Origin of the sequence: Alkalicaulis satelles, assembly GCF_008630495.1 — a bacterium.
GTDB classification, from domain to species: Bacteria; Pseudomonadota; Alphaproteobacteria; order Caulobacterales; family Maricaulaceae; genus Oceanicaulis; species Oceanicaulis satelles.
Window position 1 is genome coordinate 224824 of sequence record NZ_VWOJ01000003.1, and the last position, 85551, is coordinate 310374.

Here is an 85551-nt window from a genome sequence, read left to right on the forward strand (position 1 = left end):
GGCGGCCATGCGCGCAGGCGCGGCCCTGTGGAATGACGTGACGGCCTTGAGCGCACCGGGCGCAGCGGAGCTGGCTGCAAAGCTGGGCTGTCATGTCTGCCTGATGCACATGCGCGGCGCGCCGCGCACCATGCAGGACGCGCCCGTGTATGACGATGTGGTCACCGATGTGGCGCGGTATCTGGGCCAGCGCGCCGGCGCAGTCATGGCCGCCGGTGTGGCGCGCGAGCGCATTGTGCTCGATCCCGGCATCGGATTCGGCAAGACGCTGGCGCATAATCTGGCGCTGATGGCCGCGCTGGAGCCCTATGCCGGGCTCGGTTTTCCGATCCTGTTCGGCGCCTCGCGCAAGCGCTTCATCGCCGCCATCGACCCGTCAGCGGCTGACGCGGGAGACCGGCTGGGCGGCTCGCTGGCCGCCGCCCTGCTTGCGGCGCGCGCGGGTGCGGCCATGGTGCGCGTCCATGACGTGCGCGAAACTGTCCAGGCGATCACAGTCCAGGCCGCCATACTCGAGGCGAAGGACACAGGGCGCTGACCGGCCCGCGTGTCAGGGCCAGATCGCTTCGGGCGGCATGGAGGAGAGAATGCTCTCGATATTGCCGCCGGTCTCCAGCCCGAACTTGGTGCCCCGGTCATAGAGCAGGTTGAACTCGGCATAGCGCCCGCGCCGGATCAGCTGCTCGCGCCGGTCATCGGCGCTCCAGGGGGTGTCCATGCGGGTGCGCACGATGGCCGGATAGGCGGTCAGGAAGGCCTCGCCCACATCACGGGTGAAGGCGAAGTCGGCCTCGTGATCGCCGGTGTCGAGATGGTCATAGAAAATCCCGCCCGTGCCGCGTGGCTCGGCGCGGTGCTTGAGCCAGAAATACTCCTCGCACCAGGCCTTGAAGCGCGCGTAATAGTCCGCCCCAGCCTTGTCGCAGGCCGCCTTGGCGGCGGCGTGGAAGGCGATGGTGTCGGGAAAATCGTCCTGGCGCTGATAGTCCTGGGTGGGATTGAGATCCATGCCTCCGCCAAACCAGCTCAGCGAGGTGGTGATGAAGCGGGTGTTCATATGCACGGCCGGGATATGCGGGTTGCGCAAATGGGCGATCAGCGAGATGCCGGTAGCGGCGAAACGCGGGTCCTCGGCCGCGCCGCGCACCTGGGATGCGAACTGCTCGGTGAAGCGGCCATAGACGGTAGAGACGTGCACGCCCACCTTTTCAAACACGCGCCCGCGCATCATGCCCATGACGCCGCCGCCCAGATCCTCAGCGCCATCTCCGCGCCGCCAGGGCGACAGCTCGAACCGCCCCGGCTCGCCGGGATAGAGCGCGCTGTCAGCGTCCTGCTCGATCGCCTCGAAGGCGGCGCAGATCCGGTCACGCAAGGATTCAAACCAGGCGCGCGCAGCGGCGGCCCGGGGCTGGCTGGCAAGATCGGCAGGTTCGGTCATCAAGTCGCTCTCCGGTACTGGTATATCGTTGATGGCCGTCCGGCCCGGGCCTTGCAAGCCCTTACTGACGCCTGAGGGTGGCGCAGACCACTGCCCGAGGCTAGTTTGCCCCCGCTTTCCCGCCCGCCCCAAGCGAAGCCGCTCATGACCGATCTCATCAGCCGTCTGCAGTCCGCCATCCAGTCAGAACATCTGCTGGAGATTTCCCGCGCCACGCGCGCCGTGCTGGCCGCCGACCTCAAGCTGGGCTCGGAGTGGGCGTCCATTGCAGGCACCTGCATGCAGGCGGGCGATGATCTGGCCGCGCTGCAGGCCGCAGGGCGGGTGGCGGAAGCCGCGCCCGATCATCTCGAATCCTGGCTCTGGGTGGCGGCGGCTTATACCGCCATGGGCGATCACGCCAATGCGCTCAAAGTGCTCGAAACACAGATCAAGCGCCATCCTGGCGATGTGGTGCTGCGCCGGCGCGCCGGGCGGGCTCTGCTGGAGCTGGGACGCAGGCGCGAGGCCGAGCTTCATTTCCGTGAGGCCGTGGCGCTGAGCGGCGGAGATGCGATTGCCTATGAGGGTCTTGCCCAGTCGCGTGTGTTCGCGCCGGGCGATGACGTGCTCGTCCATATGGAGCAGACCCGCATCAATCTACCGGAGAACGCCCCGACCGAGCAGCGCGGCGTGCTCGCCTACGCCATCGCCAAGGCCTACGAGGATGTGGGCGAATACGACATCGCCGCCCGGCGCGTCAGCGAGGGCGCCGCTTTCTATCGCGAGACCGCGGCCTTTGACGTGGACCGTCATGACCAGGCGGTGGACCATTTGCTGAGCGTTTATGACACCCGCTTCGCCGGCAGCCAGGAAGAGGCTGGGCTGATCGATGCGCGCCCGGTCTTCATCATCGCCCCGCCCGCCGCCGGCGCCAGCTGGCTGGCCCGGGCTCTGGGCGCGGATGAAACCGCTTTCGCGCTGGAGCGCACCAACTCCCTGTTCTGGATGTCCGCCTCGCCGCTGGGCGACCAGACCCCGGATGATATCGAACGCGCTCTCAAAGAGGGCGGCGACCAGTCCGTTCTGGCCGATGTGGGCCGCGCCTATCTGCGATTCGCCGAGGAGCGCGCAGGCCAGGCCCGGCGCATCATCGATCCCTCCAGCCTCAATGAGATGTCCGTGGGCGCCGCCGGCCTGTCCCTGCCCGCCGCGCGCTTCATCGTCATCACCCGCGAACCGGCTGATCTGGCCTGGGCGGTGTTCAAGCGCCGCTTCCGCAAGGGCCGCTACTGGACGTATCACCTTGATGATATCACCCGGGTGATGGCCATGACCGCCAAGCTCACCGAGCGCTGGTCCATGCTGTTTCCCGACCGCATCCTGACCGTGTCCTATGAGGCGCTGGCCGCCGATCCGGGCGGCGAGGTCAAGCGCATCGCAGCGTTCGCCGGCGTGGACCCGGAGGCCGCGGCGGCGGAAGCCTGGCTGCGCGCTGATCTGTTCAAGGCCGATCCGGTGGGCGTGCATGAACGCGCCGCCTCGCGCCTGCCGGCCCTGAAGGCCGCATTGGAGCGGGCGGGTTTCAATCCGGGCTGAGCCGGGCGTCCAGCCGGGCGCGCACGTCAGGCCATTCATCCTTCAGGACCGAGAACATCACGGTATCGCGCCGCTGGCCGGTCCAGGTGGCGTAATGGCTGCGCAACACGCCCTCGCGCACCGCGCCCAGCGCGGCGATGGCGCGCTGGCTGCGCGCATTGAGGTGATGGGTCTTGAGCTCCACACGCTCCGCCCCGCTCTCAAAGGCGTGGGCGAGGAGCAGGCGCTTGCAGGCCGGATTGACCGCGCCGCCGCGTGCGCCCGCCGCATACCAGGTCCAGCCGATCTCCACGCGGGCATGGGGCGCGCTGATCTCCAGATAGGCGGTGTGGCCGACGCAGGCGCCGGACGCGGCGTCGAATACCGCATGGCTGATCTGGGCCGGTCCGGCGCTGGCGGTGAGCATCTTGTCAAACCAGGCGTCAAACTGAGCCCCGTCCCCGCGCTGGGTCATGAACGCCCAGATATCGGGGTCATCCGCCGGGCCGCGCAGCGCCTGGCGATGGGCCTCCCGGAGCGGCTCCAGGCGCACATGGGCGTCTTCGAGCACGGCTTCATCCAGTTTCATCAGGCGCTTCCCATGAGTTCGGCCAGGCCCATCCCCAGATAGACCAGGCCTATGAGGGTCACGGCGCGCCGCGTCCAGCGCCGGAAATCCGCCTCGCTCATCGCCGCCAGCACTCTGGCGCCCAGCGTGGTCCCGGCCATGGACAGCGGCAAGGCGATGATCAGGACCCAGACCAGACCGTCCGGGCTCGCGGCCAGCGCCGGGGCGGCGTAATAGGCGATCTTCACGCCATGGGCGGCGACCTGGCTGGCGGCCTTGGTGGCCACAATGGCGCGCCGGTCAGCACGCGTGTTCTGGAAAAACACGTCCAGCAGCGGCCCGGACACGCCCGCCACCACATTGAGCCCGGTCACGCAAAAACCCGCCAGCGCACCCTGCGCAGGCCGTTCCGGGTGCAGCGGCAGGAGGCGCGGCGGCAACCAGACGAGGAACGGCACCAGCCCCAGAACAATCAGCAGCCAGGTCCGGTCCAGCACGATCTGGACGCTGAACAGGAGCAGCGCCGCCAGCGCCGAACCAGCCAGATAGGCGCCCAGCGCCCGCCACAGGATGAACCGGCGCAGCAACACCGCGCGCCAGCCATTGGCCACACTCTGCGCCAGCCCATGGGTCACCATCGCGGCAGGCACAGGCAGCCACAGCGCCAGCACCCCCATCAGCACCAGCCCGCCCGCCATGCCCAGCATGGCCGACAGGGCCGAGGTGAGGAAAACTGCAATCAGGATGATGAGAGCGGTCATGTCACGGGTGGATTCTGGCTCAGGATGTTTAAGATGACACCGACATGAGTGAGCGGGCCGGCGGGAGAGACCGGCGCGGGAGGAGCCTGACGATGAACTTTGAATATTCCGACGTGTGCAAGGACTATCTGCGGCGCCTGCGCGCCTTTATGGACGCCCACATCTATCCCAATGAGCGCACCTATCACGAACAGCTCAAGAGCTTTGGCGAAAATCGCTGGCAGGTGATTCCGGTCATCGAGGAGCTCAAGGTGAAGGCGCGCGAGGCGGGGCTGTGGAATCTGTTCCTGCCCGATTCCGATCTGGGCGCGGGCCTGTCCAACGCCGACTACGCGCCGCTGGCTGAGGAAATGGGCCGGGTGCCCTGGTCGTCGGAAGTGTTCAACTGCGCCGCGCCCGACACCGGCAATATGGAAGTTCTGGTGCGCTACGGCACGAAGGAGCAGCAGGATCAGTGGCTGACCCCGCTGCTGAAAGGCGAGATCCGCTCCGCCTTCCTGATGACCGAGCCGGCAGTGGCCTCCTCGGACGCCACCAATATCGAATGCTCCATCACGCGCGATGGCGATGACTATGTCGTCAATGGCGTGAAATGGTGGAGCTCGGGCGCAGGCGATCCGCGCTGCAAGGTGTTCATCGTGATGGGCAAGACCGACCCGTCCGCCGAGACCTACCGCCAGCAATCCATGATCCTGGTCCCCGCCGACGCGCCGGGCGTGACCATCCTGCGCCACCTGCCGGTGTTCGGTTATGACGACGCCCCCCACGGCCATATGGAAGTCAAGCTGGACAATGTACGCGTACCCGCCTCCAGCATGCTGCTGGGCGAGGGACGCGGTTTCGAGATCGCGCAAGGCCGGCTTGGCCCGGGCCGCATCCACCACTGCATGCGCACGATCGGCGCGGCCGAACGCGCGCTGGAGCTGATGGTGCGCCGGGCCATGAACCGCGAGGCGTTCGGCAAGCGCGTTATCCAGCATTCCATCTGGGAGCACCGCATCGCCAAGGCGCGCATCGATATCGAAAGCGCGCGCCTGCTGACGCTGAAGGCGGCGTGGATGATGGACACGGTGGGCAACAAGGCCGCGCGCGGCGAGATCGCCATGATCAAGGTCGCCGCCCCGCGCGTCGCCCTGCAGGTCATTGACGACGCCATCCAGGTCCATGGCGGCGGCGGGGTCAGCGATGACTTCCCGCTGGCGGCGGCCTATGCCGGCATCCGCACCCTGCGCATCGCTGACGGGCCGGACGAGGTGCACGAGCGCACCATCGCGCGCCTGGAAGCCAAGCGCTGGCTCAACGAGGCCTGAACACCCATGGCGGACGGCCCGCCGCCTGCCCCGAGCCTCGCCGAAGCGGTGCGCGTCTGGGCGCGCATCGGGCTGATGAGCTTTGGCGGGCCGGCGGGCCAGATCGCCCTGATGCACCGCATACTGGTGGAGGAGAAGCGCTGGATCAGCGAGCAGCGCTTTCTCCAGGCGCTCAATGTCTGCATGCTGCTGCCCGGCCCCGAGGCCCAGCAGCTGAGCGTCTATGCCGGGTGGATGCTGAACCGCACGCTGGGCGGGCTGATCGCAGGGCTGTTGTTCATCCTGCCCGGCGCCGCGGCGATCCTGGCCTTGAGCCTGGTTTATGTCCTCCACGGCCAGGCAGGGCCGCTGGCGGCAGTGTTTTTCGGGCTCAAGGCCGCCGTGCTGGCCATCATCATCCAGGCCCTGATGCGCATGGGAGCGCGGGTGCTGAAGACCCGCGCGGCATTGGCGGTGGCGCTGGCGGCGTTTGTGGCGATCGCCGTGTTCAATGTGGCGTTCCCCGCTGTGGTGATCGGCGCGGCGTTGATCGGCTTTGGACTGGCCCGCGCCGGATTGAGCGGGTTTGATCCTCCGGCCCATGGCGGCGCCGGCACAGAGTCCTCGCGTCAAGCGGTAATCGGCGCCGGACCACTGGCCCATGCCCGGCCCAGCGCAACCGGACTATTGAGAACAGTACTGACGGGCGGCGCGCTGTGGCTGGCGCCGGTGGGCGCGCTGGTGCTGGCGCTGGGGCCGGGCGCGGTGTTCAGCACGCTGGCGGTGTTCTTCAGCCAGATGGCGGTGCTGAGCTTTGGCGGCGCCTATGCCGTACTCGCCTGGGTCGCCCAGGCCGGAGTGGAGACCTATGGCTGGCTGGAGCCGGGCGAGATGCTCGACGGGCTGGCGCTGGCGGAAACCACGCCCGGCCCGCTGATCCTGGTGCTGCAATTCGTGGCCTTCCTGGCCGGCGCGCGCGAGGCGGGCGGGCTGGACCCGCTCATGGCTGGGGCGCTGGCGTCCGTGATTGCGCTGTGGGTGCTGTTCACGCCGAGCTTCGTGATGGTGCTGGCGGCAGCCCCCTTCATGGAGCGCCTGCGCGCGGCGCGCGGCCTGGGCGCAGCTTTGGGCGCGGTGACGGCGGCGGTCACCGGGGTCATCGCCAGCCTCGCCCTGTGGTTCGCCCAGCACGCCCTGTTCGCCCAGCAGACCCGCATCTCAGGCTATGGCGTGGACATGACCGTTCCGGCCTTCGCCAGCCTCGACCCGGCCGCCCTTGTGCTGACCCTGGCCGCGCTCATTGCCGTACTGGTTTTACGGGCCGGAATTGGGGCGCTGCTGGGCGGCTGCGCGCTGGCGGGGATCATGCTTGCCGCCCTGGGCTGGATCTGACCGGCAGCAGCAGTGATGACGACCGGATTCCATCCGGATGAAATTTACTTTTCGTTCATATTCGGCTAGGGTGATTGTCAGGCAGCCTCGCAGCTGAACACACCGGATCAAGCTCGTCACACGGGCATTAGCGGATATCGGCGCTCGCGGGCTGCCTCACCGTGTCCGGTCATTTCAAGCAAGCCGTGAACAGGTCTATTCGCCGCCGCTGCTGGCGCCGCCAGTGAGCGCTGCACTGACCTCTGCCTCGATATGGGTCCACATCCCGTCATTGCCCGTGCCCAGCGCCGAGACGCCGACAATGATGGCCACCGCAATCAGCCCTGCGATCAGGCCGTACTCAATGGCGGTGGCGCCGCTGTGATCGTTCAGGAAACTTTCTCGCCCGCGAGCCGGTCGCGCAGCTCGGCGGCCAGCGGCCGGTCGGCGGGCAGCAGCGCATAGTCCGACAGACGCTCCGGGCGCACCCAGGCGATCTGCTGATTTTCCTTCGGGTCCACGAACCCGTCCCAACGCCGGCAGACAAACAACGGCATCAGGAGCCAGCGTCCGCCCTCCAGCGTTGTGGAGGCGAAGGCGAAGGGCTGCAGGCACTGCTCGCATGGCTCCACTCCCAACTCTTCGCGCAATTCGCGCACTACGGCCTGTTCGGGGCTTTCCCCCGCTTCGACCTTGCCGCCGGGAAATTCCCAGCCGCCAGCTTGCGCCTTGCCGTCAGGGCGCCGGGCGATAAGAACGCGTCCGCCAGAATCCACCAGAGCACAGGCTGCGACCAGCAGGAGACGGGGCGGACTATCATTCATCATGACCTCGCAGGGGTTAAGGCGGCGTATGGAGGCAGGGTTAAACCCGATTTAAGGCTGGCCGGGATCAGCCGGATCTTCTTGCGCTTCTTCCGCCTCATCCGCCTGAGGATCAATCACAGGCCCGGGCTCAGGCCGGCGCAGCCCCCCTGGCGCACGCCCTGCGGTGATGGTGACCGGGTAGGTCTCGCGGATGGTTTCCAGAAGCGCGTCAATGCGCTGCAAGGTGAGGAAGCGCACAATGCTCGGGCGCATCGCCTCCAGCCCCGGGCGCGGCTGGGCGCGCCGGTCAACGACTTTCAGGACATGCCAGCCCGCCTCGGTCTCGAAGGGCTCGCTCACCTCGCCAGGAGACGTGGCGAAAGCGATGCGCGCGAACTCCGGCAGAATGCCCGAGCGGGTGAAATAGCCCAGATCCCCGCCCTCCAGCCGTGTGGCCGGATCCTGGCTCACCTGCCGGGCCAGCGCCGCGAAATCAGCCCCGTCCTCCAGCTCGCGCAATACTTCCCGGGCCGCCTCCCGGCTCTCGAGCAGGATATGGCGCGCACGCACCTCCTGTTCAGGTGGAGCCAGGCGCGCCTGTTCCTCATAAACCCGGCGCACGGCTTCGTCCGTGACCCCGTCAGCCACCGCGGTCTCCACCAGCACATTGCCCAGAATGCGTTCTTCGGCCGCAGCCAGGCGCCGGCGCGCCTCGGGCGATTGCTGAAGGCCGCGCCGCGCCGCTTCAAGCGCCAGCAGGCGCTGGTCGATCAGCGCATCCAGCGCCTCTCGGAAGACCGGGTCGCCGGGCTGCAGCTCATCGGGGTCCTCGCTCAGCTCTCTCACGCGCGCCTCGCGGCGCACATCCTCGATTGTGATCACGCTGTCGCCCACGCGGGCCGCTGGCGTTGATGAAGCAGGCGGCGCATCCAGAAACCTCAAGGCGCCGTCGTGCGGCGCGGCGTTGCCGGGCGCCTCGGAAGGGTCCGAGCATGCGCCCAGAACAAGGCTTGCGCCGATCGCGCACAGCAGGGCGTGCAGGCGGGCTTGATTGACAGTCAAACTGGGCCTCCTTAAGTCCCGTGCAAACGGGTCCGTGCACGCCGCCCGGCCGATATGCGTCCTGCCGGGCGCGCCGGCGGGGCGATGGCGCGCGATCCGTCCTGTCCGCGCCCGCGCAAAAGGCTGATACGTCATGCTCAACTTCACCCGCAAGCTTTTCGGCTCGTCCAATGACCGTGTGGTCAAGCGGATGCGCCCCCTGGTGGAGAAGATCAACGCGCTCGAGCCGGACTTTGTGGCGCTGGATGATGACCAGCTCAAGGCGAAAACCGCCGAATTCCGCCAGCGGCACGACAACGGCGAGAGCCTGAACAAGCTCTTGCCTGAAGCCTTCGCCGCCGTGCGCGAGGCCGCCCGCCGCGCCCTGGGCGAACGCCATTATGACGTGCAGCTCATGGGCGGCATCACCCTGCATGAAGGCTCCATCGCGGAGATGAAGACCGGCGAGGGCAAGACGCTGGTGTCCACCCTGGCGGCCTATCTCAACGCCCTGCCGGGCCGCGGCGTGCATATCGTGACGGTCAATGACTATCTGGCCAAGCGCGACTCTGAATGGATGGGCCGGGTCTACGCCAAGCTCGGCATGACCACCGGGGTGATCGTCAACGGGATTTACGACGAGGAGCGCCGCGCGGCCTATGCCTGCGACATCACCTACGGCACCAATAACGAGCTGGGCTTCGACTATCTGCGCGACAATATGAAGTACTCGCTCGCCGACATGGTCCAGTTCGGCGGGCGCCCGGTGGAGAAAGCCGGGCACCATTTCGCCATCGTGGACGAGGTGGACTCCATCCTCATCGACGAGGCGCGCACGCCGCTGATCATTTCCGGGCGCACCGAAGACCGCACCGATTTCTACAAGACCGTCGACACCATCATCCCGCACCTCAACGAGGAAGACTACGCCATCGACGAGAAGGCGCGTTCGTGCACCTTCACCGAAGAGGGCAATGAGCATATCGAGGAACTGCTGCGCGAGCACGGCCTGCTGGAGAGCGGCGATCTCTACGACATCGAGAACGTCACCACGGTCCACCACGTCAACCAGGCGCTCAAGGCCCACAAGCTTTTCAAGAAGGACAAGGACTACATCGTGCGCGACAACGATGTGATCCTGATCGACGAGTTCACCGGACGCATGATGCCCGGCCGGCGCCTGTCGGAGGGCCTGCACCAGGCGATCGAAGCCAAGGAGCAGGTTGAGATCCAGCCCGAGAACCAGACGCTGGCCTCCATCACTTTCCAGAACTATTTCCGCCTGTACGCCAAACTGGCGGGCATGACCGGCACCGCGGCCACCGAGGCTGACGAGTTTGCGGCCATCTATTCTCTCGGGGTGACGGAAATCCCCACCAACCGGCCGGTCCAGCGCGTCGACGAGGAAGACGAGCTCTACCGCACCGCCAAAGAGAAGAACAAGGCGATCCTGGACGCCATTGAGGACGCACACAAGACCGGCCAGCCCATCCTGGTGGGCACGGTGTCCATCGAGAAGTCCGAGGTCCTCTCAGACCTGCTCAAATCCAAGAAGATCAAGCACCAGGTGCTCAATGCGCGCTATCACGAGCAGGAGGCGTCGATCATCGCCCAGGCCGGCGTGCCGGGCGCGGTGACCATCGCCACCAACATGGCCGGGCGCGGCACCGACATCAAGCTGGGCGGCAATACCGAGTTCCGCGTGGCCGAATGGCTGCAGGCCGAACAGGGCGCAGGGCGCGAGCCGGACGAGGCCGCCATCGCCGCCAAGACCGCCGAGATCCAGGCCGATGTGGAAGCCAAGAAGAAAGAGGCGCTGGCCGCTGGCGGGCTGTTCGTGATCGGCACCGAGCGCCATGAGAGCCGGCGCATCGACAACCAGCTGCGCGGCCGTTCGGGCCGTCAGGGCGATCCGGGCCGCACCGCCTTCTACCTGTCGGTGGAGGACGATCTGTTGCGCATTTTCGCGCCCGAGCGCCTGGACACCATCATGCGCACGCTGGGCCTGAAAGAGGGCGAGGCGATCCAGCATCCCTGGATGACCAAGGCGGTGGAGACCTCCCAGAAAAAGGTCGAGCAGCGCAATTTCGACATCCGCAAGAACGTCCTCAAATACGACGACGTGATGAACGACCAGCGCAAGGCGATCTTCGAGCAGCGCATCGAGTTCATGAACGCGGCCAATGTCTCTGACGTGATCAAGGACATGCGCGCCCAGTGCGCCGAGGATCTGGTCACTCGCCACATCCCGCCCAAGGCCTATGCCGACCAGTGGGACGCCAGCGGGCTTCAGGAGGCGGCCAAGTCCTATTTCAATCTCGACTTGCCCGTCACGGAGTGGGCCGCCGAGGAAGGCATCGCCGATGAGGAAATCCTGGAACGCCTGACCAAGGCGGTGGACGAGTCCTATGCCGAGCGCGCCGCCGATATCGGTCCGGAGCTGATGCGCCGGATCGAGAAACAGGTGCTGCTCCAGACCATCGACCAGAACTGGCGCGAGCACCTCCAGCAGCTCGACGCCCTGCGCTCGGTGATCGGCCTGCGCGGTTACGCCCAGCGCGATCCGCTCAACGAGTACAAGACCGAGGCCTTCTCTCTGTTCGAGGGGCTGCTGGACGAGCTGCGCTTCGAGACCACGCGCATGCTGTTCAATCTGCGCGTTGCGCCATCCGCCCCGCCCGCTGCGCCCACTCCGCCGCAGGACATCGAGGCGCGTCATATCGATCCGGCCACTGGCCGCAACACCATGGACAGCGATCCTGGCGCGCCGCCCGCCGGGCGTCCGCGCTCGCCCCTGTCCTCGCGCGCCGCCGCCACGGCGCTGGACCCGAACGATCCCTCAACCTGGGGCCGGGTGCCGCGCAATGCGCCCTGCCCGTGCGGATCAGGCAAGAAATACAAGCACTGCCACGGCCAGGTCGAAGCGTAACAAGCGACCAGGCTTGTCCGCCTGTATCGTCACTTGGCGTATGGTTCTCGCCCGGATGAATTCGGCGAGGACCCTGTGAGATGCAACGGCTCGTAGTGTGTTGTGACGGCTCCTGGCAACATCCCGGCCAGGAAACGCCGTCCAATGTGGCCAGGCTGGCCCAGGCGGTCCTGCCGGGCGATTCCATCCGTCAACTCGTCTATTATGACAGCGGTGTGGGGAGCCCCCATATCGCCGCGCCGCCACGCTGGTCCGAACGCGTGAGCGAGACTGTGCAGAACTGTCTTGGCGGCGTTTTCGGCGCCGGACTCGAGGCCAAGATTTGCAATGCTTATCTGTTTCTGGTCCTCAATCACCGTCCCGGAGACGAGATCTACCTGTTCGGCTACTCCCGGGGCGCCTATACGGCGCGGTCGCTGGCGGGCCTGATCTATTGTTCTGGGCTTCTGCGCCGGGATGCGATGACGCGGGCCCGGGAGGCCTGGGCGCTCTACCAGGGTCCTGACAAGCCCGGCTCCAGCGCAGCGAAAACCTTCCGCGAATCCTATGCGCCCCGGCCATATGTGACGTTTCTGGGCTGCTGGGACACGGTCGGCATGCGCGGCATTCCCAATATCACCGGCGTCAACGCCATCAATCAGATCGTCAATCGCGCCCACGCCTTTCACGACATGGTGGTCAATAGAGAAATCGGCGCTGTGCGTCATGCCTGCGCCATTGACGAGCCGCGCCGGGCCTTGCCCTTGACCGATATGGAGCCGCATCCGGCCTCGGCGCCTGGTCAGATCAAGCAGGCCTGGTTTCCCGGGCCTCATGGAGCCGTTGGCGGGGGCGAGAAGCGCCATGAAGCATTGTCCGGTCTGGCGCTCGACTGGATGGCCGGTGAAGCGCAAGCCCGCGGCCTTCAGTTGGACTGGAGCAGGCTGAACCGCGGAGAGCCCCGTAATGCGCTGGCCGATTATCATGTCGGGTTCGGCCTCTTGTCGCTGCTGGGCCGCCAGGCGCGCACGCTCCACCTCAAAGGCGCGTTCGGCTTTCATCGCGGGGTCAGGGCCCGCTGGGCCGGGCGCCCCTATTATCGTGAGACCCGCACTGCGCTTCATCACTTCGCCTCGCAAGAACGCTGGCGGGACTTCCCCGCGCCGCAGACTCGCGCTTGACTGCCCCCAATACAGCGCGCCCAGAGAGACGCGCCCAAAACGGGGAGACTCATCATGTATCAATCCATTCTTACGCCGGTTCTGATCCTGATCGCCTGGACGCTGGTGATGTGGCTGTGGATGTACGCCACGCGCATTCCCGCGATGAAGAAGGCCGGCCTCAACCCCGCCAAGCTGAAGGAAAAGTCCGAGCTGGACGTGCTGCCGCGCAGCGTGCGCCAGATCGGCGACAATCATAACCATCTGCACGAACAGCCCGTGCTGTTCTATGCGCTGGCCTTCTACATCCAGCTGACCGGCTCGGGCCAGGACGCGATGATGATCGGGCTGGCCTGGGGCTATGTGGCGCTGCGCATCGCCCACAGCCTGTTCCAGGCGCTGGTCAATTTCATTCCGGTCCGGTTCGTCATCTATTCGCTCGCCTCGATCCTGCTGATCATCATGACGGCGCTGTGCGTTATCAGGCTGCTGTGAGCCCCATGACCGGCGCGACCCTCTACGGGCTGAAGTCCTGCGACACCTGCCGCAAGGCGCTCAAGGCGCTCGATGCGGCAGGAATTGCAGCCACTTTCACCGATGTGCGCAGCGATCCCGGCCTGGCCGCCCGCCTGCCCGGCTGGCTTGAGGCGCTGGGCGCAGAGGCTCTGGCCAATACCCGCTCCACCACCTGGCGCGGGCTGGATGAGCGCGAACGCGCCCGTCTCGCCAGTGATCCGGCAGGCCTTCTGGCGGACCACCCCGCCCTCATCAAGCGCCCGGTGATCGAGGCGGGCGGCGCCGTCCATTGCGGCTGGACGCCCGCCGCCCGCGCCGCCCTGGGGCTGGGCTAGGCGCTGAACTGCGGTCAACTGCCTGCTTGACGCCAGGCGGGCGGGCGCTGTTTGTCATCGGTTCACAAGGGTTGCGCCTGCGGCCCGGGTCTGGCCAATAGCGGGCCGGGCGCAGCGACGGGACGGATCAGATGACGCCAGAGGCTCTTCAGCCTGCCGCGCGCGGACCCCGGCGTTTGCTGGCGCGGATCCGCGATCTGATGGCGGTGCAGGAGGACGCGCAAAAGCGCCTCGACCGGCTGACCGACATCATTGCAGAGGAAACCGGCGCAGACGTGTGCTCGATCTATCTGGTGCGCCCGTCCGGCGCGCTGGAGCTGTCGGCCACCCATGGCCTCAAACCCGAAGCGGTGCACACGACCCGGCTGAAGCCCGGCGAGGGCCTGGTAGGCCTGGTGGCGCGGCGCGCCCGGCCGTTTTCGGTGGAAAACGCGCCCGACCATCCCAGCTTCTCCTACCGGCCCGAGACCGGCGAGGAGCCGTTCAAGAGCTTTGTCGGCGTGCCGATCCTGCGCGGCGGACGGCTGGTGGGCGTGCTCACCACCCAGACCCGCGCCGTGCGTCCCAGCACCGAAGAGGAAATCGAGAGCCTGCAGACCGTGGCCATGCTGCTGGCCGAGATCGTCGCCTCGGGCGATCTGGTCAGCGCCGAGGCCTTCTCCGGGCTGGAGCTGCGCCTGTCGCGGCCCGAGCGCTTCCAGGGCCTGGCCCTGTCAGGCGGGCTGGCGCGCGGGGTGGCGGTCAAGCATGAGCCCCATGTGCGCCCGGCGCGCATGGTGGCCGAAGACGCGGTGGCCGAGGAAGCCCGGCTGGAAGACGCCATTTCGCGGCTGCGCCGGTCGGTGGACCAGCTGCTGGCGTCCGGGCGCGCGCCCATGGGCACGCCCTCGCGCGAGGTGCTGGAAGCCTACCGCATGTTCGCCAATGACCGCGGCTGGCTGGACCGGCTGCACGAGGCGGTGCGCGCAGGCCTCACCGCCGAGGCCGCCGTGGAGCGGGTGCGTAACGAACACCGCGCCCGTCTGATGCAGGCGCGCGATCCCTATTTCCGCGAACGCCTGCATGATCTGGAGGATCTGGCCAACCGGCTTCTGCGCCATCTTGACCGCAATGGCGGCGAGGACGGCCGCCTGCCGGAGAACGCCATCGTCATCGCACGCACCATTGGTCCGGCCGAATTGCTCGAGCTTGACCGCTCGCGCCTGGCCGGCATTGCGGTGGAGGAAGGCTCCCAGACCAGCCATGCCGCCATTGTCGCCAAGGCGCTGGGCATACCCATGGTCGGCCAGGTGGAAGGCGCGCTCGACCGGGTGGAGACCGGCGATCCGGTGATCGTGGACGGTGAGTTCGGCCTCTTGCACGCCCGCCCTTCGGAAGAGGTGCGCGCCGCCTATGACGAGCGCATAGAGAGCCTGGCGGCCCGCCGGCGGGTGTATGCGGGTTTGCGCGACGCCCCGGCCATGACGCGCGATGGCGTGCGCGTGGCGCTCACCGCCAATGCCGGCCTGCTGGTGGAGCTGATGAGGCTGGAGGAAAGCGGGGCGGAAGGCATCGGCCTGTTCCGCACCGAGTTCCAGTTCATGGTCTCCGACACCCTGCCCGGCCTGAAGGCCCAGATTGATCTCTACGCCGCCGCGCTGGACGCCGCCGGGGACCGGCCCGTGGTGTTCCGCACGCTGGATCTGGGCAGCGACAAGGTGGTGCCCTACACGCGCGCCCTGCGCGAACCTAATCCGGCGCTGGGCTGGCGCGGCTTGCGCATGGGCCTCGACCGGCCCGGCCTGACCCGCTACCAGCTGCGCGCCCTGGTGCGCGCAGCTTCGGGCCGGGCGCTCAACGTGCTCTTCCCCATGATCACCGAGCCGCGCGAGTTCGAACAGGCGCGCGCCATGCTCGACATCGAGCTGCGCCACGCCGAACGTCATGGCCACACCCCGCCCGCCAGCGTGCGCGTGGGCTTCATGCTGGAAACCCCCGCGCTGGCGTTTGCGCCCGGACCCTGCCTTGACCTCGCCGATTTCGTGTCAGTGGGGGCCAATGACCTGATGCAGTATTTCTTCGCCGCCGACCGCCAGAATCCGCGCGTCGCCGGGCGCTATGATCCGGTCAGCGCGCCGGCCCTTGGCCTGTTGCGCACCGTGCGCGAGGCCTGTGACCGCGCAGGCAAGCCGGTCAATGTGTGCGGCGAACTGGCGGGCCGGCCGCTGGAGGCATGCGTTCTGGCCGCGCTGGGCTATCGCGCCCTGTCCATGGCGGCGGGCTCCATCGGTCCGGTCAAGCGCGCGCTGGGGGGGCTGGATGCCGCGCGGTTATCGTCCTGGCTGGACGAGGCCATCGCCCGCCAGCGCCCCGATCTGCGAAAAGCGCTGCTGGCGGCGGGAGAAAATGCCGGTTTACCTAAAGAAGCTGTTGATGAATTCACAAGCATTTGATTGAATGCTCTTGCAGCGTGGCGTGTGCGCCACACTGACGAGGGGGCGCTCTTTAGGGGCGCGAATCAGGATCAAGGCGCAGATGGGAAAGCTCGACACCTCCCTGGCGAATACCGCCTATGTGCCTATGGACGCTGTCTTTTCGCCCCCTGTATGCGGATCGGAGGATGAAGCCGGCATGACCCTTGGCGAGCGCCTCCGCGAGGCCCGTGTGAGGGCCGAACTGACGCTGGACTCCGCCGCTTCCCAGACCCGCATCAAGCGCGATTATCTCGAAGCGCTCGAGTCCATGGACCCGCGCGGCCTGCCTTCGCGCGCCTATGCGGTGGGTTATCTGCGCACCTATTCAGCTTTTCTCGGCCTGGACGCGGCTGGCTGCATCGACCAGTTCAAACGGGAGGTGGAGTGCGAAACCGGCCGCTCCCAGCCCACTGCGCCCCAGGAAAAACGCGAAATTCGCCTGCCGCGCGGCACGATCGGCACGGCAGCCATCCTGATCGCCGTGGTGGCCATGGCTGGCTGGTACGGCCACTACATCTCCCAGCGCGAGACCCTCACCGCCGCCAGCCAGCCCATGGAAGCGCTGATCAGCGCCGAGGCCAACGCCGAGGCGCGCATACCGCGCGCCCCCGCCCGGCCTGATGAAATCTGGGCCGGCCTGCCCGGTCCGCGCAGCGCAGGCGCCGTGGTGCTGGAAGCCGGCGCGCCGGTGCATCTCGAAGTGCGCGACGCGTCGGGCCGCATCCTGGTCTCGCGCCTTCTGGAGCCCGGCGATATCTACCGCGCGCCCGACGAGCCGGGGCTTGTGATCTCCGCCAGCGATGCGGGCGCCGTGCTGATCCGCGCGGCCGGGCGCCCGCTGGGCGCGCTGGGCGAGCGCGGCGAGGCGCTAGACAACGCCCCGGTCTCCGAGTTTCTGCTGGCCGCCATGAGCGGCCAGGGCGGACGCTGACCCCCTCGCGCGAGTGCGCGCAGCAGGCTATATCCATGCCCAGAGCATGAGGCATGATCCCGCATGGCCATTGAAGCCCACACCAAAGTTCGCCCCTGGCGCATGATCGACCGGCGCCAGAGCCGCCAGATCCATGTCGGCAAGGTGGCCGTGGGCGGCGGCGCGCCGATCAGCGTGCAGTCCATGACCAACACGCCCACCACGGACGCGCGCGCCACGCTCAACCAGATCCGCCAGCTCGAAGAGGCCGGGGCCGATATCGTGCGGGTGTCGTGCCCGGACCCCGAAAGCACCGCCGCCTTCCGAACCATCGCGCGCGAAGCCAAAGTCCCGCTCGTGGCCGACATCCATTTCCACTACAAGCGCGGGATCGAGGCGGCCGAGGCGGGCGCGGCCTGCCTGCGCATCAATCCGGGCAATATCGGCAGTATGGACCGGGTGCGCGAGGTGGTCTCCGCCGCGCGCGATCATGGTTGCTCCATCCGCATCGGGGTCAATGCCGGCTCGCTGGAGCGTCATCTGCTGGAGAAATATGGCGAGCCCTGCCCCGAAGCCATGGTGGAGAGCGCGCTGGACCATGCGCGCATCCTCGAGGACCTGGATTTTCGCGACTACAAGATCTCGGTGAAGGCCTCGGACGTGTTCCTCACCGTGGCCGCCTATCAGATGCTGGCCGAGGCCACCGACGCCCCCCTGCATCTGGGCGTGACGGAAGCAGGCGCCCTGCGCACTGGGGGGATCAAGAGCGCCATTGGCCTGGGCAATCTGCTCTGGGCCGGAATCGGCGACACCATACGGGTCTCGCTCAGCGCCGATCCGGTGGAGGAGATCAGGGCCGGTTACGACATCCTCAAATCCCTGGGCCTGCGCACGCGCGGGGTCAATATCATCGCCTGCCCGTCCTGCGCCCGGCAGGGCTTTGACGTGATCAGGACCGTCGAGACGCTGGAAGAGCGCCTCGCCCACATCGCCGAGCCCATCTCGCTGTCGATCATTGGCTGCGTGGTGAATGGCCCGGGCGAGGCGGCCTATACCGATCTCGGTTTTACCGGCGGCGGCAAGGGCGCTGGCATGCTCTATTTCGCCGGCCAGCAAACCGAAAAAGTCTCCAACGAGGAGATGGTCGAACGCATCGTCGCCGCCGTGGAAGAGCAGGCGGAAAAGCTGCGCACGGCGGCGCCGGAAGCGGCGGAGTAAGGGCTGGCCCTCGCGCTCGCCGGTGAGTGACGGGCCTCCAGGCGACCGAAAACCCCTCAGGCCGCCATGGCCGGGTCTGGTCCCGAGACCTCCAGAAACGCGGCGGCCTCGTCCCAGCTCTGGAACGCGCGCGCGGGCACCCCGAGCGCCTGTATGCTGCGCGAGGCATGGGCGGCGTAGAGCCAGGTGCGCTCATTATAGAGATAGGCGAACCGTTCCAGCTTCTGGATGGCGGGCCCGGTCAGGCGAAAGAAATCGGCGTATTGCGGCGGGCTGAGGACCAGATCGGCCTGGCGGTAATCGATCACGACGCTGGCGTATTGACCGGTCCCGATCCGGTCTATGAGGCGCTGGGCGTTGTCCATAGTGGTCTTGAAATGTGTGTGACCGATGATGCCGATATACCGGCAGTCAGGCGCAACATCACACGCATGAATGATGGGACCGCTCATGAACTCATCCGTGATCAGGACCAGAACTGCATGCGCTAAGTATCTCAGGCGGTGATGAATAAATCTTTCCGCTAGTGGCCGGGGCCGGGGCGGCGCGCCCTATATCTGCCCACCCTCAATCGCCTCCCACCCCACCGGCTCGGCATGGCGCACGGGCCGGGCGAGGCGTCGGCCCAGCACGGCGTCCAGATGCTTCGGGGCCAGGCCGTGGCCGGGGCGGACCGAGCGCACATCGCCCTCGCCCAGCACATGGCCGGCGGGCAGGTCTCGGGTGAAGTAGAGCGAGCGGCGGAACTGGAGATTGGCGGCCTCGCTGGGCTTGGGGCCGTAGACCGGCTGGCCCAGCGCCGCATGGGCGCTGCGCACGGCGCGGGCGAGGCGCGCAAACTCGTCCGGCTCCAGCGAAAACGCCGCATCCGGCCCGCCGTCTGAGCGGTCCAGGGTGAAATGCTTCTCGATCACCGCCGCGCCCAGCGCGGTGGCCGCGATGGCCGTGACATCGTCCAGCGTATGGTCTGACAGGCCCGCTGGCGCGCCGAACCGGGCGGGCATGTCCGCAAGAGCGGCGAGATTATAGTCATGGGCCGGGGCCGGATAACCGCTGACGCAGCGCAGGACCGCGACCCCGCCCGCACCGGCTGCGCGCGCCGTCTCGACCGCTTCGGCGATCTCGTCTTCGCGCGCCATGCCGGTGGAAATGATCAGCGGCTTGCCGGTCCGGGCCGCGCAGGCGATCAGCGGCAGGTCCACGATTTCAAATGAGGCGATCTTGTAGGCCGGCGCGCCCAGTTCCTCCAGCAGCGCCACGGCGCTGGGGTCGAAGGGCGAGGAGAAGATGGTGATCGCCCGCTTGCGGGCATGCTCGAACAGGGCCTTGTGCCAGTCCCAGGGGGTGGACGCCTCCTGATAGAGATCATGCAGCGTGCGCCCGTCCCAAAGCCCGCCCTCAATGGTGAATTCGGGCGCATCGCTTTTGAGGGTGATGGTGTCGGCGGTATAGGTCTGCAGCTTGACCGCATCAGCGCCCGCATCCGCCGCCGCGTCGATCATGGCCAGCGCGCGCGACAGCTCGCCCTTGTGATTGCCCGACAGCTCCGCGATCAGAAAAGGCGGCTCGCCCGGCCCGATGGCGCGTCCGGCGATGGCGAATCCGGGAATGGCGGAACCGGCGCTCATGATGCGTCTCCTGTCTGGGCGATCTCAGCCAGCAGCCCGGCGCGCCGCGCGGCCCAGCGCTCTAACGTCAGAGCAAGCTGAACGGCCTTCACCGGCCCTTCGGGCGTGTCGCGCATGATCTCGCCCGTCTTCTCGAACCCGAACGATTCATGGAGCGTGATCACCCGGACATTCTCCTGGCGCACCTCGCAGGCGAGGGTCTCGCGCGCCATCGGCCCGAAGACGAGCTCCAGCGCCAGAACCTCCATCCGCCGGCCCGCCCCGCGCGGGGCGCCCGGCGCGGCGTAGAACCACCAGCTGGCCGATTGCGGACCGGCAGGCGCTTCGACACCTACCACGCCAAGCTCGGCGCCCGACTGCACGGCGATGAACATCTGACGGGCCGGATCGGACATGAAGCGGGTCCACCAGGCCGCGTGTTCAGTCTCGCTGATCTCATGGCGTGTATACATGGCTGCGCGCACTTCGGGCGCATTACGCCAGGCGAGTATACGCTCCTGATCCTCATCATCCACGCGATGAAGCGCGCCGATCCCCTCAATCATGATTTCGGGCTCACTGCGCATCGAGCGCCTCCGCCACACGGCCCGCGCCTTGCCCGTCCACCAGCGCCAGCCCCGCACGGGCCATTTTCACACGCCGTTCCGGATCAGCCAGCGCCTCCAGCGCCGGGGCGAGCGCGGCGGTCCAGCCCGGCGCGCGGGCATCCCCGATCAGCACCGCCGCGCCCGCCTCGTCCAGCGTGCGCGCAGCCAGAAACTGGTTGTCCGCCAGGGTGATGATCAGGGACGGCAAGCCCATAACCGCACGCTCCAGCGCACTCATCCCGCCCGCCCCGATGGCGAGATCATGCGACGCCATCAGCCCGGCCATATCCCGGCTATCGGTGATCAGACGGCCCCGGTCGCCACGCTGGACCAGCAGGCGGGAGACCGCCTCGACATGCGGCGCGCCCGCGCCCAGCACGACGGTGATATGAAGGTCAGAGCGCCCAGCGAGCGCTTCAAGCACCGCGCCGGCCATATTGACCGGATCGGTCCCGCCCGGCGCCAGCAGCAGGCGCGCCAGCGGGCCGGGCTTACGCTCGCGCCGCGCCGCCGCAAATTCCGGCCGGATCAGCGCATAGTCTGGCCCGATCAGGCGCCGGCAGTCCTCTCCCACACGCCCGTCATAATCGCTGGCCGCCCGCCCCGGCGTCTGGTCGAGCAGGAGCGCGCAATCATGGGTGCGGTCGGCCAGATCATCGATCACCATGACCCGCCAGCCCGGCGGACAGGCCGCGCGCTCAAATTCGGCGTCCAGCCCGTAATGATCCACGATCAGCCAGCCTGGCGGGCCGTCTGAGAGCGCCGTGCGCACCTCCCCCGCATCGTCCGCCGCGTGCAGATGAAAGGCAAAACCGGCCTCGGCGATGCGATCCAGCCCCGCGCCGGGCAGGTCGCGGCAATGGAACTGCGCCTGCCAGCCACGGTCCTTCAGGGCCTGCGCCAGAGTCAGGCAGCGCATGAGATGGCCCGCGCCGATGGCCGCGCCGGCGTCACAGCGAAAGCTCGCACGCCTCATGGCGCGTCCAGGCCCAGCGCGCGGAACATCAGCTCGGCGCGGGCCCAGTCCTCAGGCGTGTCGATATCCCAGACCCGGCTGGCCGGCAGCACCACGGGCCGGGCGCGCGGCGTGAACACCGGGCGGCGCTCCAGCCAGGCGTCGCGCACGCCCCAATAGAATTGAGCCGCGTCGTGATAGGCCTCTTCAAGGTCCTGGCTGCGGGTATGGAACTGGCCGGGATCGAACATCTCGCACCCGCCCTCGCGCGTCACGCGAAAGGCGCGCTGGATGGGAAAGCCGTAGCGGGCCGCCGAGAACACATACTCCACGCCCGGCTTGCGGATCAGGTCGGCGCTGGCGCGCAAATCCCCGGCCTGGAGGAAGGGCGCGGTGGCGAACAGGCAGCAGGCATGGGCATGGCGCTCGCCCGCCGCCTCCAGCGTCTCCAGGGCGTGGCCGATCACATCGATGACCGGCGTGCGGTCATCAGAGAGATGGTCAGGGCGGATGAAGGGCGTCTCGGCGCCATGTTCGCGCGCCACGGCGGCCAGATCGGGATCGTCGGTGGAGACGATCAGCCGCTCGAAACACCCCGATTCAAGCGCCGCCCGGATCGGCCAGGCGATCATGGGCCGGCCGCAGAAGGGAGCGAGATTCTTGCGCGGGATGCGCTTGCTGCCGCCACGGGCGGGAATGATGGCGAGCGCCATGGGCTGGCCCTTGTATGGACTGACTCCATGGTCTCACCGTGAGTCCGGCCACCAAAGGGTTAACGCGCTGACGCTTCGCCCGGCGGACAGGCCCGTGGCGCACGCGCCTCAAGCCGCGATAGCAGGGTGGCGGGCAGGAGATGGCCGCCCGGCCAGCCGGTATCCAGCCCCGCCCCGCGCAGATGGCGCGCCAGCCAGACATTGCAGGTATTGAACAGGTGATAGGACGAGCGCGCCTTGAAAAACGCACTGCCGCGCGGATCAAGCCCCGGCCCGGCCTCGATCCCGGCGCCGTCTTCATCACGCGCCAGCTCGGCCTCGATGGCCGCTGCAAGGCTGGCCAGCCCTTCCGAGGACAGCGCCACATCCACATAATCCTGCATATAGGCTTCGCGCGGATCGCGGGTGAGGCCGGCGGCATGCACCAGAGAGCCCGTGGGCCAGGCGATGGCGGTGATGGCGTTGACCGGTCCCAGCGGGCCGGGATAGGCGCGCACATCGCCCCAGCCGATGGCGAACCAGCGCGCCTGCGGGAAGCGCTGGCGCAGGGTGCTGTCTTCGGCGAAAGCCCCGGCAGGCAGATACACGCCCGCATGCCAGCCATTGGAGCTGACCGCGATCAGCGCGCAATCGTCCGCGCCCGGCGGCGCAGGCACATCGCCTCGCCCGGCGCAGGCGGCCAGTATCAGCGCCCCCGCCAGGGCGGCGAGCAGGGCGTGGAGCGGAACATTCGCGCGGCGTCGCATGGGGGCGCCTTTCATCTGCGGTCAGGACCCCTTATATTCCATTTTGTCCGCTTCGGCGGTCTATGGCGATAAACGCGCGTGTAATAACCAGACCGGACCCGGGTGCGAATCCCGGCGGCTCCACCAAATTCCCGCTCGTTGGGCGGCATGAGGGGCCGACTAGCATCGACGGATGGCTAAAGGCGTAGCTTTCGCCCGAATGGGCTTCGTTACCAGCCCACTCAAAGTAGTTGCCAACGACAACTATGCTGAAGAGGTCGCTCTCGCTGCGTAGCAGCGCGTGCATCTCGCACTTTAAGCCCTGACCTCTAGCAAGGTCAGGCGGGGTTCGGGGGGCGCCTGGCAACAGAAGCCCCCCACTTTCCTGTTCCTCACCGCGCCTCAAACCGTAACGGCATCCCGCCTTTCGGCCGCAAGGTGACCTGCATCACCGGCTCGACCTCGCCGTGAGCGGGGGTGATGCGGGTGCGCGAGGCGATCAGGGAGAGGACGATCACCGCTTCCTGCATGGCGAAACGCGTCCCGATGCACGCGCGTGGGCCGCCGCCGAAGGGCATGAACTGATAGGGGTGGCGCGGGCGGCGCTCGGGGCTGAACCGGTCCGGATCGAAGCGGTCGGGATGCGCCCACAGCGTGCGGTGGCGGTGCAGGCAGTAAAAGGCCAGCAGCGCCACATCGCCTTTGCGCACAGGATGGCCGCAAATGTCGGTGTCGGCCACCGCGCGCCGGGCGAGAATTGGCGCGGGCGGATAAAGCCGCATCGCCTCCTCGATCACCTGGCGCGCATAGACCAGGCGCGCAGATTGTTCCGCATCGGGCTCGCCCGCGCCATAGACCGCATCGGCTTCGGCGCGCAGGGCGTCCTGACAAACCGGATCATTGGCCACCAGATACAGCGCCCAGGTCAGGGCGATGGCCGTGGTCTCGTGACCGGCGGCGATGAAGGTCATCAGCGTATCGCGGATGTCCCGATCGCTAAGCGCGGCGCCGGTGTCTGCGTCCCGCGCATTCAGGAGCAGGCCCAGAAAGTCCTCGCCCGGCTCATCCTGAGCGCGGCGCCGGGCGATCTGGCTGTCTGCAGCGGCGCGGAATATCCCGCGGGCCTTGCGGGCGCGCCAGGTCATGTAGCGCGGCGTCCATTCCGGCCAGGGAACCAGATCGGACAGGCGCATGCGCCCGATCTCCTCCAGCAAGACCTCGATGGCCGCCCTCACCTCACCGCGGTCAAACCCGTCCGCTTCGCCGAACAGGGCCTGTTCGATCACCTGAAAGGTGGCGTCGTTCATGACGCCATGCACCTCCGCCGGCCCGTCCGAGGCCAGCAGGCGCTCCACGGCGTTCAGCCCCGCCCTGGCCATCAGCGACGCGAAGGGCTCTATGCGACGGCGCGCAAAGGCCGGCTGCAGGATTCGGCGCTGGCGTTTCCAGCTCTCGCCATGGGCGGTGAGGATGGAATCGCCCAGGATCGGCGTCAGCATGCGCAGGATGAGCGGCGATTTGCGCCAGGCCTGGACATTGTCCTGCAGAACCGACTGCATGTGTTCGGGTCCGGCGATCTCGTGCACTTTGCGGCCCAGATACGGGCCGGTCAGGCGCGGCGTGTCGAACAGCGCTTCGGGCAGGATCGCCATGGGGTTGGCCCGCATAAGGCGCGCGGTCTCGATCAGGCTGACCGGCGCATCCAGCCCGCGCGAGGCCGCTGGTTCGAACAGGGCGTCGGGCGGACGCACCGCTCTGGACAGTGCGCTTGTTGCTGAGGCCAAATTCCGCTCCTTCCTGCCTGTGCAAGGCGTTCTTGAGGCCTTCGCCCGCCATGGCGATAGCATGCGCCGGGCTTCGCAACCAATGCGCGTCCTGGTGCTTTGAGGCGCCCGCGCGCAATTGACGCTGGCCGGGACTGAGCTAGGCTCGCTGTTGTCAGGAAAAAGGGCGGCTGGAGAAGGGCGGCAGGGGCGTGAGCAAGGATCTGATGCAATACGACCAGCTGGCGCAGGACGCCCTGCGCAGTGTCGTGCGCAAGGCGCTCGAACGCGCCGCCGGCCCCGGCGGGCTGCCTGGCGCCCATCATTTCTACATCACCTTCCGCACTGATGATCCGGCCTGCGATATCGACGAGAGCCTGACCCAGTCCTATCCCGAGGAAATGACGGTGGTGCTCGAGCACCAGTTCTGGGACCTGGCCTGCGATGACGAGGCCTGGGAAGTCACCTTGCGCTTTTCGGGCGTGCCCAAATATCTGCGCGTGCCCTGGCGCGCGGTGACGCGCTTCCATGACCCGAGCGTGGGCTTCCGGCTGCATTTCGACTATGTGCGCCCCGATCCGGGCGAAGCGCCGCGCGGCGGCGCAGCTGCGGCCACCGGCAATGAAGGCACGGTGGTCAGCCTTGATACCTTCCGCAAGAAGGACTGAGCGTGTCTGACAACCCTGCCGCGCGCTTCATCGCCGCATTCTCCGACCCGGCCCATATTCCGGAAGTCTCCAAGCATCTGGGCTTCGAGCTGATCGGGCTCGATCCCGAAGCCATGACGGTCGAGGCCTGGTTCACCGCCCGGCCTGTATTCCTGAACCCCAATGGCTCGGTCCAGGGCGGCATCGTGACCGGCTTTCTCGACGAGGCCATGAGCGCAGCCGCCTTCATGGCCACGGACCTGAAATCGGCCGTGCCCACGCTGGAGATGAAGACCAGCTTCCTGCGTCCGATGATGACCGGGCGCGCCCGCGCCATCGGCCAGGTGTCGCGGCTGGGGTCCAGCGTGGCGTTTCTGGAGGGCCGGTTGTGGAATGAGGATGGCGTTTTGTGCGCCACGGCTACGGCCACCGCCGCACTGCGCCCGCTCTGACGGGCCCGTATCAGGCCTTCACATCCAGCAAAGCGCCCACCTGATCGCTTGCCGAGCGGATGGAGGCCGCCGCTGCAGCGGCCTGATGATGGGCCTTGATCATATCGAGGCGCGCCTCAATGAGGGCATCAATCCAGTTCTCCGCGCGCTCTGTGGGCGAGGCGTGAGCGGCCGGGCGATCCGCCGGCGCGCTGGCGCGCACCATACGGTCCGCCGCCGCGCTCATGCGCGCATTGGCCTGCGAGAAGGCCTGTAATCCAGTGGCCATGATGCTCTGCATGAGATGATCATGCCCGCCCGCCCGTCTTCATGCACGCGACCGACGCCGGAAGGGTTAAGATGGCGTAAGCCGGACCTCCCCGGCGCACCCGGCGTTAACGATGTGACAATGAAGCTTAACGCAGCCTAGTCTGGCGTTATCCGTGCGTGGTGATTCGCGCACGCCGCCCGAACCGATGAAGAGACCGTCCGGCATGAAGGCCCGCGTCAGCGACATACTGGTGGTGCTCACCTACGCCATGATCGCGGTGGTGGCCGCCATCGCGTTCCAGCGCTTCAACCTGATGAGCGCCCAGCTCGCCTGGCTGATGGGCGCAGTGGTGTTCCTGATCGCCGGGCAGGTGCACGCCGCCGCCGCCCGCGCCGAGGAGCGCGCCCGGTTCGAGGCCGAGCTGCGCGCGCTCAAGCGCGCCAACGCCGCGCTGGCCGAAACCCTTACCAATGCCCAGACCCGGCTGGACGCTATCGATGCGCCCGCCCCAGAGGCCGCCGCCGCCCTGGCCGGGGAGCCTGCGCCGGGACGCGACGAGGCGCTGGTGGCGCGCATTCTCGCCCGGCTGGACGCCGCCGAAGCGCCCGAGCCCGAACCCGCCAGCGAGGACGCCGCGGTGATGGTGCGCGAGGCGCTCGACGCCAACCGGGTCGATCTCTACCTGCAGCCCGTGGTCGGGCTGCCCCAGCGGCGCACCTATTTTTATGAGGGCTTCACCCGGCTGCGCGACGCGGCGGGCCAGGTGGTGGCGCCCGGCGCCTTCCTGGCCGCCGCCGAGGAAGCGGGCCTGATCGCGGAAGTGGACAATATCCTGCTCCTGCGTTGCGTGCAGATCGTGCGCCGGCTGACCAAGTCCGACCGGCGGGTGGGCGTGTTCTGCAATGTCTCCCTGCGCTCGCTGGCCGATGAGGATTTCTTCCCCGGCTTTCTCGATTTCCTGCGGCGCAATGGCGATCTGGCCGGGGCGCTGATTTTCGAGATGCCGCGCGCAGCCTTTGAGGGACGCTCGGCCATCGCGGCGCGCAATATGGCGCGCCTGGCCGATTACGGCTTCCGCTTTTCGCTGGATCAGGTCAGCGACCTCAATCTCGATCTGGCCGAGCTGCAGCGTGCGGGCGTGCGCTTTGTCAAAGTCCCCGGTGACAAGCTTGTGGCCGCCGCCCATGGCGGCGAACCGGTGGCCGGACGCGAGCCCGGCGCCCTGCCGCCCGAAGACATCGCCGGGCTGTTCGCGCGCTATGGGGTCGATCTGGTGGCTGAAAAGATCGAGACCGAGGCCACGGTGGTGGAAGTGCTCGATCTCGATATCGCCTATGCTCAGGGCCATCTGTTCGGCGCCCCGCGCCCGGTGCGCGACGAGGTGCTCAGCCAGACCGATCAGGACCTGCGCCGCACCGGCTGAGCCCGCTGGCCTCGCGCACGCTGCGGCGCCATAGTGCGCGCCATGTCATCGCAAGCTCCCAACGCCCCGCGCGCCACCGTGCGCAAGATCACGCTCGGCTATGGCGTGCTGGGCCTCATCGCGTTAGCAGGCTTTTTCGCGCCGGTGGGAACCGAGCGCCTGGCCTTCTCCATGGTGCTGATGGGGGGCGCCTTCATCCTGATGGCCACCGGCATGATTGTGCGTGAAGTGGGCGGACAGCCGCCCTTCTCCGTGGTGCCCGGCTGGCCGGACCGGGCGGTGCGCATCGCTGCGCTGGTCGTGGTGGTGGCCTTCCTCGCCGCCAGCCATCTGGGCCTGGAATACCGGCCGGGCGGCGCGTGACGGGTCTGGTTCGCCTTGGTGCGCTGGCGCGCGAGTATGACGCCGTCCTGTGCGATGTGTGGGGCGTGATCCGCGACGGACGCGCCCTCATCCCCGAGGCGCTGGACGCGCTGCAGAAATACCGCGCCCAGGGCGGACGGGTGGTGCTCATCTCCAACTCGCCCCGGCGCAGCGCCTCCCTTCTCACCCATCTCGCGCAGCTGGGCGCAGGCCCGGACAACTGGGACGGCGCCGTCACCTCGGGCGACGCCATATTCGAGGAGCTGTCCCGGCGCGCGCCCGGCCCGGCTTACAAGCTGGGTCCGGACTATGATGACGGGCTCTATCCGGGGACGGGCCTGGCCTTCGCGCCGCTGGGCGAGGCGGCCTTCATTGCCTGCACAGGGCTTGTGAATGATGACCGCGAGACGCCGGAAGAGTATCGCGATCTCCTGACCGAGGCGGCCCTGCGCCGCCTGCCCATGGTGTGCGCCAATCCCGATATCGTGGTGCAGGTGGGCGACCGGCTCCAATATTGCGCCGGCGCCCTGGCGGCCCTTTACGAGACGCTGGGCGGAACCGTGGTGATGGCCGGCAAGCCGCACCCGCCCATCTACGAGCTCGCCTATCAGCGCCTGGCCGCACTGGGCTGCGAGACCGAGCCCTCGCGCCTGCTCGCCATCGGCGACGGACCGGACACCGATATTGCAGGCGCGCAAGGCGAAGGCCTGGACGCCCTGTTCATCACCAGCGGGATTGAAAACGCCCGGTTTGAACGCGGCTTCGATCCGCAAGCCGCCGCCGCCCTGCTGGCCGTGAAAGACCTTACCGCCCGCTACAGCGCGCCCGCGCTCGTGTGGTGAGCCCGGAAGGCCAGGGCCGTTTCCCCCATACACATCTGTGTCATTTCATCAGCTGCGAACTTGGCCGGGTGTTTGATCCGGGGTCAAATCAGGGCCGGATCTGACCGGCGCACCTTCATGTGCAGCGCTGGCGCAGCCAGATGCAAGGAGGAACACTCATGAAATGGTTCACTACGGCGGGACTGGCCGCCCTTATGACGGTCAGCGCCCCAGCACTCGCGGCCGCCGATTCGCCCGAGCGCGTCACGCGTGGCAATCTGGTCATGGAGAACATCCCCGAAATCCCGTCCGGCGTGCGCGAACGCCTGCGCCAGTATCAGAATGTACGCAGCGCCGGTTTCTCCGATTTCGCCCCCGATGGCGGCATCTACATCACCACCCGGTTTGGCGAGACCAACCAGATCCACCATGTGGCCGCGCCCATGGGCGCGCGCCGCCAGATCACCTTCTATGACGAGCGCACCAGCGGCGCCAGCGTGCGCCCGGACGGGTCGGGCCAGTTTGCGTTCACGCGCGATGTGGGCGGGGACGAATTCTTCCAGGGCTTCCTGCACGATCCGGCCACGGCCCGCTCGGTGCAGTTCACCCGCGACCGCACCCGCAATCAGGGCTTTGCCTGGTCACGCGACGGCGCCTTCATCGCCTTCGCCTCCACCACCTGGGAAGATCCGGACTACGCCATTTTCATGGGCGATCCGGCGGACCCGTCCTCCATCCGCGAGATCTATAAGGGCGAAGGCGCGATCACGCCGCGTGACATCTCCCCGGACGGATCGCACATGGTGATCGGGCGCTATATCTCGATCAACGAGACCCGGCTGCAGCTCCTGGACATCGCCAGCGGCGAGGCTTCGCCAATCAATCCGGACGTAACAGCCGCTTATGGCGCGGTGAGTTTCTCCGCCGATGGTGAAAGCCTGTTCGTGGTCAGCGATGAGGATTCGGAGTTCCGCCGTATCCTTGAGATCAATCTCGCCGACAATTCGCAGCGCGTGGTCACCGAGCATGACTGGGACGTGCAGGCCATGGACCTGTCCCCGGACGGCGCCCTGATCGCCTACACCATCAATGCCGGCGGGATATCCGAGCTGCACATCATCGAAGCGGCCACCGGCGCGGCGCGCCCGGCGCCGGACATGCCCACCGGACTGATCGGCTCGGTGAGCTTCAGCGCGGACGGCTCAAAGCTTGGCTTCACCCATGTCTCGGCCGGCTCTCCGGGCGACGCCTGGAGTTATGAACTGGCCAGCGCTGAGCTGACCCGATGGACCCAGTCGGAGGTCGGCGGGCTCGACACCTCGCGCTTCCAGGCGCCCGAACTGGTCCATTATGAGAGCTTTGACGGGCTCAACGTGCCGGTCTTCGTCCACCGCCCCGAAGGCGACGGACCCCATCCGGTGATTATTTCCATCCATGGCGGCCCGGAAGCCCAGGCCCGGCCCGGCTTCAACGCCAATTTCCAGTACTGGATCCATGAGCTGGGCGCCGCCGTGCTGGTGCCCAATGTGCGCGGCTCGTCCGGCTACGGCAATGAATACGTCAATCTGGACAATGTGTTCCTGCGCGAGGATTCAGTGCGCGATATCGGCGCGCTGATCGACTGGGCCGCCGCCCAGCCCGAGTTCGATGCAGACCGCATCGTGGTCTATGGCGGCTCCTATGGCGGCTACATGGTGCTGGCCAGCCTGATGCACTATTCCGACAAGCTGGCCGGCGGCATCAATATCGTGGGCATCTCCAATTTCGTCACCTTCCTGGAGAACACGGCCGGTTACCGCCAGGACCTGCGCCGGGCCGAATATGGCGATGAGCGCGATCCGGAAGTGCGCGCCTTCCTGGAGAGCATCTCCCCGGCCAATCACGCCCACCGCATCACTGCGCCCCTGTTCATCATCCAGGGCGCCAATGATCCGCGCGTGCCCTTGTCGGAGGCCGAGCAGATCCTGGCCGCCGTGCGCGAGGCGGGGGGCGATCCCTGGTATCTGGTGGCGATGGACGAGGGTCACGGCTTCGCCCGCCAGTCCAACCGCGATTTCCAGCGCGAGGCCGAGACCATGTTCCTGACCGAGATTCTCGGTCTGGAATAAGGGTTCGCGCAGTCTGAACGACCTCAAAGCCCCGGCGTCCCGCACGCCGGGGCTTTTTCCTGTTTGATCTGCGCAACCGGGCGCCATCACATCGCGAAACGCTCTAGATTGCCGGTCAATTCACATGTCTTGAAGAGGTTGCCCATGCTTCGCGCCCTGACGCCCGCCCTCGCCCTGATCCTGCTGGCCGCCTGCGGGGAGCGCCCCGCGCCCGAACCCGAGCCGGCGCCGGCCGAGCCTGAACCTGCGCCGGGCGGCGAACAGGAAGCCGCCGACATCCTCTCCGCCTTCCTTGAGGCTCATGATGAAGCCGAGGCCCTGCAGCCCGTGCTCGCCGAGGCGCGCGCCTGCGTGCGCTCTGGCGAGGATGCCGATTTCGACATCCCGGCCCGCGCCTCGGACCAGAACACCGCCCAATACAACGCTGCGGTCTCGGCGGCCTTTCTGGAAGCCAATGCGTCCAATCCGTGCGTCTTCACCCTGCCCTCGGGGCTGCAGTTCCGCATTGATGAGGCGGTTGAGGACGGCGCCTCCATCCAGCGCCCCGGCGAACTGGCCGAAGTGCATTATGAAGGCCGGCTGATCGACGGGACGGTGTTTGATTCCTCCCTCGCGCGCGGCCAGAGCGCGGTGTTCCCTTCAGACCGGCTGATCGCCGGCTGGGTGGAGGCTCTGCCCCTGATGCGCACGGGCGAGGCCTGGACGTTGTTCATCCCGTCCGATCTCGCCTATGGCCGCCATGGCACGCGCGGCGGGCCCATCGGGCCTAATCAGGCGCTGGTCTTCCAGCTGGAACTGATCAGCCTGCCCGAACAGGCGGACGGGGCCGATGACCAGTAACGCGCGCGACTGGCTGGCCGAGCTGGTGGCGTTCGACACCACCTCGCGCCATTCCAATCTCGCCCTGATCGATCATGTGGAGGCCTATCTCTCAGGCCTGGGCGCGCGGTGCGAGCGCGTGCCGAACGCGGACGGGAGCAAGGCCAATCTGCATGCCGTGATCGGCCCGGAAGTGGATGGCGGCGTGGTCTTGTCCGGCCATACCGACGTGGTGCCGGTGGACGGCCAGGACTGGTCCAGCGATCCCTGGGCGCTGACCGAGCGCGAGGGCCGGCTCTACGGGCGGGGCTCATGCGACATGAAGGGCTTCATCGCCTGCGCGCTGGCCGCGGCGCCCGATTTCGCCAAGGCAAACCTGAAGCGCCCGGTGCATTTCGCGCTCTCCCATGACGAGGAGGTGGGGTGCCTGGGCGCGCCGGCCATGATCGAACGCATCGCCGCCAACCATCCGCGCCCGTCCTGCGTGATCGTGGGCGAGCCCACCGAGATGCAGGTGGTGAGCGGCCACAAGGGCCTCTACTCGGTGCGGGTCGAGCTGACCGGCAAGGAAGCCCATTCCAGCCTGGTGGAAAGCGGCGCGTGCGCGGTGACCCACGCCGCACGCCTGATGCACTGGCTGACCCAGGAAGCGGCGCGCCTGAAAGCCGCCGCGCCCGCCGGCAGCCCGTTTGATCCCCCCTATGGCACGCTGACCATCGGGCGCATGGGCGGGGGCTCGGCGGTAAACATTCTGGCCCGCGAGGCCTGGTTCGAGGCGCTGATGCGCCCGGCGCCCTGGGATGACGGGCCGGGCCTGGGCGCCCGGCTGGAAGAGGAAGCGCGCCAGGTCGAGGCGCAGATGCGCCGCACAGCGCCGGACGCACGCGTCACCGTCACAGTGATGTCCGACGTGCCGCCCCTGCGCCCTGAAGAGATGGGCGAGGCCGAGGCGCTGGCGCGCGCGCTGACCGGCGACAACGCCCCGCGCGTGGTGGCCTATGGCACCGAGGGCGGGCAGTTCCAGGAGGCGGGCTTTTCCACCGTGATCTGCGGGCCGGGCTCCATCGCCCAGGCGCACCAGCCTGACGAGTTCATCGCCATCAGCGAGCTCGACGCCTGTATGGGATTTCTCAAAAAGCTGGAACAGCGCCTGTCGGCGTAAGGCGCGGCTCAGGCCGCCTTGGGCGGATTGACCACGTCATTGCGCTCGTCCAGCAGCACCACGGTGGGCTGGAACACGCGCGCGGCCTCGGCGTCCATGGCGGCGTAGGACACCACGATGATGCGGTCGCCCGGCTGGGCCAGGCGCGCGGCCGCGCCATTGATCCCGAACGTCTTGGAGCCGCGTGGCGCGGTGATGGCGTAAGTGGTGAAGCGCAGGCCGTTATTGATGTTGAGCACATCCACCTGCTCGTTCGGCAGGATGCCCGCAGCCTCAAGCAGATCGGCGTCGATGGAGATCGAGCCCTCGTAATGCAGGTCGGCCTGGGTCACCACGGCGCGGTGAAGCTTGGCTTTCATCATGGTGAGCTGCATGGCTCTGGCTCCTCGCACGCGGCGGCGCAACATGGCCGCCAGGGTCCGGTTTGTGCAGCGCATATAGCGCGTCCGGACATGCTATGCATCCCCCTTCCTGTGGAAAGCGTTACACAAGCGCCTTGGCGGGGATGACCTTTGAGGCCTGCCATGTCTAGGCTGGCGGCGCACAGACCGGAGCCCGCCCATGACCCAGCCCGTCACCACCCACCAGGCCGAGGAGGATGCACGCAATGAGCAGATCCTCATCTGGATCAATGGCGCGCTCAAACCCAAAGCCGAGGCGCTGGTCAGCGTCTATGACAGCGGCTTCATGCTGGGCGACGGGGTGTGGGAAGGCCTGCGGCTCTATAACGGGCGCTGGGCGTTTCTGGACGAGCATCTCGACCGTCTGTTCGAGGCCGCGCGCGCCATCGACCTTGATATCGGGCGCACTAAGAACGAGATCGCCGCCGCACTGGAGGAAACGCGCCAGGCCAATGCCATGGTCACCGACGCCCACGCCCGGCTGATGGTCACGCGCGGGGTCAAGACCCGGCCCTTCCAGCATCCCTCCCTGTCGCGGCAGGGGCCGACCATCGCCATCATCATGGAGCATTCACGCCCGAAACTGCCGCGCCCGGTGCGCCTGGCGACGGTCCCGCATCTGCGCGGCCTGCCCATGACCCAGGACCCCAAACTCAACTCCCATTCCAAGCTCAATTGCATCCTGGCCTGCATCGCCGCAGAGAAGGCCGGGGCGGACGAGGCGCTGATGCTGGACGTGCATGGCTTTGTGAACACCACGAACGCCTGCAATTTCTTCATCGTACGCAAGGGCGAGGTTTGGACCTCCACCGGCGATTACTGCATGAACGGCATCACACGGCGCAAGGTGATCGCCCTGTGCCGGGAGAACGCCATCCCCGTGTTCGAGCGCAATTTCTCGCTGGTGGACTGCTATGGCGCAGACGAGGCCTTCCTGACCGGCACGTTCGGCGCCCAGACGCCGGTGGGCATGATTGACGGGCGGGTGATCGGAACCGGCGACGCCGGCCCGGTCACGCAGCGCCTCCGTGATCTCTACAAGCAGCTTGTGGGAGGCTGAGCCCATGCGCCTCGCCATGTGGTCCGGACCGCGCAATCTCTCCACCGCGCTGATGTACGCCTTCGGCTCGCGCGCGGACTGCGCGGTGATCGACGAGCCGTTCTACGCCGCCTATCTCGCCCGCACCGGGCTCGATCACCCCATGCGCGACGCGGTGATCGCGGCCGGCGAGACCGATCCGGACGCTGTGATCGCGCATCTCACCGGGCCGGTTCCCGGCGGCAAGGCGCTCTTCTATCAAAAGCATATGTGCCACCACATGCTGGACGGGTTTCGCCGGGACTGGCTCGATCAATGCGCCAATGTGTTCCTGATCCGCCACCCGGCGCGCGTGGCGGCGAGCTTTGACGCGCGCCACGAAAACCCCACGCTGGAGGATCTGGGCGTGCCGCAGCAGAGCGCGCTGTTCGACGAGGTTGCTGCACGCGGCCTGCCTGCCTTCATTATCGACAGCGCCGATATCCGCGCATACCCGCGCGCCGCGCTCACGGCGCTTTGCGAGGCGCTGGGCATCGGGTTCGACCCGGCCATGCTCAGCTGGACAGCCGGCGGGCGGCCCGAGGACGGGGTGTGGGGGCCCCACTGGTACGCGGCGGTGCACGCCAGCACCGGCTTTGCCGGGCCGGAGGGCGATCTGCCCGTCCTGCCCGCCCGCCTGCAGGGCGTGGCCGATGCGGCCATGGAGACCTATCAGCGCCTGCACGCCCTTCGTCTGAAGCCGGTCTGAGGCGCCCTGAAGCGAGTGTTTACGCGCCACGCGGCGCTGACCCGAAGCGTCCTGGCGCCAGAGCGACGGACGCTACTCTGGTATGACCGGCAAGCCCCAGCCTTCATATCCGTAAGCGCTGCTGCGCGGCGGTTCGATGGCCTGACAGGCGTACACCGTCACAAAGGCCGGCGCCTCGACCACAATGGCCATGCCCGCCCTGTTCTGGTCCAGTCCGTAGAATATCGTCCGCCCCGGAATGGCGCCCGTGATCCTGTCCGGATACCAGGGATCGGGCGGCTGCAGCGCGTAACGGCCTGACCCGGTGCTGAAAGCCTTCGAGCCGGTCTTACCCTCCACGAACGCCCCGCTGGCCCGGTCCAGCATGAAATGGTCCGGCCCGCCTGCCTCACCGCCCCGTTCGGACAAAACCCCGGTCCAGGCGTTGAGCTGCGCGGTCTCATAGCAATAGACATCCAGCGCGTCCCGCACTGGCGCTTCAGGAACCGGCGGGGTCTGGCCCGTCAGGGCGGCGGCCAGTACGGCCAGAGATGTGATCGTCATCATGACGTCGAGCCTGGCGCCATGTCCGGACCTTGCGCCATCCCCTGTTCAGGGCGCATGCGCCTGCGTCATCCTGCCGCACCCCGCGCAGACAAGCGCCTGCTTCCGCAAGGGCGGGCGAAGGCGCATCTGTAAGGGGCCGGGAATTGGCCGGTGTTCTTTTGAGTGTTCTTTCGATGACTGACATCACTGTGCGCCCTGCCGGGCGCGTAAGCCTTTCCGACGCGATCGCCGCGGCGGCGGGCTCTTTGTTCGCAGGCGCGTGCCTGTTCTGCGCCATTGGCGCTTTCGTGTGGGCGCTGGCCTATCTCACCGAATTGCCGGTCCTGGCGCTGGGCGCAGCGGAAGCCGTCGTGCTGGCGGGCTGTCTGGCTATAACCTGGTTATTGTTCCGCAAGGGGCTAAAGGTGGCCGCGAACGGCTTCGAGAACGCCTGACGCGTCCTTGTTCCGCCCGCGCGCAAATTGGGCTAGGCAGAGGGCCTTCCGCCAGCCTTGGATGACGTGCGCCCATGAAGAAGGACCCCGTTGATGTCGCCCCGCCCGATCCGGCCTGGATCGAGGAAGGTCATGAGTGGGCCGAGCGGGTGGCGGGCGCGCTCAAGGCGCTGGCGCTGCGCGTGGACCATGTGGGCTCCACCGCCGTGCCGGAGCTGGCGGCCAAGAATGTCATCGACATCCAGGCCCTGGTGGTGCGGCTCGACGAACCCGAAGCGGTGATTGCGGCCATGAGCGGGGCCGGCTTCCGCCATGCGCCGGACAATACCAGCGACATCCCTCACGCTGACGCTGCGCCCGTGCTGGGCGCCGATGACTGGCGCAAGCTGTTCTTCCGCGAGCCCAAGGGCTGCCGCCGAGTGCATGTGCATGTGCGCCGCAATGGCGCGGCGGCGGCGCGGCGCACCTTCCTGATGCGCGACTATCTGCGCGCCGACCCGGCCGCCCGGCGCGATTACGGCGCCTTCAAGCTGGCGCTGGCCGACAAGACCAAGAAGGACCGGGCCGCCTACCAGGCGATCAAGAGCCCGTTCATCGAGACCGTGATGCGCGCTGCCGAAGGCTGGGCCGAGCTCAGCCGCTGGACCCCCGGCGCGCCGGACGCCTATTGGAGGAGCGAGGGATGAGCGAGCGCTTTGTGCTGGGCGTGATCGGGGGCTCGGGGCTGTATGCCCTGGACGGCCTGGAGGACGTGCGCAAGACGCGCGTGGAAACGCCCTGGGGCGCGCCCTCCGGCCCGCTGCTGCGTGCGCGGCTGGAAGGACTGGATCTCGTCTTCCTGCCCCGCCATGGCGAAGGCCACGCCGTCTCGCCCAGCGCCATCAACTACCGGGCCAATATCGATGCGCTCAAGCGCGCGGGCGTGACCGACATTCTCTCGCTGTCCGCCTGCGGCTCGCTGCAGGAGCATCTGGCGCCCGGCCATTTCGTGGTGGTGGACCAGTATGTCGACCGCACATTTGCGCGCGAGAAAAGCTTTTTCGGCGCCGGGTGCGTGGCCCATGTGGCGATGGCCGATCCGGTGTGCGCGCGCCTGTCGGGGCTGGCCGCCGACGCCGCAGAAGCGGCCGGCGTGGCCCAGGTCCATCGCGGCGGAACGTATCTGGCCATGGAGGGCCCGCAATTCTCCACCCGCGCTGAAAGCGCGCTCTACCGGTCCTGGGGGCTGGATGTGATCGGCATGACCAACATGCCCGAGGCCAAGCTCGCCCGCGAGGCCGAGCTGCCCTATGCCAGCGTGTGCATGGTCACAGATTATGACTGCTGGCGCGCGCCGGACGCCGATGTGGCCATCGCCGAAATCCTGGAAGTCATGGCCGCCAACACCCACCACGCCCACGCCATGCTGAAATCGCTGGCCAGGGCGTTGTCCGGCCAGGCCCGCACCCCTTCACCACAAGGCATAGAGCGCGCTCTGGACCACGCCATCATCACCCCGCCATCCCACCGCGACCCGGTCCTGATCGCCAAGCTGGACGCCGTCGCCGGCCGCGTCCTCAGACCCTGACCGCCAGCGCAGGGGGGCGTCCTGCCGCTAATCCTCATAATCCTCCGGCTTGGTCACATAGTTGAGCGCCAGGCGGCCGCCGTCGGGATAGAGGCACTGGCCGGTCATATAGCTGGAATCGCGTGAGGCGAGAAACCAGGCGACGCCGGCGATCTCGTCGGGATCGCCGATGCGGTTGAGCGGCGTGCGCGACAGGATGCGCTTCATGGCTGCGCGGTCCTCCATCACCGATTTGAGGATGTCGGTATTGACCGAGCCCGGCCCGATGGCGTTGACCCGCACGCCCCAGGGCGCCAGCGCCAGCGCCATGGACTTGGTCATCTGGTTGAGCGCGCCCTTGGCGGTGCAATAGGCCAGCTGGTCTGGAATGGCCACCCTGGCGTTGACAGAGGACATGTTGATGATGGCGTAGCGCCGCCGGCAGTCCTCGGCGCGGGTTTCCTCGGCCTCGATCTGTTCGATCATCTGGCGCGCCGCAGCGCGCGCCACCAGGAAGGCGCCGCGCAGATTGACCCCCATCACCCGGTCGAAATCCTCCAGCTCCAGATCGAGAATATCGCCCCCGGCGATAATCGCGGCGTTATTGACCAGCACATCCACCCGGCCGAAGGCCGAGCGGGTCTCGGCCATGAGATTGTTCACCGCCAGCTTGTCGGACACATCGCACTGCACGAAGATCGCGCGCTCCTTGCCGCCCGCCAGCTCCTCGGCCAGCGCTTCGCCTGCGATATCGTCGACATCAGCGATCACAACGCTCAGGCCTTCCTCGGCGAAACGGCGCGCGCAGGCCGCGCCAATGCCCTTGGCGCCCCCGGTGACAATGGCGACGCGGTCAGAGACAGGCATGGGATGGCCTCCTTGAGGGTGTCATTGGCGGCGGGTGCGGGCGTAATCGGCCGCGATCTCGCGGCTCGCCGGGTCGAGCTCATGGGCGCGGGCATAGAGATCGCGCGCCTCATCCATCCGGCCCAGCTGCTCCAGGGCGGCGGCGCGTGAATGGGTGATGGCGCCGCTGTCCGGGCGCATCTCCAGCGCCGCATCACATGTGGGCAGGGCCTCTTGCGCGCGCCCGGCCTTGACCAGCGCCCAGCACAGCGCGTTGAGGGCGCCGGCCCCGTCCGGTGCAAAGCTGACCGCTTCCAGGGCATCATCGAGTGCGGCGTCATGGCGGCCCAGGGCGGCGAAGGCCGCCGAGCGCCCCGACAGGGCGGCGGCGCTGTCCGGGTTCAGCGCCAGCGCCGCGTCGAAAGACCCGGCCGCGCCAGCCGCATCGCCGGTCTCCAGCTGGGCCGAACCCGCGATCATATGGGCGGTGACGTCACGGGGGCTGCGCATCAGGGCCGTGCGCGCATCGTCCAGCGCATCCTCATGACGGCCCAGGCGCAACAGCGCCATGGCGCGATTGCGGCGCACGGCCGGGTGCGCCCCATCGCCTGTCTCGCGCTCGATCAGCTCCAGCAGCGCGTCATAAACGCTCAGAGCGTCTGCAAAATGCTCCTGCCCCATCAATGAGGCGGCCAGACGCAGGCGCAGCTCGGCCTCCTCTTCCCAGTCATGGTCTGAGAATGCCAGACAGGCTTCATACGCGGCTTGCGCATCGGCAAAACGCGAATCAGCCATAAGCCCGGGCGCATCGGCGCATGCGCCGCCTGCCGCTTCTGGCGCCGCTTCAGGACCGGAAGGGGCGCAGGCGGCGAGCCCGGCGGCAAGTGCAAGAACGAGAAGGGCGCGCAGCATGACAGCGTCCTGAGCGATGGAAGGCTCCTTGGTGCCTGCGCACCATGACGGGCGCGCGCAGGCGGGGCAATGGGCGGGCGCTGCGCGCTGGCGATTGTCCGGCCTTGCGCAGAATACAAAAGGGGCGGACGCCTGCGCGCCCGCCCCTGGTCTCATCCCGCATGACAGCGGGGGATGATGGCGCTCCGCGCCGCCTTACTGGCGCCGGCGGAGCCGCTCTATCTCTTCCTTGATCTTGAGCTTTTGCTTTTTGAGGGCAGCGAGTTGAAGCGTGTCGGCGGAGGGGTGTTTGAGGGTTTCCTCGATCCGGGCGTCCAGTTGTGAGTGACGGGCGTCCAGTTCCTTGATACGCGCTTCAGCGGCCATAAGTGCCTCCTTGGCTGGATGGGAGTAGAGTGAACCATCAAACCGGGGTGTTACGCAAATCACATATTGCTCCGGAACCCGGACAATCTGTCACAAGGTAAACCATGACTGACGCATCTCGCCTGGTGGTGGGCATTTCGGGCGCTTCTGGCGTGATCTACGCCCTGCGCGCGCTCTCGGCGCTGCGTGACCTGGGCGTGGAAAGCCATGTGGTGGCCAGCAAGGCCGCCGAGATGACGCTGAGCTATGAGACGGGCCTGAGCCCGTCCGTTCTGCGCGAGCGGGCCGATCATCTCTACAAAATGCCCGATGTGGGCGCGCCCATCGCCTCGGGCTCGTTCCGCACGCTGGGCATGCTGATCGCGCCGTGCTCGGTGCGCACCATGAGCGAAATCGCCACCGGGGTGACCTCCAGCCTGCTCACCCGCGCCGCCGATGTGGTGCTGAAGGAACGCCGCCGGCTGGTGCTGATGGTGCGCGAGACGCCGTTTCATCTGGGCCATCTGCGCACCATGACCCAGCTCACCGAGATGGGCGCGATCATCATGCCGCCCTTGCCCGCCTTCTACGCCAAGCCCGAAACGCTCGATGACATGATCGATCAGTCGGTGGGCCGGGCGCTGGACCTGTTCGGGCTGGACTGGACGCCAACACGGCGCTGGGGCGAGGACATCACCGAAGGCGCACGGCCTGCAGCACGCACCCGCAAGCCATGAACACGCCCCCGGAGCGATTCTGGGATTTCTCGCTGGCGGTCTATCCGCGCCCCGGCGTTAAGGACGCCTGCCTGGACCTGCAGGGCGCGGGGCTGGATGTGAATCTGGCGCTGTGGATCGCCTGGCATGGCGCGCACGGGCGCGACGCCGCCCCCGCCCTGGACGCCGCTATCGCCTTGTCGCGCGACTGGAGCGCGGGCGTGGTCAAGCCGCTGCGCGCGGCGCGCGATGTGCTAAAAACGCCGCCAGATTACGTCCGGCCAGAGGAGGCCAGGGCCCTGCGCCAGGCCATCCTCGCCACCGAGCTGGAGGCCGAACGCCTGCAGCAAATGGCGCTGGAGCCGCTACAGGGCGCCCGGCCATCAGGCCTTGCCCCGCGCGCGCTGACTGAGGACGGGCTCGCCGCCTGCGCGGCCAGGATGAGGCTGGACATAGCGCCGCACTTGTTTGTCGAATCCGTTTTCGGCGCGCTCGAAAGCGTGTAATATCCCTGCATCCTCAAGGGACGGCGCTTGAGGCCGCCAGCCTGGCCCCTCGCCGTCCCGGCATTCTCGACCGGTCAGATCAGGCGCGCCTGCCCTGCAGTGCGAAACGCCGTCCTAATTCTGGAGGGACCTATCACAGTCATGGACGGGGAGTTTGACGAAACCGCCCTGCGTCAGCGCCTGGATGCGCTGCGTGACGAGCACCGCGCCCTTGATGAGGAAGTGCGCCTTCTGACCATGTGCGGCGTTGTGGACCAGCTCAAGATCATGCGCCTGAAGCGACGCAAGCTGTCGCTCAAGGACGAGATTTTCCGTCTCGAGGACATCCTCAATCCCGACATCATCGCCTGATTTGTCGAGGCCGATCAGCGATTGCGGCCCAGCCGCTCATGGCTGTCCACCCAGTCGCCCGCCACCACCGCGCCGGCCAGCGAGACCTCTCCGGCCAGCACCGTGGCGGCGCATATCTCGATAAAGCGCCCCACCTTGCCCTTGCCCCGGCAGCCGAGAATATCGAGGCATTCGCCCTGGGTGGGCAGGCCGGTGCCGCCGCCGAACGTCGCCACGATCAGGGCGGGCAGGGTGATGGACCAGTAATAGGCCGCGCCGCCCTCCTCCAGCCGCACATAGGTCATGGCCGCATGGCTCTCGGCCACATTGGCCGCGTCCTGTCCGGTGGCGATGAACAGGGCCGCCAGCGCATTGGCCGCGTGCATGCCGTTATTGGCCGATCCGGCCATCACCGAGCCGGCGAAGGAATTGAGCCGGGCGCGGAACAGGGCCTCGGCCTCCACGCCCACGCGCGCTTTCAAAAGCTCTGACGGCAGGCGCGCCTCGGCCACCACCCGCGCCCCGCGCGAATGCAGCACGTTGAGCTGGGAGTGTTTCTTGTCGGTGTCCATGGCGCCCGACAATGTGTAGCGCGCCCCGCCGGGATGATTGTCCGCGATCCAGCGGCAGGCCGCGTCGGCGGCCTTGCCCGACATGTTCTGTCCGGCCGCGTCCCCGGTCTCGAAATTGAAGCGCAGATGGAGCATGGGGCCCACGGCGTAGCGTTCGATATGGGAGAGTTTGGCCACCGAGCTGGTCGCCTCGGCCGCGGCGCGGATGGGGTCCAGATTCGCGTCCACCCAGCGGGCGAAATCGCGCGCGCCGCGGGCGCTGTCGAAATGGAAGACCGGCGCGCGCTGCATGTAGCGCTCCACGATGGTGGTGGTCACCCCGCCCGCCTCGGTCAGGATGCGCATCCCTCTGTTATAACTGGCGATCAAAGTGCCCTCTGCGGTGGCCAGCGGCACATAGACGTCTTCGTCCCGTATGTGCTCGCCGCGAATGCGCAAGGGACCGGCCAGGCCAATGGGCACCTGGGCTGCGCCGATGAAGTTCTCGATATTGCCGCGCGTCACCGCCGGATCGAAGGAATAGGCGCCCACATGGGTCAGCCGGGCGCCGCTGCGCGCCTCGATGAACTCGCGCCGCTCGGCGGCCGCCTCGCGGGTGTGATCGTCATCCTTGCGCCGGGGCACTGGCGCGCGCTGGTCATTGGGTTTCATCGGCTTGTCTCCTCAGTCTGATCCTGCCAGCCGCCGCACCCAGTCGGGCACGATCTGCGTCGCCGGGCCGTAATGGCGCTCATCGAACAGGGCGCTGACCTCGCCGGGCTCCAGCGACAGCTCCACCGTCCAGGCGCCCGCCGCCCTGGCTTCCTGCACGAACCCGGCGGCCGGCCAGACCGTGCAGGACGTGCCGATGGCCACGAACAGATCGGCCCGGGCGAGCGCCTCATAGATCGGATCAAGGCCCAGCGGCATCTCGCCGAACCAGACCACATGGGGGCGAAGCCCGCCGGCATGGCCGCAGGACGGGCAGATGCGCGTCAGGGCCAGCGCCTCGCGGTCGGCGAACACATGCCCGCACGCCGTGCAGCGGGTTTTGAGAAGCTCGCCATGCATGTGAATGAGGCCCGCCGAGCCGGCCTGCTCGTGCAGATCATCAATATTCTGGGTGACCAGGAGAAAGTCGCCCCGGCCCGCCATCATCCAGGCCTGTTCCAGCCCGGCCAGCGCCAGATGCGCGCCATTGGGCCGGGCGCCGATGAGGTTTTCGCGCCGGGCGGAGTAGAATTCCAGAACCCCATCAGGATCTTCGGCATAGCCTTCGGGCGTGGCGAGCTTCATGGGATCGAATTTCGCCCATATGCCGCCAACGTCGCGAAACGTGCCCAGCCCGCTCTCTGCGCTGACCCCCGCGCCGGTGAGGATGACGATATTGGAAGCCTGATCATTCATGAGCGCCAGACTGGCCGGGTGCGGGCAAGCCTGTCCAGTCCCGCCCCCCGGCGCGCCCGTTTGGCGGCGCCATCAGCTTTGGTGAACGCTTTCTTAACCGCACGCGTTGGACAGTGTGTCCTGAGGCCCATTCTGACTGGGGGAGGCCCCATGCGCATCCGTCCCGGCGATCCGCTCAGCGCCGCATCCCGCCGCGAACCCGCCAGCTCGGGCCGCGCCGCCGCCACCCCGTCCGTCACGGGGATCGCCAGCGCCCCGCGCGCGCCGGACACTGCGTCCATCATGGGCGTGCCCGAAGCCGAGCTGACTCCCAATGTCCAGCGCGCCCTGCTCTCGCTCATGGGCGAGGTGGACCAGTTGCGCCGCGAGACCGAGGCCCTGCGCGCCAAGGTGCGCGATCTGGAAACCCTGGCCGACCACGATGTCTTTCTGCCGGTGCTCAACCGGCGCGCCTTCCTGCGCGAGGTTTCGAAAGCCCTGGCCCTGGCCGAGCGCCATGACGCGCCCTCCTCACTGATCTTCCTCGACCTCAACGGCTTCAAGGCGATCAATGACTCCCACGGACACGCGGCGGGCGACGCCGCCCTGCGCGCGGTGGCCGATCTGATCGCCGCGCATGTGCGTGAAACCGATGCGGTGGGGCGCCTGGGCGGAGACGAGTTCGGCATCGTGCTCACTCTCACCCCCGTCAGCGCCGCAGAACGCAAGGCCGAGGAACTGGTCAGCACGCTGGCGGCCACGCCCATCGTGCACGAAGGCCAGACGCTTCACGTCGGCGCCGCCTGGGGCGTGCGCGCCCTGGAAGCCGGCATCGGCGTGGACGAAGCCATGGCTGCGGCGGACGCCGCCATGTATGCGCGCAAGGCTGCAACAGGATAAAATGCAGGAGTTGCACGCGCCCGGCGCCGTGCTTACTCATGGGCGCTGGACAGGCGCCGCATCCTTGGGGCCTGCAATACTGCAAGCGCCCCAATGGTTTCCCTTCCCGATTTCCGTCAATACGCCCTGGCCAACAAGATGGAGCTTGAGGCCATCCTCAGCGAGGTCTATGGCGCGCTCATGGCGGGCCAGTCGGGCTTTCTCATGGTCGATGGCGGCGCTCACAAGGGCTATCACACCTTGCGCATGCTTGATCTGCCGGGCTGCAAGCGGGTGGTCGCCGTGGAAGCCGATCCGGACATGGCCAGCCGGCTGGAATCCATCCTGAATCGCCAGGCTGCGGGCGATCCGCGCCTGCGCATCGTGCGCAAGGCGCTGCAGCGTGATCCGTCCCTCACCCGCATCGCCTGGGGGTCTTCCACCAGCCATGAGGGACGCTCGTCCATCCTGTCGGGCAATGACCAGCGCCCGACCATCTGGCACGGCAATACCGATATGGCGTACCGCGAAACCGTATTTGTGGACGCCGCCACGCTTGATCAGGTCCTGATCAGCGAGCGCCTGCCCGTCGGCTTCATCAAGCTGGATCTGGAAGGGGCGGACCTGCACGCCCTGTTCGGCGCACGCGACACGCTGGCCCAGCACCGGCCCGTTGTGGCGTTCGAGAATTCGGTGCACGCGCCCCAGGTCCACGGCTTCACCATCGGCGAGGTGGCGGCCTATTTTCACGGGCTGGGCTATGTGGCGCTGGATTTTACCGGCGAGCCGATGACCCCTGACAGCTGGTTCGGCTTTTTCGAAGCCTTTGCTGCGCCGCGCGAGCAGGTTCAGGCCTTGTCGGGGATATTGAAAGCGGCCCTATCGAAACGAAATCTGTAATCGTGCAGAACCGGGGCGACTTGTGATGCGTGTAGCGTGCCTTCCCATGTTTCAGGAAGTCTGGGCGGCTGAGCTGCAGATCGGCCATCTGTCCCGTCTGATGGACCATATCTTCATTTTCGAAGCGACGAAGACTTTCGCAGGCCGCGATAAGTTCATGTATTTCAAAAACTACCGGTCCCAAATGCAATGCGGTCTGGGCAAGACCACCTATGTGGAGGTCGATGACCTGCCGGACGTGGAACAGACCGCCTATATCGGCTCGGCGGGACGGCCCGCGCCGGAGAACCGCTGGCCGCTGGAGCGGGCCATGCGCAACGCCGCCCGGCGCGTGATCGGCCACCTGCCTGATGACTGCGTGGTGTATATACTCGATATTGACGAGGTCCTCGCCGAGCCGGTTTTCGAAACGGTTGACGCCCGGATTGAAGACAAGCAGGTGATCGCGTTCAGCCTGTTTGACTACAGAGCCTCGATCGCCAGCAGCGGCTTTGTGAAGCAGCCCTTCACAGGAGGGTATGCCGCCCGCGCGTCAACCTGCAAACGCAATGACATCCATTTCATGCGCCGCTTCATCATCAAGGACGGCAAGACGGTTCCCTCCAATTTCAGGCTTGCGCTTGAACCTCATGAAAAACACCGTCCTATACATGACTTTATCGAGCCCGATCTCAACAAGCTCGTGATTGAAGAAGCTGGCTGGCATCTCAGTTCAATGCATGGCGGCTACCGGCAATATCTGGAAAGCAAGGTCCAGAATTTCGCCCACTCCGAAAGCTGGACCAAGCCCGGCCTGGTGGATGCCCGCGAGGACCAGTACGCAGCGCTCAAGGCGTTCGTGCTGGCTCAGAAGACGCGTTACGATTATGAAGATATAGACAATAACATACCCGGCTTCATCCGGTCCTACGCTCAAGAATTCCCCATTCTTCTACAACTAAATCCGGGCTGAAAAACTCAGGAGACGAGATGTGACTCAAAACACAATGGAAGTCACCGTCACAACACCCCGGGGCGAGCGGAAACTCACAATCAGGAACACACGCTCGGACGAGGCCGTGGTGTCCCAGACCTTCAAGCAGAAACAGTTCTTGCTGCCCTATACCCACGGCAGATGGCTGGACGCGCTGTACAGACAGTATATTGATACCGGGAAACGCCCCCTCATCATTGATGGCGGAGGCAATATCGGCACGGCGGCCATCTGGTTCGCAGACCAATTTCCTGAAGCCCATATCGTATCCATCGAACCGGATCACGACAATTTCAAGCTGATCGAGATCAATTGCCAGGGTCTGAAGGTATCGCCGGTTCACGCGGCCATTGGGGCGAAGAATGGATGGCTCGTCGTTGTGGACCCGGGCCGCGGCGAATGGGGCTATGTAACCCGCACTGAAGGCGAAGGTGAAAAAGTACGCTCCATTACGATGAAAAGTCTTGTTGATGAATTCATCGGCCTGGGGTTTGAGCCCTTTCTTTTAAAGCTGGACATAGAAGGCGCTGAAAAGGATTTGTTTGAAGGGGAAGCGGACTGGTTTGACAGGTTTCCCTATATCATGGTCGAAACACATGACAGCATGATGCCCGGCCAGGCGTGCAGCCGCTCCTTCCTGAAAGCGCACACCCGCAAACCACGCGATCTGATTATTCGCGGTGAAAACTGGGTCAGCATAGATACCGGCGTAAAGCCCAGAATTGCCGGATATTTGTAAGCTCCGGCGTCCGGCTCAAAACTCCCGCCGGATCACCGCCACCTTGGAAAAGTCGATATAGATCGACTGGTTCGGGGTCAGGATGGTGCGCTTTTCCGGAACACGCTTTTCAGCAACGAACCGGGCGAAGGCCGCAACCAGGTCATCGGCCTGGATGGCGGTTGTCTCGACCTCAACGGTCGAGCCTGAAACAAGAATGACCTTGACCAGCGCCATGTCATACCCCTGAAAGACTTGCAGCAAGGCGCTTGTAAAGCCTGAAAAGTTGTATCGAGCCAGCTGTTGTCCGTGATGCGCGAGCCGCCGTCAAGCGGCGCAGCGCAAGAAGGCGGCAGACCGGCTCAGCCGCCTGACTGATCGAGCAGGGCGCGCAAAATCTCGCGCGCCTGTTCGCCGTGTTCGGGATCAGCCAGCGCCATGGCCGCGGCCGCCTGCAGATAGCCGGTCTTGGAGCCGGTATCGAAAATCTCGCCCTCGAAGGGCAAGGCGTGGAACGCGCTTGAGGCCATCAGGGCCTGCATGGCGTCGGTGAGCTGTATCTCGCCGCCCGCGCCGGGCGTCTGGCGCGAGAGCAGGCCGAAAATCTCCGGCTGAAGGATATAGCGCCCCGAGATCATGAGCGTGGAGGGCGCGTCCTGCACGGCGGGCTTCTCCACCATGCCGCGCATCTCCACCAGGCGGCCCTTGCGCGCGCCAGGATCGATAATGCCGTAATTGGACACCTGCGAGCGCGGCACGTCCTGGACCGAGATGAGATTGCCGCCGCCCGCCTCTGTGTAGGCGCTGACCATGTCCGCCAGGCAGGAGGGGCGCGAGCGCATGATCATGTCGGGCAGCATCACCGCGAAGGGCTCGTCGCCCACCAGCTCGCGCGCGCACCACACCGCATGGCCCAGGCCCAGCGGCGCCTGCTGGCGCACGAAGCTGCACGCGCCTGCGGCGGGCAGATCGGCGCGCAGCTCATCAAGCAGGGCGGTCTTGCCCTTGGCCTCCAGCGTCGCTTCAAGCTCGTAGGCGGTGTCGAAATAATCCTCGATGGCGCCCTTGTTGCGCCCGGTCACGAAGATGAAGTGCTCAATGCCCGCTTCGCGCGCCTCGTCTATCACATAGTGAAGGGCCGGGCGGTCGAAGACCGGCAGCATTTCCTTGGGGATCACCTTGGTGGCGGGCAGCACCCGCGTACCCAGACCGGCCACCGGCAGAACCGCCTTGCGAACGGGTTTGAAACCCATGATCCCCTCCCTGTTGAGCGCCAGGCCGGTCTAGCCCGCAGGGCAGACGGGCGCAAGCGCGCGCCGGCTCCCCAATCTCTTGCGCCCGCCCCCTTCTGCCCTCAAAGGCAATCAGTTAGAACCGGGTCAGGCGCCTCTGCCGGGGCGTTGCCCTGGGCTGGGGAAGACTCTGCAATGATCATGATGCGCCCATTCATCCTGTGCGGCGGCGCCGGGACGCGATTATGGCCGGTCTCGACGCCTGAACGGCCCAAGCAGTTTCACGCCCTGTCCGGTGCGCGCGCGATGATCGCCGAGACCGCCGCGCGCCTGCCTGAACGCCTTGGCGCCATAGAGCTGGCGCCGGCCGCGGCGGTGGCCGGCGCGCGCTGGCGCGCGGCCCTGCAGGCTCATCTGCCAGACGGGCCGCTGGTGCTGGAGCCCGCCGCGCGCAATTCCGGCCCGGCCGTAGCGGCTGCGGCGCTGTGCGCGGCGCGCGATGATCTCGTCCTGATCCTGCCCGCCGACCATCATATCGCGGATGTGGCCGCCTTCCATGATGCGCTGGCGCGCGGTGTTGATGCGGCCGCGGACGGCGCGCTGGTCACGTTCGGGATCCGGCCCGGTCACGCCGCCACCGGCTATGGCTATATCGAGCTGGACAGCGCAGACGCGGCCAGCGCGCCCTTCACACCGGCCCGGCGTTTTGTGGAGAAGCCGCCGCGCGAGACGGCCGAAGCCTATCTGGCAGGCGGACGCCATGTGTGGAATGCCGGCATTTTCCTGTTCCGCGCCGGCGCCATGATTGAAGCGCTCGAGCGCCATGCCCCGCAGATGATCGAGGCCGTGCGCGCGGCCCTGCCGGCGGCGGGGCCGATGGCGGCGGGCGAGATGCGCATGCTGGCGCGAGAGGCTTTTGCGCGCGCGCCGTCGCTTTCCATCGACTATGCGGTGATGGAGAAGGCCGAACGGGTCAATGTGGTTCCGGTGTCCATGGGCTGGAGCGATCTGGGCGATCTGCGCGCCCTCAAGGCGCTCCATGGCGCAGACGGACGCAGCGTGCTGATCGGCCCGGCGGCCGAGGATGCCGGATCAGGCAATTTCATCCTGTCCACCGGACCGCGCGTGGCCGTGCGGGGATTAAGCGCGATCGCCGTGGCCGCCAGCCCGGACGGCGTGCTGGTCACCACGCTCGATGACGCCGCCGAGGTACGCAAGGCCGTGGAGGGCGCCAGCCGCAGCGCCGCCCCCAATCTCGATCCCGCGCTCGCAGCCCGCGCGCGCGCCTGGGTCCATGACCATATGCTGCCCTGCTGGGCGCAGGCGGGCTGGGACAAGGCGCATGGCGGGTTTGTCGAGACGCTGAGCCGGGACGGCGCGCCTCATCTCGACCAGCCGCGCCGGGGCCGGGTGGCCCCGCGCCAGGTCTTCACCTTCGCCACCGCCCTGATGCACGGCTGGGACGAGGGCGGGGCGGCGAGCCGACTGGTGGATCTGGGGCTGGACTATCTTGATGGTCCGGCGCGGTCCCCAGAGGGCGGCTGGGCCCATGGCCTTGAAGCGGGCGCAGGCGTCAGCGATGCGCGCCGCGATCTCTACGACCACGCCTTCATCGCCCTGGGCGCCGCACGGGCCTTCCAGGCCACCGGCGAGGCGCGCGCCGAACGCATCGCGCTGGAGGCCTTCGCCCTCATCGATGATCTCATGCGCGACGGCGCGCCGGGCTGGGCGAGCCCCGAGACCGCGCCGGGGCGCAAGCTGTCCAACCCGCACATGCACCTGCTGGAAGCGAGCCTGGTCTGGCATGAGGCCAGCGCAGACCCGGATGCGCTGTCACGCATCGCCGAACTGGCCTGGCTGTTCGAGGCTTTCATGTTCGATCCCGCCAGCGGCGCTGTCGGCGAGGTCTTCAGTCCGGACTGGTCGCGCTTGTCCGGCGAGGAGGGCGCGCGCATTGAGCCGGGCCATTGCTATGAATGGGCCTGGCTGTTGTCCGAGGTGCAGCGCCTCACGGCTCGCGACACGGCCAGCTGGTCGCGCCGGCTGATCGCCTTTGCAGACGGGCGCGGCGCCGGACCGGACGGGTTCTCTCTGGACGCCGTCACGGCCGATGGCGCCCCGCTCATGGCCACGGCGCGCGCCTGGCCGCAGCTGGAGCGCATCCGCGCGCGCCTGCGCTTTCCTGAAACCGCCGCGCCCGGCCAGGCGGGCCGCGAGCTGGCCGCCTTCCTGGACGCCTATATCGATGAAGCCAGCCCCGCATGGTGCGATCGGCGGGAAGCAGGCGGCGCACCCCAGGACTTCCTGCCCGCCTCCATGCCCTATCACTTCATGACCGCGCTGGGCGGGCTGTAGCGTTCTTCAGGGGCGTCCGACGCTGACATAGGTGAAGCCGCGTGCGGCGGTTTCACCCGGGTCGTAGATATTGCGCAGATCCACGATCAGCGGCTGTTTAAGCGCGGCTTTCAGCCGCCCGAAATCCAGCGCCCGGAACTCGTTCCATTCGGTGACGATGACCAGAAGGTCCGCGCCTTCAGCACACAGATAGGGGCCTGTGACGAAGTCCACGTCCTTGAGCAGCTTTTCGGCTTCCTCAATGCCCGCCGGATCAAAGGCGCGCACCCGCGCGCCGGCCTTTTGCAGGGCCGGGATGATATCCAGGCTGGGCGCATCGCGCATATCATCGGTATTGGGTTTGAAGGTCAGGCCGAGCACGGCCACCGTCTTGCCGTCCACCGATCCGCCCGCCGCCGCGATGACCTTGCCGGCCATGGCCTGCTTGCGCTTGTCATTGATGTCCACCACCGTCTCGATCAGGCGCACCGGCGCGCCGGCCTCCTGGGCGGTGCGCACCAGGGCCAGGGTGTCCTTGGGAAAGCACGAGCCGCCATAGCCCGGACCGGCATGGAGGAATTTCGCGCCGATGCGGTTGTCCAGGCCAATGCCGCGCGCGACTTCCTGCACATTGGCGCCCACCTGCTCGCACAGATCGGCCATCTCGTTGATGAAGGTGATCTTCATGGCCAGGAAGGCGTTGGCCGCATACTTGATCAGCTCCGAGGTGCGCCGCGAGGTGAACACGATGGGCGTCTCGTTGAGATAGAGCGGGCGGTACAGCTCGCGCATGCGCGCAATGGCGCGCTCGTCCTCTGTGCCCACCACGACCCGGTCGGGACGTTTGAAATCGTCAATGGCCGCGCCCTCGCGCAGAAATTCCGGGTTCGACACCACGGCGAAATCGCCATCGGGTCGCGCCTTGGCGATCACCGCCTCCACCTCGTCGCCTGTGCCCACCGGCACGGTGGACTTGTTGACCACGACGGTGAAGCCGTCCATGGCGCGGGCGATTTCCTCGGCGGCGGCGTAGACATAGGTCAGGTCCGCATGCCCGTCGCCGCGCCGCGAGGGCGTGCCCACGGCAATGAACACCACATCCGCTTCACGCACCGCATCGGACAGGTCGGTGGCGAAGTCCAGCCGGCCCTCGCGCACATTGCGCTCGACAAGAAGGTCCAGGCCCGGCTCATAGATCGGCACGCCCCCGCTGCGCAGGAGGGCGATCTTGTCCTCATTCTTGTCGATGCAGGTCACATGGTGGCCGAAATCGGCGAAACAGGCTCCGGACACCAGGCCGACATAGCCGGTTCCGATCATGGCGACACGCATGGGCTGAGCTCCCCCGCACGGGCTGACAGGACCGGGTCCCGGACCCGGTCTGCGAGCCATAGCAGCGGGGGATGTCATCTCCAAGCCTCAGCGCCAGTCTGGACGCGCCGGAAAGCGCCACATCCGTTGAAACCGTCACATCCCCTGCTTAAGGTGCCCGCTTACCGGAACTGAGGGGTTCAACGGAGGGGGCTTATGGCCAACAAACCAAACAGGGTCAGCGCGGAGTCATGCCGCAAGCTGGCCGACGCAATTTTGACTGTCCGCACGCGCGCGATCGTGTCGGAACGCTGGATCGAATCCCAGCTGGGCCAAGCGCTGGACAGCCATGACTGGCGCCCCGGGCGCCCAGGCCATGTGACCAAGCTGGCCAAGCAGGTCGCCAAGCTGGTCTATAACGGCCCGGCAGAGCGAGAGGCGCTCGCCAAAAAGCTCGCCAGACTGACGCGACAGGAGCGTGTGCGCGACGCAGTCAGGCGCTTCTTCATCAACTCAGGCCTCGAAGCCCATGGCGTACCTGTGGACCATGAGTCTATCGGACGCGACCAGCTCATGGCGGCCATGCTGAGCCGGTTTGTGTATGGTGAAGCCCCCGAGTTTCAGAACGAGCTGAAAAGACAGGGCGTTTACACACTCCTGCAAAATGCGGGCGGCGGCGCCTCCCATGTCAACCGCTCCCTCCTTCTGGTGCACGCCCTGGGGTCCAGCTCGTTCATCTGGGCGGTCCATCTCTACCGCCCTGCAGGCGCCCAGGCCGAACTGAAAGCGCGCATGGGCGTCTTCCTGCCGGAGAACCCCAATATGTCGCTTCTCTCCGCGGCGGCCTGGGTTGATCCGGCGCCCGTGCTCAGACAATGGCTGACGGATGAAGACGCCGCCACAGCGCTGGCCGCCATCCGATCTCAGAACCGGAACGGAAAGCAAGAGCGCTCCGTGGCTGTGCTGAACTTCAAGTCTGATAACAGCGCCGAGCTCAATGACGGGCATGGCCTCAAGGCCGTCGGCTATATCGCTTCTGATGACCGCCTGGGCGCTGGCGCGCTGGACGCCATCGGCCTGGTGCAGCGTAGCGCACTGAGCGATGCATACGCCGCTGTGGCGCCCGCCCCCAAAGCCGAACACGCTCAAGCCTACGCCGAGGTGCAGGACGCGCTGGCGCGTTTTGCGGCGATCGCCGCTGCGCCGGGCCTGAATGCGGTGATGGCGCAGCCGGCTGGCGAGCCGGCTCTGGAACGCGCGCCCGCCCCGGCCCTGAAGGCCGCAGAAGCGCCGGAAGCCCCGGCATCTCTGGATGGTCCGGAGAGCCCGCAGGCGTCAGGAGATCCTGAGACGCCGGATAGTCCGGAAACCCCTGAGATCTCCGAGGTCCCGGACACGTCAGAGGCGCAAGCCTCAGCCCCGGCCCCGGACACGTCAGAAGCGCTGGCGGCGCCAGGAGACCCTGAAACGCCGGATACTCCGGACTCCCCTGAGATGCCGGACTCGCTGGAAGCGTCACAGACGCCCAAACCGCAAAAACTGGACGCGGATGCACCGGCCTCTACCAAGCCGGCGGTCAGCGATGCCGATGGTCAGCCTACGGATGATCCGGCCCCGGCTGAGGCGGACGAGGGCGAAACGCCGCCCGCTCAGAGCTCCTGATCGAAGGCGCCCACTTCCGGGTGACGCGCCAGCTCCTCGCGGATCGCTGCAAACAGGGCGCGGGTGTCGTCCTTGCTGGTCAGGCTTTCGACCACCACCACCAGATTGGGGGTGTTGGAGCTGGCGCGCACCAGGCCCCAGGCGCCGTCTTCCAGGGTGAAGCGCACGCCATTGACGGTGTTGATGTCGCCGATAGGCCGCCCGGCGATCGCCTCGCCTGAGGCCATCTTCGCCTCGAACGCGGCGGTGATGCGCGCGACCACATCGTATTTCACCTCGTCGGCGCAGGCCGGCGACAGGGTGGGCGAGCCGTAGCTGACCGGCAGGGCCCGCTTGAGATCGGCCATGGACTTGTCCGGGTTGCGGTCGAGCATTTCCAGAATGCAGCGCGCCGAGACCAGCGCGCAGTCATAGCCGCGCCCCACGGGCGGCTGCAGGAAGTAGTGACCGGACTTCTCAAACCCCGCCAGCGCACGCAGCGCGTTGGCGCGGCGCTTGATATAACTGTGGCCGGTCTTGAAATAATCGGTGGTGGCGCCGTTGGCTTTCAGCACCGGGTCGGTGGCGAACAGCCCGGTGGATTTCACGTCCACCACGAATGTTGCATTGCGGTGTGAGGCGGACAAATCGCGCGCCAGCATCAGGCCGACCTTGTCGGCGAAAATCTCCTCGCCCTCATTGTCCACCACGCCGCAGCGGTCGCCATCGCCGTCAAAGGCCAGCCCCACATCCGCGCCCTCGGCCCGCACCCGGTCGGCCAGGGCGTGCAGCATTTTCATGTCTTCAGGGTTGGGATTGTAATTGGGGAAGGTGTGGTCGAGCGCGCAATCCATCTCGATCACCTCGGCGCCCAGCGCGCGCAGCACGTCCGGCGCGAACGCGCCCGCCGTGCCATTGCCGCAGGCCGCGACCACTTTCAGGCGGCGCTTCAGGCGTACGCCCGCCGCGGCTTCAGCTTTATAGACCTCGGCCACGCCCTCACGGCGCACATAGCCGCCGCCGGGCCGGGCCTGGCCCTCGCCGCCCAGCACGATCGCCTTGAGCCGGCTCATCTCGTCCGGGCCGAAGGTGAGCGGGCGCTCCACGCCCATCTTCACCCCGGTCCAGCCATTGGCGTTATGGCTGGCGGTGACCATGGCCACGCTTTCGATATCCAGATGGAACTGGGCGAAATAGGCCATGGGCGAAAGCGCCAGGCCGATATCATGCACCTCTATGCCCGCCTGCATCAGGCCGACGGTCAGGGCCTGTTTCACGCTCAGCGAATAGCTGCGGAAATCATGACCGGTGACGATTTTGGGCGGCTTGCCCAGCTCGTGGATCAGCGTGCCCAGGCCCAGGCCGAGCTGTTGCACGCCATACAGATTGATGTCCGGCGCCCGGTCAGAGCCGGGATGGCCGAACCACCAGCGCGCATCATATTCGCGAAACCCGGTCGGCTTGATCAGGGGCTGTGTTTCAAAGTCCCATGTATTCGGCTTGATGTCGGCGTTCACGGGCGTCCCCTTGATGCTGCTTCCCGCCGCGCGCGATACAAGCTGGGCCGGGCGCGGTCAATGATCACTCCGGCGCGTCTTCGGGCAGGATACGCACTTCGATCCGGCGCACCAGCACCGGGCGCGCGGCGCCCTCTTCATCCGGCCAGAGGCCGACCCAGTCGATCCCGTTCAGGGGGGTCCCCGCCGGAATATGATGGCGCAGAGTGAGGGTGCGAAAAACGCTGTCCACCGCCATGCGCCGCCAGCCCGTATCGGCGTCGCCAACCACGAAATAGCCGATATGGATATGGGTGAGGTCCGGATCCGCCGAGCGCACATCCAGCCGCACCTCGATATCGCGTCCGACGACAGCCGCCTCGAATTCCGCCGGAATGGCCGCGCCAATCCCGGCGGAGAGATGACCGGCCGCCTCCATCGAGGCCGTTGCCGTCACCCGCGCCACAGGCCCGCCCGAGGCCGCCGGGTCGAACAGGGTGCGCGTGCCCGGACCGGGGATCAGCTGATCGAGCGCCGCGCCCTCCATGATAAAGGCGTCATCGGTGACGATGGCGTCCTGCCCTGTAGGCCGGTATTGCATCGCGCCCCAGATCAGAGCGCCCGACACGCCTATGGCGAGGGGCCAGAATACGATGTCGGGCAGGGAAAAGCGCATCGCCAGCGTCCTCAGCTCACGCCCGCGCGCAACAGATCGTGGATATGCAACAGGCCTTGCGGACGCCCGTCCTCGTCACACACGAAAAGCTGGGTGATCTTGCGTGAGCCCGCCGTCATCTGGCGCAGCGCCTCGGACGCCAGCAGCCCCGGCAGCACGGTGACCGGCGCGGGCGTCATCACCGCATCGACGCTTTCTGACACCAGGTCCGGGCTCATTTTCCGGCGCAGATCGCCGTCGGTGATGATGCCCAGAAGCCGCCCGTCCGCGCCCGTGACGCCCACACAGCCCAGCCCCTTGGCGCTCATCTCGATCAGGGCCTCGCCCATGCCGCTGCCTGACGCCACCAGAGGCAGGCCCTCGCCCCCATGCATCAGCGCGCCCACGGACGCCAGCGCCGAGCCCAGCGCGCCGCCGGGATGGTAGCGGGCGAAATCACGCGCCGTGAAGCCGCGCGCCTCGATCAGCGCCACCGCCAGCGCATCGCCATAGGCCATCATCATGGTGGTGGAGGTGGTAGGCGCGCGCGTCTCTCCGCAGGCTTCTTCCGCGGCGGGCAGCAGCAGCACCAGATCGGACCCGCGCGCCAGGGTGGAGTCCGGCCCGGCGGTCAGCGCGATAAGCGGCACGCCGAATCGGCGGCAATAGGCGATCATGTCGCCCAGCTCGCGCGTCTCGCCGGATTTGGACAGGGCCAGCACCGCATCGTCTGCGGTGATCATGCCCATATCGCCGTGGCTGGCTTCGGACGGGTGGACATACTGGGCCGGCGTGCCGGTGGAGGCGAGAGTGGCGGCGATCTTGCGCGCCACATGGCCGGACTTGCCCACGCCTGCGCAGACCAGCCTGCCGCGCAAGGACGCGATCAGGCGCACGGCGGCGGCGGCCTCCTCGCCCAGCGCCCCCGACAGGGCGTTCAGCCCGTCCATCTCGAGCGCCAGCGTGCGGCGCATGGCGGCGATCAGATCTGGCGCGTCAAGGCGCAGGGCGTCAGGGCGTGTCATGACCTGAGTTTCTAGACCAGTCCCGGCCCGGCTCCAATCGCCCATTCACGCGCGTCCGGCTTGGCGCCGTGAACGAAGCGTCCGATGCTGGAGGCATGGATATTGAACCGCTCGAACTCGACGGCCTGTGCCTTATCCGCCCTGCGCGCCATGGCGATGCGCGCGGCTGGTTCGAGGAGGCCTGGTCGGCGCCGCGCCTGCGCGCCGCCGGGCTGGATCTCGCTTTTGAACAGGACAATCTGTCCTATTCGGTAGCCGCCGGCACGCTGCGCGGCCTGCATTTCCAGGCGCCGCCGGCCGCCCAGGGCAAGCTGGTCAGCGTGATCACCGGCGCGGTGCTGGACGTGGCCGTGGATGTGCGCTCGGGCTCGCCCACCCAAGGGCGCCATGTGGCGGTGCGGCTGAGCGAGGATGATCCGGCGCGCCTGTGGGTGCCCGAGGGCTTTCTGCATGGCTTCGTCACCCTGGCGCCCCATACCCGCGTCGCCTACAAGGTCACGCGCGCCTATAACGCCGAGCATGACCGCTGCGTGGCCTGGAATGATCCTGATCTGGCGATTGACTGGGGCGTGAGCGCGCCGGTTCTGTCGGGCAAGGACGCGCGCGCGCCGCGCTTGCGGGACCTGCCTGTCCCCTTCCCGCCGGGCTGGCGGGGCAAGGCCTGATCAGATCAGGGTCAGATTGGCGTTCTGGCTGACGAACTCGACAAAGCGGCGCAAGGTGTCAGAGGTCTCGGTCTCGACAATGCGGCGGCTTTCACCCGGCGCGGAACCGCTCAGATAGAAGACGCATTCATTGGAACGCTCTGACAGCTCGCGCGTGAACTGCTCCACCAGACGGTCAAGCGCTTGCGCTTCGCTTTCACTGGAAACCGCTACCGTCACCCTTTGCATGTGCGTCTCCCCCGAGTTGCCCCCCTGCCCGTCGGCCGATGCCTTGCCAGCCGCTCTGCTAATCGCCAATGGTGCGATACTGAAGCGTTCAGTGCAAGACTCATTCCGACAATGACCTATCCCTCAGCCCGGCTTTTGATCCTTGGACGCTCCGGACAGCTCGCCCGGGCGCTCGTCACGGCGGCCCAAGAGCATCGAGGCGCCGTGCACAGCGCGGGGCGCCGGGAGGCGGATCTTTCAAGGCCTGGCGAGGCGGCGCGGCTGATCACCGCATGGCGCCCGGACGCCGTCATCAACGCCGCCGCCTGGACGGCTGTGGATGACGCGGAAACCCATGAGGGCAAGGCGCTGCGCATCAACGCCCAGGGCGCCGGCGAGGCGGCGCAGGCGGCCGCCCGCATGGGCGCGCGCTTCATCCATGTGTCCACGGACTATGTGTTCGGCGCCGCACCTGGCGCGCCCTATGCCGAAGACGCTGAGCCCGCCCCGCTCAGCGCCTATGGCCGCACCAAGCTGGCCGGCGAGCGCGCCGTCATGGACGCTCATCCGCACGCCGCCATCGTGCGCGCTGCGGGCGTGTTCAGCGGCGCCGGCGCCGATTTCCCCAGCGCCATGTGGCGCCTGGCCGAAACCCGCGCCGAGATCGGCGTGGTGAACGACCAGCTGACCGGGCCGACTTATGCCGGCGATCTCGCCGCGCGCCTGATCGCGCTGGCGCTCAATCCGGACGCGCACGGGATATTTCACTGCGCCAGCGGGCCGCAATTGAGCTGGGCGGCCTTTGCGGAGGCCTGCTTCGATCTCGCCCGGGAGGCCGGCCTGCCGTCAGCGCACGTCAATCCCATCCCCACATCGCAGTTTCCAAGGCCCGCCCGGCGCCCGGCCGATGCGCGCCTTGCCTCCACAAGGCTGGAAGCCGCCGCCGGCCTGCCTGCCCCGGACTGGCGGGCCGGACTTGGCAGAGCCCTCGACGTGTGGCGGGCCAGCCGGTAAACCGCCAAGCTGCAACCCACCCTCCCGCCCGCCAGGAGCCGCCATGACCCGCCTCGTCCTCACCCGCCACGGCCAGAGCGTCTGGAACAAGGAAAACCGCTTCACCGGCTGGGTGGATGTGGACCTGACCGAGCAAGGCGTTGAGGAAGCCCGGCGCGGCGGCGCGCTTTTGAAGGCCGAAGGCTTCGCGCCCGGCTTTGCGTTCACCAGCGTGCTCAAGCGCGCCATCCGCACGCTGCATCTGGCGCTGGAAGGCGTGGACCGGCTGTGGATTCCCGAGGAGAAGGCCTGGCGGCTCAATGAGCGCCATTACGGCGCGCTCACAGGGCTCGACAAGGCCGAGGTGACCGAGGCCCATGGCGCTGATCAGGTGAAAATCTGGCGGCGCTCCTTCGACATCCCGCCCCCACCGCTGCCGCTGGATGATCCGCGCCATCCGCGCTTCGACCCGCGCTATTCAAGCCTGGACCCGGACGCCCTGCCCTCGGGAGAAAGCCTGAAACTGACGCTGGAGCGCGTCGCGCCCTATTTTGAAAGCGCCATCGCGCCGCGCCTGGAAGCTGGCGACGAGGTGATCATCTCCGCCCACGGCAATTCCCTGCGCGCCCTGATGAAGCTGCTGTTTGGCGTGCCTGATGCGGACATCGTCTCGCTGGAAATGCCCACCGGCAATCCCCTCATGATCGAACTCAACGGCCTCAAGCCCGTCTCGGCGCGCTATCTCGACCAGGATCGCGCCCAAGACCTGCCCCCCTGCCCGTGATGGGCGCGCGTGCGGTCACCCCCGATGATCTGCGCTTCATGGATGCGGCGCTGGCGCTGGCCTATGCGCGGCTGGGCCGGACCGCGCCCAACCCGTCGGTGGGCTGCGTCATCGTCAAGGACCGGCGCGTCATCGCCGCCGCCGCCACCGCGCCATCCGGCCGGCCTCATGCCGAAACCCAGGCGCTGGACATGGCCGGAGAGGATGCGCGGGGCGCGCGCATCTATGTCACGCTCGAACCCTGCGCCCATCATGGCCAGACCCCGCCCTGCGCAGAGGCGCTCGCTGCAGCAGGCGTCGGCGAGGTGGTGATCGCCTGCCGCGACCCGGACGCGCGCGTGTCCGGGCGCGGGATCGCCATCCTCAGCCACGCCGGCATAGCGGTGCTGGAAGGCGTGCGAAGCGCTCAAGCCGAGGCGCTCAATGCCGGCTTCTTCACCCGGCTGGTCACCGGACGCCCCTTGCTGGTCCAGGACGGGCGCGCGGGGCTGTTTGACGCCGATCTGGAGCTTCGCCCGGACGAGAGCCTGGATATGGCGCTGGACCGGATGGGCCGAGAGGGCCTGACCCGGGTGCGCATCCCGGCGCCCTGAACCGGCGCAGGCCGGGCAACGCGGCGTTAACGCTGAATAGCTTATGTTTTGACACCTCAGTCCGCGCACCGCGCGGTCAGCCTGGGACGCGCATGACCCGCACGCCGATCCAATACCGGACCCTGACACAAGCACAGGCCGACGAAATCTGCCGCAAACATGATTTCCTCATGTCCGGGCGGATGGGCGGGGCGCGCGCCAATTTCTCCTATACAGTTCTCAATGGCCTCAATCTGTCGGGCCGGCATCTGGCTGACGCCGACCTGACCGGTGCGGTGATGGAGGGGGCCAATCTCTCCGGCGCCAATCTGACGCGGGCCGTGCTGTACGCCGCCGATTTGCGCCAGGCCAATCTGGCCGGCGCGGTGCTGCACCGGGCCGACATGCGCGGCGCCATTCTGCGCGGCGCTGACCTGACCGGCGCCGATCTCAGCCAGGCCGACCTGCGCGAAGGCGCCATCGCCCAGGCCGACCGGGAGAAGGGCCTGGCCATCCTCACCCATGAACAGCGCCCGGGCGAGGCCAGCATGGCCAATTTCGCCCGCGCCAACCTGTCCCAGACCCGCATGAGCGGGGTGGTGGCCCAGTCTTCGGACTTCTCTGACGCGGTGCTGATCGGCGCGCGCCTGACCCGCGCGAACTTGCGCAATTCACGCTTCCCCGGCGCCAATCTGGAAGGCGCGGACATGAGCGGGGCCGACCTTACCGATGCGGATTTGCGCGATACGGTGCTGATCGGGACCAGAATGGATCTGGCCCGCCTCAATGGCGCGGATATGAGCGGCGCCCTGCGCGATGCGCCGCCGGGCGAAGTGGCCGATCCGGGAGGCGAGACCGCCCGGGCGCTCGATCTTCACGCGCGCTGGTGCGAGACGGGCGGGCAGCAAGGCGCGCCCTCCACGTTTGACGGCAAGGATTTGCGCGGCCTGCGCACGCTGGCCCGGCGCAATCTCACCGCCCTGCAGGCGCGCGGCGCCATTCTCTACGGCCTCGACATGGAAGGCGCCGAGCTGCAGGGCGCCAAGCTCGCCAATGCCGATCTGCGCATGACTTCGCTGCGCGGGGCGGATCTGCGCGGCGCCGATCTTTCAGGCGCCAAGCTCAATAACGCCGATCTGCGCGAGGCGCGCATCGGCCCGCTGCTGCTGCCCAATGACCGGCTCCTGGCCGCCTCGCTGGCCGCTGCCGTGATGCGCTATGCTGACCTGTCGGGCGCGGATCTGCGCCATATCGAGGCGGCGGGCGCGGATTTCTCGTTCGCGCGCATGCATGGCTGCGATGTGCGCCGGGGCAAGTTCTCCGGCGCCTGTTTCACCGGGGCGCGCGCGCCCGCCACCATCCGCTCCGAGGCCGCCGATCTGTCCGGCGTGGTGGACCTGAGCGCCGCCTGAGTTGCGGGACAGCCCGCACACCGATAAATACTCACCTTGAGCATAAGCGGGCCATTCCATCCCGCACCTGCAAGCGGAAGGCGGTCATGGCGGCGTTCGACAATCTCTACCGGCACCGCATGGTGCGCGCTGCGGCCTTCGCGCCGCAGGTGTCGCTGGCCGATCCGCAAGCCAATGCCGGCGCCATCCTGTCACTGGCGCGCGAGGCCCATGAGCGCCAGGCCGCACTGGCCCTGTTCCCCGAACTCGCCCTGACAGGCTATTCGGCCGAGGACCTGCACCATCAATCGCTCATGCTGGACGCCAGCGAGGCGGCGGCGGGACGCATCATCGCCGATAGCGCGGAGCTGATGCCGGTGATCGTATTCGGCTGCGCCCTGCGCCAGCACGGCCAGTTGTTCAACTGCGCCCTGATCGTCCATCGCGGACGGCTTCTGGGCGTGGTTCCCAAAAGCTATCTGCCCAATTACCGCGAGTTTTACGAAAAGCGCTGGTTCTCCGACGCCTCAAGCGTGATCGCCGACCAGATCAGCGTGGCCGGCCATGACGCCCCCTTCGGGGCCGGTCTGGTGTTCGAGGCCGAGGACCTGCCCGGCTTCATCCTGCACGCCGAGGTGTGCGAGGATTTCTGGGCGCCGGTTCCGCCCAGCACCCACGCGGCGCTGGCCGGCGCCAGCGTAATGGTCAATCTGTCGGCCTCCAACGCCACCATCGGCAAGGCGCGCGAGCGCGCGGCGCTGATCGACGCCCACTCCCGGCGCACCTGCGGGGCCTATGTGTTCTGCGCAGCCGGCGCAGGCGAATCCACCAATGATCTGGCCTGGGACGGCCAGCTCCTGATCTATGAGCAGGGCATGCGCCTGGCCGCCGGCGAGCGCTTTCTCAATGATCATGCGCGCGTCTACGCCGATATCGATATCGAACGCATCGAACAGGACCGGCTGCGCCTGTCCACCTTCCGCGATGCGGCTGCGCGCGCCGCCGATACGCTCAGGGCGTTCCGCCGGGTGCGCTTCACGCTGGGCGCGCCGCTGGACCGGCCCGTCCCGCTGGAGCGCGAGATCAGCCGCTTTCCCTTCGTACCCGACGATGCCGGCCGCCTGGACGAGGACTGCCATGAGGCCTGGAACATCCAGGTCCAGTCCCTGGCCCAGCGCCTGCGCGCCAGCGGGGTGAAGCGCGCCGTGATCGGGGTGTCGGGCGGGCTAGATTCCACCCAGGCGCTGATCATCACCGCGCGCGCCTTTGACCGGCTGGGCCGGGACCGGGCCGATATCATCGCGGTCTCCATGCCGGGCCTGGCCACCTCCGGCGAGAGCCGGGCGCGGGGACGGGCGCTGATCGACGGGCTGGGCGCGACCTTCCGCGAGATCGACATCTCGCCCGCCGCCGAACGCATGCTGGCCGATCTCGACCACCCCTATGCGCGCGGCGAGCCGGTCCATGACGTGACGTTCGAGAACGTCCAGGCGGGCCTGCGCACCGATTATCTGTTCCGCCTGGCCAATCACGAGGACGGGCTGGTGATCGGCACGGGCGATCTGTCCGAGCTGGCGCTGGGCTGGTGCACCTATGGCGTCGGCGACCAGATGAGCCACTACAATGTCAATGCGGGCGTGGCCAAAACCCTGATCCAGCACCTGATCGCCTGGACCGCCCGGCGCGAGGCCTTCGGGCCTGAGGTCAGCGCCGCGCTCGAGTCTATCCTCGCCGCCGAGATCACGCCTGAACTTGTGCCTGCCGGCGCCGACGGGGCGGTGCAGTCCACCGAGGCGGCCATCGGGCCCTACGCCCTGCACGATTTCACCCTGCATTACGCTGCGCGCTACGGCTTCGGGCCGGAGAAGATCGCCTTCCTGGCCGCTGCGGCCTGGAGCCAGGCCAGCCGCGGGCGCTGGCCGGCCCATGTGGCCGGCAAGGACCGCCACGCCTTTGATCTCGACGCCATTACGCGCTGGATGACGGTATTCGCCCGGCGGTTCTACCAGACCAGCCAGTTCAAGCGTTCGGCCATGCCCAACGGACCCAAGCTCACCTCCGCCGGGGCGCTCAGCCCGCGCGGCGACTGGCGCGCGCCCTCAGACGCTTCGGCGCGGGTCTGGCTGGAGGCCATCGCCGCATTGCGGGCGGAGCTGGGCCTGCCGCCTGGAGGCTGAACACACCATCGCAAGCCCGGACGAAAAGAGCCCGGAGGATCGCCTCCGGGCTCTTGCCTTCTGGCGTCATGGAGCGGGCGGCTAGTGCTTCACCCGGCTCCAGATCTTGCGATAGGAGGCGTAGAGCAGCAGGGCCAGGATGAACAGATAGCCCATCACCATGAAGCCCATGCTCTTGCGCGATTCCATGTGGGGATCGGCCGCCCAGGCGAGGAAATAGGTCACGTCATTGGCCATTTGCTCGATCGTGGCCGGGGTGCCGTCGGCATATTCCACCATGTCATCCATGAGCACCGGCGGCATGGCGATCAGCATGCCGGGCATGTAGGGATTGTAGTAATTGCCCGGGCGCACATCGACATCCTCGGGCACTTCCTGATCGTAGCCCATGAGGAGCGAACGGATATAGTTCGCGCCATAGTGACGGCCCTTGACGATCACCGACAGGTCGGGCGGATAGGCGCCGCCATTGGCCGCGCGGCCCTGGGCCTCGTTGGCGTAAGGATAGGGGAAGGGGTCCGAGGGGCGGCGCGGACGCTCGATGACATCGCCGATATCGTCAATGTCCTCAATCGGGAACAGGTCTTCCGCAATCGCCACCACGGCCGGGTTGTCATTGGGATTGGGGAAGCGGGTACGCTCGCCATTGATCTCGAGATATTCGAACGGGCCGCCGGGCATGCCCAGATGGCGGATCGACAAGTGCTTGATGCCGTGACAGGCCGCGCACACCTGCTGATAGACCTGATAGCCGCGCTGGACAGCCTGACGGTCATACTGGCCGAACGGGCCGTTGAACGACCAGTTATGCTGTTCGGGCGTGCGGTACTTGCCCGCCCCCATGGCCATGGGCGTGGCGATGATCATGGCCGCAGCTGCTGCGGCGAGGACCCGGGAAACGGTTTTCATCGCGGTTCTCCCTATTCAGCCGGCTGCGCGGCCGGGGCGGCGCCCGCCTTGGCCGGCTTGTCGCCATTGAGCACGGATTCCTCGATGGAGGCTGGCCGTGGACTGGGTTTCTCCACGAAGCCGAGCAGGGGCAGGATCACGAGGAAGTAGGCGAAATAGTACACGGTCAGGACCCGGCCGAAGAGCAGGAAGTCCACGCCCAGGGCGCCCAGGCCCGGCACCATGGTGTCGGGCAGCTCAGCGCCCGCCCAGCCCAGCCCCAGGCAGGCCACCACGAAGAAGCCAAAGAACCAGCGCGCCATCGGGCGGTAGCGCATGGAGCGCACCTTGGAGGTGTCCAGCCAGGGCAGGATGAACAGCACGCCGATGGCGGCGAACATCAAGATCACCCCGCCCAGCTTGTCCGGAACGGCGCGCAGGATGGCGTAGAAGGGCAGCAGATACCATTCAGGCACGATCATCGCCGGGGTCACCAGCGGGTCGGCCTCGATATAGTTGTCTGCGTGGCCGAGCACTTCAGGGGCATAGAACACGAAGCCGGCGAAGATGATCAGGAAGACCACGATCGCGAACCCGTCCTTGACCGTGTAGTACGGGTGGAAGGGCAGGGTGTCGGCCTTGGTCTTCACGCTGATGCCGGTCGGGTTGTTATTGCCCGGCACGTGCAGCGCCCAGATGTGCAAGCCCACAACGCCGGCAATCAGGAACGGGATGAGATAGTGCAGCGAGAAGAAGCGGTTCAGCGTCTCGTTGCCCACCGAGAACCCGCCCCAGAGCCACTGGGTCACCGGCTCGCCGATCAGCGGCAACGCGCCGAACAGATTGGTGATCACCATGGCGCCCCAGAAGGACATCTGGCCCCAGGGCAGCACATAGCCCAGGAAGGCGGCGGCCATCATCAGCAGATAGATCACCACGCCCAGGATCCACAAAATCTCGCGCGGCGCCTTGTAGGAGCCGTAATACATGCCGCGGAAGATGTGCATATAGACCGCCAGGAAGAACATCGAGGCGCCCACCGCGTGGATCGAGCGGATCAGCCAGCCGAAATTCACGTCGCGGTCAATGCGCTGCACGCTGGCGAAGGCGTAGTCGATATGGGGCACATAGTGCATGGCCAGCACGATGCCGGTGATGATCTGGATCATCAGGCAGACGGTCAGAATGCCGCCGAACGTGTACCAGTAGTTCAGATTGCGCGGGGTCGGATAATCCACGAAAGAGTCCCAGCCCAGGCGCACGATGGGAAGGCGGGAATCAAGCCAGCGGGTAAAGCCGGTCTTCGGTTCGTAAGTGCTAGGTCCGCTCATCGTGTCGTCTCCTAACCGAGCCGCAGGGTGGTGGCCGAGATGAAGGTCATCGGCGGAATGGGCAGGTTTTCAGGGGCCGGGCCGCGGCGAATGCGCCCGGACGTGTCATAGTGCGAGCCGTGGCACGGGCAGAACCAGGCGCCGAATTCACCTGCCCCTTCCGTGGGCACGCAGCCCAGATGGGTGCAGCTGGCGCTGGTGACCAGAAGCGAGCGGCGCAGATCATCGCTGATCTCCACGCCGTCTGCGATCTCCGCGGTCAGGGCCGAGCGGTTATCATCGGTGGCCGGGGCGTTGTCATCCAGATTGCGGTTGCGCGCGAGGCGGTCGGGCAGGCTGCTCACCTGCACATTGGCCGCATCCTCCACTTCCGACGCCGAACGCAGGCGCACGAAGTGCGGCATGGAGCGGAACATGATGGTGACCTCCTGGCCCTCCTCAAGCTCGCCCAGGGCGATATCGGTGGTGCCCAGCGCCAGGGTGTCCGCCGCCGGGTTCATCTGGTCGATGAACGGCCAGATCACAGCGGCGCCGCCAATGGCGGCCATGCTGGCCGCAGCGATGTGGATGAAGTCGCGGCGCGTTTCGCCGCCGCCCTCGGGGGTGTTCTCGTCCGTCACGTGCCGACCTCATAACTCGCGCCGCTCGCCGCCCTTGGACCCGTCACGGGCCTGGAAGCGTTTACGGCATGACCAGACTTAGCGTGGCGCAGCGCCTGGACCGTGCGTCGTGCTGACGCACCTGATTCAGGATGACGCGCCCCGTTAGCGGGCCGGATTAATCCGCCCCCCCGTATTTTTCAACCGGATTATCCGTTTTGCGGCGGGATATCGCAGGGGGGATGCAGTTGACACGCCCTGGCGAAGGGCCTGCTAGCCGATCGCCGCAGCCCCAGCCGGCAGGATAAGCGCTGAAGCCGTGGCGATGAGCTTTTCGCCTTCCGCCTGTTCGGCGATCACCTCGACCGACACCACCACCTGCCGCTTGCCCGCCTTGACCACACGGGCGCGGGCGCGAAACGCCTCGCCCACGCCCGGCGAGAGGAAATGGATCGTGTATTGTGCGCTGAGCACGTCACCCACCACCGTGGCGGCGGCGTAGGCGGCGGCGTTATCGGCGAGAAACCCGATCAGCCCGCCATGCAGGAATCCATGGTGCTGGGTCATCTCATCAGGCCGCAGCACGATGCGCGTCTCCACCTGGCCATCTTCAGCCTTGAGCACTTCCAGCCCGGCCCAGCGCTCGAAGGGCTGTATCTTCACCACCTCGCGCAAGATCTCGGCATTGACCCGGACAGGACCATCGCCCGCCCGGGCGCGGGCGTTGTCGACAAGTTGCTGGCGGGCGGCGTCGCTGGAAGCGGTCATGGGGCGTCTCCTGACTGGCCGGTCCAAAATTAGACCGACCGGTCTATATAATCAGGCCGGCGCGCGCTATCAAAGACTTTTCCGGTCCGGGAGCTGATTCATGAGCGGGAGCAAAGGCGATCAGGACCGGCCCGCCGGATCACGCGCGCGTCTGATCGCGGCGGCGGGCCGTCTGTTTCACGAGCGCGGCTATGCGGCGACGGGGCTCAGCGAGATCCTGGCGGCCGCGGGCGCGCCCAAGGGTTCGCTCTATCACCATTTCCCTGACGGCAAGGCCGGGCTCGCCGCCGCGGCGCTGGAGGCCGCCACGGATGCTCTGGAGGCCAGCCTTCGCGCCGAGCATGAGCGCGCACGCGACGCTGCGGGCATGATCGAGGGCTATGGCGCCCTGCTCGCCGGATGGCTGGAGGCCTCGCACTTCACTCGGGGCTGTCCGGTGGCCACGGTGGCGCTTGAGGTCACGCCCGGTGATGACGTGGCGGCGCTGGCCGTGCAGGGCGCGTTCGCCCGCTGGCGCAAAGCGCTGGGCGACGCGATCCGGGCGGACGGAGTGGCGCCGGAGCGCGCCGGAGCGCTGGCCGGATTTGCGCTGTCGGCCATTGAGGGCGCGCTGATTTTGGCCCGGACGGACCGCGACAGTGAGCCCGTGCGCGCTGCGGCGCGCGAAGTGGCGTCCCTGGTGCGCGCAGCCCGGCCCTAGCCAGTCAGCGGATATTCCGCCTCGATCTGATAGGTGTTGGGCCGGCCCGGCTTGCTGCGCCAGCTGGAATAGAGATGAAAGCGGTCCGCGCGCATGGGCGCCGAGCGGTAGAGATTGAGGCGCTGCTCAAAGCGCTGCACGCGCTGGATATCCACCCCGCGGCGCAGATAGGCGAGCGTGAGATGAGGCGTATAGACCCGGCGCTCCGGCTCCACGCCGGCCCGGCGCGCCGCCTGCACGCAAGCCTTGGCCAACCCATTGAGCGCCGGATTGGCCGCCACGCCCAACCAGAGCGAGTCCGGCTCGGCCTTGCCGAAATGGCCCGCACCCTGAAACATCCATTCGAAGGGGGCCTGGCGGATGCGGCCGAGTTCGGTGTCCAGCTCGCTGATCACGGGCTCTTCCAGCTCCCCGAAAAAGGCAAGCGTGACGTGGAAATTCTCCTGCGGACGCCAGGCTGCTCCGGGCACGCCCTTCTGCAGCGGCGCAATGCGTCCGGCGACGGAATCATCCACGGGCAGGGCGGCGAACACACGCAAACTCATGACCCCACAATGCCCCCGCGCCGCCCCCGCGCGTCAAGCGCACGCTTTTGGACGCACAGGTGCGCACCATTGCCGGTTTTGCTTGAACCGCAGACGCGCAATCCTCATATATGACAGCGAAATCCGGACCGGTCGCACCGTCCGGGCGAGATAATGCCCGCCTTCTGCATCCGCCGGGGCGGGACTAGACACGTCAGGAAGGAAGTCATGAACCAGTTCAATCGCACCGCCTATGGCGCGCGCACGCTCGACACCTCGGTGGATGCGGGCCTGCGCAGCTTCATGCTGGGCGTTTACAACAAGATGGGCCTGGGCCTTGTGATCTCGGCGGCGCTCGCCTGGATCGTCGGCACGGTGACCCCGGTGACCGCGCTCGTTCTGGGCACGCCGCTGATCTATGTGGTCCAGTTCGGCCCGATCGCCCTGCTGTTCGGCTCCATGTTCTTCATGCGCAACCCCTCGCCCATGGGCGCGGCGGTGCTCTACTGGTCAGTCGTCACGCTGATCGGCATGGGCATGGGCGTGTGGGTGATGATTGCGGCCAACGCCGCCACCGCCACCACGCTGACCGGTGATATCAGCCTGACCTTCGGCACGATTGCGCAGGCCTTCGTGATCACGGCGGCGTCCTTCTTCGCCCTGTCGATCTACGGCTACACCACCAAGACCAATCTGCAGCCGCTGCGCGCCTTCCTGTTCATGGGCATTATCGGCGTGCTGCTAATCAGCATCATCAACATCTTCTTCATCGAGAGCTCGGGCCTGCAGTGGATCATCCAGTTCGCCATTCTCGGCCTGATGGCCGGCGTGACCGCCTGGCAGACCCAGAACCTGAAGCTCAGCTATGCCGAGATCGCAGGCAATGAGCGTTCGATGGCGGTGATGACCTATTACGGCGCGCTGAACCTCTACATCGCGTTCGTCAACATGTTCCAGGTCATCCTGATGCTGCTGGGCAATCGCGACTAGGCGGCCCGCACAAAACCTGACCGGAAGAACCCGGCGCCCATGCGGCGCCGGGTTTTTTCATGGCTCAAGGCCACGCAGGAAGCGCCGGAACAGGGCATGGGCCTCCGCCGCCTCATCAGCGTCATAGCGCATGCGCGGGTCCCAGGGCTGGTCCTCGGCGTCAAAGGCGTGGGTCGCCTGATCAAACAGGATGGAGGGGCGGATCAGCGCGCCCTTTGAGCGCTGGCGCGTGAACAGGCGCTCGCAATCGCGGGCGCTGGCGATCAGATCGCGCCCGGCCAGCAGGGGCTGGACCGGGAACGCCGCGCCGACAGGGTCGCGCCGGGCGCGGATGATCGCGCCGCAATAGGGATAGACCACAAACGCGCCGCGCACGCCCTCGAACGCGCCCTCGCCCCGCTCGCCGGCCTCGGCGCTGGCCATGGCGTCGAGCACCGTCCAGCCACCATGGCTCCAGCCCGCCAGGGCCAGCGCGCTGGCGTCAATGCGCGCATCGGCCCTGAGAAGGTCGAGCGCGGCGAACACGTCATCGGCGCGCGCCTGGCCGCGCATGCGCAGGCCGGTGCACACCAGCAGACGCGAGCCGGTCCGCCCGATTCCCCGCGCGGCGTGGGAGTCCACGATCAGCGCCGCCCAGCCTTGCGCATTGGCGGCGCGCGCATAATCGTCCTGCACATCGCGCACCCCGCCGCAGCCTGACAGCAGCACCACCGCCGGAACCGGCCCCTCCACGCCCTCGGGCAGATGCAGGCTGGCGTGACCGGCGAAGTCAGGCGCAGAGGCTGCGCTGGCGCAGGCGCCGGCGCTGAGCAGGGCAATGAAGGCCAGGCCCGCCCGGATCATGATCAGTGCCGGAAATGGCGCATGCCGGTGAACACCATGGCCAGGCCCGCCTCGTCGGCCGCCGCGATCACCTCGGCGTCGCGCACCGAGCCGCCCGGCTGGATGATGCAGCGCGCACCGGCCGCAGCCGCTTCCAACACCCCGTCGGGGAAGGGGAAGAAGGCGTCAGACGCACAGGCCGAGCCCTTGGTGCGCGGTTCGTCCCAGCCGTTTTCCTTGGCCGCATCCTCGGCCTTGCGCACCGCCAGGCGCACCGCTTCGACCCGGCTGGTCTGGCCCATGCCGATCCCCGCCGAGCGCTGATCGCGGGCGAACACAATGGCGTTGGATTTGACATGCTTGACCAGGCGCCAGGCGAACAGGAGATCGGCCATCTCGTCCTCGTCGGGCGCGCGCTGGGTGACCACTTTGAGCTGGGAGGCGCTGACGCGTCCGGTATCGCGCGCCTGCACCAGCAGGCCGCCCGCCACCGATTTCAGCATCCAGCCCGCGGCGTCGGGATCGGCCAGCGCGCCGGTCAGCAGCACGCGCACATTCTTCTTGCCCGACAGGATGTCGAGCGCTGCGTCCTCGGCGTCCGGCGCGATCACCACCTCGGTGAAATTGCGGCTGATGGCGTCGGCTGTGGCCGCATCCAGAGAACGGTTGAACGCAGCAATCCCGCCAAAGGCCGAGACCGGATCGGCGGCGAAGGCGCGCTCATAGGCGCTGGCCGGATTATCCGCCTGCGCCGCGCCGCACGGATTGGCGTGCTTGATGATCACCGCCGCTGCGCTGTCCCCGGGGTCAAACTCGCTGACCAGCTCGAAGGCCGCATCGGCGTCGGCGATATTATTGTAGGACAGCTCCTTGCCCTGCACCTGACGCGCGGAGGCCACGCCCGGACGCGCTTCGGGAGCGGCATAGAGCGTGGCGTCCTGGTGAGGGTTCTCGCCATAGCGCAATTTCTGAAGGCGCGGCCCGCCCAGCGTGAACCAGCTGCGCGCGGGCTTGTCGATCTCCGCTTCCATGCGGCAGGCGATGGCGCTGTCATAGGCCGCGGTGCGCGCAAACGCCTTGGCGGCCAGATGCCGGCGAAGGCTGAGCGGCGCCGCGCCCTCATGGCGGGCCATGGCCTCGAGCACCTTGTCGAGATCGCGCATGTCCACGCATACCGCCACATGGCGATGGTTCTTGGCCGCCGCCCGGATCATGGCCGGCCCGCCCACATCGATCTTCTCGATGCAGGCCTCGATCCCGGCGCCCGAGCGCGCGGTCTCCTCGAACGGATAGAGATTGACCACCAGAAGATCGATGCCGGGAATCGCGTGGGCCTCCATGGCCGCCAGATCGTCTTCGCGCTCGCGCCGGGCCAGCAGCCCGCCATGCACGCGCGGATGAAGCGTCTTCACCCGCCCGTCCATCATTTCAGGATAGCCGGTGACCTCGGACACATCGCGCGCCTCCAGTCCGGCGTCGCGCAGGGCCTGCAGCGTGCCGCCCGTTGAGATCAGCTCCACGCCCGCCTGGGCCAGGGTTCCGGCGCGCTCAGCCAGACCGGACTTGTCGGATACCGAGATCAATGCGCGCTTGATCACCACCAGGTCTGTGTCAGACATCTCATTGCTCCTGAAGGAAAAACTCTATCAAGCGGCGCCCACGCGGCCCAGCCGCTGAAACGCCCAGCGCACCCGGTTGGGCGGGCGCTCCCCGCCTCCGAACGGTTCAGCCTCGCCTGACACCACAAGCTGGGTCGAGCGCCGCGGCGGCGCCCCCGCCGCCAGATACACCGACCGGTCCAGCCTAACAGGTCCGCCATCGGTGCGGAATCGCCAGCCATCGCCGGACGGCAAGACCAATAGAGCACTCATGGAATCGCGCGACAGCGAGGCGCGCACGTCCGGATGCAGATGAAAGCGGATGGCGAAGCGCAAGCGCGCTTCGGGATTGTCGGGCGGACCGTCTTCCACCGGCCGGAACAGGCCGTCCTCGCCGCGCATGTCGGCCCCGTCCATGGCCAGGAAGATACGCCGGCGCAGGCTCATGCCGAAGGCCTTGCGATAGCCGTCATGGCTGGCCTCCAGCCAGACGCCCAGCTCTTCCTCATTGCGCCGCACCTTCACCGGGTCTGGTCCGTGGGCGATGCGCGGCCCCGTCAGATCACGCCGCCAGCCCGGCCCCAGCAGCCGCGCCGAGGAGGTTTCCTCCAGCGTCAGGGCCGAATGGGCCGCCGTGGCGCGCACCGCCTCGCGCCAGCGCACGCCATGATCGGGCGACCAGCCGCAACTGACCACGATGCGCGCACCGGAGGCGGCGAATTCGAACGCCAGCGCGCTGGCGTGCGTGTCCGCGCCATGCAGGCCTGGCGGCGGTCCGGCCGCATCCATAATCACCACGCTGCCCGCCGCCTCGGCGCGGTGATAACCGGCATGAGGCGCCACATTGAACACCTTGCCCGCCGGCGCCTTGCCGCCGCCGGCATGCGCCAGGGCGGCGTCCATGGCGCGCCCGTCGCCCTCTCCGCCGCCGTGAAACCCGGCCAGCGCGCCGCCGGGCAAACGGCTGAAGCGCACAAATCCGCTCAACCGGTCGATGGACCGGCGCACTTCGCCAGGCAGCGGCGCCGCGCCTGCCGCCGCCGCCGCGTCCAGCTCGCACAGGGCGATCAGGATATCGGCTGCAGCCTCGGGATTGCGGCTGGCATGGCCGCCATCGGGCAGGATCTGGGCTTTCAGCGCCGCCTCCAGCGCCGCCCCCGCCCGCGTCTGCAAACGTCCGGGCAGTCCCAGGCACATCGCGGCCAGCGACAGGCTGAGCGCAGCATCCAGCCGGGTGCGGTCTGCCGGCGTCACCGGCAAGACGCGCGCCAGACGGCGGCATTGGCGCGCCAGCGATTTCAGCCGCCCCGGCGCCTCCTCACCCGTCAGCAGGGCGGCGCCCGCCAGCGTCCAGGCGCGCACCCGCGCCGCCAGCACGCCCGGCGCCCAGCTGACAAAATTCCAGGCGCCGAAGCGGGCGATCCAGTCATCGGTGAGCGTGCGCGCCGCCGCGCGCGCCTCCTGATCATCCACGGCCAGGAGATCGGGCAGCCAGGCAAAGCCGTGCAGCGCCTCGGCGAAGCGGCGTGACGGCGCAGGCAGATCCCACGGGCTGTCGCCCGCCTCCACCTGCAAGGTCTCGCCCGCCAGCACAAAGCGCCCGGCCAGCATGGCCGCGCCATGCGCCTTGTCGCCCCGGGCCAGCGCGCGCGGGGTCACCGCCAGCGCCTGCGGCGCGCGTCCGCCCAGCGCCAGCGCCCTGTAAGGCGCGAACGCGTTGGCGAAATCAGACGCCTCCTGGTGGACCCGGCGGCCCAGGGCGGCGGCGATATCTGCCGGTGTCACCTGACGCCCCATCCCCCGCCCGTCCGCTACTGGCCGCGCAAGGCGGCGATATTGGCGCGATACTGCTCCGGCCCGCCCTTGAACACGGCCGAACCGGCCACCAGCGCATGAGCGCCGGCATCCACGCAGGCGCGCGCCGTGACCGGGTTCACCCCGCCATCCACCTCGATCAGGGTGGACAGCCCGCGCGCATCGATCATCTGGCGCAGCGCGCCGATCTTTCTGAGCTGGCTGTCGATAAAGCTCTGCCCGCCAAAGCCGGGATTGACGCTCATCACCAGCACCAGATCGAGCTCGTCGAGCACATAGTCCAGAACCGTTTCCGGGGTGGAGGGATTAAGCGCCGCACCGGCCTTCTTGCCCAGCGCGCGGATCGCCTGGACCGTGCGGTGGAAATGGGGGCCGGCTTCCGGATGGGCGGTGATCATGTCCGCGCCCGCCTCCGCATAGGCGGCCAGAAAGGCGTCCACCGGGCTGATCATCAGATGCACGTCAAACGGCTTGTCCGACCAGGAGCGGATGGCGCTGATCACGCCCGGCCCGATGGTCAGATTGGGCACGTAGTGACCGTCCATCACATCGACATGAATCCAGTCCGCGCCCGCCGCGTCGATGGCGCGCACTTCCTCGCCCAGCCGGGCGAAGTCTGCAGACAGGATAGATGGCGAGATCAGGGGGGCGCTGGCCATGCCTCTGCGATACCAGCGCATACAGGACGGGGCAAGCGCGCGCTCAGGGCGCGCGCACGATCCGGGCGATGAAGAAGCCGTCCAGCCCGCCCTCGCCGGGCCACATGTCCGGCCGGGTGCGCACCCAGCCTTCATCGGCAATCGCCCCGCCAAGGCCGGGTAATTCCTCCGCGCGCACCCGGTCCAACGCAGCGCCGGGCGTGCGTTCCAGGAAGGCCGTGATCTGCGCCTCGCCCTCCTCGGGCTCCAGCGAACAGGTGCAGTAGATCAGCCGCCCGCCGGGTTTGAGCCTGTCAAAGGCCGCATCGAGCAGGCGCGACTGGATGGCGGCGAGCGCTTCAATATCGCTCTCGCTTTTGGCCCAGGCCGCATCGGGGCGCCGGCGCAGCGTGCCGGTGGCGGTGCACGGCGCATCCAGCAGAACAGCGTCCAGCGGCGCTTCGGGGCGCCATTCGGCGGCGTCAGCCTCGACCAGGCGGGCGGCCAGCCCGGTGCGGGCGAGATTGACCTCCACCCGGCGCAGGCGGCGCGCGCTGAGCTCCACAGCCGTGACATCCGCGCCTGTGGCGGCCAGTTGCAACGTCTTGCCCCCCGGCGCAGCGCACAGATCGGCGACCAACTCACCCGGCCTGGCGTCCAGCAGGCGCGCAGGCAGCGCCGCGGCCGCGTCCTGAACCCACCAGCGCCCGGCCTCGAAGCCGGGCAGCTCTTCCACCAGGCCGATGCCTTCACGGCGCACGGTTCCGGTGGGCAGGACCGCGCCGCCAATCGCAGCCGCCAGCGCGGCAGCATCCTCGCCGGGCCTGGGCGTGAGATCGAGCGGCGGCGCGACAGATGAGGCTTTCGCCATGGCGCGGGCGGCGCCCTCGCCATAACTGCGGCGCCAGCGCGCGGCCAGCCAGGCGGGCAGATCGTCCAGCGGATCAGCCTGCTCGAACAGCGGCCCGCCGCGCCCTTTGAGGCGGCGCAGCACGGCGTTGGCGAGACGGCGGAAGCCTGCGCTCTCCGGGCTGGCGCCCATCAGCTCGACCCAGGCGTCCACGGCGGCATGGGGCGGGGTGGAGAGAATCAGCAGCTCCGCCGCGCCGCAGCGCAGCGCCAGACGCGCGCGCAGGGCCGTCTCCGGCAAAGGCCGGTCGAGCACGGCCGACAGGGCCGCGTCCAGCGCGCCCGGGCGGCGGATGACGGCGGCGGCCAGCGCCCGTGCAAAGGCGCGGTCGCGCGCTTCCATGCCCGCCCATTCAGGCCGGCCGGCCAGGCCGGCGTCCAGCGGCGTGCCGCTCTCGAACACGCCGCGCACGGCGGCCAGCGCCGCGGCGCGCGCGATCAGGTGGGAGGGCAGGTCTGGGGCGGGCCGGGACGGGCGGCGGGGCTTGGAAGCGGACATGAGCCCGCCCCTAGCATGCACGCGCGCCGCCTGCGAGGCCCTGAGCCAGCATCAGCCGCGCAGGCGCCGGCGGATCGCTTCCACATCCTCGGCCAGCGCCGCATCCCGGGACAAAGCCTCGGTGATCTTGCTGACCGCATGGATCACGGTGGAATGATCACGCCCGCCAAAGCGCCGCCCGATATCAGGCAGGGAGCGCGTGGTCATGGTCTTGGCCAGATACATGGCGATATGGCGCGGACGCACCAGCGTCTTGGTCCGGCTCTTGGAGACCAGATCCTCGGTGGTGACCGAGAAATGGGCCGCCGCCGCTTTCTGGATGTCATCCACGGTGATGCGCTTTTCAGCCTTCACCGGCAGCTCGCCCAGCGCCTCCTCCACCGTCTCCAGCGTGACGGCGCGGTTCATATAGGCGGTGCGCACGATGATATTATTGAGCACGCCCTCCAGCTCGCGCGCCGAGCTGGTCACGCGCGCCGCCAGGAAATCGCGCACGGTCTCGGGCACTTCCAGATCGGGGCAGTGACGGCGCGCCTGGGCGATCTTGCAGTCGAGGATTTTGCGGCGCAGGTCCAGATCCGGCCCGTTCATGGGGCAGGCGAAACCGCCCGCCAGAATGTCGCGCAGGCGCGGGTCGGCGGCGCCCAGCTCGCCCGGCGCGCAATGAGAGGCCAGGACCACTTGCTTGTCCGCGGCCATCAGCGCGGCCAGCGTCTGGAGAAATTCCAGCTCGGTGGCCTGCTTGCCGGCGATGAAGTGGATATCGTCCACCAGCAGCACGTCGCAGTCGCGCACCTGATCCTTGAAGGGCTGCACGTCGCGGGCGCGCAGGGCCGACTGGAAGCCGTTGAGGAACTCCTCGGCGGTCAGATACAGCGCCTTGCGCCCGGATTCGCCCAGACCCACCGCATGGGCGATGGCGGCCAGGAGATGGGTCTTGCCCACCCCGTAATCGCCGTGGAAATAGACCGGGTTGAAGGGCGGGGCGCTGGCGTTGGCCACGGCCCGGGCCGCCGTGGCGGCCATCATATTGGCCGAGCCCACCATGAAGGTGTCGAAGGTGAAGCGCGGCTCGCGGCCCTCGCCGGCGGCGGGCGCCGGGGCTGCGGCCAGCGGCGCGCGCGCCGCGCCGGAGCGCAGGGCGGCCCGGTCCAGCGCGCCAGAACCGGCATGGGCCGGCTCGGCGGTCTCGCGGCTCATGGTGGCTTCAGTGGTGATGACAATATCGCGCGGACCCGCCTCGACCGACGCCCAGATGGCGCGCAGGCGGGCGCCGAGATTGTCCTCCGCCCAGGCGCGGCCGAACGCATTCGGGCAGATCACGCAAACCCGGCCTTGCCGGTCTTCCTCCACGCGCAGACGGGCGATTTCCGCAGCGTAGAGAATGTCGCCATACTCAGCGCGCAAGCGCGCGCGCACCGTGCGCCACACGTCCAGCACTGAGCCCGACCCGATCATGTCCGCCTCCGAGGCGCGGACCGCCGCATTCGCCGTCTGAAGAAACCCCATGGCCCCATTGCCCTTGCTCTCTTGCTGCGGAGATCGCCGCAGTCAGTCTTTTGATTTTGGACGCAATTCCTCCGCCCGGAACCACACCCATCGAGGGCGTCCGGCATCTCTGGTTGGTCCGTATGGTGAGGACTGTCGTCGAGGCGGACAGAGTACTCAGACCGGTGCGCGAATCAACACCATTAACCTTCTTGAAAGCCGGGTTTGAGGGCTTGACAGATCGATTCACAAGGCAGCTTGGACGCTTGCGCACTGAAAAAAATTTTCGCGGCTTTCGCCTCTTGCCACAGGCTTAAAAATCGGCATCGGGCGCGTCGGGCCGGCCTCACGGGTCTGTGAACGGGTTTCCCTTTCCAGACAGGCCTCCCCGGGTGTGCATTTGCGCCTTTCAAGCACGAAAAACGCCTGCGGTTCGCACCGCAGGCGTGACATGGTTTTAGTCCGTGCCGGGAGTGATTTTTACTTAGCCGTCATGGCTTTGACGCGGGCGGTCATGCGCGAGACCTTACGCGAGCCCGTGTTCTTGTGAATGACGCCATTGGAGACCGCTTTCATGACCTCGGACTCAGCGGTGCGCAGGGCCGTTTTGGCTGCGTCCTGGTCACCGGCGGCCACCGCCAGCTCCAGCTTCTTCACAAATGTGCGCATGCGCGAGCGGCGCGCCTTGTTGAGCGCCGTGCGGCGCTCAATCTTGCGGACCATTTTCTTTGCCGAGGCCGTATTCGCCATGGGGTCGTTCCAAACCTTCTCAGGAGCGCGTCAGGCGCCAGGGCCAGCGCGCTCAAAAACCGTGAGGCGCGGCGTATAGCCCCGGCGCAGGCAGGCGTCAATCCTTCACTCCGCCCAGACTCAGCACCACACAGGACTAGCGGTGCCGGAAATGCGGCGCGCGCTTGTCGGCGAAGGCCGCCATGCCCTCGCTCTGGTCCTCGGTGGCGAACTGGGACTGGAACACGCGCCGCTCAAAGCGCACGCCCTCGCTCAGGCCCATCTCGAACGCCATATTGACCGCTTCCTTGGTCATCATGGCGATAGGCAGCGATTTCGACGCTATGGTCTGGGCCGCCTCCATGACCACATCCATCAGCTCGTCCACCGGCACGACGCGCGACACAAGCCCGGCCCGCTCGGCTTCCTCGGCCCCCATCATGCGCCCGGTCAGGCACATATCCATCGCCTTGGCCTTGCCCACAGCGCGCGGCAGGCGCTGGGTGCCGCCTGCGCCCGGCATGACGCCGAGATTGATCTCGGGCTGGCCGAACCGGGCGGTTTCCGAAGCGATGATGAAATCGCACATCATGGCGATCTCGCACCCGCCCCCCAGCGCATATCCGGACACCGCCGCAATGATCGGCTTGCGGAAGCGGGCGACCGACTCCCAGGTCTTCTCAAACGGATCGTGGCGGTAGAGCGAGATGAAATCTTTCTCTTGCAGCTCCTTGATATCCGCTCCGGCGGCGAAGGCCTTGGCCGAGCCGGTCAGCACCACGCAGCCAATGGCGTCATCGGCCTCAAAGCCGGCCAGCGCCTCGGTCAGCTCGGCGGTGAGCGCATCACACAGCGCGTTGAGCGCCTTGGGGCGGTCCAGCGTGATGACGCCAACGCGCCCTTCGGTTTTGGTCTGGATGGTGGTGTAGGCCATCAGGGCCTCCGCAAGGATGGGTGAAGCGCCCCGTCAGAGGCGCGGACATCTGGCAAACGGCGCGCTACATACATGAAGCCCGCGCCGGGGTCGACACCCCCGGCGCGGGCCGGACACCGGTTAGCTGCATCAGGCGGCAGGGTCAGGGATTGACCCGCACCACCTCGTGGCCGCGCGCCTGCAGCAGGCCCACAACGCCCTCTGGCCCGGTCACATGACCGGCGCCGACAGCAATGAAAGCCTGCTCGCCGCGCTCGATGATATTTTCGATCAGCGGGATCCAGTCATGATTGCGCTGCACGATCAACACGTCATAGAGATTGGACGAGGCCTCGCGCATGGCGTCATTCATAATGGCGTCAAGCGTGTCAGTATCGCCCGCCGCCCAGGCCAGAACCATGCGGTCCAGCATGTCGGGATCGTCCAGCGCCTGGGCGAGGCCGATCTCGAAATCGGTGATCTGGGCCTCCAGCGGCAGATCGGCGAAAAAGCGCAGCTGCTGCTCGATGGTCTCGAAATAGCCAAAGGACAGCCCCGCTTGCTGGCCGAAATCCTTCAGCCTGTGCTCCACGCCGGCTTCGGGGTCATACCCGGCGGCCTGGATCTGCATCACGGCAAGGGTCAGACCCGCCAGCCAGGGCTGAAGCGGGTCCAGTGTTGAGGCCAGGGCGGACGGGGGCGCGCCCAGCCGTTCGGCCATTTGCGCCAGATTGGCCTGAGCCTCCTGGCTGATCATGCTGGTCAGGGTTACGCCGGGCGCATTGAGGCCCAGTTGCGGGATCAGCGCCATCGTCTCGGCCTGGGCCTGCTCGCTGAGCGCGTCCACCTCGAAATAGATGCGCTCGGAAGACGCCAGGGCCGCCTCGACGGCGTCGGTGCGCCATTCAAGCTGAGGCGGCAGAATGTGAACCGTGCCGAACAGATAGACATCTCCGCCCGGCGCCGCGATGCGCCACAGCGCCGGATCCGCCTCGACGGCGGCGAAATCGGTCTCGGCCAGGGCCGGGGCGGCGAATGCGCCCAGCCAGGCCAGCCCCGCCGTGAGCGCGGCGGCGAACCGCTTGATCGTGAGTTTCATCTGGACCTCCAAAACTGTCTCTTGCCTGTCTCGCCCTTTATGGGCCTGTCCCGGGGAGGACGCTCCGCCGCCAGCCTGCCCGGCCAGCGGATAATGTCCGTTACCGTACGCCTTGTTGTAGGTACACAACAAAATGCAAAACCTGTACAAAGTTTCACGCGATCGTCAGGTCTGATCCTTCCGGGCTTAGCGCTGGCAGAGCGGGCAGTAGAAACTGGACCGGCTCGACTGGAGGATGCGGCAGATACGTGTCTTTCCGCAAGCGCAAGGCTCACCCTCGCGGCCGTAAACATCAAAGCTGTGCTGGAAATACCCCATGGCTCCGTCTGCGCCGGCGTAATCGCGCAAGGTGGACCCGCCCGCCTCGATCGCTTCTGATATCACGGCGCGCACGGCGCCGGCGAGCCGTTCAGCGCGCGCACCGGCCACACTGGCGCAGGTCCGGCGCGGACTGATGCGCGCGCGCCACAGCGCCTCGCAGACATAGATATTGCCCAGCCCCGCCACCACGCGCTGATCAAGCAGGGCCGCCTTGACCGGCGCGCGCCGGCCCGCGAACGCCTCGGACAGATAGGCGCCGGAAAACAGGTTGGAGTGCGGCTCGGGGCCCAGATCCTTCAGATAAGGCTGGCGCGCCTCACCGGCGGTTTCAAACAGGGTCATGAAGCCGAAGCGGCGCGGATCATTATAGATGACCTCCACCCCGTCCTCGAGGGTGATCACGGCATGGTCATGGCGCGGATCGGCGGGCGGGGCGTAGGCGAACGCACCCGGCTTGTGCGGCGCGTCCTGGCGCGTGCGGATCGAGAACCGGCCCGACATGCCCAGATGCATCAGCACCGTATCGCCGGTGCTGAGCCGGACCAGCAGATATTTCGCCCGCCGGTCAAGGCGCGTCACCCGGGCGCCCGCCAGGCGTTCGGCGAAGCCCTCCGGGAATGGAAAGCGCAGATCAGGCCGGTTCAGGCGCACCGATGCGATCCGGCGCCCTTCCATGGCCGGCGCAAGGCCGCGCCGGACCGTTTCCACCTCGGGCAATTCAGGCACGCTGGCCTCCTGATATCCGCCTCTGATAATCTACGACACGCGCCCGCCCGCGGTGCAGCCCTTTTCAGCAGGGCTTTGGCAGGGCAGGCTGGCGGGCTACAATGTCCTCAACCGACATACCGGAGACACAGCGCATGCCACTTGCTTCCAGACCCGCCCGGCAGATCACGGCCCGCCCCGTCCTCTGGCTGGGCGCTGGCCTCGCCGCCGTCATGCTCGCCGCCTGCGGTGAGCGTGAACCGAACGCTGACCTGCCGCCGACCGCCCCCGCCAATCCCTTCGCCGAAGCCGAACTGCACCGCTTTGTCTGTGGCGAGCTGGAGGTCAACGCACGCTTTATTGAGGACCGCGCGCGGCTGGAGGCGGACAGCCAGACCATTGACCTGATCCAGGTGGAAGCCGCCTCGGGCGCACGCTATGAAGCCGCCGGCGATCCGCTGACCGTGTTCTGGAGCCAGGGCGATGAAGCCAGCCTGACCCTGTCAGGCGAAAGCTATCCCGAATGCCAGCGCGTGAGCGGCGAATAGGCGCAGCGCCCCGTGCTGGCGCGGCTGTCACCGGGGGGCTAGTGTCCGCACCATGAGCGATAAAGCCTTCGACACCGCCAGCTTCGGTTTCCGCGACGTGCCCCGCGCCGCCAAGAGCGGTCTGGTGCGCGGCGTGTTTGACCGGTCGGCGCGGCGCTATGACCTGATGAATGACCTGATGAGCCTGGGGGTTCACCGGGTCTGGAAGGATATCGCCATCACCCGCGCCGGCCCGCGCCCGGGCGCGCATCTGATTGATGTGGCCGGCGGCACGGGCGATCTGGCGCGCGCCTTTCTTGACCGGGCCGCAGCGATGCAGGCGCGGCGCGGCGGCCCGGCTGCGTCAGCTGTGGTGGCGGATATCAACGCCCAGATGCTTGAGGCCGGCCTCAAACGCGGCGCCCGTCCGGATCTGGGCTGGGCGTGCGCGGACGCCGAAGCCCTGCCCTTCCCCGATTCCTGCGCTGATGCGGTGACCATCGGCTTCGGCATCCGCAATGTCACAGACCGGCTGCAGGCCCTGCGCGAGATGCGCCGGGTTCTGCGCCGCGGCGGACGGTTTGTCTGCCTTGAGTTTTCCCGCCCCGCCACCCGCGCGCTGGAGCGGGTCTATGACGCCTGGTCATACAATGTGATCCCGCAGCTCGGCGAAGCCATCGCGAAAGACCGCGAGAGCTATCAGTATCTGGTGGAGTCCATCCGCCGCTTCCCCCATCAGGGCGCCTTCGCCGCCGAGCTCGAAGAGGCCGGCTTCGCCCGCGTCACCGTCACCAATCTGTCCGGCGGCATCGCCGCCCTGCACACGGGATGGCGCATTTAAGGCTGCGCGCCAGCGCAGGGCTCACCTGCAGCACGATGCAAATCCGCTTCTAAATTGAGCGCAGACTGGTTAGCATGCCCTGACGTCTCACGGGGGCGGCATGTCAAACCTGTTCCGCAAGGAAGCCATACAACACAATATGCGCGGGCGGCTGGACGGGTCAGTCGTGCTGGCGATCCCGCTCTCAGTGCGCCTGCTGGGCCTGTTCATGGGCCTGTTGGCTGCGGGCGTGGTGATTTTCGCCGCCAGCGCGAGCTATGCCCGGCGCGAGACGGCGCCGGGATGGCTGACCCCGGATCAGGGCGTGCTGCGCGCCTCCGCCCTGCAGGGCGGGCGGGTTGAATCCCTGCTGGTCTCGGAAGGCGATACGGTGGCGCCGGGCCAGGCCCTGGCCAGGCTGGTTCTGGATTCCGATCTGGATGATGGCGCAGCCGGGACCCGGATCGTTGCAGCCCTGCAGATGCAGGCCGCCGCCGCACGCGAAGCGGCGGACGCCGAAATCGCCCGCATCACCCGCGAGGCCGAGCGGCGGGGCGCCTCGCTGGAAGGCTTGCGGCGTGAACTGCGCGGCGTGATCGAGCAAATCGGCCTGCAAAGACAGGAGATTGATCTGGCGCGCGGCCAGATCGACCGGGCGGCCGGCCTGGCCGAGCGCGGCTTTCTGTCAGAACGCGAACTGGACGACCGGCGCCAGCGCCTGCTGGCGGCGCGCCAGTCCATGGCGCTGCTGGAGCGCACCCGCGCCGGGCTGGAGCGCCAGATCTCCGACGCCGAGGCCGCGCTGCAGAGCGCCCCGCTGGAGATCGAGGAAGCGCGCGCCCGGGCCCGCTCGGTCACCGCCTCCCTGGAAGAGCGCCTGACTCAGCAGAGCCTGCGCAACGCCTATGTCGTCGCCGCCCCGGCCCAGGCGCGCGTGGCCGCCCTGCCCGTCCGCACGGGCCAGACCCTGACGGCGGGCGCGCCCGTGGCGGTGCTGGTGCCCGAAGGCGGCCAGCTGGTGGCCGAGCTTTACCTACCCACGCGCGCCGCCGGCTTCATCCAGTCCGGACAGGAGGTGAGCCTGCGCGTCGAGGCCTTCCCGCATCAGCGCTTCGGCACGGTGCGCGCGCGCATCACCTCGGTCTCGCGCACCGTGCTGGCGCCCGCCGAGGCGGCCATTCCCGGCCTCACCCTGCAAGAACCGGTGTTCCGGGTGGAGGCGGCGCTGGAGCGCGAGATGATCGACGCCTACGGCCAGAGCCTGCCGCTGCAGCCCGGGCTTCTGGTCTCCGCCGACATCATCATTGACCGGCGCAATCTCATTGAATGGCTGTTCGACCCGCTCTTCGCCGCCGGACGCAGGGGTTAGGCGCAGCCGCTGGCCCTAGCCGCCGCCGGCCTGATCCGGCCCGCTACGTTCCTTGAATGACAAAAACAGTTTCATGGTCACGCCGAACAGGATTCCGGCGGCGAGGCCCGCCAGCCCGCCTGTCAGGAGCCCGGCGTTCCAGTCCAGACCCATGGCCAGGCTCATGACGATGTATACGAGCCCCATGACAGACCCGAAATACAACCCCATGCGCACGCCTGATGCGCGATTGATCTGGGGCTGGAGATCAGTCTTCGCCGCCTGGAGTTTGGCGAACTGGCGCGCCCGCAGGCCCGGGCCGAAACGCCGCTCCAGCGGCTTCCAGAGCGGCCAGGTGAGCATCAGGACCAGCCAGGTCAGCGCATTTTTCAGCGTGGGGATCGCCGCGCCGCATTCGGCGCACACCAGACCGGCGTAATTGCCCATCGCGGTCTTCGCATAGACCAGGCCGTGATTATGCGCTCCGCATGTGGGGCAGGGCACGTACTGGCGCTCTATGAAGGCCTTGGCAGACGCCCGGTCGATCAGGGTGACCGCCGGCTGGCGCTGGCCCAGCACCAGCTCGTTGAACGCCAGACCCGGATTGAGAATCCAGTGGAGGATCAGCGGATGCCGCCATGTCCAGACGGTGTAGCGCTTGCGGTCAAACGCCATGGGCATCACAGACATGACTTCATCTCCTTGATGATCACAGGGCCGGGATGCGTGGCCACTTCAGAGCGACAGCAACACGTTCCAGCCAACATGCACAACAATAGTTGCAATGATCGCTGGAGCCCACCCGGCGCGCCGCCGGATCCATAGCATCAACAGCGCCAGTGCGGCGTGCAACAAGAAGCCGAAACCGAATTCAAACGCCGCCAATAATGCAAAGGGAGATGTCTGCGCCTCAATGCTGGCGTAACGCTCGGGGAAAAATGCATTGCTGATCTCAAGAGCGCCAAACGCAATACCGATTTTTACCGCTGACGGCTTGATCGGCGCTGCAACCTCCCTTGCGATAACGCAGAGCGCACAAGCGCGCGCGATTTCTTCAAAAAAGGCAAAGGTTATAAAATTCGGGACGAAGGATGACAGAATTAATGCATGAGCACCAAAAGCTAAAACACTGAATGCTGCTATGAATAACAGGCATATTGCAATATCGAGCGCATGGACTTTAAAGCCGTTTTTCACCATCGTAAGCGCCACCGACAGGCGAGAGGCCGGGCATTGCCCGGCGTCCGAGAAGCCATCTACTTGATAAATCGAGACCTCGCCCATCTGTAAGCGATGGCATAAAGCGCTGCAATAATAATTACAATGAAGTAATATAATTCATTATGCCCGCTGCGCGAAATAAATCCAATTATCAGTGAGGCTACTATTAAAGGAAGCGCAAAACCAAACACGGTACTATGCTTCAGGAAAAACATCGCGCGACATCCATGTGGCGCCCCGTCACAGCAAGTGCGACGGGGCGCGGTTTTGGTTCAATAGCTCCAGCCGAAACCCCGGCCCCTACTGCACCGGCCGTTACAAACGCTTGTCCGGCCCGGATTGCGCTGGATCCTTGATCGCATCGAATACCATTGTCACGGGCTGCTGCGAGCGGCAGTCAGACGCCGTGACAGCTTCACTTCTTCACGACGCGCTCTTTCTGTTGCCTCCGCATCGACGAATTCAACCCTTGCGCCTTTGAAAGAGCATGTCAGCAGCCACGACAGCTGCGCAAAGCAAACCGATTGCGAGCTGAGGATGAGGCCCCACCGGGTCGGCTACTCCTGCATGCTGCAGCGCCAGAACAACAAGACTAGCGGCCAGGCCCGAAACGCCGCCAATCATCAAAGCTCTGACCCAAGAACTCATGGGGTTGCCTCCATCGACAGCTCACGCACGCCGTCAAACGCCATGGTCATCACAGACATGACTTCATCTCCTTGATTGTAACATGATCGGGATGCGTGGCCACGCGGGAAAAAAGCTCCAAAAGGCGAAACCGGAGTCAACCCATGACTGATATGAATGTCATGCGTTTTTCCTGTTGCGTGCACAAAACCGCATCCTGGCTTGTGCCGCCGCACTCAAGCCATTAAGTGCGTTGGGCGATTAATCGCGCCCGGGGGGGAAGGCCATGAAGCGTCAGGACGCGCTGGAGCTGTTCCGCGGCCGGCGGCTGCCGGTGGTGATCGGGGCCGAGGCCGCCGAGTGCGGGCTGGCGTGCATGACCATGATCGCGCGCTGGCACGGCCATGATGTGGACCTGAACGGGCTGCGCCAGCGCACCGGCCTGTCCCTGTCGGGCGCGTCCTTGCGCACGCTGATGCAGATGGCCGACCGGCTGGACCTGGCCACACGCGCCCTGAAAGTGGAGCTGGAGGCGCTGTCCAAGGTGCGCACCGTGCGCTGACCGCGCGCGCTGCAGGCAAAGGGGGGATTTATGGCGATCGCCATTTTGATATTTTCATTCACTGCTCTCATGGCTGGCGTCTTTCTGGCGATCCGCGGCGG

General features: G+C 67.2%; 89 protein-coding genes, 1 other RNA gene and 1 pseudogene (1 of these 91 only partly in view). 46 read left to right on the forward strand and 45 right to left on the reverse strand.

Features of this window, described 5'->3' with window-relative positions:
- Positions 1 to 538: the 3' portion of a dihydropteroate synthase gene (gene folP / locus F1654_RS11050; protein ID WP_150023604.1), read on the forward strand. The gene continues 308 nt to the left of window position 1, outside the view; only the last 538 of its 846 coding nucleotides appear in the window; its start codon lies off the left edge, out of view; it ends in the stop codon at positions 536 to 538.
- A 12-nt stretch (positions 539 to 550) separates the two neighbouring features.
- On the opposite strand, the gene hemF is transcribed toward folP, so the two are convergent.
- A complete protein-coding gene (gene hemF / locus F1654_RS11055) occupies positions 551 to 1441 on the reverse strand; it encodes an oxygen-dependent coproporphyrinogen oxidase (RefSeq protein ID WP_150023605.1) in 891 nt (296 codons plus the stop codon).
- Between the two features lie 144 nt (positions 1442 to 1585).
- Between hemF and F1654_RS11060 the strand changes: the two genes are divergently transcribed.
- Positions 1586 to 3019: a tetratricopeptide repeat-containing sulfotransferase family protein gene (locus F1654_RS11060; protein ID WP_150023606.1), complete on the forward strand. Its 1434-nt coding sequence runs from the start codon at positions 1586 to 1588 to the stop codon at positions 3017 to 3019.
- Here F1654_RS11060 and F1654_RS11065 read toward each other — a convergent pair.
- Positions 3006 to 3587, reverse strand: a complete 582-nt coding sequence (locus tag F1654_RS11065; protein WP_150023607.1) for a GNAT family N-acetyltransferase — start codon at positions 3585 to 3587, stop codon at positions 3006 to 3008. The genes F1654_RS11060 and F1654_RS11065 overlap by 14 nt on opposite strands.
- Entirely contained in the window at positions 3587 to 4327 is a 741-nt protein-coding gene (locus F1654_RS11070) for a TSUP family transporter (protein ID WP_150023608.1), read from the reverse strand. The genes F1654_RS11065 and F1654_RS11070 overlap by 1 nt, the downstream gene beginning before the upstream one ends.
- A 92-nt stretch (positions 4328 to 4419) precedes the next feature.
- Between F1654_RS11070 and F1654_RS11075 the strand changes: the two genes are divergently transcribed.
- Together F1654_RS11075 and chrA are read left to right on the forward strand one after the other, a co-directional pair.
- A complete protein-coding gene (locus F1654_RS11075) occupies positions 4420 to 5637 on the forward strand; it encodes an acyl-CoA dehydrogenase family protein (RefSeq protein WP_150023609.1) in 1218 nt (405 codons plus the stop codon).
- Between the two features lie 6 nt (positions 5638 to 5643).
- The gene (gene chrA / locus F1654_RS11080; RefSeq protein ID WP_150023610.1) at positions 5644 to 7008 is read left to right on the forward strand and encodes a chromate efflux transporter; all 1365 of its coding nucleotides are present in this window, start codon (positions 5644 to 5646) and stop codon (positions 7006 to 7008) included.
- A 315-nt stretch (positions 7009 to 7323) separates the two neighbouring features.
- On the opposite strand, the pseudogene F1654_RS14195 reads toward chrA, so the two are convergent.
- From F1654_RS14195 to F1654_RS11095, 3 genes and pseudogenes are all read right to left on the reverse strand, one after another.
- Positions 7324 to 7380: pseudogene (locus F1654_RS14195) on the reverse strand (Flp family type IVb pilin); the annotation flags it as partial.
- Positions 7377 to 7811 (reverse strand): (deoxy)nucleoside triphosphate pyrophosphohydrolase, encoded by a 435-nt coding sequence (locus F1654_RS11090; protein ID WP_150023611.1) that lies wholly within the window; start codon positions 7809 to 7811, stop codon positions 7377 to 7379. The gene F1654_RS11090 and the pseudogene F1654_RS14195, both read right to left, overlap by 4 nt.
- A gap of 51 nt (positions 7812 to 7862) precedes the next feature.
- Positions 7863 to 8855 (reverse strand): peptidylprolyl isomerase, encoded by a 993-nt coding sequence (locus F1654_RS11095; protein WP_233205255.1) that lies wholly within the window; start codon positions 8853 to 8855, stop codon positions 7863 to 7865.
- Between the two features lie 133 nt (positions 8856 to 8988).
- Between F1654_RS11095 and secA the strand changes: the two genes are divergently transcribed.
- The 7 genes from secA (at position 8989) to ispG (ending at position 18334) form a co-directional block, all read left to right on the forward strand.
- Positions 8989 to 11763, forward strand: a complete 2775-nt coding sequence (gene secA, locus F1654_RS11100) for a preprotein translocase subunit SecA (protein ID WP_150023613.1) — start codon at positions 8989 to 8991, stop codon at positions 11761 to 11763.
- An 80-nt stretch (positions 11764 to 11843) separates the two neighbouring features.
- On the forward strand, positions 11844 to 12923 hold the full coding sequence (locus F1654_RS11105; protein ID WP_150023614.1) for a DUF2235 domain-containing protein: 1080 nt from the start codon (positions 11844 to 11846) through the stop codon (positions 12921 to 12923).
- A gap of 54 nt (positions 12924 to 12977) precedes the next feature.
- Positions 12978 to 13397 carry an MAPEG family protein gene (locus F1654_RS11110; RefSeq protein ID WP_150023615.1) on the forward strand — a complete coding sequence of 140 codons (420 nt, stop codon included), beginning with the start codon at positions 12978 to 12980 and terminating at the stop codon, positions 13395 to 13397.
- 5 nt (positions 13398 to 13402) lie between these two features.
- Complete coding sequence (locus F1654_RS11115; RefSeq protein ID WP_150023616.1) at positions 13403 to 13753, forward strand: ArsC/Spx/MgsR family protein; 351 nt, start codon at positions 13403 to 13405, stop codon at positions 13751 to 13753.
- A 131-nt stretch (positions 13754 to 13884) separates the two neighbouring features.
- Positions 13885 to 16185 (forward strand): phosphoenolpyruvate--protein phosphotransferase, encoded by a 2301-nt coding sequence (gene ptsP / locus F1654_RS11120; RefSeq protein WP_150023617.1) that lies wholly within the window; start codon positions 13885 to 13887, stop codon positions 16183 to 16185.
- Positions 16186 to 16363: 178 nt separating this feature from the next.
- The gene (locus F1654_RS11125) at positions 16364 to 17137 is read left to right on the forward strand and encodes a helix-turn-helix domain-containing protein (protein ID WP_233205257.1); all 774 of its coding nucleotides are present in this window, start codon (positions 16364 to 16366) and stop codon (positions 17135 to 17137) included.
- A gap of 63 nt (positions 17138 to 17200) precedes the next feature.
- A complete protein-coding gene (ispG, locus tag F1654_RS11130; RefSeq protein WP_150023619.1) occupies positions 17201 to 18334 on the forward strand; it encodes a flavodoxin-dependent (E)-4-hydroxy-3-methylbut-2-enyl-diphosphate synthase in 1134 nt (377 codons plus the stop codon).
- 56 nt (positions 18335 to 18390) lie between these two features.
- Here the strand turns inward: ispG and F1654_RS11135 are convergent, their stop codons facing one another.
- The 6 genes from F1654_RS11135 to F1654_RS11160 form a co-directional block, all read right to left on the reverse strand.
- Positions 18391 to 18786 (reverse strand): hypothetical protein, encoded by a 396-nt coding sequence (locus F1654_RS11135; RefSeq protein ID WP_150023620.1) that lies wholly within the window; start codon positions 18784 to 18786, stop codon positions 18391 to 18393.
- Between the two features lie 99 nt (positions 18787 to 18885).
- Positions 18886 to 19962, reverse strand: coding sequence for a pseudaminic acid synthase (gene pseI, locus F1654_RS11140; RefSeq protein ID WP_150023621.1), 1077 nt, complete (start codon positions 19960 to 19962; stop codon positions 18886 to 18888).
- Positions 19959 to 20507 carry a UDP-4-amino-4,6-dideoxy-N-acetyl-beta-L-altrosamine N-acetyltransferase gene (pseH, locus tag F1654_RS11145; RefSeq protein ID WP_199200555.1) on the reverse strand — a complete coding sequence of 183 codons (549 nt, stop codon included), beginning with the start codon at positions 20505 to 20507 and terminating at the stop codon, positions 19959 to 19961. The genes pseI and pseH overlap by 4 nt, the downstream gene beginning before the upstream one ends.
- A 10-nt stretch (positions 20508 to 20517) precedes the next feature.
- Positions 20518 to 21525 (reverse strand): UDP-2,4-diacetamido-2,4,6-trideoxy-beta-L-altropyranose hydrolase, encoded by a 1008-nt coding sequence (pseG, locus tag F1654_RS11150; protein WP_150023623.1) that lies wholly within the window; start codon positions 21523 to 21525, stop codon positions 20518 to 20520.
- Positions 21522 to 22217, reverse strand: a complete 696-nt coding sequence (gene pseF / locus F1654_RS11155; protein ID WP_150023624.1) for a pseudaminic acid cytidylyltransferase — start codon at positions 22215 to 22217, stop codon at positions 21522 to 21524. Before pseF ends, pseG begins: the two co-directional genes overlap by 4 nt.
- Before the next feature lie 59 nt (positions 22218 to 22276).
- Positions 22277 to 22963: a DUF2459 domain-containing protein gene (locus F1654_RS11160; RefSeq protein WP_199200556.1), complete on the reverse strand. Its 687-nt coding sequence runs from the start codon at positions 22961 to 22963 to the stop codon at positions 22277 to 22279.
- A 5-nt stretch (positions 22964 to 22968) separates the two neighbouring features.
- On the opposite strand from F1654_RS11160, the gene ssrA reads away from it, so the two are divergent.
- Positions 22969 to 23324, forward strand: a transfer-messenger RNA (tmRNA) gene (ssrA, locus tag F1654_RS11165).
- A gap of 10 nt (positions 23325 to 23334) precedes the next feature.
- Here the strand turns inward: ssrA and F1654_RS11170 are convergent.
- On the reverse strand, positions 23335 to 24726 hold the full coding sequence (locus F1654_RS11170) for a cytochrome P450 (protein ID WP_199200557.1): 1392 nt from the start codon (positions 24724 to 24726) through the stop codon (positions 23335 to 23337).
- 206 nt (positions 24727 to 24932) lie between these two features.
- Here F1654_RS11170 and F1654_RS11175 point away from each other — a divergent pair, with 206 nt between their 5' ends.
- Positions 24933 to 25373, forward strand: a complete 441-nt coding sequence (locus F1654_RS11175) for an SspB family protein (protein WP_150023704.1) — start codon at positions 24933 to 24935, stop codon at positions 25371 to 25373.
- Positions 25374 to 25375: 2 nt separating this feature from the next.
- Positions 25376 to 25804: a PaaI family thioesterase gene (locus F1654_RS11180; protein WP_150023627.1), complete on the forward strand. Its 429-nt coding sequence runs from the start codon at positions 25376 to 25378 to the stop codon at positions 25802 to 25804.
- A gap of 10 nt (positions 25805 to 25814) precedes the next feature.
- Here F1654_RS11180 and F1654_RS11185 read toward each other — a convergent pair whose 3' ends face one another.
- Positions 25815 to 26084, reverse strand: a complete 270-nt coding sequence (locus F1654_RS11185; protein ID WP_150023628.1) for a hypothetical protein — start codon at positions 26082 to 26084, stop codon at positions 25815 to 25817.
- 193 nt (positions 26085 to 26277) lie between these two features.
- Here F1654_RS11185 and F1654_RS11190 point away from each other — a divergent pair, with 193 nt between their 5' ends.
- From F1654_RS11190 to argE, 6 genes are all read left to right on the forward strand, one after another.
- Positions 26278 to 27477 carry an EAL domain-containing protein gene (locus tag F1654_RS11190; protein ID WP_150023629.1) on the forward strand — a complete coding sequence of 400 codons (1200 nt, stop codon included), beginning with the start codon at positions 26278 to 26280 and terminating at the stop codon, positions 27475 to 27477.
- A gap of 42 nt (positions 27478 to 27519) precedes the next feature.
- The gene (locus F1654_RS11195; protein WP_150023630.1) at positions 27520 to 27840 is read left to right on the forward strand and encodes a hypothetical protein; all 321 of its coding nucleotides are present in this window, start codon (positions 27520 to 27522) and stop codon (positions 27838 to 27840) included.
- Positions 27837 to 28682, forward strand: coding sequence for a TIGR01459 family HAD-type hydrolase (locus tag F1654_RS11200; protein WP_150023631.1), 846 nt, complete (start codon positions 27837 to 27839; stop codon positions 28680 to 28682). The genes F1654_RS11195 and F1654_RS11200 overlap by 4 nt, the downstream gene beginning before the upstream one ends.
- A gap of 158 nt (positions 28683 to 28840) precedes the next feature.
- On the forward strand, positions 28841 to 30769 hold the full coding sequence (locus F1654_RS11205; RefSeq protein WP_233205260.1) for a S9 family peptidase: 1929 nt from the start codon (positions 28841 to 28843) through the stop codon (positions 30767 to 30769).
- Positions 30770 to 30913: 144 nt separating this feature from the next.
- The gene (locus F1654_RS11210; protein ID WP_150023633.1) at positions 30914 to 31609 is read left to right on the forward strand and encodes an FKBP-type peptidyl-prolyl cis-trans isomerase; all 696 of its coding nucleotides are present in this window, start codon (positions 30914 to 30916) and stop codon (positions 31607 to 31609) included.
- Entirely contained in the window at positions 31599 to 32750 is a 1152-nt protein-coding gene (argE, locus tag F1654_RS11215) for an acetylornithine deacetylase (protein ID WP_150023634.1), read from the forward strand. The genes F1654_RS11210 and argE overlap by 11 nt, the downstream gene beginning before the upstream one ends.
- Before the next feature lie 8 nt (positions 32751 to 32758).
- Here argE and panD read toward each other — a convergent pair whose 3' ends face one another.
- Positions 32759 to 33124, reverse strand: a complete 366-nt coding sequence (gene panD, locus F1654_RS11220; RefSeq protein ID WP_150023635.1) for an aspartate 1-decarboxylase — start codon at positions 33122 to 33124, stop codon at positions 32759 to 32761.
- Positions 33125 to 33311: 187 nt separating this feature from the next.
- Here panD and F1654_RS11225 point away from each other — a divergent pair, with 187 nt between their 5' ends.
- A complete protein-coding gene (locus F1654_RS11225) occupies positions 33312 to 34211 on the forward strand; it encodes a D-amino acid aminotransferase (protein ID WP_150023636.1) in 900 nt (299 codons plus the stop codon).
- Between the two features lie 4 nt (positions 34212 to 34215).
- Positions 34216 to 34938, forward strand: coding sequence for a sulfotransferase-like domain-containing protein (locus tag F1654_RS11230; protein ID WP_150023637.1), 723 nt, complete (start codon positions 34216 to 34218; stop codon positions 34936 to 34938).
- Positions 34939 to 35010: 72 nt separating this feature from the next.
- On the opposite strand, the gene F1654_RS11235 is transcribed toward F1654_RS11230, so the two are convergent.
- Positions 35011 to 35484: a hypothetical protein gene (locus tag F1654_RS11235; protein ID WP_150023638.1), complete on the reverse strand. Its 474-nt coding sequence runs from the start codon at positions 35482 to 35484 to the stop codon at positions 35011 to 35013.
- Between the two features lie 173 nt (positions 35485 to 35657).
- Here F1654_RS11235 and F1654_RS11240 point away from each other — a divergent pair, with 173 nt between their 5' ends.
- The 3 genes from F1654_RS11240 to F1654_RS11250 all read left to right on the forward strand — a co-directional run bounded on the left by F1654_RS11240 (position 35658) and on the right by F1654_RS11250 (position 37485).
- Complete coding sequence (locus F1654_RS11240) at positions 35658 to 35918, forward strand: hypothetical protein (RefSeq protein WP_150023639.1); 261 nt, start codon at positions 35658 to 35660, stop codon at positions 35916 to 35918.
- Positions 35919 to 35992: 74 nt separating this feature from the next.
- Positions 35993 to 36604: a GrpB family protein gene (locus tag F1654_RS11245; RefSeq protein ID WP_150023640.1), complete on the forward strand. Its 612-nt coding sequence runs from the start codon at positions 35993 to 35995 to the stop codon at positions 36602 to 36604.
- Entirely contained in the window at positions 36601 to 37485 is an 885-nt protein-coding gene (locus tag F1654_RS11250; protein WP_150023641.1) for an S-methyl-5'-thioadenosine phosphorylase, read from the forward strand. Before F1654_RS11245 ends, F1654_RS11250 begins: the two co-directional genes overlap by 4 nt.
- Positions 37486 to 37512: 27 nt before the next feature.
- Here the strand turns inward: F1654_RS11250 and F1654_RS11255 are convergent, their stop codons facing one another.
- The 3 genes from F1654_RS11255 to F1654_RS11265 form a co-directional block, all read right to left on the reverse strand.
- On the reverse strand, positions 37513 to 38331 hold the full coding sequence (locus tag F1654_RS11255) for an SDR family NAD(P)-dependent oxidoreductase (RefSeq protein WP_150023642.1): 819 nt from the start codon (positions 38329 to 38331) through the stop codon (positions 37513 to 37515).
- A gap of 21 nt (positions 38332 to 38352) precedes the next feature.
- Positions 38353 to 39222, reverse strand: coding sequence for a tetratricopeptide repeat protein (locus F1654_RS11260; RefSeq protein WP_199200558.1), 870 nt, complete (start codon positions 39220 to 39222; stop codon positions 38353 to 38355).
- A gap of 195 nt (positions 39223 to 39417) precedes the next feature.
- A complete protein-coding gene (locus F1654_RS11265) occupies positions 39418 to 39588 on the reverse strand; it encodes a YdcH family protein (RefSeq protein ID WP_150023644.1) in 171 nt (56 codons plus the stop codon).
- A gap of 104 nt (positions 39589 to 39692) precedes the next feature.
- On the opposite strand from F1654_RS11265, the gene F1654_RS11270 reads away from it, so the two are divergent.
- From F1654_RS11270 to F1654_RS11280, 3 genes are all read left to right on the forward strand, one after another.
- Positions 39693 to 40304 (forward strand): UbiX family flavin prenyltransferase, encoded by a 612-nt coding sequence (locus F1654_RS11270; protein WP_150023645.1) that lies wholly within the window; start codon positions 39693 to 39695, stop codon positions 40302 to 40304.
- The gene (locus F1654_RS11275; protein ID WP_150023646.1) at positions 40301 to 40789 is read left to right on the forward strand and encodes a TIGR02444 family protein; all 489 of its coding nucleotides are present in this window, start codon (positions 40301 to 40303) and stop codon (positions 40787 to 40789) included. The genes F1654_RS11270 and F1654_RS11275 overlap by 4 nt, the downstream gene beginning before the upstream one ends.
- Before the next feature lie 141 nt (positions 40790 to 40930).
- Complete coding sequence (locus tag F1654_RS11280) at positions 40931 to 41140, forward strand: YdcH family protein (protein ID WP_150023647.1); 210 nt, start codon at positions 40931 to 40933, stop codon at positions 41138 to 41140.
- Positions 41141 to 41154: 14 nt separating this feature from the next.
- On the opposite strand, the gene F1654_RS11285 is transcribed toward F1654_RS11280, so the two are convergent.
- Together F1654_RS11285 and F1654_RS11290 are read right to left on the reverse strand one after the other, a co-directional pair.
- Positions 41155 to 42342, reverse strand: coding sequence for a hydroxymethylglutaryl-CoA reductase (locus F1654_RS11285; protein ID WP_150023648.1), 1188 nt, complete (start codon positions 42340 to 42342; stop codon positions 41155 to 41157).
- Between the two features lie 12 nt (positions 42343 to 42354).
- Complete coding sequence (locus F1654_RS11290) at positions 42355 to 43077, reverse strand: NAD-dependent deacylase (RefSeq protein WP_150023649.1); 723 nt, start codon at positions 43075 to 43077, stop codon at positions 42355 to 42357.
- A gap of 150 nt (positions 43078 to 43227) precedes the next feature.
- On the opposite strand from F1654_RS11290, the gene F1654_RS11295 reads away from it, so the two are divergent.
- From F1654_RS11295 to F1654_RS11310, 4 genes are all read left to right on the forward strand, one after another.
- Positions 43228 to 43956, forward strand: coding sequence for a GGDEF domain-containing protein (locus F1654_RS11295; RefSeq protein ID WP_233205261.1), 729 nt, complete (start codon positions 43228 to 43230; stop codon positions 43954 to 43956).
- A gap of 93 nt (positions 43957 to 44049) precedes the next feature.
- Positions 44050 to 44835: an FkbM family methyltransferase gene (locus F1654_RS11300; RefSeq protein ID WP_150023650.1), complete on the forward strand. Its 786-nt coding sequence runs from the start codon at positions 44050 to 44052 to the stop codon at positions 44833 to 44835.
- A gap of 46 nt (positions 44836 to 44881) precedes the next feature.
- Positions 44882 to 45787, forward strand: coding sequence for a hypothetical protein (locus tag F1654_RS11305; RefSeq protein WP_150023651.1), 906 nt, complete (start codon positions 44882 to 44884; stop codon positions 45785 to 45787).
- 19 nt (positions 45788 to 45806) lie between these two features.
- Positions 45807 to 46547, forward strand: a complete 741-nt coding sequence (locus F1654_RS11310; protein ID WP_150023652.1) for an FkbM family methyltransferase — start codon at positions 45807 to 45809, stop codon at positions 46545 to 46547.
- Between the two features lie 15 nt (positions 46548 to 46562).
- On the opposite strand, the gene F1654_RS11315 is transcribed toward F1654_RS11310, so the two are convergent.
- A complete protein-coding gene (locus F1654_RS11315; RefSeq protein WP_150023653.1) occupies positions 46563 to 46763 on the reverse strand; it encodes a hypothetical protein in 201 nt (66 codons plus the stop codon).
- A gap of 125 nt (positions 46764 to 46888) precedes the next feature.
- Positions 46889 to 47779: a UTP--glucose-1-phosphate uridylyltransferase GalU gene (gene galU, locus F1654_RS11320; protein ID WP_150023654.1), complete on the reverse strand. Its 891-nt coding sequence runs from the start codon at positions 47777 to 47779 to the stop codon at positions 46889 to 46891.
- Between the two features lie 180 nt (positions 47780 to 47959).
- Here galU and F1654_RS11325 point away from each other — a divergent pair, with 180 nt between their 5' ends.
- Positions 47960 to 50113: an AGE family epimerase/isomerase gene (locus F1654_RS11325; RefSeq protein ID WP_199200559.1), complete on the forward strand. Its 2154-nt coding sequence runs from the start codon at positions 47960 to 47962 to the stop codon at positions 50111 to 50113.
- A 6-nt stretch (positions 50114 to 50119) separates the two neighbouring features.
- Here F1654_RS11325 and F1654_RS11330 read toward each other — a convergent pair whose 3' ends face one another.
- Complete coding sequence (locus tag F1654_RS11330) at positions 50120 to 51424, reverse strand: UDP-glucose dehydrogenase family protein (RefSeq protein ID WP_150023656.1); 1305 nt, start codon at positions 51422 to 51424, stop codon at positions 50120 to 50122.
- Between the two features lie 195 nt (positions 51425 to 51619).
- Here F1654_RS11330 and F1654_RS11335 point away from each other — a divergent pair, with 195 nt between their 5' ends.
- Complete coding sequence (locus F1654_RS11335; RefSeq protein WP_150023657.1) at positions 51620 to 53065, forward strand: hypothetical protein; 1446 nt, start codon at positions 51620 to 51622, stop codon at positions 53063 to 53065.
- Here F1654_RS11335 and F1654_RS11340 read toward each other — a convergent pair.
- The 3 genes from F1654_RS11340 to F1654_RS11350 form a co-directional block, all read right to left on the reverse strand.
- On the reverse strand, positions 53053 to 54561 hold the full coding sequence (locus tag F1654_RS11340) for a phosphomannomutase/phosphoglucomutase (RefSeq protein WP_150023658.1): 1509 nt from the start codon (positions 54559 to 54561) through the stop codon (positions 53053 to 53055). The two genes, F1654_RS11335 and F1654_RS11340, sit on opposite strands and share 13 nt — an antisense overlap.
- A gap of 64 nt (positions 54562 to 54625) precedes the next feature.
- Positions 54626 to 55216 carry a hypothetical protein gene (locus tag F1654_RS11345; RefSeq protein WP_150023659.1) on the reverse strand — a complete coding sequence of 197 codons (591 nt, stop codon included), beginning with the start codon at positions 55214 to 55216 and terminating at the stop codon, positions 54626 to 54628.
- Between the two features lie 11 nt (positions 55217 to 55227).
- The gene (locus tag F1654_RS11350; RefSeq protein ID WP_199200560.1) at positions 55228 to 56220 is read right to left on the reverse strand and encodes a KpsF/GutQ family sugar-phosphate isomerase; all 993 of its coding nucleotides are present in this window, start codon (positions 56218 to 56220) and stop codon (positions 55228 to 55230) included.
- A gap of 95 nt (positions 56221 to 56315) precedes the next feature.
- Between F1654_RS11350 and rfbC the strand changes: the two genes are divergently transcribed.
- Complete coding sequence (gene rfbC / locus F1654_RS11355) at positions 56316 to 56885, forward strand: dTDP-4-dehydrorhamnose 3,5-epimerase (protein WP_150023660.1); 570 nt, start codon at positions 56316 to 56318, stop codon at positions 56883 to 56885.
- On the opposite strand, the gene F1654_RS11360 is transcribed toward rfbC, so the two are convergent.
- A complete protein-coding gene (locus tag F1654_RS11360) occupies positions 56886 to 57113 on the reverse strand; it encodes a hypothetical protein (protein ID WP_150023661.1) in 228 nt (75 codons plus the stop codon).
- A gap of 111 nt (positions 57114 to 57224) precedes the next feature.
- Here F1654_RS11360 and rfbD point away from each other — a divergent pair, with 111 nt between their 5' ends.
- The 5 genes from rfbD (at position 57225) to F1654_RS11385 (ending at position 63009) form a co-directional block, all read left to right on the forward strand.
- The gene (rfbD, locus tag F1654_RS11365; protein ID WP_150023662.1) at positions 57225 to 58106 is read left to right on the forward strand and encodes a dTDP-4-dehydrorhamnose reductase; all 882 of its coding nucleotides are present in this window, start codon (positions 57225 to 57227) and stop codon (positions 58104 to 58106) included.
- A gap of 43 nt (positions 58107 to 58149) precedes the next feature.
- Entirely contained in the window at positions 58150 to 58869 is a 720-nt protein-coding gene (gene gpmA / locus F1654_RS11370) for a 2,3-diphosphoglycerate-dependent phosphoglycerate mutase (RefSeq protein ID WP_150023663.1), read from the forward strand.
- Positions 58869 to 59462 (forward strand): bifunctional diaminohydroxyphosphoribosylaminopyrimidine deaminase/5-amino-6-(5-phosphoribosylamino)uracil reductase RibD, encoded by a 594-nt coding sequence (gene ribD / locus F1654_RS11375; protein WP_150023707.1) that lies wholly within the window; start codon positions 58869 to 58871, stop codon positions 59460 to 59462. The genes gpmA and ribD overlap by 1 nt, the downstream gene beginning before the upstream one ends.
- A gap of 92 nt (positions 59463 to 59554) precedes the next feature.
- Positions 59555 to 60853 (forward strand): pentapeptide repeat-containing protein, encoded by a 1299-nt coding sequence (locus F1654_RS11380; protein WP_150023664.1) that lies wholly within the window; start codon positions 59555 to 59557, stop codon positions 60851 to 60853.
- An 86-nt stretch (positions 60854 to 60939) separates the two neighbouring features.
- The gene (locus tag F1654_RS11385; RefSeq protein WP_150023665.1) at positions 60940 to 63009 is read left to right on the forward strand and encodes an NAD(+) synthase; all 2070 of its coding nucleotides are present in this window, start codon (positions 60940 to 60942) and stop codon (positions 63007 to 63009) included.
- Between the two features lie 81 nt (positions 63010 to 63090).
- Here F1654_RS11385 and F1654_RS11390 read toward each other — a convergent pair whose 3' ends face one another.
- From F1654_RS11390 to F1654_RS11405, 4 genes are all read right to left on the reverse strand, one after another.
- A complete protein-coding gene (locus tag F1654_RS11390) occupies positions 63091 to 63918 on the reverse strand; it encodes a cytochrome c1 (protein WP_150023666.1) in 828 nt (275 codons plus the stop codon).
- A gap of 11 nt (positions 63919 to 63929) precedes the next feature.
- Positions 63930 to 65228 (reverse strand): cytochrome b, encoded by a 1299-nt coding sequence (locus F1654_RS11395; protein ID WP_150023667.1) that lies wholly within the window; start codon positions 65226 to 65228, stop codon positions 63930 to 63932.
- An 11-nt stretch (positions 65229 to 65239) separates the two neighbouring features.
- A complete protein-coding gene (gene petA, locus F1654_RS11400; protein WP_150023668.1) occupies positions 65240 to 65848 on the reverse strand; it encodes a ubiquinol-cytochrome c reductase iron-sulfur subunit in 609 nt (202 codons plus the stop codon).
- Between the two features lie 252 nt (positions 65849 to 66100).
- The gene (locus F1654_RS11405; RefSeq protein ID WP_150023669.1) at positions 66101 to 66595 is read right to left on the reverse strand and encodes a PaaI family thioesterase; all 495 of its coding nucleotides are present in this window, start codon (positions 66593 to 66595) and stop codon (positions 66101 to 66103) included.
- 100 nt (positions 66596 to 66695) lie between these two features.
- On the opposite strand from F1654_RS11405, the gene F1654_RS11410 reads away from it, so the two are divergent.
- Positions 66696 to 67295: a TetR/AcrR family transcriptional regulator gene (locus F1654_RS11410; protein ID WP_150023670.1), complete on the forward strand. Its 600-nt coding sequence runs from the start codon at positions 66696 to 66698 to the stop codon at positions 67293 to 67295.
- On the opposite strand, the gene thpR is transcribed toward F1654_RS11410, so the two are convergent.
- Positions 67292 to 67840: an RNA 2',3'-cyclic phosphodiesterase gene (gene thpR, locus F1654_RS11415; RefSeq protein ID WP_150023671.1), complete on the reverse strand. Its 549-nt coding sequence runs from the start codon at positions 67838 to 67840 to the stop codon at positions 67292 to 67294. The genes F1654_RS11410 and thpR overlap by 4 nt on opposite strands.
- 207 nt (positions 67841 to 68047) lie before the next feature.
- Between thpR and F1654_RS11420 the strand changes: the two genes are divergently transcribed.
- A complete protein-coding gene (locus F1654_RS11420; protein ID WP_150023672.1) occupies positions 68048 to 68809 on the forward strand; it encodes a Bax inhibitor-1/YccA family protein in 762 nt (253 codons plus the stop codon).
- Positions 68810 to 68866: 57 nt separating this feature from the next.
- Here the strand turns inward: F1654_RS11420 and F1654_RS11425 are convergent, their stop codons facing one another.
- The 10 genes from F1654_RS11425 to mutM form a co-directional block, all read right to left on the reverse strand.
- Entirely contained in the window at positions 68867 to 69652 is a 786-nt protein-coding gene (locus tag F1654_RS11425; RefSeq protein ID WP_150023673.1) for a dienelactone hydrolase family protein, read from the reverse strand.
- 2 nt (positions 69653 to 69654) lie between these two features.
- Positions 69655 to 71250: a bifunctional phosphoribosylaminoimidazolecarboxamide formyltransferase/IMP cyclohydrolase gene (purH, locus tag F1654_RS11430; protein WP_150023674.1), complete on the reverse strand. Its 1596-nt coding sequence runs from the start codon at positions 71248 to 71250 to the stop codon at positions 69655 to 69657.
- Positions 71251 to 71277: 27 nt separating this feature from the next.
- The gene (locus F1654_RS11435; RefSeq protein ID WP_233205262.1) at positions 71278 to 73014 is read right to left on the reverse strand and encodes a heparinase II/III family protein; all 1737 of its coding nucleotides are present in this window, start codon (positions 73012 to 73014) and stop codon (positions 71278 to 71280) included.
- 26 nt (positions 73015 to 73040) lie between these two features.
- Entirely contained in the window at positions 73041 to 73703 is a 663-nt protein-coding gene (rpe, locus tag F1654_RS11440; protein WP_150023676.1) for a ribulose-phosphate 3-epimerase, read from the reverse strand.
- Between the two features lie 43 nt (positions 73704 to 73746).
- Positions 73747 to 75090, reverse strand: a complete 1344-nt coding sequence (locus F1654_RS11445; RefSeq protein ID WP_150023677.1) for an RsmB/NOP family class I SAM-dependent RNA methyltransferase — start codon at positions 75088 to 75090, stop codon at positions 73747 to 73749.
- Positions 75091 to 75141: 51 nt separating this feature from the next.
- Complete coding sequence (dnaA, locus tag F1654_RS11450) at positions 75142 to 76599, reverse strand: chromosomal replication initiator protein DnaA (protein ID WP_150023678.1); 1458 nt, start codon at positions 76597 to 76599, stop codon at positions 75142 to 75144.
- A gap of 459 nt (positions 76600 to 77058) precedes the next feature.
- A complete protein-coding gene (gene rpsT / locus F1654_RS11455; RefSeq protein ID WP_150023679.1) occupies positions 77059 to 77328 on the reverse strand; it encodes a 30S ribosomal protein S20 in 270 nt (89 codons plus the stop codon).
- 136 nt (positions 77329 to 77464) lie between these two features.
- Positions 77465 to 78241 (reverse strand): enoyl-CoA hydratase, encoded by a 777-nt coding sequence (locus tag F1654_RS11460; protein WP_150023680.1) that lies wholly within the window; start codon positions 78239 to 78241, stop codon positions 77465 to 77467.
- 142 nt (positions 78242 to 78383) lie between these two features.
- The gene (locus F1654_RS11465) at positions 78384 to 79319 is read right to left on the reverse strand and encodes a TraB/GumN family protein (protein ID WP_150023681.1); all 936 of its coding nucleotides are present in this window, start codon (positions 79317 to 79319) and stop codon (positions 78384 to 78386) included.
- A 186-nt stretch (positions 79320 to 79505) separates the two neighbouring features.
- Entirely contained in the window at positions 79506 to 80366 is an 861-nt protein-coding gene (gene mutM / locus F1654_RS11470; protein ID WP_150023682.1) for a bifunctional DNA-formamidopyrimidine glycosylase/DNA-(apurinic or apyrimidinic site) lyase, read from the reverse strand.
- 134 nt (positions 80367 to 80500) lie between these two features.
- Between mutM and F1654_RS11475 the strand changes: the two genes are divergently transcribed.
- The 3 genes from F1654_RS11475 (at position 80501) to F1654_RS11485 (ending at position 83061) form a co-directional block, all read left to right on the forward strand.
- Complete coding sequence (locus F1654_RS11475; RefSeq protein WP_199200561.1) at positions 80501 to 80893, forward strand: MliC family protein; 393 nt, start codon at positions 80501 to 80503, stop codon at positions 80891 to 80893.
- A gap of 52 nt (positions 80894 to 80945) precedes the next feature.
- On the forward strand, positions 80946 to 81713 hold the full coding sequence (locus F1654_RS11480; RefSeq protein WP_150023683.1) for a class I SAM-dependent methyltransferase: 768 nt from the start codon (positions 80946 to 80948) through the stop codon (positions 81711 to 81713).
- A 100-nt stretch (positions 81714 to 81813) separates the two neighbouring features.
- Positions 81814 to 83061, forward strand: coding sequence for an HlyD family efflux transporter periplasmic adaptor subunit (locus tag F1654_RS11485; RefSeq protein WP_150023684.1), 1248 nt, complete (start codon positions 81814 to 81816; stop codon positions 83059 to 83061).
- 15 nt (positions 83062 to 83076) lie between these two features.
- On the opposite strand, the gene F1654_RS11490 is transcribed toward F1654_RS11485, so the two are convergent.
- Positions 83077 to 83730 carry a hypothetical protein gene (locus F1654_RS11490; protein WP_150023685.1) on the reverse strand — a complete coding sequence of 218 codons (654 nt, stop codon included), beginning with the start codon at positions 83728 to 83730 and terminating at the stop codon, positions 83077 to 83079.
- A 45-nt stretch (positions 83731 to 83775) separates the two neighbouring features.
- Complete coding sequence (locus F1654_RS11495; RefSeq protein ID WP_150023686.1) at positions 83776 to 84324, reverse strand: hypothetical protein; 549 nt, start codon at positions 84322 to 84324, stop codon at positions 83776 to 83778.
- Positions 84325 to 85174: 850 nt separating this feature from the next.
- Between F1654_RS11495 and F1654_RS11500 the strand changes: the two genes are divergently transcribed.
- Positions 85175 to 85450, forward strand: a complete 276-nt coding sequence (locus tag F1654_RS11500) for a cysteine peptidase family C39 domain-containing protein (protein ID WP_233205264.1) — start codon at positions 85175 to 85177, stop codon at positions 85448 to 85450.
- The last annotated feature ends 101 nt before the right edge of the window (positions 85451 to 85551 follow it).

What these genes read in the sequence shown, in the direction of transcription:
- hemF (WP_150023605.1), bottom strand. Translation starts at nt 1,441, where the DNA reads ATGACCGAACCTGCCGATCTTGCCAGCCAGCCCCGGGCCGCCGCTGCG.
- F1654_RS11060 (WP_150023606.1), top strand. Translation starts at nt 1,586, where the DNA reads ATGACCGATCTCATCAGCCGTCTGCAGTCCGCCATCCAGTCAGAACAT.
- F1654_RS11065 (WP_150023607.1), bottom strand. Translation starts at nt 3,587, where the DNA reads ATGAAACTGGATGAAGCCGTGCTCGAAGACGCCCATGTGCGCCTGGAG.
- F1654_RS11070 (WP_150023608.1), bottom strand. Translation starts at nt 4,327, where the DNA reads ATGACCGCTCTCATCATCCTGATTGCAGTTTTCCTCACCTCGGCCCTG.
- F1654_RS11075 (WP_150023609.1), top strand. Translation starts at nt 4,420, where the DNA reads ATGAACTTTGAATATTCCGACGTGTGCAAGGACTATCTGCGGCGCCTG.
- chrA (WP_150023610.1), top strand. Translation starts at nt 5,644, where the DNA reads ATGGCGGACGGCCCGCCGCCTGCCCCGAGCCTCGCCGAAGCGGTGCGC.
- F1654_RS11090 (WP_150023611.1), bottom strand. Translation starts at nt 7,811, where the DNA reads ATGAATGATAGTCCGCCCCGTCTCCTGCTGGTCGCAGCCTGTGCTCTG.
- secA (WP_150023613.1), top strand. Translation starts at nt 8,989, where the DNA reads ATGCTCAACTTCACCCGCAAGCTTTTCGGCTCGTCCAATGACCGTGTG.
- F1654_RS11105 (WP_150023614.1), top strand. Translation starts at nt 11,844, where the DNA reads ATGCAACGGCTCGTAGTGTGTTGTGACGGCTCCTGGCAACATCCCGGC.
- F1654_RS11110 (WP_150023615.1), top strand. Translation starts at nt 12,978, where the DNA reads ATGTATCAATCCATTCTTACGCCGGTTCTGATCCTGATCGCCTGGACG.
- F1654_RS11115 (WP_150023616.1), top strand. Translation starts at nt 13,403, where the DNA reads ATGACCGGCGCGACCCTCTACGGGCTGAAGTCCTGCGACACCTGCCGC.
- ptsP (WP_150023617.1), top strand. Translation starts at nt 13,885, where the DNA reads ATGACGCCAGAGGCTCTTCAGCCTGCCGCGCGCGGACCCCGGCGTTTG.
- F1654_RS11125 (WP_233205257.1), top strand. Translation starts at nt 16,364, where the DNA reads ATGACCCTTGGCGAGCGCCTCCGCGAGGCCCGTGTGAGGGCCGAACTG.
- ispG (WP_150023619.1), top strand. Translation starts at nt 17,201, where the DNA reads ATGGCCATTGAAGCCCACACCAAAGTTCGCCCCTGGCGCATGATCGAC.
- F1654_RS11135 (WP_150023620.1), bottom strand. Translation starts at nt 18,786, where the DNA reads ATGAGCGGTCCCATCATTCATGCGTGTGATGTTGCGCCTGACTGCCGG.
- pseI (WP_150023621.1), bottom strand. Translation starts at nt 19,962, where the DNA reads ATGAGCGCCGGTTCCGCCATTCCCGGATTCGCCATCGCCGGACGCGCC.
- pseH (WP_199200555.1), bottom strand. Translation starts at nt 20,507, where the DNA reads ATGATTGAGGGGATCGGCGCGCTTCATCGCGTGGATGATGAGGATCAG.
- pseG (WP_150023623.1), bottom strand. Translation starts at nt 21,525, where the DNA reads ATGAGGCGTGCGAGCTTTCGCTGTGACGCCGGCGCGGCCATCGGCGCG.
- pseF (WP_150023624.1), bottom strand. Translation starts at nt 22,217, where the DNA reads ATGGCGCTCGCCATCATTCCCGCCCGTGGCGGCAGCAAGCGCATCCCG.
- F1654_RS11160 (WP_199200556.1), bottom strand. Translation starts at nt 22,963, where the DNA reads ATGCGACGCCGCGCGAATGTTCCGCTCCACGCCCTGCTCGCCGCCCTG.
- F1654_RS11175 (WP_150023704.1), top strand. Translation starts at nt 24,933, where the DNA reads ATGCAATACGACCAGCTGGCGCAGGACGCCCTGCGCAGTGTCGTGCGC.
- F1654_RS11185 (WP_150023628.1), bottom strand. Translation starts at nt 26,084, where the DNA reads ATGCAGAGCATCATGGCCACTGGATTACAGGCCTTCTCGCAGGCCAAT.
- F1654_RS11190 (WP_150023629.1), top strand. Translation starts at nt 26,278, where the DNA reads ATGAAGGCCCGCGTCAGCGACATACTGGTGGTGCTCACCTACGCCATG.
- F1654_RS11195 (WP_150023630.1), top strand. Translation starts at nt 27,520, where the DNA reads ATGTCATCGCAAGCTCCCAACGCCCCGCGCGCCACCGTGCGCAAGATC.
- F1654_RS11205 (WP_233205260.1), top strand. Translation starts at nt 28,841, where the DNA reads ATGAAATGGTTCACTACGGCGGGACTGGCCGCCCTTATGACGGTCAGC.
- F1654_RS11210 (WP_150023633.1), top strand. Translation starts at nt 30,914, where the DNA reads ATGCTTCGCGCCCTGACGCCCGCCCTCGCCCTGATCCTGCTGGCCGCC.
- argE (WP_150023634.1), top strand. Translation starts at nt 31,599, where the DNA reads ATGACCAGTAACGCGCGCGACTGGCTGGCCGAGCTGGTGGCGTTCGAC.
- panD (WP_150023635.1), bottom strand. Translation starts at nt 33,124, where the DNA reads ATGCAGCTCACCATGATGAAAGCCAAGCTTCACCGCGCCGTGGTGACC.
- F1654_RS11225 (WP_150023636.1), top strand. Translation starts at nt 33,312, where the DNA reads ATGACCCAGCCCGTCACCACCCACCAGGCCGAGGAGGATGCACGCAAT.
- F1654_RS11230 (WP_150023637.1), top strand. Translation starts at nt 34,216, where the DNA reads ATGCGCCTCGCCATGTGGTCCGGACCGCGCAATCTCTCCACCGCGCTG.
- F1654_RS11235 (WP_150023638.1), bottom strand. Translation starts at nt 35,484, where the DNA reads ATGATGACGATCACATCTCTGGCCGTACTGGCCGCCGCCCTGACGGGC.
- F1654_RS11240 (WP_150023639.1), top strand. Translation starts at nt 35,658, where the DNA reads ATGACTGACATCACTGTGCGCCCTGCCGGGCGCGTAAGCCTTTCCGAC.
- F1654_RS11245 (WP_150023640.1), top strand. Translation starts at nt 35,993, where the DNA reads ATGAAGAAGGACCCCGTTGATGTCGCCCCGCCCGATCCGGCCTGGATC.
- F1654_RS11250 (WP_150023641.1), top strand. Translation starts at nt 36,601, where the DNA reads ATGAGCGAGCGCTTTGTGCTGGGCGTGATCGGGGGCTCGGGGCTGTAT.
- F1654_RS11255 (WP_150023642.1), bottom strand. Translation starts at nt 38,331, where the DNA reads ATGCCTGTCTCTGACCGCGTCGCCATTGTCACCGGGGGCGCCAAGGGC.
- F1654_RS11260 (WP_199200558.1), bottom strand. Translation starts at nt 39,222, where the DNA reads ATGCTGCGCGCCCTTCTCGTTCTTGCACTTGCCGCCGGGCTCGCCGCC.
- F1654_RS11265 (WP_150023644.1), bottom strand. Translation starts at nt 39,588, where the DNA reads ATGGCCGCTGAAGCGCGTATCAAGGAACTGGACGCCCGTCACTCACAA.
- F1654_RS11270 (WP_150023645.1), top strand. Translation starts at nt 39,693, where the DNA reads ATGACTGACGCATCTCGCCTGGTGGTGGGCATTTCGGGCGCTTCTGGC.
- F1654_RS11275 (WP_150023646.1), top strand. Translation starts at nt 40,301, where the DNA reads ATGAACACGCCCCCGGAGCGATTCTGGGATTTCTCGCTGGCGGTCTAT.
- F1654_RS11280 (WP_150023647.1), top strand. Translation starts at nt 40,931, where the DNA reads ATGGACGGGGAGTTTGACGAAACCGCCCTGCGTCAGCGCCTGGATGCG.
- F1654_RS11285 (WP_150023648.1), bottom strand. Translation starts at nt 42,342, where the DNA reads ATGAAACCCAATGACCAGCGCGCGCCAGTGCCCCGGCGCAAGGATGAC.
- F1654_RS11290 (WP_150023649.1), bottom strand. Translation starts at nt 43,077, where the DNA reads ATGAATGATCAGGCTTCCAATATCGTCATCCTCACCGGCGCGGGGGTC.
- F1654_RS11295 (WP_233205261.1), top strand. Translation starts at nt 43,228, where the DNA reads ATGCGCATCCGTCCCGGCGATCCGCTCAGCGCCGCATCCCGCCGCGAA.
- F1654_RS11300 (WP_150023650.1), top strand. Translation starts at nt 44,050, where the DNA reads ATGGTTTCCCTTCCCGATTTCCGTCAATACGCCCTGGCCAACAAGATG.
- F1654_RS11305 (WP_150023651.1), top strand. Translation starts at nt 44,882, where the DNA reads ATGTTTCAGGAAGTCTGGGCGGCTGAGCTGCAGATCGGCCATCTGTCC.
- F1654_RS11315 (WP_150023653.1), bottom strand. Translation starts at nt 46,763, where the DNA reads ATGGCGCTGGTCAAGGTCATTCTTGTTTCAGGCTCGACCGTTGAGGTC.
- galU (WP_150023654.1), bottom strand. Translation starts at nt 47,779, where the DNA reads ATGGGTTTCAAACCCGTTCGCAAGGCGGTTCTGCCGGTGGCCGGTCTG.
- F1654_RS11325 (WP_199200559.1), top strand. Translation starts at nt 47,960, where the DNA reads ATGATGCGCCCATTCATCCTGTGCGGCGGCGCCGGGACGCGATTATGG.
- F1654_RS11330 (WP_150023656.1), bottom strand. Translation starts at nt 51,424, where the DNA reads ATGCGTGTCGCCATGATCGGAACCGGCTATGTCGGCCTGGTGTCCGGA.
- F1654_RS11335 (WP_150023657.1), top strand. Translation starts at nt 51,620, where the DNA reads ATGGCCAACAAACCAAACAGGGTCAGCGCGGAGTCATGCCGCAAGCTG.
- F1654_RS11345 (WP_150023659.1), bottom strand. Translation starts at nt 55,216, where the DNA reads ATGCGCTTTTCCCTGCCCGACATCGTATTCTGGCCCCTCGCCATAGGC.
- F1654_RS11350 (WP_199200560.1), bottom strand. Translation starts at nt 56,220, where the DNA reads ATGACACGCCCTGACGCCCTGCGCCTTGACGCGCCAGATCTGATCGCC.
- rfbC (WP_150023660.1), top strand. Translation starts at nt 56,316, where the DNA reads ATGGATATTGAACCGCTCGAACTCGACGGCCTGTGCCTTATCCGCCCT.
- F1654_RS11360 (WP_150023661.1), bottom strand. Translation starts at nt 57,113, where the DNA reads ATGCAAAGGGTGACGGTAGCGGTTTCCAGTGAAAGCGAAGCGCAAGCG.
- rfbD (WP_150023662.1), top strand. Translation starts at nt 57,225, where the DNA reads ATGACCTATCCCTCAGCCCGGCTTTTGATCCTTGGACGCTCCGGACAG.
- gpmA (WP_150023663.1), top strand. Translation starts at nt 58,150, where the DNA reads ATGACCCGCCTCGTCCTCACCCGCCACGGCCAGAGCGTCTGGAACAAG.
- ribD (WP_150023707.1), top strand. Translation starts at nt 58,869, where the DNA reads ATGGGCGCGCGTGCGGTCACCCCCGATGATCTGCGCTTCATGGATGCG.
- F1654_RS11380 (WP_150023664.1), top strand. Translation starts at nt 59,555, where the DNA reads ATGACCCGCACGCCGATCCAATACCGGACCCTGACACAAGCACAGGCC.
- F1654_RS11385 (WP_150023665.1), top strand. Translation starts at nt 60,940, where the DNA reads ATGGCGGCGTTCGACAATCTCTACCGGCACCGCATGGTGCGCGCTGCG.
- F1654_RS11390 (WP_150023666.1), bottom strand. Translation starts at nt 63,918, where the DNA reads ATGAAAACCGTTTCCCGGGTCCTCGCCGCAGCAGCTGCGGCCATGATC.
- F1654_RS11395 (WP_150023667.1), bottom strand. Translation starts at nt 65,228, where the DNA reads ATGAGCGGACCTAGCACTTACGAACCGAAGACCGGCTTTACCCGCTGG.
- F1654_RS11405 (WP_150023669.1), bottom strand. Translation starts at nt 66,595, where the DNA reads ATGACCGCTTCCAGCGACGCCGCCCGCCAGCAACTTGTCGACAACGCC.
- F1654_RS11410 (WP_150023670.1), top strand. Translation starts at nt 66,696, where the DNA reads ATGAGCGGGAGCAAAGGCGATCAGGACCGGCCCGCCGGATCACGCGCG.
- thpR (WP_150023671.1), bottom strand. Translation starts at nt 67,840, where the DNA reads ATGAGTTTGCGTGTGTTCGCCGCCCTGCCCGTGGATGATTCCGTCGCC.
- F1654_RS11420 (WP_150023672.1), top strand. Translation starts at nt 68,048, where the DNA reads ATGAACCAGTTCAATCGCACCGCCTATGGCGCGCGCACGCTCGACACC.
- F1654_RS11425 (WP_150023673.1), bottom strand. Translation starts at nt 69,652, where the DNA reads ATGATCCGGGCGGGCCTGGCCTTCATTGCCCTGCTCAGCGCCGGCGCC.
- purH (WP_150023674.1), bottom strand. Translation starts at nt 71,250, where the DNA reads ATGTCTGACACAGACCTGGTGGTGATCAAGCGCGCATTGATCTCGGTA.
- rpe (WP_150023676.1), bottom strand. Translation starts at nt 73,703, where the DNA reads ATGGCCAGCGCCCCCCTGATCTCGCCATCTATCCTGTCTGCAGACTTC.
- F1654_RS11445 (WP_150023677.1), bottom strand. Translation starts at nt 75,090, where the DNA reads ATGTCCGCTTCCAAGCCCCGCCGCCCGTCCCGGCCCGCCCCAGACCTG.
- dnaA (WP_150023678.1), bottom strand. Translation starts at nt 76,599, where the DNA reads ATGGGGTTTCTTCAGACGGCGAATGCGGCGGTCCGCGCCTCGGAGGCG.
- rpsT (WP_150023679.1), bottom strand. Translation starts at nt 77,328, where the DNA reads ATGGCGAATACGGCCTCGGCAAAGAAAATGGTCCGCAAGATTGAGCGC.
- F1654_RS11460 (WP_150023680.1), bottom strand. Translation starts at nt 78,241, where the DNA reads ATGGCCTACACCACCATCCAGACCAAAACCGAAGGGCGCGTTGGCGTC.
- F1654_RS11465 (WP_150023681.1), bottom strand. Translation starts at nt 79,319, where the DNA reads ATGAAACTCACGATCAAGCGGTTCGCCGCCGCGCTCACGGCGGGGCTG.
- F1654_RS11475 (WP_199200561.1), top strand. Translation starts at nt 80,501, where the DNA reads ATGCCACTTGCTTCCAGACCCGCCCGGCAGATCACGGCCCGCCCCGTC.
- F1654_RS11480 (WP_150023683.1), top strand. Translation starts at nt 80,946, where the DNA reads ATGAGCGATAAAGCCTTCGACACCGCCAGCTTCGGTTTCCGCGACGTG.
- F1654_RS11485 (WP_150023684.1), top strand. Translation starts at nt 81,814, where the DNA reads ATGTCAAACCTGTTCCGCAAGGAAGCCATACAACACAATATGCGCGGG.
- F1654_RS11490 (WP_150023685.1), bottom strand. Translation starts at nt 83,730, where the DNA reads ATGTCTGTGATGCCCATGGCGTTTGACCGCAAGCGCTACACCGTCTGG.
- F1654_RS11495 (WP_150023686.1), bottom strand. Translation starts at nt 84,324, where the DNA reads ATGGGCGAGGTCTCGATTTATCAAGTAGATGGCTTCTCGGACGCCGGG.
- F1654_RS11500 (WP_233205264.1), top strand. Translation starts at nt 85,175, where the DNA reads ATGAAGCGTCAGGACGCGCTGGAGCTGTTCCGCGGCCGGCGGCTGCCG.